The organism is Streptomyces sp. SID8352, assembly GCF_009862265.1.
In the GTDB taxonomy this organism is placed as follows: domain Bacteria; phylum Actinomycetota; class Actinomycetes; order Streptomycetales; family Streptomycetaceae; genus Streptomyces.
In genome coordinates this window covers 57,672-140,625 of record NZ_WWGX01000078.1, presented here as the reverse complement: position 1 = coordinate 140,625, position 82,954 = coordinate 57,672, and the positions used below count along the sequence as shown (strand labels likewise).

Genomic DNA, 82,954 nt, shown 5'->3' with positions numbered 1-82,954 from the left:
CGCGACGGCCCCGCGTCGCGACGGCCCCGCGTCGCGACGGCCCCGCGCCGCGACGGCCCCGCGCCGCGACGGTCGTGGCGGCGCGACGGCGGGGGCATGGCCGTATGGCACCCCGCGCCCGCCGCCGGCCCCACCGCGTGCGGCACCACGGGCGACGACGCACCGACCGTCGCCGACGCCGTCGCCGACGCTTGCGGTGCCGGTGCCGGTGCCGGTGCCGGTGCCGGTCCTGGTGCCGGTGCGCGGACGGGCTTCGTACCGCGACGCCGTGGCACGGTCGGACATCCCGTGCCCCCTCGGCCCGGGAACGGCGGGGAGGGCACCCCCGACGGCCCCGCCCCCGGTGGCTCCTTCGCCTCCCCGGTACCCAGGGCCGCCCTCGGACACCGCTCCCGGACCAGGCCCTCCCCGAACCGGGGCCGCTCCCGAACCCCGACCGACCCGGTGCGCGGACCGCCCCGTCCCCTCCGGCTCCGGGCGGCGCCGCCGGTCCGTCTCCGGCGGCCCCGGCCCGCACACCACGGGCCGCCGCCCGCGCATCCGCGCACCCGCCCGCCCGAGTTGGGGGTGTCCCGGACGGCCGGATCCGGCCCATTGGCGAGGGGGCCGTCCCGTCCGGACAGGGCACGAAGGGCCCGCGGATCATGGGAGACTCGCCCTCATGAGCGGCAAGGCGGACCCCCGGGCGGCGGGGGAAGGGAACGCGTCGAGGACGCGGCTGGACCGGGGGCGCGCCGCGCTCGGACCCGCGTTGGAGCTCGTGCACACCGGGCGCGCCCCGACCCGGGCCGTGCTCACCGCCGAACTCGGCGTCACCCGGGCCACCGCCGGTGCCGTCGCCGCCGAACTGGAGGCGCTCGGCCTGATCAGGGTGGACGCCCGGCCCGGCGCGGCGGCCGGGTCCCAGGGCCGCCCCTCGCACCGCCTCGCGGTCGCCGAGGACGGCCCGGTCGCCCTCGCCGCCCAGGTCCACGCCGACGGCTTCCGGGCGGCCCTCGTCGGGCTCGGCGGACGGATCGTCGCCACCGCGCCCGGCCGCGAGGCCGTCGGCGCCGACCCGGCGAAGGTGCTGGGCTCGGTCGTCGAGGCGGGCGCGGACCTGCTGCGGAGCAGCGGGCGGCGCTGCGTCGGCGCGGGGCTCGCCGTGCCGTCGGCCGTGGCCGAACCGGAGGGGCTGGCCCTCAACCCCCTCCACCTCACCTGGCCGCCCGGTTCGCCGGTGCGCCGGATCTTCGCCGAACGGGTGCGCGCGGCGGGGATCGAGGGTCCCGCGTTCGCCGCGAACGACGTCAACCTGGCCGCCCTCGCGGAGCACCGGCACGGCGCGGGGCGCGGCGCCCGCGACCTGCTCTGCGTGGCCACCGGCCACCGGGGGGTCGGCGGCGCCCTCGTCCTCGACGGCCGCCTGCACTCGGGGAGTTCGGGGCTGGCGCTGGAGGTCGGCCACCTCGTCGTCAACCCCGACGGCGGGCCCTGCCACTGCGGCAGCAGGGGCTGCCTGGACGTGGAGACCGACCCGCTGGCCTTCCTCACCGCGGCCGGCCGCGCGCCCGGCCCGGAGGTGTCGCTGCTCCAGCAGGCCAACGACCTGATCCGGGGCCACTACGACGACCCGGTGATCCGCAACGCCACCGAGGCCCTGGTGGACCGCCTGGGCCTGGGCCTCGCCGGTCTGGTGAACATCCTCAACCCGGACCGGATCATCCTCGGCGGGCTCCACCGCACCCTCCTCGACGCCGACCCCGGACGCCTGCGCGCGGTGGTGGCCGACCGCAGCCTGTGGGGGCGGAGCGGCAGTGTGCCGATCCTGCCGTGCGGCCTGGACCACAACAGCCTGGTCGGCGCCGCGGAGCTGGCGTGGCAGCCGGTCCTCGACGACCCTCTCGGCGCCCTGGCCTGAGCCCCGCGTCGGACCTTCCGACCCCCAGTCCGGGTCGCGCCGGGCCTTCCGAGCCCGGGTCGCGCCGGGCCTTCCGAGCCCAGTCCGGGTCGCGCCGGGCCTGCCGACCCCACCCCCGCGCCGGGCCCTCCGCTCCGTACCGGTGGGCCCGCCCCCTCGCGCCCTCCCCTCGCCCTCGTGTCCGCCCGCACGGCCCGCGCACGGTCCCGGCCCGTGCGCCCCGGAACCGCCCCCGCCCCGAGCGGCCGGGCGACGCCGGGCATGGCGCGGGGGCGACCGGGAGTGGAGCGCCTCCGCCTCCGCGACGTACACCCGCGGCCGTACGGCGACGGCCCCGGCGGTAGGACGACCCGGACCCCCTCGCGGGAGCACGCTCGGGCACGACGGCGAAGGCGTCATCCCGAGGGAGCCGACCGGCATGAACACCCTGGCGCACGTCCCCGGTGGCGGACCCGGCCCGGGGACCCCGCTCGTCCCGCCGGTCCGGGTGCCGCTCCTCGCCGGAGTCCTGGCCCTGCCGCGCCGTGCCGGGAGGGCGGGCGTCCCGGCCGTCGGCTGCCCCACGAAGAGGAGCACGCGCCCCCGCCCTGCTCGGCCGCCCGCTTCGCCTCCGGCGGGATCGACGAGGACGAGTACGGGCGTCCGCCGGGCGTCCTGGACGACGGGTCCGGCCGCACCGGACGGCGACGCGAGACATGATCACGGCGCCCCGGGCCACCGAGCCCCGGGCCTCCGTCAGGGCCGTGGGTCCGGGGTGTGCGCGTCCCCCGGCCCGTCACCCGCCCGCCGCGGCTCGCGCGGTACGCGGCGGGCGGGTCACCGCCCGGTCAGCCGGGAACGGCCGACCGGGCGGGAGCGGTGCGCGTGCCGGCGCCCTCCACCGCGTACCCGGGCTCCACCGCGTACCCGGGCTCCACCGCGTACCCGGGCTCCACCGCGGACTCCGGCACCGGAGCGGGCTCCGCCTCCGTGAAGACGACGGCGGGCAGGTCCTCGGCGGGGCGGCGCGGGTCGCGCGCGGTGGCCGGCGGCGCGACGGGGTCCTCGGTCAGCGAGAACCAGACGACCTTCCCGGACTCGCCGTCCGGCCGGGCGCCCCAGCTCTCGCTCACCGAGGCCACCATGGCGAGCCCGCGCCCGCAGGTGGCCAGCGGTCCGGGGTCGTCCATCACGGGAAGTCGGGGATCCCGGTCGCGCACCGAGACGGTGAGCCGTCCGGGCTCCAGATCCAGCTCCACCGTGCACGACTTGTCGGGACGGACGTGCAGATGAACATTGGTGAGCAACTCCGTCACGCCGAGCACGGCCCGGTCGATCAGGGTGTCCATGTGCCAGTAGCGCAGATGCGCGGAGACAATTCTGCGGACCTGGCCGATCCGCGACGGCAGGGCTTGCAGCTCCACCGCGCAATGTCTGTTGGGGTGACTGATCACGGCTGCGGCTCCCCGACATAGAAGGTCCGGAAGAACACGGAGTACGGGGCCGGCGGGGCGCAGACGCGTGCCGCCGCCCGTTGTCATCGCCGGCGGGGCTGGTTCGCAGCGTTATCGCCGGTAAACCCAGAGTGATGTGGGATCAGAGTGACGTACCGGGTGGGACCCCGCAACTCGCGGGCCCGGCAGGGGGTGGAGCACCGCGGCCCGCCGCTCCCGAGGGGCGGGGTCCGCGGTTCGCGGATGCTCAGCCGTCGCGCCCGGCGGCCCGCCGCACGGCCTCGATGAACCGCCGTGCCGCGGGCGGTCCCGGCTGGCCGGGCGCCGGATCGCCGACGCCCATGGTCAGCAGGTACCGCGTGCCGTTGAGGTCCGCCAGGGCCCGGCCCTCCGGCGCGAACCAGGGCCGAGAGGCGCGCACCGCCTGCACCGGCGCGCTGTCGATCTCACTGCCGTAGCTGGTCAGCAGCTCCAGCCTGCCGCCCCTGATACGGACCTGTCCGGCCGTGCTGAGCGAGCGCAGCCGTCTGCCGATGCGCACGCCCATGGCCGTGAACTCGGTCTCCGCCATGCCCTCGCCCCCTCGTCGTCCCCGTCGGTGTGCCGGACCCTGCCGCCGGGCGCGGCGCGGCCCCGGACCGCTCCGCCTCCAGTGTGCGCCCGGGACGGGGCACCGGCCCCGCCGGGAAAAGTGTGCCCCGGTCCGGGGGCGGGTACCAGCGCGCGCGGCGTCATTCCCCGGGCGCGCGGAGCACGCTCCCGCATCCGTGGCCGTCCGGCGGCGGCCGTGCGCCCCAGTGCTGCCTTTGGGTCTCCCAAAGGGGTGTTTATGCAGGTGAGAAGCGTGAGCAAGGTGCCTATGATCGAGGCGTCGGCAGTGCGAAGCGCCGCCGGCGCACAGTATGAAGGAGCCCCGCCGTGAGCACCACCCAGCCGCCCCGGACCGGCGCCACCCTCGACGTCGACCGCAGTGACACCGCCTCCCGCGCCTGGCTCAAGGAGGCCGTGCGGAAGGTCCAGGCCGACGCCAACCGGTCGGCCGACACCCACCTCCTGAAGTTCCCGCTGCCGGAGGAGTGGGGCGTCGACCTGTACCTCAAGGACGAGTCGACCCATCCCACCGGCAGTCTCAAGCACCGCCTCGCCCGCTCCCTGTTCCTCTACGGCCTGTGCAACGGCTCGATCCGGCCGGACCGCCCGGTGATCGAGGCGTCCAGCGGCTCCACGGCCGTCTCCGAGGCGTACTTCGCGAAGCTGATCGGCGTGCCCTTCATCGCCGTGATGCCGCGCTCGACCAGCACCGAGAAGATCCGCCTGATCGAGTTCCACGGCGGACGCTGCCACTTCGTGGACGACCCCCGCCGGATGTACGAGGAGTCCGCCCGCCTCGCGGCGGACACCGGCGGCCACTACATGGACCAGTTCACCTACGCGGAGCGCGCCACCGACTGGCGGGGCAACAACAACATCGCCGAGTCGATCTTCCACCAGCTCCGGCTGGAGCGGTTCCCCGAACCGGAGTGGATCGTCGCCACCGCCGGCACCGGGGGCACCTCGGCGACGCTCGCCCGCTATGTGCACTACATGCAGTACGACACCCGGATCTGCGTGGCCGACCCGGAGAACTCATGCTTCTTCGAGGGCTGGACCACCGGCGACCCGGACGTCTCCTGCGACCGGGCCTCGCGCATCGAGGGCATCGGCAGGCCCCGGATGGAGCCGAGCTTCCTGCCCGGCGCCATCGACCGCATGATGAAGGTCCCCGACGCCGCCAGCGTCGCCGCCGTCCGGGCCCTGGAGGGGGCCATCGGCCGCAGGGCGGGCGGCTCGACCGGCACCGGGCTCTGGAGCGCGCTGCGGATCGTGGCCGGGATGGTGGCCGAGGGGCGTCGGGGCAGCGTGGTCACCCTGCTCTGCGACCCCGGCGACCGGTACCTCGACAAGTACTACTCGGACGACTGGCTCGCCCGGCAGGGCCTGGACATCGCCCCCTACAGCGCGGCCATCGCCTCGCTGCTGCGCACCGGGACCTGGACGGAGTAGGACGCCGCCCGCCGGGGTGTCGGCGGTTCCGGCCCTCGCGTCACCCGTCCGCCGCGGCGCCGACCGTCCGTCCTCGCGCCCCCCCGCTCCGCCGCGCGCCCCCGGGGTCCGCCCGGTCAGGCCGCTTCGGGGTCCGGTTCGCCCGCCACCAGCAGCCGCAGGTGCTCCGGGATCTCCGCGCGGGCCGGTCCGGGCAGGCCGCCGTCCGTCACCAGCGTGTCCACCTCGCCCAGCGTCGCGAACGAACTCAGGCCCACCACGCCCCACTTGGTGTGATCGGCCACCACCACGACCCGCCGCGCCGACCGCACCAGCCGCCGGTTGGTCTCCGCCTCGGCCAGGTTCGGCGTGGACAGTCCGGCCTCCGCCGATATCCCGTGCACCCCGAGGAACAGCAGGTCGAAGTGGAGCGCCGCGATGGCCTGGTCCGCCACCGGCCCCACCAGCGAGTCCGAGGGGGTGCGCACCCCGCCGGTGAGCACCACCGTGGCACGGCCGGAGCGGGAACCGGAGGTGCGCTGCGCCATGTGGAACACGTCGGCCACCCGCACCGAGTTGGTCACCACCGTCAACTCCGGTACGTCCAGCAGCCGGTGGGCCAGCGCGTAGGTCGTGGTGCCGCCCGACAGGGCGACGGCCGCGCCCGGCGCAACCAGCTCCGCCGCGGCCCGCGCGATCTCCTCCTTGGCCGTCGGCTCCAGGCCCGACTTGGCCTCGAATCCCGGCTCGTGGGTGCGCGCGTCGACCACCGGCACCGCTCCGCCGTGCACCTTCTCCAGGACGCCCTGGCGGGCCAGCGCGTCCAGGTCGCGGCGGATCGTCATGTCCGACACCCCGAGCCTGCGCGTCAGTTCGTTGACCCGGACCCCGCCCCGGCGGCGCACCTCGTCCAGGATCAGGGCGCGCCGCTGCTCCGCGAGGAGGTTCGGATTCTCGCTCACGTACGCTCCGGTCCTTTCGCCGCAAAAGCCGTCCGACACGCCCACCGCACCCGCTCCGGCAGGGCCGTTCCCCCGGCCCCGGCGTGTGGACGCCCCATCCTCGCACGGCCTGTCATGACCCGCTCCATCGACAGGGGTGTTGTGTACATGTCGCGATGATGGGTCCCGGGTCACACGGATCGGCGGAAACCGGCCCCTCGGAGTGTAGGGGGGCCGCATACGGACATCCTGTGCCCGCACGGACACTGCCGACGGCGCGTCACGGGGGTGCGAACGGTGGATCGGGCAGCGCGAAGCACGGGACGGACGGGACGGGAACGGACGGCGGAGCCGCGGGGGAGGCCGGCGGAGGAGTGGACGGAGCGGACGGAGCGGACGGAGCGGACGGAGCGGACGGAGCGGACGGAGGGGGCAGCGGAGCGGCGGGAGGGGGCGGCGGAGTCACCGGTGGAGGAGACGGGGACCGCCGGGCGGGGGAGCGGGGCGCCTGGTCCCCGGACCGCCGGGGACACCGGCAGCGCCCTGGAACTGCTGGTGCACGGGGTCGGCGGCACCACCCCCGAGCGGATGCTCGACGATCCGCGCACCGTCCGGGTCACCGGTGACGACATCGCCGCCGTCTTCCGCCGGGGCGAGGACGCCGACGCCGAGTCCCGGCCGGCCGACGGGACCGGCCCCCCGGTGCCCGAGGCCTACGTCTGGTGCAATCTCACCTCGGGCAACGGCACCCGCGCCCTCTGGCTGCTGCTCCTGCCCTTCATGGTGGTCAACCTCGCCCACTGGATGCGGCCCGCCGCCCACGGCCGGGTCCGCGTGGTCCGGCTCTACGGACTGCTGGTGCGGCTCGCCGGACTCTCCCTCACGGTGCTGCTGGTCGCCGCCGCCTGCGAGGTCGCCGTCGACCTGATCGCCTGGCAGTGCGCGGGCACCCACGCCTGCGCCGTGCGCCACTCCTGGCTCGGCTTCCTCTCCCCGAGCGCCTCGCACGACGGCTGGTGGAGCATGCCCGGCCGCCGGCTCGCCCTCGCCGCCCTCGTCCCCGCCGTCCTCACCGGAGTGCTCTGGTACCTGTCCCTGCGCACCTGGCGGGCGTACGAGTCCCAGCAGCCGATGGACCGCACGGCCGGGGACGGCACCGAGGCGGACACCTCCGGCCGCACCGCACTGGACCGGCCCGGCTTCTGGTACGGCCGCCGCCTGGTCGCCCGGCTGCGCGCCGCGCACACCGCGGCCGGACTGCTCACCGTCGCCGCCGCCGTCACCGTCCCGGCCGCCGCCTTCGACCGCCGGGCGGGCGGGGCGCCCCCGCTCGACACCGCCGGATGGCTGCTCCAGTCGGCGCTCGCCGCCTGCGCCGTCGCCACCGCGGCCGTCGTCTGCCGCCGGGGGCGCAGCGAGAACCGGCTCGACGCGCACCTCGACGCGCATCTCGTGCGCCGCCTCCCACTGACCGCCCTGCTCCTGCTCGCCCTCGCCCTGCTCTACGGCGGCTGGACCCGGCCGGGCTGGACCTCGACGGGACGGCTGGCCGGGGACGCCGCCTTCGGCTCCCTCACCCTGGCGCAGGGCACCCTCGTCATCGCGCTCTGCGTGGCCGCCGGGCTGCTGCACCGCCGCGCACCCGACCCGCGCGCCGCCGTCCACGGCCTCGGCGGACCCGCCGTCGCCCTGATCGCCTGCGCCCTGGGCGGGGTGATGTCCGGCGGGATCGCCCAGCGGATGGCCGACTGGCTCGACGGCACCGGCGCCTCCCTCGACGGCCCGCCCGTCCTGCTGACCTGGCAGGCATCCGCCATCCCGCCCCTGCTCGGCCTCGTCCTGCTGCTCTGCGCCGGTCTCGCCCTGCACGCCCGGCGCCTCGCCCGCGCCGAACGCGCCGCCGTCGAGGCCGACTACCCCGGGGAGACGGGGGAGAGCGGCGACCCGGCCCGTACCCGGCGGATCGCCCGCGCCCGTGCCCTGGCGTCCCTCACCGACCGGGGCCCTCTCGTCGTCGGCGCCGTCTCGGCGGCCACCCTGCTGCTCGGCGCCGGGGCCCTGGTGGGGGCGTTCGCCACCGGGCGGGTGCCGGCCGACGCGGCGCGCGGCGCCCACCCGTTGGTGCACGGGGCCGCGCAGACCGCCCAGGGGCTCGGCTCCTGGCTGATCGGTCTGGGCTTCATACTGCTGGTCACCTGGGGGCGCCGCGCCTACAAGGACGCCTCCGCCCGCCGCACCATCGGCATCCTCTGGGACGTCGGCACCTTCTGGCCCCGGGCCGCACACCCCTTCGCCCCGCCCTGCTACGCCGAGCGGGCCGTCCCCGACCTGACCTGGCGCATGGCCACCTGGACCAGGGCCACCGGCGGGCGGCTGGTCCTGTCCGGGCACTCCCAGGGAAGCGTGCTCGCCGCGGCGGCCGCCTGGCAGCTCGAACCCGCCGTCCGCCGCCGGGTCGCCCTGCTCACCTACGGCTCCCCGCTGGAACGGCTCTACGGCCGCTGGTTCCCGGCCCACTTCGGGCCCGACGCCCTCGGCTCGCTCCACCGCGACGTCGACCGCTGGCGCAATCTGCACCGGCGCACCGACCCCATCGGCGGCCCGGTGCGGCTGCCCGGCGCGCAGGGCCCCGCCGTCGACCGCGCCCCCCTGCGGGACCCGCTGACCTACGGCCGCACCGAACTGCACCCGCTGCCCACGCCGATCCTCGGCCACGCCGACTACCAGGCCGACCCGGCCTTCGCCGAGGAGCGCCGCGGCCTCCTGGCCCGGCTCCGCCCGGAGGTGCCGTCCCCGCGCCACACCGGCCCGGAGACGCCCGGCCCGGACGCGCCCGCCCCGGCCCCCGGCAGCCATCCCGCCCGTGTCCCCGGCAGCCATCCCGCCCCGGCCGGCCGCGAGGCCGGACCGGAGCCCGCGACGGCGCGGGACGGGCCCGCGGCGGACGGGACGGGGACCGGGCCCAGGACGGTCCGCGGCACCCCCGCGGACCGGGGCCCGTCCGACGACCGCCGCCGTCGCCCGTAGGCGGCCGCGCGGCGCCGGGAGCGCGCGCACGGCCTCGTGAGGCGGACGGGAACGGTCGGACAGGCCTCAGCCGCGCCGCGGCGGCAGGTCGTCCGGGAACAGCAGGGTCAGGTCGTCCGTGCTCGGGTCGGGGAGCTGGGCGACCCGGCTCGCGTGCCGCTCCACCATCGCCTCGAAGGTCTGCCGGGCGGTGCGCCCGTTGCCGAAGGCCGGGCCCTTGGGAATCCCGGTGAAGTACGCCGCCAGAGCCTCCGGGGTGCCCGGGGCCAGCCGGTACTCGTGCTCGTCGGCCTGCTGCTCCACGATCCGCAGCAGTTCCCCGGGCCCGTAGTCGCCGAAGGTGATGGTGCGGGAGAAGCGGGAGGCGACACCGGGGTTGACGGAGAGGAACCGCTCCATCTCCACCGTGTAGCCCGCGACGATCACCACGACCGCGTCCCGCTCGTCCTCCATCAGTTTGACCAGGGTGTCGATGGCCTCCTTGCCGAAGTCCCGGCCCGCGTCCTCCGGGGACAGCGCGTACGCCTCGTCGATGAACAGCACCCCGCCGCGCGCACGTTGGAACGCCTCCTGGGTGCGGATCGCCGTGGAGCCGATGTGTTCGCCGACCAGATCGACCCGGGACACCTCGACCAGATGCCCCTTCTCCAGCACGCCGAGCGCGGCGAGGATCTCGCCGTACAGCCGGGCCACCGTGGTCTTGCCGGTGCCGGGGGAGCCGGTGAAGACCAGGTGCCGCTTCACCGACGCGGCCTTCAGCCCCGCCCGCTGTCGGCGCCGGCCCACCTCGATCATGTCGGTGAGCGCCCGCACCTCGCGCTTGACGCTCTCCAGGCCGACCAGGGCGTCCAGTTCCCCGAGGACGTCCTGCGAGGACCGGACCGGGGTCTCCGGCACGGCGGGCGCGGGCCCGGCCCCTGGCTCCGTGTCCCGCTGCCCGGGGAGCGGGCCCAGCAGCCCCGTCGACCGGGGTGCCGTCTGGGCGGCGGTCTCCCGGGCGGCGGGGGGCCGCGGTCCGCCGCTCTCGTCGCTGGTGCAGTCCTCCACGAGGGGACCCGCGTCCGGGAACCCGTCCGCGCCGCCGTCCGCGAACTCGTAACCGCCGCGCGCGCAGCGCTCGGTGCGGCACTTGCGGAGCGTGGTGCGGCTGCCGTCGATGACGTGGAAGCCGTAGCCGGCGCTGCCGGTCACCCGGCAGTTCAGGAAGCTGCCGCGCCCGCCGGCCGACACGTAGACACCGGCCTCGGAGGGGCCGTCGACGGTGCAGCGCTCGACGGTGGGGTCGGCGCCCTTCGTGACGATCACGCCGGTGCGGTTGCCCTCCAGGGAGCAGTTGTTGAGGGTTCCGCCGCTGCCGTGGTCGCGGAACCAGGCGCCGGTCGCGGCCTCCCGGATGCGGCAGTCGTCCAGTTGCGCGGTGGCGCCGTCGCTGACCGACACCGCCGTGTTGCGGACCTGGGACAGATCGCTGTCGACGACGTCGACGCGCGAGCCCCGGTCGAGGACGAACAGGGCGTCCGGCACGTCGTGCACCCGGCAGGAGTCGAGCACGGCCGTGGCGCCGTCGCTGACCCACACGGCCGGGTAGTCGCCGGTGCTGTCGAATATCTCGCACTGGTTGGCGTCGACGCGGGTGCCCGGGTCCCACACGGAGAGCCCGTTGCGCCCGAACTGCCGCACGCTGGTGCGGGTCAGGGTGAGCACCGACCGGGAGCGCAGGTCCACCGCGTTCTCCGGGATGTCGTGGATGCGGCAGTCGGCGAGCGTCAGCACGGCGTCGGTGTCCAGGGTGATCCCGTCGGCGGTGGTGCGGTGCACCGCGCAGTCGGTGAGGTGGCCGGTGGCCCGCCCGGTGATGTGGACGCCGCTGCCGCGCACCTCGTAGACCTCGCAGCCGACCGCCTCCAGGGCGGAGCCCTCACCGGTCGCCGTCAGGCCCGAGCCCGCCGCGTGGTGGACCCGGCAGCGCTCCAGCCGGGGGTGCGCGCCGGAGCTGACGGCGATGCCCGCCCGCCCGGCCGAGACCACCTCGCACTCCTCGAACACCCCGCCCCCGCCGTCCAGGACGGCGATGCCCACCCCGGCCGGGTTGTCGACGCTGCAGCGCCGCACGGTCGGCCGGGCGCTGCCGCGGACCTCGATGCCGGAGGCGGAACGGGTCACCACCCGCACGTCCAGCAGCTCCGGGGTGCCCTCCTCGACGAGGACGGCGGGCGCCGCCGCGTCCTGGCCCTCCACGTGCAGGTCCTGGACGACGGCCGAGGCGCGCACGGTCAGCGGCACGCCCTCGGTCGGCGCGATCCGCACCGAGCCGTGGGAGCCCTCGGGGCCGCGCAGGGTCACCGCCCGCTGGACGACGAGGTTCTCCCGGTAGGTGCCCGGGGCGATGGTGAGGACGTCACCGTCGGCCGCGGCCTCCAGGGCGGCGGCGAGCGATGCGTACTCACCCGTGCGGCGCCGCCACCGCGAGGTGCCGGTGTGCGTCACCTGGACCGTGCCCTGTGCCATGGCGCTGCTCTGCCCCCACCTCGTCGTCCTGACGGCTCGTTCGCCCGCGGTGTGCTCCGCGGCTCCCCCCGGCGGGTCGCGGCCGACCCGTTCGGCCGGTCCACCGTAGCGTGCGGACGGAGGGCGGGCCGACCGGAGGCCCGGGCCCGTCCGCCGCCGGTCGGCGGCCGGCGCCGGGCCCGCCGTCGACGGCGGCCGGCCCGACGGGCCCGTCGGCGACGGGCCGTGTGCCCCGCTCCGGGCGAGGCACGGTCGCCGCCGCGCGTCCACCGCGCGCCGCCGGCTCCCGGCGGGGCCGTCGCGCGGCCGTCCCCCGGGTCAACGCCCGGGCGCGGCACCGGGTTCCCCGGACCCGCGCCGCCGGGCGGTCGCGGCTACTCCAGCACCCGGACCGGGTCCCCGACCCGCACCGTGCCGAGCCGTTCGGGCACGAGGTTCTGGCCGAAGACCAGCCTGCCCTCGATGGCGCGGTGCCGGGCGAGGCTGCGCAGCGGTTCCTTGCCGCGCGCGGCGGTGTCCTGGTCGGTGGTGGTCACCACGCACCGACCGCAGGGCTTGGCGACCCGCGCCACCAGCTCCCCGACCGCGATGCGCGTCCAGCCGTCCTCCGCCCACGCCTCGGTGCCGGAGAGGACCAGATTCGGCCGGAACCGGTTCATGGGCAGCGGCCCCTCGGCCGGGCGGTCGCCCCCGGCGATCATCGCGTTGAGGGCGTCCAGGGAGGCGGTCGTGGTCACCAGCAGCGGGAAGCCGTCGGCGAAGGTCACCGTCTCGCCCGGCCGGGAGTACGCGGGGTCGACCTGGCGGCGGGTGGCGGGATCGTCCATGTGCACCAGGCGCACGTCGGTGCCGAGGTGGGCACTGCACCAGGCGTGCGCCTCCGGTGCCTCGGCCGGGACGGCCTCCAGGGTGTCGCGGAAGATGTGCACCGGCACGGTCTCCGCCGCCTTCGGCACCGGCACGGTCAGCGGTTCGAGGCCCGGTGCGGACAGGCGGATGCCGCCGCCGGGCAGCAGCTCGGCGGCGGCGAGGGCCAGGCGTGGCCGCTCGCGCTGGGTGACGACCCTTCCCCCGTCGTCGACCAGCATCCAGCGGCGGTCCCCGGCCAGCCCCCAGGGCTCCACCACGGCCTCCTGGAGCGGAACGCTCCGCAACGCCTTGACCGGGTGGACGTGTATCGACTGCACTCGCGCATTCCCCATGGGGCCATGGTGCCAGCAGGCACCCGCGGGCCACCCGGGGAACGGCTCAGTAGCCGCGGTACTGCTGGTTCTGGTACGGGTCCTGGTACGGAGCCGGGGCGGGACGGGGCGCGGCGGGACGCATCGCCTCGTACCCCGCGGGGCGCATCCCCTCCTGCCCGGCGGGCCGCATGGCGTCGTATCCGGCGGGGCGCATCCCCTCGTACCCGGCGGGCCGCATGGCGTCGTACCCGGTGGGGCCCGGTGCCATGGGACGGGGCGGCTGGGGCTGGTGGGGGCCCGGGTAGCCACGCGGGGCGGTCTGCTGCGGGATGTACGCGGTGGGCGCCTGGTGCAGGGGCGCGGGCTGCGGCATCTGCTGCGCGTAGCCGTAGGAGGGCTGGGACGGCGCCGCCGGGAGGGCGGGCAGCGCCGAGGGGAGCGCCGGCAGGTGACTGACCGGCGCGTCGTACGCGGCGGGGACCCGGATCGGCGCGATCTGCGGGGTGCCCCGCTCGGCGACGAGGGAGTCGTAGATCGGGGTCTCCGGGAAGGAGGCGGAGTAGTAGCCGCCACCAAAGGTGGAGCGGGGGGAGGTCATGGCCATAAGTTAAGCCCACGATGTGCTGGTTGGGGAGACCGACAAGAGGGTTGTTTTCCCGCGTTCACGACGGCCTGGTATCCATAATTCGAGTGAATACGACAAAACAGGTCAGCATGCGTCCCGATGTGAGGTAAAAGCCGAGTTCCGGGCCTGTTACCGGGAGTTGGCCGGGGTCACTCCCCGTGCTCCTGGCGGACCCCTGGTCCAGGGGGCTTAGGTTGGGTGCGAGGACTTGACAGACCGCCGGGTACGGCCCGGCGCCACGACACAGTGATGGGGGCGTACATGTCCATGTCCAAGGGCGCGAACACTCCGGTGCCGACCGCGGCGCTGCGGGTCGAACTGGGCTGGCGATCGGGCCCCGGAGTGCCCGACGCGGACGCCTCGGCGCTGCTGCTCCTGGGTGGGAAGGTCCGCTCCGACGCGGACTTCGTCTTCTACAACCAGCCGTCGCACTCCTCGGGCGCGGTCCGGCACGAGGGCAAGCGCGACGCGGGCGGCCGGGTGACGGACGGTCTGCTGGTCGACCTGGCGCGGGTGGAGCCCGCCGTCGACACGGTGATCGTCGCCGCCTCCTCCGACGGCGGCTCCTTCGGCCAGGTACCCGGCCTGTACATCGAGGTCCGGGACGCCGCCGCGGGCACCGTCGTGGCCCGCTTCGACAATCCGGGCGCCACGGTGGAGACGGCGTTCGTGCTCGGTGAGTTCTACCGCCGCCAGGGCGCCTGGAAGTTCCGCGCCGTCGGCCAGGGGTACGGCACCGGTCTGGAGGGCCTCGCCACCGACTACGGCATCACCGTGGACGAGCCGCAGGCCCCCGCCGCACCGCAGGCACCGCCCGCGCCCCAGGCCGCCGCCCGTCCGGCCTTCCCCCCGGCCGCGCCGCCCGCCGCCCCGCCCCGCCCGGCCGCCGCCCCGGCGGCCCCGCCCGCCGCGCCGCCGGTCAGTCTCAGCAAGGTCACCCTGACCAAGGCGGCGCCCTCGGTGTCGCTGACCAAACAGGGCGGCACCTCGGGCGCCCTGCGGGTCAACCTCAACTGGGAGGTGCGCAAGCAGTTCTCCGGCTGGGGCCGCAAGCTCGGCCGCTCGGTCGCCATGCACAACGACCTCGACCTCGACCTGTGCTGCCTGTACGAGCTCACCGACGGCAGCAAGGGCGTCGTGCAGGCCCTGGGCAACGCCTTCGGCGCCCTGCACCAGCCGCCGTTCATCCACCTCGACGGCGACGACCGCACCGGGGCGGTCTCGGCCGGCGAGAACCTCACGGTCAACCTGGACCACCTGCGCAGCTTCCGGCGCATCCTCGTCTTCGTCACCATCTACGAGGGCGCGCGCTCCTTCGCGGACCTGCACGCGACGGTCACCCTCCAGCCCCAGCACGGCGCCCCCGTCGACTTCTCGCTCGACGAGTGCACGGTGCCCTCCACGGTGTGCGCCCTCGCCCTGATCACCAACACCGGCGATGACCTCGTGGTCCAGCGCGAGGCGCGCTACCTGGTGCCCGACCGCGGAGTCAGCCCCCAGCGGACCGTCGACCGCGCCTACGGCTGGGGCATGAACTGGACCCCCGGCCGAAAGTGACCCCCGGCCGCCGGTGCCGCCCCCCTCGGGAGGCACCGGCACGCCGCCGGTGACAGCCGCACGCCCCGGTGTTCAGCCCTCCTCGGGCAGGGCGCCGGGCCGGGCGTAGGTGCGGCCCTTCCACGCCGCGCCCCGCCCCCGGTGGTGCAGCACCGCGGAGTCGACCGTCATCAGCAGGTACAGCAGCGCGGTGAACGGCAGCAGCGGGGCGAGCCACCAGGGCTGCCCGTAGTAGCGCAGCATCGGCACGTACGTCGCCGCCATCACCAGCCACGCGGCACCGCCCGGCACCGCCGTGGCCGCGCCGCCCCCCACCGCGCCCGCCACGACCGCCGCCGGCGGCACCAGATACACCAGCGCCAGGCCGAGCACCGTGCCGACGAGCAGCAGCGGGCTGTGCCGCAGTTGCGCGTAGGCGCTGCGCGAGACCATCCGCCACAGGTCGCCCAGGCGCGGATACGGCCGCACGCTGTCCACCCCGTCGGCCAGCCCCAGCCAGACCCGGCCGCCGCCGGCCTTGACGGCGCGGGCGAGGGCCACGTCGTCGATCACGGCGCCCCGGATGGAGTCCGGGATCCGCGCCCGCTCGGCCGCCCGGGTCCGCAGCAGCACGCAGCCGCCCGCCGCCGCGGCCGTACGGGTCGCCCCCGCCCTCCCGTCCCGCCCGGCGATCCACCGGAAGGGATAGAGCTGGGCGAAGAAGTACACGAAGGCCGGCACCACCAGCCGCTCCCACGGGCTCTCCACGCGCAGCCGGGCCATCTGCGAGACGACGTCGAAGCCGCCGGGCCCGGCCGCCGCGACCAGGCGGCGCAGGCTGTCCGGCGCGTGGGCGATGTCCGCGTCCGTCAGCAGCAGGAACGCGGGCTCCCGCGCGCGGGCCAGCGCGATGCCGTGCCGCACCGCCCAGAGCTTGCCCGTCCATCCCGGGGGCGGCTCCCCGGGCGAGGAGACGGTCAGCGGCAGCCCGTTGGCCCGCCGCGCCAGCTCCCGGGCCAGTTCCCCGGTGCCGTCCGTGCTCCCGTCGTCGACGAGGAACACCTCGGCGCGCCCCGGGTACTCCTGCGCCAGCAGCGACGGCAGGCTCGCGGGCAGCACCCCGGCCTCGTCGCGCGCCGGGACCACCACGCACACCGGCGGCCACTCGGCGGGCTCCTCCTCCTCGGGCAGCCGGACGTCCGTCCGCCAGAAGAAGCCCTGCCCGAGCAGCAGCCACAGCCAGACGGCGAGCGACAGGACGGCCGCGGCGGACGCCACGGACGGCGTCGCCACGGCGAGCGAGGCGGCCACGTCGGCCGCGGCGGACGGACCGGCCGCGCCCGCTCCGGGGGGCGGGGCGGGCGGCGGGGCGAGGGCGGTCGGAAGGGCGGTCCACACGTCTGCGCTCACGTGCGCAGTCTGCCGCACGACCCCGGGCCGCGGCGGCGCATCGTCTATCGTGGCGGAGTGAAGATCGCGCTCATGGACTCCGGAATCGGTCTGCTGGCGGCCACCTCCGCGGTACGGCGGCTGCGGCCCGACGCCGATCTCGTCCTCTCCCTCGACCCCGACGGCATGCCCTGGGGGCCGCGCTCCGTCGAGGACCTCACCGGGCGCGCCCTGGCCGTCGCCGAGGCCGCCGCCGCGCACGCCCCGGACGCCCTGATCGTCGGCTGCAACACCGCCACGGTGCACGCCCTGTCCGCGCTGCGCGCCCGGCACGAGCCCGGACTGCCGGTAGTCGGCACCGTCCCGGCGATCAAGCCCGCCGCGGCCGGCGGCGGACCGGTGGCGATCTGGGCGACCCCCGCCACCACCGGCAGCCCCTACCAGCGCGGCCTCATCGCCGACTTCGCCGACGGGACCCGGGTCACCGAGGTGCCCTGCCACGGGCTCGCGGAGGCCGTCGAGCACGCCGACGAGGCGGCCGTCGCCGCCGCCGTCGCCGCCGCGGCCGCCCTGACCCCCGAGGACGTGACGACCGTCGTCCTCGGCTGCACCCACTACGAGCTGGTCGCCGAGCGCATCCGGGCCGCCCTGCGCCGCCCCGGCTCCCCGCCCCTGGTCCTGCACGGCTCCGCCGGGGCGGTCGCCGCCCAGGCGCTGCGCCGCCTCGGCCTCCGGCCCGATCCCGGCGCGCCCGCCGGGGGCACCCTCACCGTGCTGCTCAGCGGACGCGAGGGCACCCTGCCCGACGCGGCGCTCGCCTACGCGGAGGGCCGGCTGCTGCGCGCGGTCACCCCGGCGCGCTGACCGCCCGGCCCGCCGCCCCCCCCGCGGAGTCCGGCCCCGCCCGTCGCGCCCGGAGCCCGGGAGCCCCGGAGCGACCGCGGTCCGGGCCGGACCCGGCCGAGGGCGCCCCGGTTGGCGCAGTCACGTTCCGCGACGCCGCACACACGCGGCGAAACGTGGGTAACCTCGTCTTCCATGAGGCATCGCCCCGGCGAGAAGGTCCCCCGCCCCCCGCACGTCTGGACCGGACGCGCCACCAACAGGGCCCAGTGGTTCCTGGCCCTCACCGGCGCCGCCTGCCTGGCCCTCGGCATCGCCCTGGCCGTCGACTCGGCCTGGGAGTCCGGGGTCGCCCCGCTCGCCATGGCCGTGGTCGGCTGCATCGCCGCCGGGCTCCTCGTCCTCTACGGCACCCTGGCCTTCGTCCACGTGGCGCTCCGGGTCGACGAGGAGTGCCTGGAGGTCCGCTGCGGCCACATCGGCGTGCCCCGCCGCCGCATCCCCCTCTCCGACGTGGTCGGCGCCGAGTTCGTCCCCCATGTCACCCCGCGCCACTGGGGCGGCTGGGGCTACCGCTGGAGGCCCGAGAAGGGCACGGCCGTAGTGGTGCGGAGGGGCGAGGGAATGATCCTGCGGCTGTGGGACGGGCACACCCTGACGATCACCGTCGACGACGCGGAGTCCGCCGTGCGGGTCATCACCGGCCTGCTGCGCCCGAGGAGCCCGGGGCAGGTCCTCTGATCCACCGTCCCCGATCCGGTCCGCGCTCCTGGTCCGGTGCACGTTCCCGATCCGGTCCGGGCTTCCGATCCGGTCCGCGCTCCTGATCCGGCCCGTGTCCCCGGTCCGGCCCCGGCCCTCCCGGGCCGCCCCGCCGGTCCGGCACCGGTGCCGCGGTCCCGTGCCGGGGCGTGGTCACCGCCGGTGCCCCTCACGGGCCGTGTTGCCGGGCGCGATGTCACGCACCGTACACTCCCGGGGTGACCGCCACCGCAATCCCCGTCGGCACCCCGGACCCCTCGGAACCGCAGGCCGCGCCCGGATCCCGCGCCGCCCGACGGCTGCGGCGCGTGCTGCCGGCCTCCGTGGCCGCCCTGTCCGGAGTGCTGCTCTACGTCAGCTTCCCGCCGCGCACCGTGTGGTGGCTGGCCCTGCCCGCCCTCGCCGGTCTCGGCTGGGCGTTGCACGGGCGCACCTGGAAGGCCGGCCTCGGCCTCGGATACCTCTTCGGCCTCGGCTTCCTGCTGCCGCTGCTCGTCTGGACCGGCGTGGAGGTCGGCCCGGTGCCCTGGCTGGCCCTGGCCGCGGTCGAGGCGGTCTTCCTCGCGCTGGTCGGCGCGGGGATCTCGGCCGTGTCCCGGCTGCCGGCCCGGCCGGTGTGGGCCGCCGCCCTCTGGACCGCCGGGGAGGCCGCCCGGGCCCGCGTGCCGTTCGAGGGCTTCCCCTGGGGCAAGATCGCGTTCGGGCAGGCCGAGGGCGTGTTCCTGCCGCTCGCCGCGGTGGGCGGCACCCCCGTCCTGGGCTTCGCCGTGGTCCTGTGCGGCTTCGGCCTCTTCGAGGCGGTCCGCCTCGCCCTCCTGGCCCGCCGCACCGGCGCCGTACGGCGGGGCGCGGCGACGGCCGCCCTGCTCGCCCTGGCGGTGCCCCTCCTCGCGGCCCTGGCCGCCCGGCCGCTGGTCAGCGACCGGGCCGAGAACGGCACCGCGACGGTCGCCGTCGTCCAGGGCAACGTGCCGCGCGCCGGTCTCGACTTCAACGCCCAGCGCCGGGCCGTGCTGGACTACCACGCGCGGGAGACGGAGCGCCTGGCCGCCGAGATCGAGGCGGGCCGCGTCCCCCGCCCCGACTTCGTCCTCTGGCCGGAGAACTCCTCCGACATCGACCCCTTCGCCAACCCCGACGCCCGCCACGTCATCGACCGGGCGGCGAAGGCCGTCGGGGTGCCGATCTCGGTCGGCGCCGTCGTCGAGCGGGACGGCAAGCAGCTCAACGAGCAGATCCTGTGGGACCCCGAGAAGGGCCCCACCGACACCTACGACAAGCGGCAGATCCAGCCGTTCGGCGAGTACCTGCCGCTGCGCTCGCTCATCGGCGCGATCAACGACGAGTGGACCGGCATGGTCCGCCAGGACTTCACCCGGGGCACCGAACCGGGCGTGTTCACCATGGCGGGCACCAAAGTCGGCCTGGTCACCTGCTACGAGGCGGCCTTCGACTGGGCGGTGCGCTCCGAGGTCACCGACGGCGCCCAGCTCATCTCGGTGCCGAGCAACAACGCGACGTTCGACCGCAGCGAGATGACCCACCAGCAGCTCGCCATGTCCCGCGTCCGGGCGGTGGAGCACAGCCGCACCGTCACCGTGCCGGTGACCAGCGGCGTCAGTGCGATCATCATGCCGGACGGCCGGATCACCCAGCGGACCGGCATGTTCGTGGCCGACTCCCTGGTCCAGGAGGTGCCGCTGCGCTCCTCCCTGACGCCCGCCACCCGGTTGGGGGTGCTGCCGGAGATCACGCTCGTCCTGGTCGCCGCGGCGGGCATCGGCCTGGCCGTCACCCGCGCCGTCCGCGCACGGCGCGCCGGGACCGGGACGCCGGGCCCGGCCGCGGCGTAGCGGCACGGCCGGGCGCCCGCCCGCACCGCCGGTGACCGCCCGCACCGCCGGGGCGCGGGCGCCGTCGTCGTCCGTCGTCGCGGTGCCGGACGGTACGCGCCGGGGTACGGGGCGCGCGGTGTCGCCGGGCGGAGGCGCGGTGGCGCGCCGCGCCCCGTATCCCCGTACGCGCGCCCGGGACGTACGCCCCACCGCACGCCCGCGGAGTGACGTCGTACGCCCCGCTCCGCGCCCCGTGCCCGGCCGGTCGCCGCCGGGCGGCCCGTTAGGGTCGGGATCATGCCTACGCCCGACTTCATCCACACCATCCGCGCCCACGCCGGTCACCATCTGCTCTGGCTCCCCGGAGTCACCGCGGTCGTCCTCGACGACGAGGGCAGAGTGCTGCTGGGCCGGCGGTCCGACACCGGGCGGTGGGCGCTGATCGGCGGCATCCCGGACCCGGGGGAGCAGCCCGCCGTCTGCGCGGTGCGCGAGGTGGAGGAGGAGACGGCGGTGCGGTGCGTCGTCGAGCGGGTGGTCCTGATCCAGGCGCTCAGCCCGGTCACCTACGACAACGGGGACGTCTGCCAGTTCATGGACACCACGTTCCGCTGCCGCGCCGTCGGGGGCGAGGCCCGGGTCAACGACGACGAGTCGCTGGAGGTCGGCTGGTTCGCCGTGGACGCCCTGCCGGACCTCAACGAGTTCGGCCGCTTCCGGATCAAGCAGGCGCTGTCCGACGCCCCCGTGTGGTTCGAACCCGCCACCACCCGGTGATCCCCGCCCCGGCGGGGCGGCCCCGGCCGCACGGGAGGGGGCGGCTCCCGGGCGCCGCCTGACGGGGCTCCCGGGCGCCGCCCGCCACCGCGCCCGGGTGACTCCGGGTTCACGGGCGCCGCCCGAGGTCCGGGACGCCGCCCGGTGCCGCGCGGGTGGCGTGTGCGCCGAGTGGCACCGGTGCCGCTGGGCGACCGTGGCACCGACGGGAACGGCGCGGGCACGCCGGACCGTGGCCTCCGCCGGTCCGCCTGCCCGTCCCCTCCGCCGCACCCGTCCCGCCGTACCGGTGGCCCCCCTCGACGCCGGAGGACGCCGCGCTGAGAGGATCGTCCGGACCCGCGAGACCCACCGAGGCCCGGAAGGAGACCGAGACCATGCGCGTCACCACGGACGGCGGCCGGACGGAGGCCCACGGATGAACGGCGGCGGGAGCGACCAGGTCCTGGCGCACACCGAGGGGCGGACCGGCCGGGTCGTCCTCAACCGGCCCGGGGCGATCAACGCCCTCACCCACGCCATGGTCCGCCGTCTCGACGCCGTCCTCACCGTGTGGGAGAGCGATCCTGCGGTGGAGGTGGTGGTCCTCACCGGGGCGGGGGAGCGGGGCCTGTGCGCGGGCGGTGACATCCGCGCCATCCACGGCGACGCCCGGGACGGCGACGGCAGCGCGACCGCGGCCTTCTGGCGCGACGAGTACCGGCTCAACGCCCGCATCGCCCGCTATCCCAAGCCGTATGTCGCCGTCATGGACGGCATCGTGATGGGCGGCGGCGTCGGCGTCTCCGCCCACGGCGGCGTGCGGATCGTCACCGAACGCTCCCGTGTCGCCATGCCCGAGACCGGCATCGGCTTCGTCCCCGACGTCGGCGGCACCCACCTCCTCGCCCTCGCCCCCGGCGAACTGGGCACCCACCTCGCCCTCACCGGCGCGGCGGTCGGTGCCGCGGACGCCCTGCTCTGCGGACTGGCCGACCACCACGTGCCCTCCGCCTCTCTCGGGCCGCTCCTCGACGACCTGGCCGGAGCCCCCGTGCCGGCGGCGCTGGCCCGCCACACCCAGGCCCCGCTGCCCGGCGTTCTGGCCCGGCGGCGCCCCTGGATCGACGCCTGCTACGCCGCCGACACGGTCGAGGAGATCGTCCGGCGCCTCCGCGCCCACGGCGACCCCGAGGCCGGGGCGGCCGCCGAGACCCTGCTCACCAGGTCGCCCACCGCGCTCAAGGTGACCCTGGCCGCGCTGCGCCGCGCCCGGCGGCTCGGCTCGCTGGAACCGGTCCTCGACCAGGAGTACCGCGTCTCCCTGGCCGCCCTGGCCATGCCCGACCTGATCGAGGGCATCCGGGCCCAGGTCATCGACAAGGACCGGACACCGCGCTGGTCGCCCTCCACCCTGGAGGAGGTCGCCGAGGCGGACGTGGAGCGGTTCTTCCGGCCCCTCGGCCCCCGCGAACTCGGGCTCGCCCCCGGCACCGACACCGCCCCCCGGAACGGAGCGCGGACCGGCTGACGGGGCCTCGCCGCCGCTCCTCCCCGCTCCCACGGCCTCTGCCCTGCCCTACCCTTCGCTCCGCCGTCGGCGCTCTGCCCGGTGGCGGAGCCGTAGGGCGGTCGGGCCCGCCCGCGGCCCCGGTGTCCGCCCCGCCCCGGCGCACCGCCGCGACATGCGGAAGCCGGGTGCCATTGGGACGATGTCCCCAGGCGGGGGCGGCCGGGGGACAGCGGAAGGGAGGACGTGGGGATGGCCCGCAGCGCTCCGCCCCCGGACACACCGCCCACCGCGGGAAAACCGCCCGACGGGACACCGCCCGACGGGACACCCGTGCCCGACGGCCCCACGCCGTCCGGCGGGACACCGTCGCCCCCCGCCGGGCCGCCGTCCGCCGCGGGGACTCCGCCGACTCCCGCCGGGCCGCCGCCCGACACCGCGCCGTCGCCGACCACCGCAGCCCCGTCCCCCGGTCCGCCCCCCGGTGAGCTGCCCGGCATCCGCTTCTGGATCGACCGGGGCGGCACCTTCACCGACATCGTGGCCCAGGCGCCCGACGGCGGGCTGAGGGCGCTGAAGCTGCTCTCCGAGAACCCGGGCCACTACCCCGACGCGGCCGTCGAGGGCATCCGGCGCCTGCTCGGGCTGGCCCCCGGCCAACCGGTCCCCGCCGGTGCCGTGCACAGCGTCCGCATGGGCACCACCGTGGCCACCAACGCCCTGCTGGAGCGCTCGGGGGAGCGCACCCTCCTGGTGATCACCCGCGGCTTCCGCGACGCCCTGCGCATCGGCTACCAGAACCGCCCCCACCTCTTCGCCCGCCGCATCGACCTCCCCGAGGTCCTGTACGAGCGGGTGGCCGAGGTCGACGAACGCGTCACCGCCGAGGGCGAGGTGCTCCGCCCGCCCGACCTCGACTCCCTCGCCCCCGAGCTGCGCCGGGCCCACGACGACGGCATCCGCAGCGTCGCCGTGGTCTGCCTGCACAGCGCCCTGCACCCCGCGCACGAACGGGCCGTCGGCGAACTCGCCGCCGCCGTGGGCTTCACCCAGGTCTCCCTGTCCAGCGACGTCGGCCCGCTCACCCGGCTCGTGCCGCGCGGCGGGACCGCCGTCGCCGACGCCCACCTCTCCCCGGTCCTGCACCGCTACGTCCACCGGGTCTCCCGCGAACTCGCGGGTGTCCGGCTGGCGTTCATGCAGTCCAACGGGGGACTGGCCGCCGCGGAGCACTTCCGGGGCACCAACGCCGTCCTGTCCGGACCGGCCGGCGGCGTCGTCGGCATGGCCGCCCTCTCCCGGCTGGCGGGACACGACCGCGTCGTGGGCTTCGACATGGGCGGCACCTCCACCGACGTCTCGCACCACGCCGGTGAACTGGAGCGTGTGCCGGTCACCGAGATCGCCGGGGTCCGCCTCCAGGTGCCGATGCTCGACCTGCACACCGTCGCCGCGGGCGGCGGCTCCGTGCTCCGCTTCGACCACGGCCGCTACCGCGTCGGCCCCGACTCCGCCGGTGCCCGCCCCGGCCCGGCCTGCTACCGCCAGGGCGGACCGCTGACCGTGACGGACGCCAACGTGATGCTCGGCCGCGTCCCGCCCGCCCGCTTCCCCCACGTCTTCGGCCCCGGCGGCGACCAGCCGCTCGACGAGGCCGTGGTGCGGCGGGAGTTCACCCGGCTGGCCGACCGCATCCGCGCCGCCACCGGCGACCGGAGGACCCCCGAGGAGGTCGCCGAGGGGTTCCTGCGCGTGGCCGTCACCCATGTCTCCGCCGCCGTCAAGCGCATCTCCGTCCACCGGGGCCACGACATCCGCGACTACGCCCTGACCTGCTTCGGCGGGGCCGGCGGCCAGCACGCCTGTGCCGTCGCCGACTCCCTCGGCATCCGCACCGTCCTCGTACCGCCCTTCGCCGGGGTGCTCTCCGCCGTCGGTATCGGACTCGCCGACATCACCACGGTGCACGAGCGCTCCCTGGAACTCCCCCTGGACCGGGCCCACATGGCCGAGGTGAACGCCGCGGCCGACCGGCTGGAGGCCGACGCCCGCGCCGTGCTGGCCGACCAGGAGGTCCCCCGCGCGCACGTCCGTGTCACCCGTGCCGCGCGCCTGCGCTACGACGGCACCGACACGCCCGTGACCGTGGCGCTGGCCGGGGCCGGGGCGATGACGAGGGAGTTCACCGAACGCCACCGGGCGCTCTACTCCTTCCTGCTCGACCGCCCGGTCGTGGTCGACGCCCTCTCCGTCGAGGGCCGGGGAGCGAGTCCCCAGCCCGACCTCGCCCGCCCGGACACCCAGCCCCCCGCCTGGCCCCCCGGCCCCGGCCACGACGGCTCCCCGGGGAAGGAGACCGGACGGCGGGAACCCCGGGAGGACGGCACCGGACGCGACGACGACGCCGGGGCCACCACACGCCTCCACCTCCGGGGCGCCTGGCACGCCGTACCGCTGCGCGCACGCGAACGGCTGCGCCCCGGCGCGGTGCTGGCCGGGCCCGCCGTCATCACCGAGGCCAACGCGACCACCGTCGTCGACCCCGGCTGGCAGGCGGCAGTCACCGGCTCCGGCCACCTCCGGCTGACCCGCACCACCGCCCTTCCCGCCGAGGACGTCGGCACCGGGGCCGACCCCGTCATGCTGGAGATCTTCAACAGCCAGTTCGTCTCGGTCGCTGAGCAGATGGGCGCCCGTCTCGCCGCCACCGCCCAGTCCGTCAACATCAAGGAGCGGCTGGACTTCTCCTGCGCCCTGTTCGACCCCGAGGGACATCTCGTCGCCAACGCCCCCCACATCCCCGTCCACCTCGGCTCGATGGGGACCGCCGTGCGCGAGATCGTCCGCCGCCGCGCCGGGACGATGCGGCCCGGCGACTCCTACGCCGTCAACGACCCGTACCACGGCGGCACCCATCTGCCGGACATCACCGTCATCACCCCCGTCTTCGGGGAACCCGGCACCCCGCACGCCGGCCGCCTGCTGTTCCACGTCGCATCCCGCGGCCATCACGCCGAGATCGGCGGACTCACCCCCGGCTCCATGCCCGCCGACAGCCGCCGCATCGAGGACGAGGGCGTCCTCCTCGACAACTGGCTGCTGGTGCAGGACGGCAGGCTCCGCGAGGAGGAGACGCTCGCCCTGCTCACCGGCGCCCGCCACCCCTCCCGCGACCCGGCGACCAACCTGGCCGACCTGCGCGCCCAGACCGCCGCCAACGCCAAGGGCGTCGACGAAGTGGGCCGCATGATCCGGCACTTCGGGCTCGACGTGGTCCGCGCCTACATGCGCCACGTCCAGGACAACGCCGAGGAGGCCGTGCGCGGCGCGCTCGACACCCTCACCGGTGGGACCCACCGCTACGAGACCGACTCCGGAGCGGTGATCGCCGTCCGGGTCGACGTCGACCGCGCCGGACGCCGCGCCACCGTCGACTTCACCGGCACCTCGCCCCAGCTCGACTCCAACCTCAACGCCCCGTCCGCGGTCGCCACCGCCGCCGTGCTCTACGTCTTCCGGACCCTCATCGCCCAGGACATCCCGCTCAACGACGGCTGCCTGCGCCCGCTGCGCGTCGTCACCCCCGAGGGCTGCCTGCTCGCCCCCGTCCCGCCGGCCGCCATCGTCGCCGGCAACGTGGAGACCTCGCAGGCCGTCACCGGCGCCCTCTACGCGGCCCTCGGCGCCCAGGCGGAGGGCAGCGGCACCATGAACAACGTGACCTTCGGCAACGCCCGCCACCAGTACTACGAGACGGTCGCCTCGGGCGCCGGAGCGGGTCCCGACTTCGACGGCGCGTCGGCCGTCCAGACCCACATGACCAACTCCCGGCTGACCGACCCCGAGGTGCTGGAGCTGCGGCTGCCCGTCTTGGTCGAGGAGTTCTCCGTGCGCCGGGGCAGTGGCGGCGCCGGCCGCCGGCACGGCGGCGACGGGGTGCGGCGCCGGATCCGCTTCCGGGAGGCGATGACGGTCAGCGTGCTCGCCGGGCACCGCAGGGTCCCGCCCTACGGGATGGCCGGCGGCTCCCCGGGCGCCCTCGGCTCCCACCACGTCGAGCGCGCGGACGGCACCGTCGTCCCCATGGCGGGCCGCGACTCCGTGGCGGTGCGCCCCGGTGACGTGTTCGTCCTGCTCACCCCCGGCGGTGGCGGCTACGGCACCCCGCCGCCGAAGGACCCCGGATGACCGGTGGCGCGGGCCGCCGGGGGAGTCGTCCGCCGCTTCCCGGGCGGGGTCCCGGCGGCGGACGGTACCGGGAGGCCCCCGGAGGAGGGCCGGTCGGCCCCGGACCGGGACCAGCGGCCCCTGCCCGGGGCCCCCGCCGCGCGAGAGGCTGGCAGTGCGGCACAACCGGACACAGGAGGTGGGCACCATGCCCCGCACGATCACCGTAGGACTCGACGGATCGCCCGAGAGCCGGGCCGCCGCCGAGTGGGCGGCGCGCGAGGCGGTCCTGCGCGATCTGCCGGTCACGCTGCTCCACGTACCGCACCCGGTGCCGGATCCCATGGCGCAGGCCCCGCTGCTCGGTGCCGAGACCCTCCAGCACTGGAGCGAGCGCATCCCCCGCGAGTCCGCCGAGGGCCTGCGACTGCGCCACCCCGCCGTCGAGGTGCGCACCGAGCAGCGCCCCGGCGCCCCTGTCGACGTCCTGGTGGAGGCCGCCGCCGAGGCCGATCTGCTGGTCCTCGGCTCCCGGGCGCTCAGCGGGCTCGGCGGCTTCCTCGTCGGCTCCGTCGGACAGGCGGTGGTCGCCCGCGCCGAGGCGCCGGTGGTGCTGGTGCGCACCGGGACCCAGGCCGCCGACGAGCACGTCATGGACGCCACCGGCATCCCCTCCGCCACCACCGCCTTTCGCCCCGTGGTCGTCGGCGTCGACCTCGCCCGCCCAGCCGAGGCACCGCTCGCCTTCGCCCTGGACGAGGCTCGGCGCCGGGGCACCGGCCTCTACGTCGTCCACGGCTGGAACCTCTCGCCCTACTACGCCTACAGCCTGGCCGCCGGGGTGGACGCGAGCGACGAGGCCGCCCGCCAGCAGGCCGCCGAACTCACCGGTCTGCTCCACCCCTGGAGGCAGAAGTACCCCGATGTCCCGGTCACCGAGGTGTCCCGTCTCGGCAGCCCCGCCAGACAGCTCATCGAGGCCGCCCGCGACGCCTCCCTGGTGGTGGTCGGACGGCGCCGCCGCAGGCGTCCGTTCGGCATCCACATCGGTTCCGTCGCCCACGCGGTGATGCACCACTCCACCGTCCCCGTCGCCGTGGTGGCGCACGAGTGACCCGCGGCCCGGCCCGGCGAGAGGAGCGACACGCCATGAAGGCAGCGGTCGTCCGGAAGTTCGGCGAGCCCCTCGTCATCGAGGAGCTCCCCGACGTCTTCGGCCTCACCGGGCCCGGCTGAGCCCCGGGCGACCCCCCCCGCCCTTCCCCTCCCCGCTCCGCCCGCGCCCGTCGCGGGCCGGGGTCGTCCCGCGCCCGCCCCGGGCCGGTCCGCTCCCCCGGACCGGCCCGGGGCGGGCGCGCGGGTCCCTCCCGAGCCGAATCCCGCCGGGTGCGACAAGCTGGACGGGTGAGGTGATCCCCGCCGGCCCCCGCCGGACCCGCGCCCGCGCACCCCGCCGTCCGCGGACCCGGAGGCCGCCGGCCCACAGCGAGAGGGTCCAGCATGAAGGCGTATGTCTTCCACGCACCCGGACGGTCCGCCTGGGAGGAGGTCCCCGACCCGGGCCTCGACGGGCCCGGCGACGCGATCGTCCGCGTCGACACCGTCACCATCTGCGGAACCGACCTGCACATCCGCAAGGGCGACGTGCCCGCGGTCCGGCCCGGCCGGGTCCTCGGCCACGAGGCGGTCGGCGAGATCGTCGAAGTGGGCCGGGGCGTGCGCACCGTGCGCCCCGGCGACCGGGTCCTGGTCTCCTGCGTCAGCCCCTGCGGGCGCTGCCGATACTGCCGTGAGGGCGCCTACGGGCAGTGCCTCGGCGGCGGGGGCTGGGTCCTCGGCCACACCGTCGACGGCACCCAGGCCGAATACGTCCGGGTGCCCTTCGCCGACCTCTCCCTCCACCCCCTGCCCAGCACCGTCACCGACCGGGACGCGGTGCTGCTGGCCGACATCTTCCCCACCGCCTACGAGGTCGGCGTGCTGAACGGCCGGGTGGGCCCCGGCGACACGGTCGTCGTGGTCGGCGCCGGGCCGGTGGGGCTGGCCGCCATCGCCACCGCCCGGCTCCTCTCGCCCGAACGCGTCATCGCCGTCGACGTGGCCGAGGCCCGGCTGGAGGCCGCCAGGGACTTCGGCGCCGACGCGGTGGCCGACGCCCGCGAGGACCCCGGCCAGCTCGTCGCGGACCTGACCGGCGGGCTCGGCGCCGACACGGCCGTCGAGGCGGTCGGCCTGCCGGAGACCTTCGAGCTGTGCACCCGCGTGGTGCGCCCCGGCGGGCACGTCGCCAACATGGGTGTGCACGGCGGGCCCGCCACCCTGCACCTGGAGGACCTTTGGATCAGGAACCTGACGGTCACCACCGGCCTGGTCGACACCCGCACCACTCCCACCCTGCTGCGCATGGCCGCCGCGGACCGGCTGCCCACCGGCCCGATGGTCACCCACACCTTCCCCCTCGACCGCATGGAGGAGGCGTACGACGTGTTCGCCAACGCCGCGCGCACGGGGGCGCTGAAGGTGGTGCTCGGGGAGCCCCGGCGCGAGATCGTCGCCACCTGAGCGCCGCCCCGTCCGCTGGTGCCGCCGACGGGACCGGAGGCATCGGGAGGCCGGGGCACACGGCCGGGCGGGAGCGCCCGGGGCGCGGGCCGCGCGGACGCTCCCGGGAACCGGCGGCGCGCCCCGTGCCCCACCCGTACGGTCGGTCCGGAGGCCCGGAGGCCCGGAGGTCCGGAGGCCCGGAGGTCCGGAGGCCGGCCGGTGTGTTCGCGCCGTCGGGCTCTCCCGGGGGGACCGGCGGCGGCCCGTACCGGGGCAGGAGGTGCCCCACCGAGAGACGCGCGGTCCGCACGGCCGCGGCGGAGGGAGACGTCCGGTCCGCTCCCGAGGCCGGGATCAGCGCTTCGTGTCCGGCTCCCCGCGCACCACGACCACCGGGCACGCCGCGTGCTGGGCGCAGCGCTGGCTGACCGAGCCCAGCACCGCGCGCGCGAACGCCCCGCGCCCCCGGCGGCCCACGACGAGGATCTCCGCGCCCTGCGAGGCGCGGATCAGGGCCTCCGAGGGGTCGCCCTCCACGAGCAGCTCGCGCATCCCGACCGGACGGCCGTCGGGGAAGACGGCGCTCAGCGACTGCGCGAAGCGCTCCCGGGCCTGCTCCAGGTCGAAGCCGGGCTCCATGGCGGGGGCACCGCCCCACCCGCCCGTGGCCGGGGTGTCCCAGACGTGCACCGCCTCCACGACGCCGCCGACGGTCCGCGCGTAGCGGTCCGCCCAGCGCAGCGCCGTGTACGAGGACGGGGAACCGTCCACACCCACGACCACCCTCGGTGGTACCGGCTCGGAGGGTCGCATGGCCACCTCGCTCACACGTCGCGGTCCGCTCCCGTCCACGCTGCCGGGACCCGCGCCGCGCCGCCAGTCGGGGCGGCCCCGCCCGCCGCCCGGTCCTCCTCGTCCCCGGTCCGCCAGTCCACGTCGACGACGCCCTCCACGGCCCGTGCCAGGCGGGCCGCGACCGGCACCAGCGAGGTGTCCCTCACCCGCCCGGCCAGGGTGACGGCCCCGTCGGAGACCTCAACCCGGACGGGCTCGGCGGGCCCCGGGAAGAGCGGCGCGACGACGTCCCGGCGGATCTCCTCGACGAGTTCGCCGTCGTCCCGCAGGAAGCCCTTGAGCAGGTCGGCCCGGCTGACGATGCCCCGGAGCAGGCCCGCCTCGTCCACCACCGGCAGCCGCTTGACCCCGTGCCCCGCCATGAGCCGGGCCGCGTGGGCGAGGGTGGCGCCGGGGCCGACGGTGACGGCGGGGGAGGTCATCAGCTCGGCCGCCGTCCGCGCCCCGGCCTTGGCCAGGTCGGCCAGGCGGCGCAACTGGGTGAACCGGTCCGGGTCGCCGTCCCGGAACTCCTCCTTGGGCAGCAGGTCGGCCTCGGAGACGACGCCGATCACCACCCCCTCGCCCTCCACCACGGGAAGGGCGCTGACCCTCCACTGGTGCATGAGGACGACGATGTCCTTGAACGGGGTGTCACGGCCGACGGCCACGGCCGCCCGCGTCATCACATCGCTCACGGGGCGTGGACTGCCGTACACGATTCCTCCAGGGTGTCGGTTGCGCCCGGCGGCGGGGTGCCGGTGGCCGGCGCACCGGGACCCGCCACGGCCGCTCCGCCGGATCCCCGGGCCCCGCCCGCCCCCGCACGCGGGGCCCCGCTCCCCCCGGTGCCCACCTGCTGGCAGCGTCCTCCCCGCGCGGGCGCGGCGCCAGGGGCCACTCGGGCACCGGTGGGGGCCCTTCGGCCCTCATCCGCCGCGGACCTCGCCCCGGGTCCCGCCGGCCCCCCGGAGGGCTGTCAGGGCTTTCGGGCCAGGCCCCCGTGCTCGCCGATCGGCTCCGGGGCGGGCGTGGTGGTGAAGGGGCGCCAGAGGGTGACCGGGACGACCCCGGGCTCCACCAGCTCCAGACCGTCGAAGAACCCCGTGATCTCCTCGACGGTGCGCAGCACGTAGGGGGCCGCGCCGCTCTCGTTGTAGGCGTCCTGGGCCTGCTCGAAGTCCGGGTCGATGCCGCGCGAGCCGTCGTTGATGGACACATGGCTGCCCGGCGGCAGGCCCGCCACCAGCCGGGCCACGACCGACCGCGCCTGCTCGTAGTCCGGGACGTGGCCCAGGATGTTGCTGAGGATGAGGCCGATGGGCCGCGAGAAGTCGAGTGTCCGCGCGGCGCCCGCCAGCACCCGGTCCGGGTCCAGCACGTCGGCGTCGATGTAGGCGGTCGCGCCCTGCGGCGTGGAGTACAGCAGCGCGCGGGCGTGCGCGAGGACCATGGGGTCGTTGTCGACGTAGACGATGCGCGCCTCGGGGGCGAGGCGCTGGGCCACCTCGTGGGTGTTGTCGGCGGTGGGCAGCCCGGTCCCGATGTCGAGGAACTGGCGGATGCCCGCCTCGCCGACCAGATACGCCAGATTGCGGTGCAGGAAGGCGCGGCTGCTGCGGGCGATGGTGACGATGCCGGGGAAGACGCGGGTGTAGGCGTCGCCGGCCTGTTCGTCGACGGGGTAGTTGTCCTTGCCGCCCAGCCAGTAGTTCCAGATCCGGGCCGAGTGCGGCACCGAGGTGTCGATGTTCTTGAGTGCTTCGGGTCCGGGCGTCGATGCGTGGTCGCTCATGGTGGTCCGTCTCTCAGCGGGCGGCACGGGTGCCTCGTGCACGGGTCCCGTCCAACCTACGTCCGGTCGCCCCGGTCCCGCACGGAGGCCGGGGACCCCGGCGGCGACGGCGGCACGGAACGGCCGGGGAGGGGGCGTTCCGTCCCGGGTCCCGGCGGCGCGGCCCGGCCGTCCTGGGCGATGGGCGCCGGGTGCCGCCCCGCCGCCTCCCGGCCCAGCAGCCGCTCGGCGTTGATGTCGTGGACGGCGCCGAGCGCGTCGCCGACCGTCGCGTAGTCCACGGCGACGAAGTTCACCGGCGCGCCGCGCTGCTGTTCGCAGCCGCGGACCCGTTCCAGGACGCGCTGGCGGGAGTTGACCGTGCCCGCGTCCAGCCGCCGTCCGCCGCCCGCCGTGACGAAGTGGTTGAGCAGGAACAGCCGCCGGCCGGTGCCGCCCCGGTGGGGCAGGCAGGTCATCTCGTCGGGGCTGCGGAAGGCGAACGGCGTCTCCATGCCGTACCGGTAGAAGTTGCGGTACCAGGGCGCCGGGCCGTCGGCCTTCTCGGTGAAGACGACCAGCCGCCGGCCGCTGTCGATCATGTCCTTGAGCCGGGGCCAGGGGCGGTCCGGATCGGGGTCCGGGGTGTGGATCAGGTCCGACAGCCCCGCCTCCTCGAAGGCCCGCTGGGTGGCCTCGGCGTCCGTGCCGTCCTGGAGGATCAGGGTGACGATCTCGGTCGGGTTGTCCCGCAGCCAGTCCCCGATCTGCCGCAGCGAGGGCGTCAGTTCCAGGGCGCCGGCGCCGCAGACGGCGTGGCACAGCCACAGCCCCGGGTGCGGCGGGTTGACCCGCTGGAGCACCTGGATGAGCTGCCGCCGCAGCTCGGGGGTGAACTCGGAGGCGTTCAGCCGCTCCGCGACCTCCTCGGGCCGCTCCCAGCGGTGGGTGTCCAGCAGCAGGGCCCGCACCCCGGCGTTGAGCTGGCCGACGATGTCCGGGTCCTGGAGCGGCCCGATGAACCGGTCGGCGGTGGTGGCCATGGCGTTGTGCGCCGCGAGCTGCGCGATCTCGTCGTAGCGGGCGTCGCACAGCTCGGTGCTGCCCTGGCAGATGCGCGGGGAGGAACCGGTCATCGCCACCGGCGCCAGCATCGTTCCGAGCAGGGCGCAGGCCGTCACGGTGAGGGTGAGCAGCGGGCCCTGGCGGGGGTCGGTGAGGCGCGGCACCGAGGGCCTGGTCTGCCAGACCCAGGAGACGGCGATCAGCAGGGCCCCGGCGGCGAGCAGGATCACGGCGACGACGGTGGCGGTGGACAGCAGCCGGTCCAGCGCGGTGGCCTGGACGTCGGCCAGCAGCCGGGCCGCGGACGGCGGCCAGGAGGGCGGCGGCACCAGGAGCGCGTCGCCCAGCACCAGGCGGAGCAGGAACACCCCGGCCGCGGTCAGGGCCGCGGCGGCGGCCGGCACCCAGCCCAGGGACATCAGGCGGCGGGCCGCCGGAGCGGGGGTGGACCGCCAGAGCAGGAACAGCGCCCCGGCGCAGAGCACGGCCGCCACCGGTTCCACCACGTCCTGGAAGAGCCGGGTGACGGCCCGCGCGCGGTTCACCGGGGCCAGCACCTCCTGCCCGGGGTCCACGTCGACGGTGATCACCCAGGTGCCCCGGCGGGCGTCATCGAGCAGCTCGCCCGCGGCCTCCCGGACCTTCTCCGACAGGGCGAGCGGCGCGACCGCGGCCAGCGCCCCCGTCACGTCGCCCCGGTCCAGCGCGGCGCCCACGGTGACCCGGGCCTCGGCGCGGGACCCCGGCGGCACCAGCCGCATCAGCGCCTCGGTGGCGGCGGCGGCCTGGCCGGGCGACAGCGGCAGCCGGGGCAGCGCCTCCAGCGGTGCCTCACCGGCCACCAGGCGCGCCGTCATCTCGGACAGGCGCTGCACGAACGCCTGGAAATCGGGCTCGGACCGCTGCTGGAGGGCGGCGACGGCGTCCCCGAAGTAGGCCTCGCTGAGGCGCTCCACATTGGCCACGACGGGTTCGAGGTCGACGGTGATCCGCAGGGCGGCGCGCTCGCCGCGCAGGTAGTGGATCACCTCCGCGATCTGGCGGTCGCCCATCGCGCGCAGCGTCTCGGGCGGGATCACGACCTTGAGGTTGGAAGTGACGGTGGACTGCGGGACGGGCAGCCGGTCGAGCAGCTCGCTGGTGACGGGCGTGCCGCGCGGATCGACCAGGACCTCGTCGTAGAACCGGCCGTAGGCCCCCTCGTCCTCCAGCACCTGCCCGTAGAAGCCGGGATCGAGGACGGTGGAGCGGATGACGGCCGCGGCGGCCAGGACGGCCAGGCTCAGCACGGCCACGACGCGCACCAGCAGCGCGAACCGGGGCGAGCGGCGCACCAGTGCGTTCATGGCCACCCTCCCGTCGTGCCGTGCGTGTGCTCCGTTCACCCTGCCACGCGAGCGGGGGGCGGCGGGGACCCGGTTCGTCCCCTCCGCCCCCCCGCCGTGAGCGGTGCCGGGGTCAGACCGCCGGCGCCGGGTAGGTCGGGTACTCCACCCCGGAGACGTGCTGGACGACGCGGACGACCTGGCAGGAGTAGCCGAACTCGTTGTCGTACCAGAGGTAGAGGATCGCGTTGTCGCCCTCGACCCGGAGCGCGCCCGCGTCGACGATCGAGGCGTGCCGGGAGCCGATGAAGTCGCTGGAGACGGCGTCGGGGGCGGTGATGAAGTCGATCTGGCGCTTGAGCGGCGACGTCAGCGACACCTCGCGCAGGTGGTCGAGGACGTCCTCGCGGGTGGTCTCGCGGGCGAGCTGGAGGTTGAGGATCGCGATGGACACGTCCGGCACCGGCACCCGGATCGAACTGCCGGTGATCTTGGCGTCGAGCTCCGGGAGCGCCTTGGCGACGGCCGAGGCGGCGCCGGTCTCGGTGATGACCATGTTCAGCGGCGCGCTGCGGCCGCGGCGGTCGGACTTGTGGTAGTTGTCCAGCAGATTCTGGTCGTTGGTGAAGGAGTGCACGGTCTCCACGTGACCGCGCAGCACCCCGTACTCCTCGGCCATCGCCTTCAGCGGCGGCACGATCGCGTTGGTGGTGCAGGAGGCGCAGGACAGGATGCGCTCGTCCGGCTTGATGGTGTGGTGGTTGACGCCATGGACGATGTTGGCGACGTCGCCCTTGCCCGGCGCGGTCAGGACGACCTTGTCGATGCCGGGGCGCAGGTGCTTGGAGAGCCCCTCGCGGTCGCGCCACTTGCCGGTGTTGTCGATGAGGATGGCGTTGTCGATGCCGTACGCCGTGTAGTCGACCTGCGAGGGGTCGTCGGCGTGGATGACCCGGATGGCGTTGCCGTTGGCGAGGATCGTGCTGCTCTCCTCGTCGACGGTGATGGTGCCCTGGAACTGGCCGTGCACCGAGTCGCGGCGCAGCAGCGAGGCCCGCTTGACGAGGTCCTGGTCGCCGCCGCCGCGCACCACGATGGCGCGCAGCCGCAGTCCGTTGCCGGAGCCCGCCTTCTCGATGAGCAGGCGGGCGATGAGGCGGCCGATCCGGCCGAAGCCGTAGAGGACCACGTCGCGGGGCTCGCGGCGGTCGGTCTTGCGGGCGCCCGTGGCGCCTTCGACGGCCTCGGCTGTGAAGTCGGCGACCGAGAGGCCGCGGTCGTCCTCCTTGTAGGTGGCGGCGAGCATGCCGATGTCGATCTGGGAGGGGCCGAGGTCGAGAGTGGCGAGTGCCTGGAGGAACGGCATCGTCTCGGTGACCGACAGTTCGGCGCCCGCGATCTGGCGTGCGAACCGGTGCGTCTTGAGGATGCTGACCACCGACTTGTTCACCAGGGAGCGGCTGTGCAGCAGGACGGTGACGTCCCGCTCGCGCTGCAGCTTCCCGATGATCGGGATCATCGACTCCGCGATCTCCTCGCGGTGCATCCAGTTGGTGAACGAGTCGTCGTTGACAGTCACGTCTCTTATCTTTCGAGCTAGGCGGCGCTCATATGCTAACCCTCCCCCTCGGGCGGCCCCTCATGTGGGCCCCATCTTGATCAGATGAGTGCGCCGAACGCGCCCCGGGGCCCGCTCCGGAGTGCCGACGGCGCGGGGCGGCGCGCCCTGGGCCGAGGGGTCCGCCACCGGCCGGACCGCCTCCGCGGCCGGTGGTGCGAGGGCCCGTCCGTCGATTGCCGTCGTCGCCCGCAGGGCGGCCGGGCGGCGTCAGGCGCGTGCTCCCGGCGCGTCGGCCCCGGGCCTTCGTACGGACGTACTCGGATCCGGGGCCGGTGCGGCGGGAGTCCGGGCTCGGCGTCGTGCGGCGGACGGGAATCGTCGGACCGGCCTCAGGGGGCGCGCGGACCGGGGTTGTGCCACGGCCGACCGGGTACGCGGACCTGGACCGCGCCCGCCGGCGACCCGGGCGGGCGGCGCCGCTACCAGGGATGCGCCCATGGAGACACCCGCGAACAACACGCCCCTGCCCACCCCCGCGCAGCGCGCGCTGGACGCCCTCGCCGGTGACACCGAGGACACGGTGGCGCTCGACACCCTCGCCGGCAGCGACGTCCTCGTCCCGGTGCCCGACGACGCCGACGAACGGGACGCCACCGACCCCGGCATGCTGGCCCTGCCGGTGCTGGAGCAGCGGGGCGGCCGGCCGGTGGTCCCGGTGTTCACCTCGGAACGCGAGATGGCGGGACTGCTCCCGTACGTCTCCCGCTACCGCCTGGTGCCGCTCGGCGTCCTCGCCGCGCAGTGGCCCGCCGAGGACCTGTCGCTGTCGATAGACGCCGGGTCGGAGCACCGGCTCACGCTCACCTCGGACGGGGTCCGCACGCTGCTGGCCCGCCCGTAGCGCAGGCCCGCCCCGTGCCCGCGGGTCAGGCCGGGCGCGCGGGTCCCGGCGCCGTCCGGGCCGGGGCGGCGGGCGCCGCCGCCGGAGCCTCCCCGCCCAGGCCGCGGGAGAGGGCGGCCCGCTGCAGCGGGCACACCTCGGCGTACAGGGCGCTGCCCCGGGGGGTCAGGGCGACCCGGACGCCGCGCCGGTCCTCGGCGCACATGGACCGCTCCACCAGCCCGTCCCGCTCCAGCCGCGCGATCAGCCGGGACAACGCGCTCTGGCTGAGGTGGAGCCGGTCCACCAGGCTCTGCACCCGGTACGGGGCGCCCTCCCCGGACCGCTCGGCCGCGAGCACCTCCAGCACCTCGAAGTCGCTGGCGCCCAGGCCGTGGGGATGCAGCACCCGGTCGATCTCGCACACCGTGCGGGCGTGCAGCGCGAGGATCTCGCGCCAGCGTTCCTGCAGCCGCGCACCGGCCGTTCCGACTGCCATGCGTGCACGGTAACACCCGAACGATCATTCGTTTAGGGGAAGGACACAACCCGTCGCACCGGCCGTCTCCCGGGCCCCGGAGGGACCCTCCCCGGCGCGCGGGGGTGATGCCGGACGGCGCCCTCGGGCGTCGCCGCCGCGCGCCGGACGGCCTGTAGTAGGACTGGCGCGCAGGGGAGCGGGAGGGGGGCCGGTCCCGTCCCTCCGCAGCCCGTCCCGCCGCGAGGAGAACAGGACCTCCATGAGTGCCATCAGCATCGGTCAGGCCGTCGTCCTCGGAGCCGTCGAGGGGGTGACCGAGTTCCTGCCCATCTCCTCCACCGGCCATCTGAAGATCGTGGAGGGGCTGATGGGGATCCCCGTCGACGATCCCGCGGTCGTGGGGTTCTCGGCCGTCATCCAGGTCGGCGCCATCGCCGCCGTGCTCGTCTACTTCTCCGGCGACATCGCCCGGATCGCCTCCGCCTGGCTGCGCGGACTGGCCGACCGCGAGCAGCGCTACCACCACGACTACCGGTTCGCCTGGTGGGTGGTGCTCGCGACGCTGCCCGTCGTCGCGGTGGGGCTGGCCGCCAAGCCGCTGATCCACGGGCCGCTGGCCTCACTGTGGGTGGTGGCCGGCTCGCTGATCGCGGGCAGCGCGGTCATGTGGGTGGCGGACCGCAGGGGCCGGCACAAGCGGGGCGAGGACGACACCTCGCTGCGGGACGCCCTGCTGGTCGGCGGCTCCCAGATCATCGCCCTGCTCTTCCCGGGCTTCTCCCGCTCCGGCGCCACCATGTCCACGGCCCTGCTGCTCGACCTGGACCGGGTGGCCGCCACCCGGCTCTCCTTCTTCCTCGGCATCCCCGCCCTGACCGGCGCCGGGATCTACGAGCTGAAGGACGCCCTGGGCACCGGCACCGCCGCCGCCCCGCTGGCGGTGGGCACCCTGGTCTCCTTCGGGGTGGCCTACGCCTCCATCGCCTGGCTGCTGAGGTTCGTCGCCCGGCACACCTTCGACGCCTTCGTGGTCTACCGGATCGTCGTCGGCGTACTGCTGTTCGGCCTGCTCGGCGCGGGGGTGCTCCAGGGCTGACGGCTCAGCGGGCCCGGGCCGCCCGCAGTGGCTCGCCCACGGCACGCAGGTGGCGCAGCCCCTCCCGGTGCGAGGCGAGGAGACCGGTGCGGTGGTAGGGCAGGCCCAGCTCGGCGCAGTACCGCTCGGTGAGGACCTGGGCGTCCCGCAGGGCGGGCGTCGGCATGCTGGGGAAGAGATGGTGCTCGATCTGGTGGTTGAGCCCGCCCATCAGCGCGTCGACGAACACCCCGCCGCGCACGTTGCGCGAGGTGAGGACCTGGCGGCGCAGGAAGTCCAGCCGGGTGCCCTCCTCGATCATCGGCATGCCCTTGTGGTTGGGCGCGAAGACCGAGCCCAGGTAGATCCCGAACAGCCCCTGGTGGACGGCGGCGAAGGCGAGCGCCCGGCCGGGGGACAGGACGGCGAACAGCCCGCCGAAGTAGAGCGCGAAGTGGGCGACGAGGAGGGTCCCCTCCAGGACCGGGCGCTTGACGGCAGGACCGCCCAGCGCCCTGAAGCTGTTGAAGCTCAGGTTGAGCCCCTCCAGCGTCAGCAGCGGGAGGAAGAGGGCGGCCTGGTGCCTCCCGACGAAGCGCGGAAGGCCCCGCGCCCGCTCCGCCTGCCCCCGCGACCAGACCAGGATGTCGGGGGAGACGTCGGGGTCCCTGCCCTCGTGGTTGGGGTGCGCGTGGTGGCGGGTGTGCTTGTTCATCCACCAGCCGTAGCTCATGCCCAGCAGCAGGTCGGCCGTGAACAGGCCGCCGATCTCACTGGGCCGCCGCCGCGAGAAAACCTGCCGGTGGGCGAGGTCGTGCGCGGCCAGCCCCAACTGGCCGAAGACGACGGCCAGGACGGCCGCGACGGCCAGCTGCTCCCAGCGGTCCCCGAGGACCAGGAAGGCCGCGACGCAGGAGGCCAGGGCGAGGGCGACGAGACCGAAGCGCACCGTGTAGTAGAGCGGTCGGCGGCGCAGCAGCCCCGCCTCGGTGACGCGCCGCGCGAGTTCGGCGAAGTCGCTGCCCCGGCCGGGCCGGAGCGCCGGGTGGGTGGGCAGGTCCGCCGCCTGTTCGGATGCCGGGTCGGACGGGGGGAAAAGGGTGGTTCGGGCCATGCGGTCGAGTATCCGAACGGGGCCGCGCCCGGGGAATGGCGGTGCCCCCCGGGCCCGGGGTGCTGCTGTCCCCACCCCCCGACCGGGGGGCGGCCCGGGTGGCGGCCCGTCGCGGCAGGTCCCGCCACCGCCGGGGCCGAGCGGTCGGGGAGGCCGCCGCCGGCGGGCCCGGACGCCGACGGCACCCGGCACGGCGGCCGGGAGGACCTGTCGCGGCGCCCGGGGCGGCGTCGGCACCGGGGCCGGGAGATCCCGTCCCGGTGGGCCCGTGCCGTGCGGGGCGGTGTCACGGTCGTGCGTGCCGCGCCTGCCGTGCCCGCCGTGACCTGAGGCGCAGGGCCAGGGCCGCCGCGCACGCCCCGAGCCCTGCGACGCCCCCCGCTACCAGCCCGGCCCCCGGGCCGCCACCGTTGCCGGCGGGTGCGGGCGGGGCCGCCGCGGGCACCGGCGAGGAGCCCGCGCCCGGACGGGTGCCCCGGGGCAGCCCGGCGTCCAGGGAGCCCACCGGCACGACCCGCCCGTCCGCCGCGAACCCCCAGTCGAGCAGGGCGCGCGCCTCCTCGTACACGGCGTGCGCGCCGCCCTCCTGGGGGTTCATCACGGTCACCACCAGGGTGCGGCCGTCCTGGCGGGCCGCGGTGACGAGGGTGTTCCCGGCGTCGCTGGTGTAACCGTTCTTGACGCCGATCAGCCCGGGGTAGCGCTCCACCCCGTCCGCTCCGGTGAGCAGGCGGTTGGTGTTGAGGATGCCGTACGTGGCGCCGTCGAGCCCGGGGAACATGGCGTCGACGGTGGAGCAGTAGCGCGCGAAGTCCGGGTCGCGCAGCCCGGCCCGGCCGAACACGGCGAGGTCGAACGCCGACGACACCTGCCCGGGCGCGTCGTAGCCGTCGGGAGAGCGCACCTGGGTGTCGAGGGCGCCCAGGGCGCGGGCCCGGGCCTGCATCCGCCGGGTCGTGGCGTTCCAGCCCCCGCCGAGCGAGGCCAGCACGTGCACCGCGTCGTTGCCGGAGTTCAGGAAGACGCCGTTCCACAGGTCGGAGACCCGGTACGTCTGCCCCTCGACGACGCCGACCAGACTGCTGCCGGGACCGATGTCCGCGAGCTCCTCGGGGCTGACCCGGTGCAGGGTGCCGCCGGGCAGGTCCGGCAGCACGGTCAGCGCGAACAGGGTCTTCAGGGTGCTGGCGGGCGGCAGCGGACGGTGCGCCTCGTGCCCGGCGAGCACCGCCCCGGTGTCCGCGTCGGCCACCACCCAGGCAAGGGCCGAGACCTCGGGGACCTTGGGCACCCCGGCGCGTGGGTGCACCTGGGTGCCGGAGCGGAACAGCAGACCCGGCCGGGCCGCCGCCGCTCCGGGGCCGCCGGGCGTGCCGGGGTCGGGGCGGGTGGGGCGTGCGGAGACCGCGGCGGGGGTGAGCGTGAGCAGTCCCGCCACGCACAGGACGCAGGAGGAACGGGCGGCCCGGCACAAGAATCTGATAGTCATACCGCAAACGTAGGAACGGACCCGGGGGGCGCCCCGCCGACCCGGCCGGGCCGCGCCCGCGATCACCCGGATGCCGTACGGGAACCGGCCCGCCGCCCACCCGTCTTTCGCCTCCCGCCCCCGCCGCTCGCCGTCGTCCGCTCACCCGCCCGGCGGCCGTGTCGCGGCCGTCGTCAGGCGGCGGGCAGCGTCGGCCGGAGGCGGCGCAGCAGGGCGGCGTTGTCGGGTGTCCGGCGCATCCGGTCCAGCAGGGTCTCCAGCGCGGCCCGAGGGTCGCGGGACCCCAGCACCCGGCGCAGCCCGGGCACGGTGGCCGACTCGGCGGCGGACAGCAGCAGTTCCTCGCGGCGGGTGCCCGAGGCCGCCACGTCCAGGGCGGGGAAGACCCGGCGGGAGGCCAGCTCGCGGTCGAGGCGCAGTTCCATGTTGCCGGTTCCCTTCAGCTCCTCGAAGAAGAACTGGTCGGCGCGGGAGCCGGTCTCCACCAGCGCGGTGGCCAGGATGGTCAGCGACCCGCCCTCCTCGGTCTTCCGGGCCGCCCCGAACAGCCGCTTGGGCGCGGACAGCGCCGCGGCGTCGACACCGCCGCTGAGCACCCGGCCGCCCGCGGGCGCGGCGTTGTTGTGGGCCCGGCACAGGCGGGTCAGGGAGTCGAGCAGCACCACCACGTCCTCCCCGTCCTCGACGAGCCGCTTCGCCCGCTCGATCACCAGCTCGGCCAGTTCGATGTGGTGCCGCGCGCCCCGGTCGAAGGTCGAGGCGTACACCTCGCCCCGGACCGAGCGGCGCATGTCGGTCACCTCCTCCGGGCGTTCGTCGAGGAGCAGCACCATCAGCCGGCACTCGGGGTGGTTTCCGGCGACCGCGGCGGCGATCCGGGTCAGCAGGACCGTCTTGCCGGTCCTGGGCGGGGCCACGATCAGCCCGCGCTGGCCCTTGCCGACCGGGGCGATCAGATCGGTGACCCGTCCGGTCGGCCCCGCCGCCGGATGCTCCAGCCGCAGCCGCTCGTACGGGTGGACCGGGGTCAGGTCGGCGAAGTGGCGCCGTCCGGGGAGGTGCCGGGGATCGGCGCCGTTGACCCGGACCACCTCGGTGACGGTGCCCCGGTCGCCGGGGACGCCCTCGACCAGATCGCCCCGGCGCAGCCCGTGGCGGCGGACCAGGGCGGGGGAGAGGACGGGATCGGATGGTTCGGGCAGCAGGGCCGCCGAGCGCAGCCGGCCGGTGCCGCGCGCGTCGAGGTCGAGCACGCCGGAGACGGTGCCGGCGGGGGAGGAGTGCGGGGCGGGGGGTTCGAGGGTGGTGGTCATGCGCGGTCCTTTCGGGACGCGGGGCGCGAGCGCCGCGGGCACACGGCAGGAAGGGAAGGGGGAAGTCCGCGCCGAGGGGCCGTGGGCACGCCCGGGCGGCGGGAACAGCACCCCGGGCCTGGCGAAGGGCCGGCTCACGAGGTGGTGGTACGAAGACAGCGGATGCGCCGAGCCCGGGAGGCGGGCGGGGCGCGGAACCGAAGCAGAGACGACATCGGCGCCCATTGCGGGCGTCCACAGATGCTGGCCGCACCCTACATCGTGGAGCGATTCGGTGGCAAGGGGGCACCGGATTCCCGGCCCTGACCTCCACATCCGCGCCCCGGCGTCCGTCTCCGGAGCCCGGCCACCGCTCCCGTTGACACCCCGGGACCCGTCCCGGACCTCGCCCACCCCGCCCCCCTTCCCGGTCCGACCGCGCCGGCCCGCCCCGCACCCTCCTCCGGGCGGACGCGCCCCGGCGCGCTGTCGCACACCCGCCGCGCTGTCGCACACCCGCCGCGCGGCCCCCGCGTCGCCCGCGCCCTGCGTCCCTCACGCGTCCGCCGCGCGCCGGTCCGTCACCGGCGCCGCGGCCCCGGCGGTGTCACCCCGTCAAGACGCCCGTGTGACGCCCCGTATGACGCCCGCGTGCGCCCGTCGCTGTGCCCGGAAGACGTGTCCCGTACGGGACACCCCGTGGCCGACCGGAACCGGGCACCTGACACGGCGTCCGGTCCCGCGCTCCGGCGCCCCCTAAGGGCTGACCCGTAATCCCCGGCGTGCGCACGACGACAGCTGCGGCGCCTCGCCGCGTTGCCGGATCGCCCGAATGCGCCCAGTATGAGGACGGCCCTCCGCCTTGCGATGCACCGCATCTGACGCCGCGCGCTGATTCACCGAGGATTGCGGGACAGCCCTTAGGCTGACGGAGTGTTCAGCCCCGAAGGTCCCACCCTGCGCGAACTCGCCGTCCAGGCACTGTCGTCGGTCGAGCACGGCTACGACCTGCTCGCCCCCAAGTTCGACCGCACCCCCTACCGCACCCCGGGCCCGCTGCTCGACGCCGTCGCCTCGGCCCTGGAGCCGATGGGGCCGTTCGGCAGCGGCCTCGACCTGTGCTGCGGCACGGGCGCGGGCGTGGACGTCCTCGCCCGGGTCTGCCGGGACCGGGTGACGGGCACCGACTTCAGCGCCGGGATGCTCGCCGTGGCGCGGGGGCGGATCGTGCCCGGAGGGCCGGAGGTGTCCTGGGTGCGCGCGGACGCCCGCGCCCTGCCGTTCCGCTCGGCCTTCGACCTCGTGGTGACCTTCGGCGCGTTCGGCCACTTCCTGCCGAGGGAACTGCCGGGCCTGTTCGCCGGGGTGCGCGCCGCGCTGCGGCCCGGTGGCTGCTTCGCCTTCCCCGTCGTCGCCCCTCCCCGGCCGGGCTCGCGGGCGTACTGGTCCCTGCTGGGCTTCGACGCCGCGATGCGGGTCCGCAACGCGGTGTGGCGCCCGCCGTTCGTGATGTACTACCGGACCTTCCGACTCGGCCTCGCCGGAAGGGAGTTGGCGCGTGCCGGGTTCCGGGTCGGCCTGCGTGACCTGCCCTCCTTCGGACACCGGCCGGACGGCAGCCCGCGCGTCCGGCTGGTGGTGGCCCGCAGGCTCTCCGGCGGCCGGGTCAGCCCGCGGCCGGCAGGGTGAACTCGTAGACCAGCGCTTCCCGGTGGGTGTCCACCAGCAGGTCGGTGACCTCCAGGGGGCGGGCGTACTGGTCGTGCACCCGGCGCAGGACCCGGACCGCCGGGGTGTCCGCGAGCGGGGTGATGACGTCCCGGTGGTGCAGCGTCAGGCCCGCCCGCCGCATCCAGTCGTAGGCCCTGCGCAGTTGGGCCGCGGCGGCCCCGTCGGCGCGGTCGCGGTAGCGGGCCAGCTCGGCGACCTCGGCGAGCGCCACCGGGGAGAACGATGTCAGAGCCGTCCGCCGTCCGCTGCCGTCGGCGGAGGTGGAGGTGTACCGGTGCACCAGGGTGGGCCGGTCCGGGGCCAGTCCGAGGGCCCGCGCGTGCTCCGGCGGCGGTGCCTCCCAGACGACCGTGGCCCGGTCGACCGCGGCGGACTGCGCCCCGCGGGCACCCACCGGGAAGGCGAGGGACGACGGGCTCTGGGCGGGCGGCCCGGGGAGGGTGACATGGCTGCCCCGCCGGTCGGTGGCGACGAGTCCGTCCCGGCGCAGCACCTCCAGCGCCTGCCGGACGGTCTCCCGGCTGACCCCGAAGGTTTCGGCCAGTCTCCGCTCACCCGGCAGCCGGCCGCCCGGCGGGACGGTACCGTCGTGCAGTTCGCCGAGCAGCCGCACGGCGATCCGCCAGTACAGGGGTTCCGCCCCGGTGTCGGAGCGGTCGTGCGGGGTGGAGCGAGCGTCCTGCGAAGTGGAGCGGGCCATGCCGCGCCCTCCTGTTGGTCACGTACGGTAGCCGCGCGGGCTCGATGCGCCACCAGAATTACCATTGGTCTAAACCACTAGGGAAGGGTGCCCCGGTGATCTGGCCGAAACCGTACTGGCGCCCCGTGCCGGGGGTGCCCCTGCCCGCGGACGGCGGCGTTCCGGGTGAACCCCGGCCACCGCTTCCGGTCCGCCGTCCACCGCGCCGTCCACCCGCCGCGCCGCGGACGGGCCGGACCGGCCGGGGCCGCCGGGCCGGGCTCCCGCGGCCCTGGACCGCGCGGCCTCAGGCGCGGCCGTCCAGCCACCGCATCCGGACGGTCTCCTGGTACGGGCCCCCGCCCTCGTGGTCGTTGAACTCGTACACCTCGATCGCCTTGTCCCGGTGCGCCCACGCGTTGAACGCCGCGAACACGGTCGACGGCGGACAGGTCTCGTCCTCCAGCCCCGTCGAGAACAGGGCCGGCACCCGGCCGCGCGCCGCGAAGTGCACCCCGTCGAAGTACGACAGGGTGCGCAGGGCGTCCGCCGCGCGGCTCCGGTGCGTCCTCAGGTACAGGCCGATCTCGCGGTAGGGGTGCCGGTCGGTGAGGGTGGTCGCGCGGGGGAAGTCGCACAGGAACGGCACGTCCGGCGCCACCGCCACCAGATCCGGCACCAGCGCGCCGACCGCGAGCGTGATGCCGCCGCCCTGGCTGTTGCCGAGGGCGACCGTGCGGGACGCGTCGGTCAGCGGGTGGGCGCGGGCCGCCTCGACGGCGCGCACCGCGTCGGTGAACACCCGGCGGTAGTAGTAGTTCTCCGGGGCGTCGATGCCGCGGGTCATGAACCCCGGGTACGCCGGTCCGCCGCCCTGCGGGTCCGGGGTGCCGCCCCCGCCGCCCCAGGCGCTGCCCTGGCCGCGGGTGTCCATCACGAAGTGGGCCCGGCCCGTGGACGCCCACAGCAGGTGCTCGTGCGGCAGGCCCCGCCCGCCCCCGTAGCCGACGAACTCCACGACCAGCGGCAGCGGTTCCCGCGCCGAGGCCGGCAGGAGCAGCCAGCCCCGGACCGGATGGCCGCCGAACCCGGCGAACGTCACGTCGTACACCCGCACCGTGGACAGCCCGGTGTCGACCGGCTCGAACCGGGCGTCGAGGTCGTGCTGCCGCGCTTCCCGCAGGGTGCCGTCCCAGAACGCGTCGAAGTCCTCGGGCTCGGTGGAGGTGCTGCGCCAGGCGCGCAACTCGTCCAGCGGAAGGTCGAACAGGGCCATCGAGACCGCCTTTGTCGCCGGGAACCGGTGGGGACCGCCCCCGCGGGCCCGGCGGGGGCCGCGGGCCCGGTCGAACGGGTGAGCACACGGTACGGGAGCGGCCGAAGGGGAGGCCAGGGCCGTCCGGCCCGTCACCTCGGTGAATCCGCCGTCCGGCCCCGGGTCGGAGGGACGCCGTGAATCCGGAGGGGTGGGACCGCGGGTTCCCCGGCGGGCCCGAGGTGTCCTGAATCCGCCGGAGCGGAAGCGTCCTGCCGTCTGCCGTCTGCCGTCTGCCGTCTGCCGTCTGCCGTCTGCCGACCCCGTGTCCCGTTCGGGCGTGCCGCCCGCCGTCCGTCAGGTGCGGCGGTGGGTCCAGCGGGGCTCGGTGCGGGCCCACGCGCGGTCCCACTCGGCCAGCCGCCGCCGCATCGCCGCCCCGCGCACCGCCCGGTGTCCGGCGACCACCACGAGCGCCGTGCCCAGCGTGGTGAACGCGCCGACGGTGACGGTGTGTTCCAGGATCTCGGTGTCACCGGCCGGTGGCGGCACCCTCCGGTCCCGCGAGTCCACCCAGATGCCGACGGTGTCACCGGCGCGCGTGTCCGCCGGGACCCGGGCCGTCGCGTCGCGCGTCGTGCCGTTCCGCGCCGTCCAGCGGACCGTGGCGCGGAAGGACTGCCGTCCGCCGTCCTCCGACGACGCGGGAGCCTCGGAGGCCCGCCCGGTCACGAGCGCGCCGACCCGGTGCCGCTCGGCCCGCTGCTCCGCCGCGACGGCGCGCGCGTGCCCGTCGGAGCGCACCGCCGCCACGGTGCCCAGCAGCGGTGCCCCCACGACCAGCAGGACGGCGACGACCAGCGCCGTCCACGTCTCGACGATGTCCGAACGGCGCAGCAGCGGATTGCGGTGGCGCCGCCGGACGCACACCCCGGTTCGCATCTCGGCCTCCTCGCGGTCGCGCCGGAGAAGTGCCCCGCACCGCGCCCGGGAAACCCGGCCGTGCGCGGGGTGCGCCACCGCGCGGCCGGATCGACGTCCTCGCGGCCGGCGTCCCCCACGTGCCCACCGCCGGGGTCGCCCCGCTGCCTGCCACCGGGGTCGCCCCGCTGCCCGCCGGGGCCCGCGACCACGAGCCGCTGACCGCGTTCGACGGCGGCGCGGACGGCTTCGACGTGCCGCGCCGGGTCGCCGCCGGGGCCCCGCGCCGGCACGCCCACGGCGGGCGCCTCCTCGTCGGGACCGGCGAGCACCGGATGCCGACGGTTCTCGCCGCCGTCACCCGTGCGTGGCCGTCCGGCCGTCCGGCTCGGCACCGACCCGGACCGCGGTGCCCACGTCGTCATCGGTGTCCGGGGGCGGCCGGGGGTCCGCCGACGGACGGGGGCGTCGCACGGGCGATCAGCAGGGCGACGTCGTCGGCGGTGTGCGACTCGCGCAGGGCGTCCAGCAGCAGGTCGCACAGCTCCTCCAGCGGCCGGTCGGGGCCGCCGAGCAGACTCAGCAGCGTCCCCAGCCGCTCGTCCAGCGAGTGCCGCCGGGTCTCCACCAGGCCGTCGGTGTAGAGCACCAGCCGGTCGCCGGGCTCCAGGTCGACGGTGACGGCGGAGAAGGCGACCCCGCCCACGCCCAGCGGCACCCCGGTCGGCAGGTCCAGCAGCTCCGGCTCCCGCCCGGCGCGCAGCCGCACCGGTGGCGGATGCCCGGCGCTGGCGATCCGGCAGGTCCGGGTGTGCGGATCGTGCACGGCGTAGACACAGGTGGCGATGGCCTGGTCGAGGCCCGCCGCCGTCCGGTCCAGGTGCTCCAGGAGCAGCGCCGGATCGAGGCCGAGCACGGCCAGGGTGTCGGTGGCGGTCCGCAGCCGCCCCATCGAGGCCGCGGCCGCGATGCCGCTGCCCATCACATCGCCCACCACCAGCGCCGTCCGCCCGCCGTCCAGCGGGATCACGTCGAACCAGTCGCCGCCGACCTCGTTCGTCGCCTCGGCCGGGCGGTACCGGGAGGCCACCTCCAGTCCGCCGGTCACCGGGGGATGGGCCGGCAGCAGGCTCCGCTGGAGGGTGAGGGCGGCCTCGCGGGCGTTCTGGTACCAGCGGGCGTTGTCGATCTGGAGGGCCGCGCGGGAGGCCAGCTCCCGGGCGAGCAGCAGGTCGTCCTCCCCGAAGGGCAGCGGGTTGCCGATCCGCTTCAGGTCCAGCGCCCCCAGCACCTCGCCCCGTGCGATCAGCGGCACCGCCAGGTACGAGTGCACGCCCGCCCGGCCCAGCAGCCCGGCGGCCTCGGGGGAGCGGGCGATCCGGGGCAGGTCCGCGTCCGTCACCCGGGACACGAGCACCGGGCGCCCGGCCCGCACGCACTCGGTGACCAGGCGGTCCGGACCGTAGCGGGCCACCTCGCCCGGCGGGTCGGCCGCCCGCAGGGCGTCCCCGGCGTCCTCGGCGGCGACGGCCAGCGCCCGGATCACCGCCGGATCGGCGGGCCGGAGCGCGGAACGCCGCCCCCGTGTCACCGGCTCCAGCAGGTCCACCGCCGCGATGTCGGCCAGTCCCGGCACCGCCACCGACGCCAGCTCGTGCGCCGTGCGCTCCAGGTCCAGGGTGGTGCCGATCCGCGAGGACGCCTCCGCGACCGCCGCCAGCCGCCGCCGCGCGGCCTCCGCCTCGGCCTCGGCGCGGTGCCGCTCGGTGATGTCCTCGACGGAGATCACGACGCCCAGCACCGTCCCGTCCGGGGCCTCCAGCCGGTACAGGGACAGCGACCAGACGTGCTCCTCGTCCGGGCCCGCCGGGGTGCGCCCCCGCACCGCCTGGTCGACGACCGGCCGCCCCACCGCCAGCACCCGGCGGGCCGCCGCCTCCAGGAGGTCCACGGTCTCCAGCCCCGGAAGCACCTCGCGCACCGTGCGCCCCAGGTGCTCCGCGGCCGGCAGCCCGTTGATCCGCTCCAGCGCCGGGTTGACCGAGACGTACCGCAGGGAGGTGTCGAGCACCGCCAGCCCGTTCGGGGCCTGCCTGATCACCTGTGCCGACAGCGCCACCTCGCGCTCCAGGCGGCGCAGGGCGCTCCGGTCGGCCGCCAGTGCCAGCGCGTACGCCGCACCCCGCTCGTCCAGCAGCCGGGTGACCCGGAACTCCACCGGCCGCGTCCCGCCGTCCCCGTGGCGGACCGGGAAGGAGCCCGTACGGCTCCGGCCCGTCCGCAGGGTCTCCGCGAACAGTTCCGCGACCGCCTCCGTGCCCCCCTCGGGGGCCAGCAGAGGGACGGCCGCCCGCCCCAGCGCCTCCCGGGCGGAGCGGCCGAACAGCTCCTCGGCCCCGGGGCCCCAGAACACGATCCGCCCCCCGGAGTCCAGCACCAGCGGGGCCCCGCCGAGCACGCCCGGCAGCCCGCCGTCCGGCACCGGACCGAACGGCGGCACACCGCCCCCGTCCCCGGTGTCCCCGGCTGCAGTCATCCCACGCTCCGCCCTGGCCGTTCCACGCGGCGGCCCGGCGCCGCCGGTCGCCGCCGCCCGCCGCGCTCGCACGCGGCCACCCGCGGTTCCCGCCCCACCGTCCAGCATCACCCCGTACGGCGGCCACCGCCCACGGAAGGGGGCGCGGCGCCGGGAGAGCGGGTCCGGCGAGGGGGCGGTGCCCCGGCGGAAGGGTGCCGGTAGTGCTCCGTCCGGGGGAGTGCTTCCCTGGAGGGAGAGGCAGTGCCCGCCCGCCGGGACCGGGACGCGCCCCGGCGGCGCGTGCCGCGCGGCCGGCGCGGCGGTGCCGTGACCGGCCCAGGAGAGGAGCGATCACCATGGATGCCGAGCGACCGCACCCGGAGTCCGTCTCGGTGGAGCTGAGCGGATGCACCGAGGAGGACGCGCGGGCCGTCTTCGACGCCCTGTGCGCCCGCTTCCCGTCCGACCGGCACACCGGCGACGAGACCCGCCGGTACGACGCCGTCCGCCCGACCGTCTGGCTCGGCACCTTCGACGTCGCCGCCGGACGGGCCGGGGAGGGCGGCCCGGCCCCGCTGGGGGCCTCCGTGGAGGCCGACGCGCAGGGCGGCTACTGGGCCGTCGAGCGGCTGCGCGTCACCCTGGACTCCCTGTTCACCGTGCGCGACCTGAGCACGGCCTCGGGGGACCAGGAGCGCGAGCTGCACGTACGGCTGGAGAGCCGCTGAGCGACGTCGCGCTGCCCGGGGCCCTCCGTGCGGGCCCCGGCCCGGGTCCCGTGCGCGCCGACGGCGCCGCGGCCCGGTCCTCCGCGTGAGCCGGTCCTCCGCGTGGGCCGGTCTCCCTCGCGGCCAGGTCCTCCGCGCCGGCCGCCGCGCGCGACCCTGCCCCAGCGCGGCCCGTGACGACGTCCCACGGCCGGGTCGTCGGCGGGGCCGGTGAGGCCCACGGCCCGATCCGGTCCGTGGGGGCCGAGGGCACTCCACGGCCCGGCTCCCGCGCGGTCGGCCGCGCCCCGTCACCCGGTGCTCGGCGAGGCCGAGGACACCGTGCCACCAGGCCCTCCGTGTGGCCGACGCCACTCTATGCAACTAGTTGCACAAAAGCCCCGGCGTCCTCTAGAACTGAGGCACGACATCGCGCACGGAGGCCCCGATGAGCCGCTATCCCCACCTGCTGAGCCCCCTGGACCTGGGCTTCACCACGCTGCCCAACCGGGTCCTGATGGGCTCCATGCACGTCGGGCTGGAGGAGGCGGAGGGCGGCTTGGAGCGGCTGGCCGCCTTCTACGCCGCGCGGGCCCGCGGGGGAGCCGGCCTCATCGTCACCGGTGGCATCGCGCCCAACGACGAGGGCCGCCCCTACCCCGGCGGTGCCCGGCTCACCACCGCCGAGGAGGCGGCCCGGCACCGCGTCGTCACCGGCGCCGTGCACCGCGAGGGCGGCCGGATAGCCCTCCAGATCCTGCACTTCGGCCGGTACGCCCACCATCCCGATCTGGTCGCGCCCAGCCCCCTCCGGGCGCCGATCAGCCCCCATGTGCCGCGCGAGCTGACCGGCGCCGAGGTCGAGCGCACCGTCGACGACTACGCCCGCACCGCCCGCCTCGCCCGCGAGGCCGGATACGACGGCGTCGAGATCATGGGCTCCGAGGGCTATCTCATCAACGAGTTCACCGCCGCCCGCACCAACCACCGCACCGACCGCTGGGGCGGCTCGCCCGAGAACCGCAGGCGCTTCCCGGCCGAGATCGTCCGCAGGGTGCGCGCGGCCGTCGGCGAGGACTTCATCGTCGTCTACCGCCTGTCCATGCTGGATCTGGTCCCCGGCGGCTCCACCCTCGACGAGGTGACCGCCCTCGCCCGGGAGGTCGAGGCCGCCGGGGCGACCCTCATCAACACCGGCATCGGCTGGCACGAGGCGCGCATCCCCACCATCGCCACCTCCGTGCCGCGCGGCGCCTATGCCTGGGTGACCAAGCGCCTGATGGGCGAGGTGGGCGTCCCGCTCATCACCACCAACCGGATCAACACCCCCGAGCTCGCCGAGGCACTGCTCGCCGACGGCACCGCCGACATGGTGTCCATGGCCCGCCCGATGCTGGCCGACCCCGACTTCGTCGCCAAGGCCGCCGCCGGACGCTCCGAGGCCATCAACACCTGCATCGGCTGCAACCAGGCGTGCCTGGACCACACCTTCAGCGGGCTGCCCACCTCCTGCCTGGTCAACCCGCGCGCCTGCCACGAGACCGAACTGGTCCTGTCCCCGGCCGCGACCCGCCGCAGGATCGCCGTCGTCGGCGCCGGGCCCGCCGGGCTGGCCTGCGCGGTGAGCGCCGCCGAACGCGGCCACGAGGTCACCCTGTTCGACGCCGCGGACGAGATCGGCGGCCAGCTCAACGCCGCCCGCAGGGTCCCGGGCAAGCAGGAGTTCGACGAGACGCTGCGCTACTTCCGCCACCGGCTCACCGTGCTCGGCGTCGACGTGCGCCTCGGCACCGAGGTCACCGCGGCCGGCCTCGACGACTGGGACGAGGTGGTCGTCGCCACCGGCGTCACCCCCCGCGTCCCCGACATCCCCGGCGTCGGCCACCCCAGCGTCGTCGGCTACCTGGACGTCCTGCGCGACGCCGCCCCCGTGGGCGAGCGGGTGGCCGTCCTCGGCGCCGGGGGCATCGGCTTCGACGTCGCCGAGTACCTCACCGACGACGGGGGCCGGGCCCACCGGGACCCGGCGGCCTTCCTCCGTGTCTGGGGCGTCGACCCCGCCCACCGCGCGCCCGGCGGACTCGCCGAACCGGTGCGGCCCGCCTCCCCGCGCACCGTCCACCTGCTCCAGCGCACCGTCGGCAAGGTCGGCGCCGGGCTGGGGCGGACCACGGGCTGGATCCACCGCACCGAACTGCGCGGGCGCGGCGTCACCATGGTCCCGGGCGTGCGCTACGACCGCATCGACGACGCCGGGCTCCACCTCACCGTCGACGGCGCGAGCACCGTCCTGGAGGTCGACACCGTCGTCCTGTGCACCGGCCAGGAACCGCGCCGCGGGGTCTACGACGACCTGGTCGCCGCCGGGCGCCCGGCCCACCTCATCGGCGGCGCCCACGAGGCCGCCGAGCTGGACGCCAAGCGCGCCATCAGGCAGGGCACCGAACTGGCGGCGGCGCTGTAGCGGTCCCGGCCCCAGGACCTCCGCTTCCGGCCGCTCCGCTCCGGGCGGGGAGCCCCCCGGGACCGCGTGCCAGGATGAGCCCATGTCACTCCCGCACGCGATCCTCACCGCCCTGGTCGAAAGGCCGTCGTCGGGGCTGGAGCTGACCCGCCGGTTCGACCGGTCGATCGGGTACTTCTGGTCGGCCACGCACCAGCAGATCTACCGCGAGCTGGGGCGGATGGAGGCCGACGGGCTGATCCGGACCCTGCCCGCCCCGCGCCCCGCGCGCGGACAGCGCAAGTGCTACGAGGTGCTCCCCGCGGGCCGCGCCGAACTGGCCCGCTGGACCGCCGCCGCCCAGGATCCGAAGCCCCAGCGGGACGTGATGCTGCTGCGGCTCAGGGCCGCCGCCGTCGTCGGCACCGCCGGGATCGAGGAGGACCTGCGCCGCCATCTCGGCCTGCACGAGCGGCAGTTGGCCGAATACGAGGAGATCGAGGAGCGCGACTTCCCGCCCGGCCGGGACAGCGCCGAGGACCGGCTGCGGCATCTGGTGCTGCGCGCCGGGATCGATCTGGAGACCTTCTGGACCGGGTGGCTGCGGCACGCGCTGGCCGAGTTCGCGGCCCTGTCCGCCGCCACCGGCCCGGCCCCGTCCCCCGGCGTCCCGGACCCGGCCGCCTCCCCCGGGGAGCCCCGGAGCCCCGGGCGCACGGGCGCCTCCGGCGGTTCCGTCCGCCCAGGCGGTCCCGGGGGTCCCGGCGGTCCCGGGTGAGCCGCTCCCGGCACGCCGTCCCGCTCAGAACCGGTACGGCTTCGAGCGCCGCCGCAGGAACCAGGCCGCGGCGATGATCCCGCTGCCGACCAGCGCGCCGCCCGCGACCAGGGTCACCGTGCCGTAGTCCTTCACGGTGCCGCCCACTCCGCCGAGGACCCCGCGCGGCGACGCGGTGGGCGAGGGGGCGGCCGTCCGGCTGGGGGACGGGGACGGGGAGGGGGACGGGGCCGCGGAGACGATGACGGTCTGGGTGCCGGCGGTGCTGTTGTTGGAGCACATGACCACGACGGTGTAGGTGCCGGGGGAGATGTCCGACCACGCGGCCGTCTGGCCCTCGGCGGTGCCCGACAGCGCGACCTGGCGGCCCTCGGCGAAGCTGCCCTGACTGCTGGTGAGCAGCGAGGCGGTGCCCCAGCTCCCGTTGAGCTGGGCGCAGGCGGTGGTGGTGACCGACACCGTGGAGCCGGTGGTGCTCACGGAGATCCCGGGGCCCGCGGCGGCGGGACCGGCGGCCAGGGCCAGGGGCAGCGCGAGGGCGGCTGCCACGGTGGGGCCGGTGCGGGGAAGCGGCGATGAGTAGCGCATGGGACTGCCCTCCGGCGGCACGGTCGACGGCACGCCCGTGCGCCGCCGCAGGTGGGGGAACGCCCGTGCTGCCTCAGACGCAGCCAACAGGGCCGCGAGCGGGGCCGCATGCGGAGCGCCCCCGGCCAGGTGACACCCGCCTCGCGGCGCGCCGCGGCCGCGCCCCGCCCACCGGCACCGGCCGCCGGGCCGACACCCCCAGGGTGCGGCCCCCTCGCAGTCCCGCGCTCCGACGGCCCCCTTCGCGGTCCCGCGTCCCCGCCCCTTCGCGGTCCCGCGTCCCCGCGCCCTCGCCACCCGCTCCCCGTCGTCCCGGGTCCGTGGGATTCCAGGGCCCCGAGACTCGCGCGCCCGTCCCGGCCGCCTGCCCGGGCTCTTCCGGCCCTCCGTCCGGCCCGCGTCGGACTCCGCCACCCGTCATCCGCCGCCCCGGCCGTCCGGTCCGTCGCGGCCCCTTCCCCTGCCGCGTGCCCGTCGTCCCCGGCCCGCCCGGCCTGTCCGGTGATACGGACCGCCCGGCCCACCCGGTGTCACGGGCCGGTCGTCACCGTCCGCTCCTCCGAGAAGCCGCCCCAGGTGCCGTCCGGCAGCTTGGCCCGCAGCCGCACCCGGTGCCGGACCCCGGCCTCCTCGCCCGCGTAGAAGCTGTACTCGCCGCGCTCGCGGGGCGCCTCGGCACCGTAGACCAGCGAGGTGGCGGACCTGCCGTCCAGGTGGATCTGGTACTCGGTGACCACACCGTCCGTGTGCGGCACCGTCCAGGCGAGGTCGATGTAGTACGCCCCGTCCTCGCGGTGGGAGGCCGCCTTCAGCCCCGTCGGCGCGGGGGCCCGCCCGTCGTCGGAGCCGGGCGTGGTGAGCCGGACGACGGCGCTCGGCGGGGAGGTGTTGTCGGCGGCGTCGCGCGCCCGGACGGTGAACGCGTAGGCGGTGCCCGGACGCAGTCCGGTGACCACCGTCGCGGTCTGCCCGCCGCCGACGCCGTGGACCTTGGTGCCGCCCTGGTAGATGTCGTACGACACCACGCCCCGGTCGTCCTCGGAGGCGGTCCAGCCGAGCTGGACCGCCCGGCCTCCCGCCACCTCGCCGTGCGCCCCGCCGGGAGCGGTCGGCGCGCTGCTGTCGGCGGGGCCCCCGGCCGGCGTGGTCGCCCTGACCTCCTGGCTGTGCGGACCGAGCCGTCCCTCGGCGTCGCGGGCCCGCACGGTGAACACATAGGCGGTGGAGGGGCGCAGCCGCGTGATGTCCACCATGTGACTCTCCGACGGCACCTCCTTGACCTTGGTGCCGCCCCGGTAGACCTCGTAGGTCTCGACCCCGTCGGCCGCGTTCCACATCACGTGCACGCTGGTCGAGCTGCCCGCCTGCGCGGTGACGCCCGCGGGCGCGGCGGGCGGCGGCTTGCCCCCGCCGCCGCCGTCGTCGCCCAGCCCGCAGGAGGTGACCAGGACCAGGGCCCCGCCGGCCAGGGCGCAGCGCCGGGCGAGGGAACCGGACGCGCGGAGAGCAGCGGGGATGGATCGCACGGCGGTGCCTCCCGGACGGTCACGACAAAGGTCCGGACCAATTGTGCGGTCGTGACGCGATCACATCAAGAGGGCCTCGGTGGGACAGTGCCGGAAGGTTGCGTATGCTGGCCTTCTGAGCCGAACTGTCCCGCGCCCGTGGGGAGTTCGAGCCCATGGCGCGGGCCGCTGTCGTCGCTGCCGCCGTGCCGGCACGGGCGGCCGGGCGGACCGGACCTCTCGGGTTCCGGTCCGCCCGCCCCCGGTCCGCCGCCCGGTGCGCACCACCCGTCCGGCCCCGTCCCGGTGGACGGACGGCCCCGCGCGGGGACAGATGGGCCGAGTGTCCGCCGCTGTCCCCCAGGAAGGCCGCACCCGTGTGTGTCCGTTCGCTGACGCTGGCCCTGGCCGGTGCCGCCCTGCTCGCCCCCGCGCTGCCCGCCGCCCCGGCCCATCCGCACCCCGGCCCCCGGCCCCCGGCGCGGCCGGCACCGGCCCCCGCGCCGGGGCACGGGACCGGCACCGCGCGGGGCACCGCCCCCCTGCCCCGCGCCGTGGCGCCACCGGTGCGCCGCGGCGCCCCGCACGCCGTCTCGCGCGGCCACCGCGGGGTCGCGCCGTCCGGGCCCGCCCGGAAGGAGGACGCGGAGACCCCCGTCCGCGCCGCCGACCTGCTGGCCAGGATGCGCGACTGCGAACCCGTCTCCAGCGGGCGCTACCGCCCCGACGCGGGCGCCCCCGCCGACATCCCGGTCTGCGGCACTTCCGACGCCGTGTTCTGGAAGGCCGACCTGGACGTCGACTGCGACGGCCGGCCGGGTGAGCACTGCAACGCCGACACCGACCCGCACTTCACCGACGCCACCGCGTACACCGGTCCGGACGGCCGACCGCTGGACGCCGAGCGGCTGCCCTACGTCGTCGTCCCCGAGCCCAGCGAGATCTGGGACCACCGCGAGCACGGGATCGGCGGCGGCTCGGTCGCGGCCGTCGTCTACGAGGACCGGGTGGGGTACGCGGTCGTCGGCGACGTCGGCCCCCGCGACCTCATCGGTGAGGCCTCCTACGCCGCCGCCGAGTCCCTGGGCATCGACACCGACCCCCGGGCCGGCGGCGCCGCCTCGGGGGTCTCGTACATCGTCTTCAAGGACAGCCGGGCCGAGCCCATCGACGACCCGGCCGCCGCCGTGGCGGCGGGGGAGCGGCTGGCCCGGCGGTTCGCGGACGGCGGCTGACCCGTCTGGCCGACCGCCTCACACCTTGCGGTAGGAGTACGCCTCCCCGGCCGCCGCGGCCACCGCCGCGAGGTCGCCCCCCGCGGCGGCCGTGACCACCGCGGCCACCGCGCCCTCCACGAACGGCGCGTCCACCAGGCGTGTGCCGTCCGGGAGTTCGCCGTCCTCCGCCAGCATCGCCTTCACCGTGAGCACCGCGCTGCCCAGGTCGGCGAGCACGGCGACACCCGCGCCCCCGTCCACCGTCGCGGCGGCGGCCGACACCAGTTCCGCGCTGGTGCCGAAGCCGCCGTCCGCCGTGCCGCCCGCCGTGGCGACGGGCACCGCCGCACCGCCCCCGGCCAGTTCCCGGGCCAGTTCGGCCACCGCCCCGGCCACCCGCGCGCTGTGCGACACCAGCACGATCCCGACCCGTCCCGCCTCAGGCATCCGCGGCCTCCTCCAGTGCGGCGACCAGCAGCGCCGCCGAGGTGGCCCCCGGGTCCCGGTGGCCGACGCTGCGCTCGCCGAGGTAACTCGCCCTGCCCTTGCGGGCCCTCAGCGGCGTCGTGGCCGCCGCCCCCTCCTCGGCGGCGGCGCGGGCGGCGGCGAAGGACTCGCCCAGCGCCTCCACCGCGGGCACCAGGGCGTCCACCATCGTCTTGTCACCGGGGGCGGCACCGCCCAGGGCGCGGACCGCGTCCACCCCCGCCCGCAGCGCCTCGGCGAGGTCCCCCGGGCTCACCTCCCCGGCGTCACCGAGCGCCTTGCCGGTGCGGCGCAGCAGCGTCCCGTACAGCGGGCCCGAGGCGCCGCCGACGGTCGAGATCAACTGCCGTCCGGCCAGCGTCAGTACGGCGCCCGGCGTGCCGGGCGGTTCCTTCTCCAGGGCGGCGGCCACGGCCGCGAAGCCGCGCCTCAGGTTGCTGCCGTGGTCGGCGTCGCCGATGGGCGAGTCCAGTTCGGTCAGCCGCTCCGCCTCCCGGTCGACCGAGGCGGCGGCCGCCGCCATCCAGCGGAGGAAGAAGCCGGTGCCGAGCAGGTCCTCCCGCCCGGTGCCCGGGGCTTGGTCCGGTTCCGTTCCCCGCTCGGCGCTCACCGGCCCCACCGCAGCCCGGGGGTGCTCACCGGCGCGTCCCACAGCGCGAGCAGCTCCTCGTCGACCGTGCACAGGGTGACCGAGACGCCGGCCATGTCGAGGGAGGTCACATGGTTGCCGACCAGCGTCCGGGCGACGGCCACCCCTCGCTCCGCGAGCACCCGCTGCACCTCGGCGTTGAAGCCGTACAGCTCCAACAGCGGCGTGCCGCCCATGCCGTTGACGAGGACCAGCACCGGTTCGCGCGGGGCGAGGTCGGCCAGCACCGCGTCCAGCGCGGCCTCCGCGATCCCGGCCGACGTCATCATCGGCCTCCGCTCCCGGCCCGGCTCACCGTGGATGCCGATGCCCAACTCCAGCTCGCCCTCGGGCAGATCGAAGGTGGGACTGCCCTTGGCCGGGGTGGTGCAGGCGCTCAGGGCCACCCCGAAGCTGCGGGAGTTCCCGTTCACCCGGCGGGCGACGGCCTCGACCTCCTCCAGCGGCCGGCCCTGCTCGGCCGCCGCGCCCGCGATCTTCTCCACGAACAGCGTCGCCCCGGTGCCGCGCCGACCCGCCGTGTACAGGCTGTCGGTCACCGCCACGTCGTCGTCGACCAGCACCCGGGCGACCCGGATGCCCTCCTCCTCGGCCAGTTCGGCGGCCATCTCGAAGTTGAGCACGTCGCCCGTGTAGTTCTTGACGATGAACAGCACCCCCGCGCCGCCGTCCACCGCCGCCGCCGCCCGCACCATCTGGTCCGGCACCGGCGAGGTGAACACCTCGCCCGGACAGGCCGCCGACAGCATGCCGGGGCCCACGAACCCGCCGTGCAGCGGTTCGTGCCCGGAGCCGCCGCCGGAGACCAGCGCCACCTTTCCGGCCACGGGGGCGTCCCGCCGCGCGATCACCCGGTTCTCCACGTCCACGGCCAGTTCGGGATGCGCGGCGGCCATGCCGCGCAGGGCGTCGGCGACCACCGTCTCCGGTGTGTTGATCAGCATTTTCATCGGTGCCTCCTGGGAAGGGCGACGATCGGGTCATCGGCCGGGTCCTCGCCGGTGAGCATAGGTGCGGACGGTCCGCCGCCCGGCGGTGCCCGGTGGACCGGGGCGAACCGTGGCGGCCCGGTGCCGGTCGGGCGCCCGGGCGAGGTACCGGCCGTCCCGGCGCGGCCGGAGGTGCCCGCCTTGCCGAGGCCACCTCACGCACGGCGCGGGGCGGGCGTGCGCGGGGGCGCGGGGCGGGGCGGAGCACGGGCGCGCGCGGCCCCCGGCGGGCGGAGCGTGGCCGCCGCGCAGCGGTGCCCCCTCGGCGCGGCTCCCCGCGTCCGCCCCGCCGCGCATCACCGCACATCACCGCGCGAGCACCGCCACCGCCCGCACACCGCCTCCCGCCGTTCCCCTTCGCGCACCCCTGCCGCCCGCCGCCCCCTCGTGCCGCCCCGCGCACCGTCCCCCTCGTGTGCTCGTGCCGAGACCCTCCGCCCCATGGCCCGGAGCGCCCCGTCCGGCCCGGAGCATCCCGCCGGTGGCGGCCCGGGGCCCGTCACGACGGCATTGGTGACACCGGTGTCGGGGGAGTGTGGAGGGGTGGTGCAGGAGTGCGACCCACCCTGGTCCCCCATCCGTCGCCTGTGGTTAACTGGGGCCATGACTGTGCTCGTGACCCGCCCCCATGTGGACCTCGCGCGCGTCACCACCACGGGCTGTATCGCCCGGGGCTGACGCCTCGCCCGGCCTCGCCCCTCCGTGCACCCCCTCGCCGCCCTGCCGTATGCCCGCTCCGGGCCGGACACCGGGTGCCCCTCCCGCCGTTCCCCGCCGCGCGCGGCCCGGTACCGCCTTTCCGGCGCCCCCGCGCCGTCGCTCCGGCCCGCCCGTACGGCGATTCCGTCCCCTTTCTCCTCTTCCCGCCCTTCTCTCGCCCTCGCACGACCGCACAAGGGAGCACCACCATGAGCCAGCCGATCGACTCCGCCGCCGTCGGCCGCGCACCCGACGGGGAGTCGGCCGGGCCCGCCGCCCCGGCCTGGTCCTTCGAGACCAAGCAGGTCCACGCCGGTGCCGCGCCGGACCCGACGACCGGCGCCCGGACGACGCCCATCTACCAGACGTCGTCGTTCGTCTTCCGGGACACCCAGCACGCCGCCGACCTCTTCTCGCTCGCCGAGCCCGGCAACATCTACACCCGCATCCACAACCCCACCCAGGACGTCTTCGAGCAGCGCGTCGCCGCGCTGGAGGGCGGCGTGGCGGCGGTGGCGCTCGCGTCCGGACAGGCGGCGCAGACCCTGGCGATCCTGACGCTGGCCGGCTCCGGCGACCACATCGTCTCCAGCGCCTCCCTCTACGGCGGCACGTACAACCTGTTCCGCCACACCCTGCCCAAGTTCGGCATCGAGGTGTCCTTCGTCGACGATCCGGACGACCCCGACGCCTGGCGCGCGGCGATCCGCCCCGGCACCAAGGCGCTGTTCGCGGAGACGCTGGGCAACCCGCGCGGCAACGTCCTCGACATCCGGACCGTGGCCGACGTCGCGCACGACGCCGGTGTCCCGCTGATCGTGGACAACACCGTGCCCACGCCGTTCCTGCTGCGGCCCGTCGAGCACGGCGCCGACATCGTCGTCCACTCGGCCACCAAGTTCCTGGGCGGGCACGGGACCACCCTCGGCGGCATCGTCGTCGACGGCGGCACCTTCGACTTCGGCGCCCACCCCGAGCGCTTCCCCGACTTCACCGAGCCCGACCCGAGCTACCACGGACTGCGCTACTGGCCCGCGCTGGGCCCCGGCGCCTTCGCCGTCAAGCTCCGGGTCCAGCTGCTGCGCGACCTCGGGCCCGCCATCGCCCCGCACTCCGCCTTCCTGCTCCTGCAGGGCGTGGAGACGCTCAGCCTGCGCCTGGAGCGGCACTCCTCCAACGCCCAGGCCCTGGCCGAGTGGCTGGAGCAGCGCGACGAGGTCGCCGCCGTCCACTACCCGGGCCTGCCGTCCAACCGCTGGTACGAGGCCGGGCAGCGGTACCTGCCGAGGGGCGCGGGTGCCGTGCTCTCCTTCGAGCTGCGCGACGGCATCGAGGCCGGCAAGCGGTTCGTGGACGCCGTCGAACTCTTCAGCCACCTCGCGAACATCGGCGATGTGCGCAGCCTCATCATCCACCCGGCGTCCACCACCCACAGCCAGCTCGACGAGGAGCAGCTCGCGGCGTCGGGCGCGGCGCCCGGCCTGGTGCGCCTCTCGGTGGGCATCGAGAACCTCGCCGATCTGAAGGCCGATCTGGAGGCCGGGTTCCGGGCGGCGAAGGGCGCGTCCTGAACACCGTGCCGGCGCCCGCGAGGGTCCCCCTCCCGCCGTCCCACGGGGGCTGGCGGGAGGGGGACCCGTCCGGGCGCCGGCAGTGGTACGACCACGGGACGCCGCTCGCCACGGAGGCGGGCGGCCGACTGCCCGGTGCGCGGCTCGCGTTCGAGACCTGGGGGCGCCCGGCACCGGACCGCTCCAACGCCGTGCTCGTACTGCACGCCCTCACCGGGGACAGCCATGTCGCCGGGCCCGTCGGCGCGGGCCACCCGTCCCCCGGGTGGTGGGACGGTCTCGTCGGTCCCGGCCGGGCGCTCGACACCGACCGCTGGTACGTCGTCGCGCCCAACGTCCTCGGCGGCTGCCAGGGCAGTACCGGACCGTCCTCCCCCGGACCCGGCGGACGGCCCTGGGGCGGCGACTTCCCGTTCCTGACCCAGCGCGACCAGGTGGCCGTCGAGGCCGGCCTCGCCGACGCGCTGGGCATCGACCGCTGGGCCCTGGTGGTGGGCGGCTCCATGGGCGGGATGCGGGCGCTGGAGTGGGCCGTGGCGCACCCGGAACGGACGGGCGCGCTCCTGCTGCTGGCCACGGCCGCCGCCGCGAGCGCCGAGCAGATCGCCTGGGCCGGCATCCAGACCCGTGCCATCCGCTCCGACCCGCACTGGCAGGGGGGCCATTACCACGCCACGGGCCGGGGGCCGGACGAGGGGCTGGGACTCGCCCGGCGGATGGCCCACGTCATGTACCGCGGCGAGCCCGAACTCCAGAGCCGGTTCGGCCGCTCGGCGCAGGGCCGGGAGGACCCCTGGGCGGGCGGCAGGTACCAGGTGGGGTCGTACCTCGACCACCACGCCGACAAGCTGGTCCGCCGCTTCGACGCGGGCAGCTACGTGGTCCTCTGCGACGCCATGAACAGCCACGACATCGGCCGCGGCCGAGGCGGTACGGCCGCGGCGCTGCGCCGGGTGACCGCCCCGACCCTGGTCGCCGGGGTCGACTCCGACCGGCTCTACCCGCTCCACCAGCAGGCGGAGTTGGCGTCCGGCATCGGCACGGCCGACGATCTGCGGATCATCGGGTCGCCCTACGGCCATGACGGCTTCCTCCTGGAGACCGAGCAGGTCGCCGCGCTGGTGGCGGAACTCCTGCCCTGACCGGCCGCCGCGCGGAGCGGCGGGGGCGCGGGCGGCGGCGCCTTGGGTGACGCTGACGGGGGGGGCGCACGCCGCGCCGAGTGCCCGGCGGCGCGCCCCGGGGCGACCGAACCGGGGCCGCCGAACCGGGGCCGCCGAACCGGGGCCGCCGAACCGGGGCCGCCGAACCGGGGCCGCCGAACCGGGGTCGCCGAACCGGGGCCGCCGGGCGGAAGGCGTGTGGCGTGCCGCCGCTCCCTGGCGGGAGCGGTGGGAGCGCGCGCCCCGGCCACTGCCGCCGCCACTGCCGCCGAGACGGGACCGGCCCGACCGGTGGACGGGACCGGCCCTGGGGGTCCTGGACGGCCCGGGGGCGGGGCGGACACCGGGGATGGGTACGCTGCCGACGACAGCGAGCGACGCCCGGGGCCCGGCGCCCCTGCCGACGCGGACCGACGACCGACCCGAGGCCCCGCCCATGCCAGCGCGCCACCCCACCGGCCCCGCCCCGTGGGCGTCCGGTCTGCCGCGCCTCCTGGGCGCCGGGGCCCCGGCGGTGCTGTGCGTCCTGCTCCCGCTCGCCGGACACCTGCTGAACCGCTGCCACGCGCCGCGCTGGATCCTCGCCGCCGCCGTCATGTCGGCCGCCGTGCCCGGCGCGGTGCTGCTGACCCGGCGGAGGCTCTCGGACGCCCAGGCGCTCGGGATCCTGCTGGCCGCGCAGCTCGTCGCCGACCTGGCCTACACGCTGCCCGGTGCCTGCCGGGCGATGACGGGGGGCCAGGGGGCGGCGCCGGGCCCGATGGCCCTGACGGGGCACATGGCCGAGGGCGGGCCCCCGGCCGGGGTGCTGTTCGCCGGGCATCTGATCACCCTGCTCATCGCCGCCCGACTGCTGGGCTGCGCCGAGCGGCTGCGGGGGCGCGGCGGGCCCCTGCTGGCGCTCGTGCGCCGTCTGCTGCGGTGTGTCCGGACCGTGCTCGGCCGGGTCCGCGGCACCGGGCCGCGGGTGACCGCGCGGACCGGCGCCGCGGCGCTGCGGTCGGCCGTCCTGGCGCGGCGCGGCGGCGGCCGGGCGCCGCCCGCGCTGGGGCGCGCGCTCCCCGGCCCGCGCCGAGCGGTGCCGTACGGCGTCCCGTCGCTGCCCTGACGGACGGTCCGGCGTACCCGCTTGACGCGGTGCCCGGCGTTCCCGGTGGTCCGTGCACCGCGGACGCGGGCCGACGCGTCCCGGAGCGCGTGCGGGCCGGCGGCGCCCGGGAGACACCCCGAGGTGTCTCCCGGGCGCCGTGACGGTATCCCGCGCGCCGATGGGCGCACCGCTCGCCCTCCGTCGGGCGGGCTGCCCGCGCCACCCGCCCCGTTCCGCCACCCGCCCCCTTCCGGCCACCGCCCCCCCGTGCGCGCAGCGGCGCCGGCCCCGCCCACGCGGATCCGGCCCCGTGCAGCGGCACGGCCCACTGTCCTCGGGCACCGCCCGCGCGCTCCCGTGCGTCCGGTCCGTGCGTCCGGCCCGTGCGGCCGTACGGGCCCGGCAGGTGCCCGGACCGGTGCCGCGGCCGCCGCGAGGCCGACCGCCGACCGGTCCGTGCCGCCGTTCGTTACCCCCCCCTCGACGCCATGAAGAAGGAACCATGAAGAGACTCACCAGACACCTCGTCGCCGCAGCCGTCCTGCTGGCCGGATTCGCGGCCGCCCTCGGCTCCTATCTGCTGCTCGCCCCCGAGGACCGGCGCGACCGGGGCGGCCTGGACGTCGGCCCCGCCGCCGGGGCCGTCCCGGTGCGGGAGAACAGCCACCGGCTCACCGACCCGGCCTCCAGCGAACTGACCCTCGTGGAGTTCCTGGACTTCGAGTGCGAGGCGTGCGCCGCCTACTTCCCGGTGGTCGAGAAGCTCCGGAAGGAGTACGGGGACCGGGTGACCTTCGTCGCCCGCTACTTCCCGATGCCCGGCCACCGCAACGGCGAGCCCGCCGCCCGCGCCGCCGAGGCCGCCGCGAGGCAGGGCCGGTTCGAGGAGATGTACACCGAGCTGTTCACCACTCAGGAGGAGTGGGGCGAGTCGAAGGAGTGGAAGGAGGACGTCTTCCGGGGGTACGCCGAACAACTCGGCCTGGACATGGAGAGGTTCGACCGGGACATGGCCGACCCGGAGACCGCCGGACGCATCCAGGAGGACCAGCGCGACGGACTCGGGCTGGGCGTCCAGGGCACGCCCACCTTCTTCCTCGACGGCCGCCGCGTCGCCAACCCCGGCTCGTACGAGGAGTTCAGGGCGCTCATCGAGGAGGGACTCGCGCGGTGACGCGGTGAGCAGTTCACACGGTGAGGCGGTGGCTCAGTGACCCGGTGACGGTGACGGTGACGCCCCGCCTCATCTGGTGACGCCCCGCCCCGCCCCGTGACAGTGCCGCGCCGCACCGGGCGACGGCGCCACGCCTTCCCGGGCCACGGTGTCGCGCCGCCCCTGCTCCGGCCGGCCCCCACCACTCCGTCGGCGCCCCTGGCCACCCGCCCCGGCCAGGGACACCACCGTCCGGACCGGAACCGGCCCCGTCGCGCGGCACCATGACCGGAGGACCGCCCGTGCTCCACGGACGCGGGCCCCATGCGGCCGGTGCGCCACGTTCTGTGTCCGTGGTGGCGGGCATCGTTCCAGGGCGCCGCCGCTCGGGGCCCCGGGCCGGGAGCACCGCGACCGGGACACCGGTGCCCGGCGTTCCTGGCCGGCGGCCTCCGGCTCCCCGCGGTCCCGGACCGGGTGAAACGGCGGTGGCGCGGGCGGCGCCTGCGTAGCCTGTGACGGCCCCGTGTGCCACAAGTTCCCTGCGGGGCCGTCTTCTTGAGAGGCCGACAATGACCAGCAGCACATGGATACGTCGTCTGCGCCCGGCCGCGTCCGGCACCGCGCAGTTGCTCTGCTTCCCCCACGCCGGCGGCGCCGTCAACGCGTACGGCGGGCTCGCCCGCGCCCTGGACCCCGGCGCCGAGGTGTTCGCGGTGCAGTACCCGGCCCGGCAGGACCGGCTCGGGGAGCCCCCCGCCCGGGACTTCGGCGAGATCGTCGAGCGGGTGCTGGCGGAACTGCCCGGGCACCGCGACCCCGGCAGGCCGCTGGCCCTGTTCGGGCACAGCATGGGCGCGCTGCTGGCGTTCGAGACGGCCCGCGCCCTCCAGCGGGCCGGCGCCGCCGACGGGCCCGTCCACCTCTTCCTGTCCGGCCGGGCCTCGCCCTCCCTCGGCCCGCGCGCGAGCGACTTCCAGGAGGGCGACGCCGCCCTGCTGGCCGAGATACGCCGCCTCGGCGGCATGGATCCGCGCCTCCTGAGCGAGCCGGGCATCCTCGACCTGATCATGCCGCCGGTCCGGGCCGACTACCGGCTGCTCGGACAGTACGTCTGGGACCGGGGCACCCTGCGGGACCTGCCCGTCACCGTCCTGGTCGGCGAGGACGACCCGATCGTCTCGGTGGACCAGGCCGACCAGTGGCGGGGCCTCACCTCCGGCCCCGGCCGCACCCTCGCCCTCCCCGGCGGCCACTTCTTCCTCGACCAGCAGATCGAGCGGGTCGCCGCGGCCGTCACCGAGGCACTGGACGGTGCTCCGGCCGCGCCTTCCGCCGCCGGGGACCCGGCCGGACAGGGCCGCCCGCCGTCCCGGTGACCCAGCGGCCGCGATGAGCGCACGGCGCGGAGGGATGGTCCCCCGCGCCCCCGCCGGGCCGCCGTACCGGTGAACCGGACCGCCCGGCGGGGTGTCGCCCACGGCTTCCCCCGGCCCCCGGTGACGGAAACATCGTCGCAGGTCAGGGGCCTGTTAATGAAGATGGCAACGGTCACCGATGCAGCCTTTGCCCCTTTCTTCGGGTTGTGGTTCCCTGCTGGCGGCAAGAGGGTCCGACCGAGGAGGGGAACCGGAGTCATGGGGCACGGTCACAGTCACGGCACGGGTGGTCACGCGGGCGGGAAGCACCGGTGGCGGCTCGCCGTCTCCTTCGGGCTGATCGCGTCGTACTTCGCGGTGGAGCTGGCGTACGGACTGCTGTCGGGATCGCTGGCGCTGCTCTCCGACGCCGGGCACATGGCGGCCGACGTGGTGGCGCTCGGCGCGGCCCTGGTCGCCACCCGGGTGGCGACCAGGCCCGACCGGACCGGGCGGCGCACCTACGGCTCGTACCGGGCGGAGGTGTTCGCCTCCCTCCTGTCGGTCCTGCTGATGCTCGGCGTCTCGGCCTACGTCGTGATCGAGGCCATCGGCCGGATCGGCAGCACCGCCGAGGTGTCCTCGGGACCGATGATGGTGGTCGGCGGCATCGGCCTGGTGATCAACCTCGTCGCCCTCGCCCTGCTGCGGTCCGGCGCCTCCGAGAGCCTCAACGTCAAGGGCGCCTATCTGGAGGTCGTGGCCGACACCGCCGGATCCGTCGGGGTGGTCGTCGCCGGCTGGCTGGTGGCGACGACCGGACAGCCCGTGTGGGACACCGTCATCGCCCTGGCCATCGGCGCCTTCGTCGCGGTCCGCGCCGTGGCCCTGGGGCGCGAGGTGTTCGCGGTGCTCGGCCAGCACGCCCCTGCGGGCATGGAACCGGCCGAGGTCGCGGCCGACCTGGAGGCCGTGGAGGGCGTCAAGGAGGTCCACGACCTGCACCTGTGGACCCTCACCTCGGGAATGAACGTGGCCACCGCGCACCTGGTGGCCGAGTCCGGGGCCGACGACCACGCCGTCCTGGACCGGGCGCGCGACCTCCTGCGCGACCGCCACGGGGTCGAGCACGCCACCCTCCAGGTCGAACCCCTCGACCACAGCGGCTGCGAGAAGGTCGGTTGGTAATCATCCGCGCCCCCGCACCCCCATGCCCCCGTGCCTCCGTGCCCCCGCGGACCCGCGGACCCGCGGACCCGCGGACCCGCGGGTGCACGGGGCTCAGGCCGCCCCGTCCCGCTCCGGCACGAGCCGCTGCTCGGACCAGATCGTCTTGTCCCGGCGGGTGTGGCGCACCCCCCAGCGGGAGCTGAGCCGCATCACGATGAACAGCCCCCGCCCGCCCTCGTCGCCCTCCCGGGCGTGCCGCAGGTGCGGCGCCGCGCCGTTGGCGTCGGTGACCTCGGACAGCAGACGGTCCCCGTCGAGGATCAGCCGCAGCCGGATCGGGCCCTTCCCGTGCAGGATGGCGTTGGTCACCAGCTCGCTGACGATCAGTTCGGTGTCGGACGCCGCCCCGGACAGCCCCCACGCCGAGAGCTGCTGCTCCACCAGCCGCCGCGCCGTCGCCACCACGGAACCGTCGGTGGGCAGCGTCCACACCGTGACGTGCTCCTGCGGCAGCGCCCGGGTGCGGGCGAGCAGCAGCACCGCGTCGTCGTCGCGCGGCGGGGCCAGCGCGTACAGGGCGGTGTCGGCCAGCTCCGTGAGCGAGCGGTCCATCGGCGCCAGGAAGTTCTCCAGCCGCCGCCGTCGGCAGGACTCGTCGGGCCCGCAGGCGGCCACCAGCCCGTCGGTGTAGAGCGCCAGCAGACTCCCCGGAGCCAGCTGCACCGACACCGGGGTGTACCCGCCCCCGCCGCCCGCGCCCAGCGCCGGCCCCTCCGGCACCTCCACCGCCACCGGCGCGCCCTGCGGGTCCAGCACCACCGGTGCGGGATGCCCCGCCCGGAGGAGGACGCAGGTGAGCGTGACGGGGTCGTAGACCGCCACCGCACAGGTCGCCACGTACGCGGGTGAGGCGTCCGGCGGTTCGGTGCCGATGATCGCCGCCACCTCGTCGAGGTGGGTGAACAGTTCGTCCGGCTCCAGGTCCTGCGACGCCAGCCCGCGCAGCGCGATCCGCAACTGCCCCATGGTGGCGGCGGCCTCGATGCCGTGCCCGGTCACGTCCCCGACCACCAGCGCGACCCGCGCCCCCGACAGCGGGATCACGTCGAACCAGTCGCCGCCCGCGCTCTCCGGCAGGTACACCTGGGCGGTCTCCACGGCCGACAGCTCCGGGGCGGGCCGCGGTTGCAGCCGGTGCTGGAGCGCCGAGGCGATGGTGTGCTCGCGGTGGTAGGCGCGGGCGTTGTCCAGATGGGCGGCGCCGGCCAGCGCCGCCTGCCGGGCCAGGTCCAGATCCGCCTCCCCGAAGGCGTCGGTGCGCAGGGTCCGGCAGAGCGTCAGCAGCCCCAGCACCTCGTCCCGCACCCGCAGCGGCGCCACGATCATCGAATGGACGCCCGCCTCCACCAGCGGCGCGAACCGCTCCGGGTCCGTCCGCAGCCAGGGGGTGTCGGCGGAGAGGGTCAGCAGCCGGGCCCGCGCGTCGTTGAGCACCTGGGTGAAGGGCGTCGGGAAGGGGAAGGGGCGGCCGCCCCCGCGGTCCGGTGGCCGGGCCGACTCGGGCGCGTGCCCGGCCACGCGCAACGGGGTGTCGGCGGGCAGCGGGCCCGGCCGGGCGGCTCCCCCGCCGCCGGCGGCGTCGGAGAGGTGCACGAAGGCCGCCTCGGCGAACCCCGGCGCCAGCGCCCGGGCCAGCTCGCCGGCGGTCGACCGCTCGTCGAGCGTGGATCCGACGGTGCGGTGCACCCGGCCCAGCACGGCCAGCCGGTCGGCCGCGGCCTGCCGCTCGGTGACGTCCTCCAGCACCGCCACCAGGCCCAGCACCCCGCCGTCCGCGTCGTTCAGCCGGAACAGCGACACCTCGACGGCCAGCGTGTGCCGCGGCTGGGTCCGGGTGGAGCCCCGCACCAGATGGTCCCGCAGCGGCTCCCCGGTGGCGAGCACCTCCCGGGCCAGCCCGGTCAGCTCGGCCGCGGGGAACCCGGGGGCGAACTCCCCGACGGTGTGGCCGACCACCTCCTCGGCCGACAACCGCCGAAGCGCCCGCGCGGACGGGTTGAACCGGACGACCCGCAGCTCCGTGTCGAGGACGAACAGCCCCTGGGGCGACTGGCTGAACAGCGCGTTCAGCACCATCGAGTCATCGGCCCCGGACGCCTCCACGCGACGCTCCTCTCTCGGCCGCCCCACTCCACCCTCCCGGACCCCGTGCCCGGGGCAACCCGGCACGCGCCGCACGGGGTACCGAGCCCCCACCCGCCGGGCGGACCCGCCGGGTGCCCCGCCCCCCGGGCGTAAACCGGCCCCGCCCCGGCGTGGTCCTGCGACGGGCGCCCCGGCCCGCGGATACCCTCCGCCGCATGGCGGTGCAGCAGAGGACCGGACCGCCGCACCGGGATCCGGAGCGGCACCGCGCGAACCGCGCACCCGGGCGCGCCCTGGTGCGCTGGACGACCACGACCGACCACAAGGTGATCGGCAACCTCTATCTGGCGACGTCCTTCGGCTTCTTCCTCTTCGGAGGTGTCCTCGCCCTGCTGATGCGCGCCGAACTCGCCCGCCCCGGGCTCCAGTTGTTCACCGCGTACCAGTACAACCAGCTCTTCACCGTGCACGGCACGGTCATGATGCTGCTGTTCGCCACCCCGCTGTTCGCCGGGTTCGCCAACGCCGTGATGCCGCTCCAGATCGGCGCCCCCGACCTGGCCTTCCCCCGGCTCAACGCCCTGTCCTACTGGATGTACCTGTTCGGCGGGCTGGTGGTGCTCGCCGGTCTGCTGACCCCGTCGGGCGCGGCCTCGTTCGGCTGGTTCGCCTACGCGCCGCTCAACGGCGCCGCCTTCACCCCCGGGCCGGGCGGCGACCTGTGGACCATGGGCCTGGTGGTCAGCGGTGTGTCGACCACCCTCACCGCCGTCAACTTCGTCACCACGATCCTGTGCCTGCGCGCCCCCGGCATGACCATGTTCCGGATGCCGATCTTCACCTGGAACGTGCTGTTCACCTCGATCCTGGTGCTGCCCGCCTTCCCCGTCCTCACCGCCGCGCTGCTCGCGTTGGAGGCGGACCGCGCGCTGGGCGCCCACATCTTCGACGCGGCGAACGGCGGGGCCCTGCTGTGGCAGCACCTGTTCTGGTTCTTCGGCCACCCCGAGGTGTACATCGTCGCGCTGCCGTTCTTCGGGATCGTCTCCGAGATCATCCCGGTCTTCAGCCGCAAGCCCGTCTTCGGCTACACCAGCCTGGTCGGCGCCACCATCGCCATCACCATGCTCTCCGCCGTGGTGTGGGCCCACCACATGTTCGCCACCGGCGCGGTGCTGCTCCCGTTCTTCTCCGCCATGTCGTTCCTCATCGCGGTGCCGACCGGGGTGAAGTTCTTCAACTGGATCGGCACCATGGTCCACGGCTCGCTGTCCTTCGAGACCCCCATGCTCTGGACGACGGGGTTCCTGGTGACCTTCCTGCTCGGCGGGATGAGCGGGGTCCTCATCGCCTCCCCACCGCTGGACTTCCCGCTCACGGACTCGTACTTCATCGTCGCCCACCTGCACTACGTGCTGTTCGGGACGGTCGTCTTCGCGATGTTCGCCGGCTTCTACTTCTGGTGGCCCAAGCTCACCGGCCGGATGCTCGACGAACGCCTGGGGAAGATCCACTTCTGGACCCTCTTCACCGGCTTCCAGACCACCTTCCTCGTCCAGCACTGGCTGGGGGAGCGCGGCATGCCCCGCCGATACGCCGACTACCTGGCCTCCGACGGCTTCACCGCGCTCAACACCGTCAGCACCATCGGCTCCCTGCTGCTCGGCCTGTCCGTGCTGCCGTTCCTCCACAACGTGTGGCGCACCCACCAGTACGGCGCCCGCGTGGAGCAGGACGACCCCTGGGGCTACGGCCGCTCCCTCGAATGGGCCACCTCCTGCCCGCCGCCGCGCCACAACTTCACCGCCCTGCCGCGCATCCGCTCCGAGTCCCCGGCGTTCGACCTCCACCACCCCGGCGTCGGCCGGACCGGGGGGAGGGACGCGCGGTGAGGACCGAGGCCCGGCTGTTCACCGGCGTCGCGGTGTTTTTCGCCTCCGCCGCCGTCCTGTACGGCTGGTGGTCCGCCGAACCCGTCGGCACCGTCGCCCTGACCGTCGCCTTCCTGATGGCCCTGGTCATCGCCTTCTTCCTGCGGGTGCAGCACCGCAGGCACGGCACGGGCCCCCAGGACCGGGGCGACGCCGAGACGGCCGACGGCACCGGACCGCTGGGATTCTTCGCCCCGCACAGCCCCTGGCCCCTCGCCGTCGCGCTCGGGGCGGCCGTCGTCGCCCTCGGCGTCGTGTTCGGCCTCTGGCTCGCCCTGATCGGCTGCGGCCTGCTCGCGCTCGCCGTCCCGGCCCTGGTCCTCCAGTACGCGGGGCGCGGCACCCGGCGCCACGACGCGCCGCCACCGCCCCCGGGACAGGGTCCCTGAGAGCGGCCCGGCGCCCGGCCCCCGGTCACGGGGGCGGGCGCCGGGCCGCAAGGCGGGGCCCAAAGTCCGGTGCGATGGGCGTCCCCGCTCCGTGCCCTGCGCCGGGGGAGTCAGCGGACGCCGGGGCCGCCGCTGCCGAACGAACCGCTGCCGCCCTCGCTCCACTTGCGCCGGTGCTCCTCGGGCGCGCTGCGGGTGCCCTGGTGGCGCAGTTCGTGCGGCAGCATCCGGTCGCCGTCGTGCGGCATCTCCTCGGCCTCCCGGTGCTCCCGGATCTCGTGCACCGCCCCGTCGGGCGGCAGCCTCGGCTGCTCGTCCGCCGTCGGCGGCGGCAGTTCCCGGCGCCGCACCCGGCTGCCCAGCGCGAAGGCGCCGATCAGCAGGGCGACCACCACGACGGCCGCGATCACCAGCCCCGCACTCATCGCGCCGGAGTCCGCTGCGAGGTCCATCCACGTGTCGGTCATCCGGCCCGGGTACCCCGGGCCCCCCGGGTGAACCCGCGCCGCACGACGGGCCCCGCCCGCGGCCCGCCGCACACCCGCCGGAGCCGCCCGCGCCGTCGCCCGGCGCCGGTCCCCGTCCGGTTTGGCGGTGCGCCCGGGGGCAACCCGGAGGAGGTGACCTCGACGACTTCGCAGCAGGAACTCTTCCGGTTTCTGGAGGACCGCTTCGCGTGCGCGCAGGCGTGCGCCACGTGCGGCAGGTCGTGCGCGCTGCGCGCGAGCCTCGTGGACCCGGACGGGAACGAGGACCAGGAACTCGCCCGGCGCAAGGGCATCATGTGCGCGGAGGTGTGCGACGCCACCTGCCGGGTGCTCTCCGAACAGAACCAGGTGGACGAGGAGGCCATCCGGGTCCAGGTCGAGTGGTGCCGCCAGGTGTGCCTGGAGACCGCCCACGCCTTCGACGGGCAGCCGGACGCCGAGGAGAGCGCCGAGGCGTGCCGGGCCTGCGCCCGCGCCTGCGACACGTTCCTGACGACCCTGCGCTGAGCGGGGCGTCCCGGCACGGCCGCGTGCCCTCGCCGCGGCCGTGCCGGGGTGCGGCAAGGGTCCCGTCCGCGTCCGGGCGTTCCGACCGCGTCCGGGCGACTCCGCGACGCCCCCGGAAGGCCCGGCCGGGACCTGGCCGCACCGCCCCCGTCCACGTCCGTCCCGCGGGCCCCTGGCTCCCCGTCCCGCCCCGTGCTACCAAGAGCCATGACGCCGCACCCGCACCCGCGCTCCTACGACGCCGTCATCGTCGGCGGCGGCCACAACGGACTGGTCGCCGCCGCCTACCTGGCCCGCGCCGGACGCTCCGTCCTGGTCCTCGAACGGCTCGGGCACACCGGGGGAGCGGCCGTGTCCGGCCGCCCCTTCCCCGGTGTCGACGCCCGGCTGTCCCGGTACTCGTACCTGGTCAGCCTGTTGCCGGACAAGATCGTGCGGGACCTGGGGCTCGACTTTAGGGTCCGCGCCCGCACGATCTCCTCCTACACGCCCACCGAACGCGACGGCCGCCCCACCGGGCTGCTCGTGGGTGGCGGCGAGCGGCGCACCCGCGAGTCCTTCGCCCGGCTCACCGGCTCCGACCGCGAGTACACCGCCTGGCGCCGCTTCTACGCCATGACCGAGCACGTCGCCCGCCGGGTCTTCCCCACCCTCACCGAGCCGCTGCCCACCCGGGACGCCCTGCGCCGCCGGATCGACGACGCCGACGCCTGGCGGGCGCTGTTCGAGGAGCCCCTCGGCGTCGCCGTCGAGGAGCACTTCGCCGACGACCTCGTGCGCGGCGTGGTCCTCACCGACGGCCTGATCGGCACCTTCGCCGACGCGCACGACCCCGGGCTGCGCCAGAACCGCTGCTTCCTCTACCACGTCATCGGCGGCGGCACCGGCGCCTGGAACGTCCCCGTCGGCGGCATGGGCGCGCTCACCCGGGCCCTGACCGACGCCGCCCGCGCCGCCGGTGCCGTGATCGCCACCGGCCACGAGGCGGTGCGCCTCGCCACCGACGGCCGCACCGCCGAGGTCACCCACCGCCACGCCGACGGCGAGCACACCACCGCCGCCCGCCACGTCCTGGTCAACGCCTCCCCGCACGAACTGGCCGCCCTGACCGGTGGGACACCGCCGCCGCCCGCCGAAGGCGCCCAGCTCAAGGTGAACATGCTGCTCGACCGGCTGCCCGCGCTGCGCGATCCGCTCACCGACCCGCGCGAGGCCTTCGCCGGCACCTTCCACATCGCGGAGGGCTACGGGCAACTGGCGGCCGCCCACGCGCGGGCCGCCGCCGGTGAGCCGCCCGCCGCCCCGCCCTCCGAGATCTACTGCCACTCGCTGACCGACCCGACCATCCTCGCCCCCCACCTGGCCGCCCGGGGCATGCACACCCTCACCCTGTTCGGCCTGCACACCCCCGCCCGGCTGTTCGCCGACGACCACGACACGACCCGCGACCGCCTGCTGGCCGCGACCCTCGCCCAGCTCGACGCCCACCTCGCCGAGCCGCTCGCGGACTGCCTGGCCACCGACGCCGACGGGCGGCCCTGCATCGAGGCCCGCTCACCGCTGGACCTGGAGCGCGATCTGCGCCTGCCCGGCGGCCACATCTTCCACCGCGACCTGTCCTGGCCGTACGCCGCCGAGGACGCCGGCCGCTGGGGCGTCGCCACCGCGTGGCCCAACGTGCTGCTCTGCGGGGCGGGCGCGGTGCGCGGTGGAGGGGTGAGCGGCGTACCGGGGCACAACGCCGCCATGGCCGTACTGGAGGAGCGGCCGGGGGACCGACCGGTCTCCGGCGCGCCCGGGACGTAGGACCACCGGGCGTGCCCGCCGCACGATACGGCTGCGGGGCCGCTGGGCCGCTGGGCCGCCGGGCGGGCCGGGCGGGCCGGGCGGGCCGAGGCCCCGGCGGCCCGCACCCCGTGCCGCGTCCCAGGAGGCGCCGCCCGCACGAGCCGGCCCGGCGGCCCCGGCGCGGCCACCGCCGCCCGCTCCGGGACCCCGGGCACATCCCTTGACCCCTCCGGCTCCCCGGCCCAGGATCGGGCCATGACGCCCGGACACGGCAGTACGGTCGACGGGGTGCTGCGGCGCAGCGCCCGCCGCAGCCCCGAGCGCGTCGCGGTCGAGTACCGCGACCGCTCCTGGACCTACCTCGAACTGGACACCGCGGTCTCCCGCGCGGCGGGCGTCCTGCGGGACCGGGGGCTCGCCCCCGGCGACCGGGTCGCCGCCTACGGGCACAACTCCGACGCCTACCTCATCGCCTTCCTCGCCTGCTCCCGCGCCGGACTGGTCCACGTCCCCGTCAACCACCACCTCACCGGCGACGACCTCGCCCACGTCCTGCGCCAGTCCGGCAGCGCCCTGGTCCTCACCGACCCCGCCCTCGCCGCGCGGCTCCCGGAGGGGGTGCCCGCCCTGCCGCTGCGCGACGCCGCCGGGGCGCTCCTGGAGCGGCTGTCCGGGGCCGCGCCGTACGACGGGCCGGAGCCCGGGGACGGCGATCTGGTGCAGCTCCTCTACACCTCGGGCACCACCGCCCGGCCCAAGGGCGCCATGATGACCCACCGGGCGCTGGTCCACGAGTACCTGAGCGCCGTCACCGCCCTCGACCTGCGGGCCGAGGACCGCCCCGCGCACGCCCTGCCGCTCTACCACTCGGCGCAGCTCCACGTCTTCCTGCTGCCCTACCTCGCCGTAGGCGCCACCAGCGTCATCCTGGACGCGCCCGACGGCGACCGGATCCTCGACCTCGTCGAGGCCGGCCGGGTGGACAGCCTCTTCGCGCCGCCCACCGTGTGGATCGCCCTCGCCAACCGCCCCGACTTCGCCACCCGCGACCTCGCCGGACTGCGCAAGGCCTACTACGGGGCCTCGGTCATGCCGGTGCCCGTGCTGGAGCGGCTGCGCGCCCGGCTGCCCGGGCTGGCCTTCTACAACTGCTTCGGGCAGAGCGAGATCGGCCCCCTCGCCACCGTCCTCGGACCGGACGAGCACGAGGGCCGCCTCGACTCCTGCGGACGGCCCGTCCTGTTCGTCGAGGCCCGCGTGGTCGACGAGGACGGCGCCGACGTGCCCGACGGGACGCCCGGCGAGATCGTCTACCGCTCACCGCAACTGTGCGAGGGCTACTGGGACGAGCCGGAGGAGACCGAGGCCGCCTTCCGGGGCGGCTGGTTCCACTCCGGCGACCTCGCCGTCAGGGACGCGGACGGCCGGCTCACCATCGTCGACCGGGTGAAGGACGTCATCAACTCCGGCGGGGTGCTGGTCGCCCCGCGCCAGGTCGAGGACGTCCTCCACACCCACGGGGCCGTCGCCGAGACCGCCGTCATCGGCCTGCCCGACGAGCGCTGGATCGAGGCCGTCACCGCGGTCGTCGTCCCCCGCGAGGGCGCCGCCGTCGGCGAGGAGGAACTGATCGCCCACGCCCGCGCACGGCTCACCGGCTTCAAGGTCCCCAAGCGGGTCCTCTTCGTCGACGCCCTCCCGCGCAACGCCAGTGGGAAGATCCTCAAGCGCGAGCTGCGCGCCCGCTTCGCCCCGGCGCGGCCCGCCGGGTGACCCGCCCGGGGCCATGCGGCGGTGTCCGGGGAACCGGGCACGGCGGGTCGTCCGCACGGCCTGTTCGCGCCCCCTCCCGGTCGCTAGGCTGACCGCGCAGGGCCGAGACGTGAGGAGTACGGACGTGGCCGAGAGCACCACCCACCAGCGCCGGCACACGGGCTGGGACAAGCCCGAACTGGATCTGAGCAACGCGCAGTGGCGGTCCAGCAGCGGCGGCCGGGGTGACGTCCAGATCGCCTTCGTCGAGGGCTTCATCGCCATGCGCAACGGCGGCAGCCCGGGAAGCCCCTCCCTGATCTTCACCCCGGACGAGTGGGGTGCCTTCGTCTCGGGGGCGCGGGGAGGCGAGTTCGACCTCACCTGAGCCGCCCGGCCCGCCCGCTGGGCCCCCGCCCGGCCCGCCGGCGCCTCGCCCGCCCCGGCGCCCCGGTGCGCCGACCGGACGAACGGGGGTGTGCCGGACGGCGCCCGGGGGAAGGCGGCTCACCGGAGGTGAGGACCATGAACACCCTGCCGGTCATCGCGGCGGTCGACGGATCCGCGGACAGCCTGCGCGCCCTCGACTGGGCCGCCGACGCCGCCCGGGCCCGCGGCGCCGCCCTGCGCGTCGCGCACGTGCGGCAGTACGCGGCCTGGGGCCAGACCGACGTCCTGGTCGCCGGACCGCCCGACACCGGTGAGGACCCCGTCCTGAAGGACGCGCGCGACCACCTGGCGGGCCGGGCCGACGCCCCGGTGACGGACTACCTCGGCCTGGACGGTGCCCCCGGGGCCGTCCTGCCGGAGCTGGGCGCCGACGCGGGACTGCTGGTGCTCGGCTCCCGGGGCCGCGGCGGCTTCGCCAGCCTGCTGCTCGGCTCCATCGGCCTGGCCGCCGCCCGCGACGCGCCCTGCCCCGTCGTCGTGGTCCCCCGGCCCGGACGCGAGGTGCCCGAAGGTCCGGTCCCGCCGGGCAGCGGCCCCCGGGTCGTCGTCGGCCTGAACGTGGACAGTCCCGACGAGGCGACCCTTGCCTTCGCCTTCGAGGAGGCCGCCCGGCGCGGCGCCCGTCTCCAGGTCCTCGCCGCCTACCCGTGGCCGATGCAGACCTGGGCCGCCGGGCAGGTCGTCGCCCCGGTGATCGACGAGACGGCCGTCGCCGACGACACCCGGGTCCTCGCCGACGGCTTCCTGGCCCCCCACCGCGGACGCCGTCCCGAGGTCCGGGCGGAGCCGTACGTCGTCCCGGGCGACGCCGCCGGACAGCTCGTGGCCGCCTCCCGGGACGCCGATCTGGTCGTCGTCGGCCGCCACCGCCGGCGTCTGCTCGCCCCCGCCCGGATGCTGGGCTCCGTCACCCACGCCGTACTGCTCCACGCGGCGGCCCCCGTCGCCGTCGTCCCGCCGTCCCCGGCCGAGGAGTAGCCCCGGGGCGCCGCCGTCCGGCCCCCTCCGGGAACACCCCGGCGCCCCCGCCCGGACGGCTCCCGGGCGGGGCGGGGGAGCGCCGTCCGGGCCGTCGCCCGTGGGGCGTTCACCCGGCCGGGCCACGTACCATGTCGGCATGTCGTTCCTCCGCCGCCGCAGCGCCACCCCCGCCGGGCCCGACTTCGACGTACTGGCCATGGACCCGGGTGACTGGCCCGGCAACCTCGGCGCCGGGCTGCTCCCCGCGCCCGACGGCAGTTGCCAGGGCGTCTTCCTGCGCTACGACCTGTTCGGCGGGCGCGGCCCCGCGATGATCATCGGCAATCTGCCGGAGGGCTCCCCGGCCCGCGAGGTCCCCGAGGGCGAGGTCCCCTTCGAGGTGGCGCAACTGCTGCTGGCCCTGGAGAACGACGAGGAGGTGACCGTCGTCGGCGCCGAGGACGTGCCCGTGATGCAGGGCGACAACCTGCTGATCGTGCGCCGCCTCAAGCTCTCCGAGAGCCGGATCTCCTGCGTCCAGTTCGATCGCAGCGACCGGGTCCTGGTCACCATCGCCGCCTGGGACCGCCCCATCACCGACGACCTGTACGCCCTGCTGAAGCCGCTCCCGGCGGAGCTGTTCCAGCAGGGCTGACCGGCGCCCGGCGGCGTCCCCGCTACCGCCCCGGGGACGCCACCGTCACGTCGGCGGCACGCACATACGCCACCCGGTGGCCGTACTGGATCTCGTAGTACAGGTCCTCGCCGGTCACCACCCGGTGCGAGGCACCGCCGAAGTCCGCCGCGTAGTAGTACTCGCCCGGCACCTTGTCCCCGGCCACGTACGTCTGGCCCTTCGGCAGGGTGTACGGCAGCGGCGACACCGCCTGGACCGGCACCTCCGCCGGGTAGGCCGCCCGCTCCGGATAGGCCCGCCCGTACACCGGGACGCTCTCCAGGCCCTCCCTCGGGGTGATCAGCAGCGCCCGCGCGGGCACCGCCGCCGGCTGCCTGCGCGGGTTCGGGAACCACGCCTTCTGGCCCAGGTACCAGATGGCCGTCCAGTCGCCCCAGCGGTCCGCCACCGCGAACCGCTGGCCGGTGGAGACCCGGGACGACAGGTCGTTCACCCCGGTCGTCGGGGCGCCGCCCAGGCCGATGTCCCTGATCAGGGGCGCGTTCCGGTCGTGGTCGGAGTACAGCCGCACATCGCTCGAACCGTGCGGGGCGCACGGCTCGCCCCGGGTCGCGCACCCGGTGTACTCGGGCCGGTTCGAGGAGTAGTCCGGGCGGATCGTCACCGCGCCGGCGCCCGGCCCGGCGGTCGCCACCAGCGGGCGGCCGAGCAGCTCGAAGTAGTGCCGCCAGTCCCAGTACGGCCCCGGGTCGGTGTGCATGCCGGCGACGGTCGCCGTGGTCGGCCCCGGCACGTTGCCGTGGCCCAGGATGTGCTGCCGGTCCAGCGGGATGCCGTACTTCCCGGCCAGGTACCGCACCAGCCGTGCCGAGGAGCGGTACATCGCCTCCGTGTACCAGGCGTCCGGCTCGGCGAGGAAGCCCTCGTGCTCCAGCCCGATCGAGTTGGCGTTGACGTACCAGTTGCCCGCGTGCCAGGCCACGTCCTTCGCCTTCACATGCTGGGCGACATGGCCGTCGGTGGAACGCAGCGTGTAGTTCCAGGACACGTAGGTCGGGTCCTGGACCATGTTCAGCACGCCGTCCCAGGCTCCCTCGGTGTCATGGACGACGATGTACCGCACGCGCTGCGAGGCGGGCCGGTTCCCGAGGTCGTGGTTGCCGTAGTCGCCGTCGCCGAACTCCTCGTACGGGGCCGGGATCCACTCGCAGGGCACCGAGGCCGGGCACTCGGTACCGGCCGTCGCGGCGGCCCGCAGCCCGGTGCGCCGGAGCTGCGCCCTGTCGGGGGCCAGGCCGGGATCGGCGGCCAGCGCGACCCGCTGGCCCGCGTCGGTGGTGCGCTCCTGGCCCTCGCGGATCACCGAGAACACGTCGTCGGCGTAGGCCGCCGCCGTCGCGGCGTCGTCCGCGCCGGAGAACCGCGCCACCGCCCCGTACCAGTCGGCCGGGTCGCCGCTGAGCGGCTCGCCGAGATCCCGCTGGGCGGCGGCGAGCAGCGCGGCCCCTCCGGCCACGTTGGCGGCCGGGTCCTCGCGCAGCGCCGCCTGGTCGAGTCCGGTCAGCCAGGCCGCCCTCGGCAGGGTGGTCAGCCGGGCGGGCGGCGGCCCGGTCTCCGGCGCGGGCCTCGACCGGGGCCGCAGCGGGGCGCGGGCGCCGTCGCCGCGCGGGTCCTCGGTGCCCTCGCCGTGGTGGGAGGAGCCGGCCAGCGCGGTCCGGGCGTCGGTGAGGTGCATCGGACCGTAGCCGCCGGTGACACTGGGGGAGCCGGCATGGCCGTCCCAGCGGGACTGGAGGTAGGAGACGCCGAGCAGCACGCTCGACGGCACCCCGTACTCGGCGGACGCGTCGGCGAAGGCCCGCTGGAGGCGGTCCGGCGCGGGCGGCGCGGCGACGGCGCCGGAGGGGGCCGCGCCCAGCAGCGGCAGCAGCAGCGCCGCCGAGGCCAGGACACCGGGCGCGGCACGGCCCCGTCCGCGGCCGGGAGCGGACGGGGAAAGGGGGACGGGTCGTCGCAAGGCGGCCTCCTGTGACGGTGGGGCGTGACGGGGCGTGCGGGACCCAGTGCCGCGGCACTGGCGCCCGACAGTGGTACCGGGCCCCGTGACGATCCGTCAATCATGCGGGGTGTGGCGGCGATTCGCCCCGCCGAAGGGGGTTGGCCGGGCTCCGCCGCGGCGGGGGCCCTGGGCCCGCGAGGCGTCAGTGGTGCACACCGGCGGCGGTCCCGCCGGGCGGGAACACGGAACGAGGGGCCGGGGCGCGCCCCGCTCCGGACGCGCCCCGGCCCCTCGAACACCGTCTCAGCGGGTGCCGACCGCCGCCCGCACGGCCCGGCGGGCGAGCTGGCAGTCGTCGTGCAGCCGCCGCAGCAGCAGCCGCTGCTCCTCCCCGGACGGCACCGCGCCCGGGTGCCCCGCGCCCGGCGCCGACGCGTGCGACTCCCTGAGCGAGCGCTGCACGGCCGTCTCGTAGGTACGGATCTCCCGGGTCAGCACGATCATCAGATTGACCAGGAACGCGTCCCGCGCGGCCGGTCCCCCCGACTGGGCGAGATGGCTGATCCGGCGGCGGGCCTCCGGCGAGTCGCCGAGCACCGCCCACAGCGTCGCCAGGTCGTAGCCCGGCAGGTACCAGCCCGCGTGCTCCCAGTCCACCAGCACCGGACCGGCCGGTGACATCAGGACGTTGGAGAGCAGCGCGTCGCCGTGGCAGAACTGGCCCATGGCCTCGCGCCCGGCCGACTGGGCGATGCCGTGCAGCAGCTTCCGCAGGTCGCCCAGGTCCCGGTCGGTGAGCAGGCCCAGCTCGTGGTCCCGGGAGATCCGCCGCGCGTAGTCCAGCGGGGCGACGAAGGCTCCGGCCGGGGGCCGCCACTCGTTGAGCCGGCAGACCGCGCCGAGCACCGCCCGGATGTCCGCGCGCGGCGGAGCCTCCACCGGGTGGCGCAGCAGCGCCGCCGGGCGGCCCGGCATCCGCTCGATCACCAGGGTGCCGTTCTCCGGGTCCGCCGCGATCAGCCTCGGCACCCGCACCGGGGGGCGGTGCCGGACGAACGAGCGGTAGACCCCTATCTCGTGCCGGGTGCGCTCCGCCCACGCGGGGGAGTGGTCCACCAGGCACTTGGCGACCGCCGTGCTGCGCCCGGTCGTGCCGACCAGCAGCACCGAGCGGCCGCTGCGGCGCAGCACCTGCACTGGGGTGAACTCGGGGCAGACCCGGTGCACCGAGGCGATGGCGGCGCGCAACTGCGCGCCCTGGGCGCCGGACAGGTCGAGCCGTCCGCTGAGTGTCTGGCCGCCGGGTACCGCCCCGTGCCGCGGCCTGCCCGCTCCGAGCACCGGGGCCGCCGGACGGGCGGGGGCCAGGTACGGGCCGCCGCTCCCCGCCGGACGGGGGTGCGGCGGGCGGGGCGGGGCGGCCACGGAGGACGATGCTGCGTACATGGGCGAGACAGATCCCTTCGTGTGGCTGGTGTGCTGTCCGGACGGCGCCGCCCCCACGGGCGCGCCCTCCTCGTCGTCGTCGCGCCCCCCGGCCCGGCCGCCGGGCCACCCTGGGGAGTGAGCCCCGGCGACCGGGTCGGGACGGCGCTTTCCTACCTGACACCCGCCCGGCCGTGGCACACCATCTGGCGCACCCTGGCGAACGGTGGCGAATAGTCGCCCGGCAATCCGCACGGGGCTAGTGTCAACTCAGCCGAGAACCTGGGGGCTTGACGTGAGTGGACGAACCAACGCCCGCCTTTCGGACCTGTTCGGCCTGGCCGGCTGGTCCAAGGGCGAGCTGGCGAGGCTGGTCAACCGGCAGGCGGCGGCCATGGGCCACCCCCAGCTGGCGACCGACACCTCGCGGGTGCGGCGGTGGATCGACATGGGAGAGATCCCGCGCGATCCCGTGCCGAGGGTGCTGGCGGTTCTGTTCACCGAGCGTCTCGGCCGTGTCGTGACCATCGAGGACCTCGGTCTGGTCCGGCACGGGCGTGCGGGAAAGCGGTCGCCCGACGGGAACGAGGAGCATCCCGACGGAGTGCCGTGGGCGTCCGGGCGGACCGCGGCGGTCCTCACCGAATTCACGGGAATGGACCTCATGCTCAACCGACGCGGCTTGGTGGGCGCGGGCGCCGCGCTCGCCGCGGGAACAACCGTACTCAGCGGTGCCATGCGGGACTGGTTCCACACCGGTCCCGCCCCGGTCGCCGACGCACCCCACTCCCTCGACACCCCGCACGCCGAACCCGCCGGGTTCGACCGCTACGAGGCCGCGCCCCTCGGGTCGCAGGAGATCGAGGAACTGGAGCGCTCGGTCGAAGTCTTCCGCGCCTGGGACGCCGCCCGTGGCGGCGGCCTCCAACGCAAGGCGGTGGTGGGCCAGCTCAACGAGGTGGGCGGCATGCTCGCCTACCACCACCCGCCCCACCTCCGGCGGCGCCTGTGGGGCGTCGCCGCCAACCTCGCCGTCCTCGCGGGCTGGATGTCGCACGACGTCGGCCTGGAGCCCACGGCCCAGAAGTACTTCGTCATCGCGGCCCACGCGGCCCGCGAGGGCGGGGACCGGCCACGCGCCGGGGAGGCACTGTCCAGGGCGGCCCGCCAGATGGTCCACCTCGGCCGCCCCGACGAGGCGCTCGACCTGCTGAAGCTCGCCCGCACCGGCTCGGGCGAGGAGGCCCTGCCGCGCACCCGGGCGATGTTCCACACCGTCGAGGCCTGGGCGCAGGCGTCCATGGGCCGGGGCCAGGCGATGCGCCGCACCCTGGGCCTGGCGGAGGAGCTGTTCGTCTCCGACCGGGGCGACGTGCCGCCGCCGAGCTGGATGCAGCTCTTCAACGAGGCCGACCTGTACGGAATGCAGGCACTCGCCCACCGCACCCTCGCCGAGTTCGAGCCCGGCGCCGCCGTCCAGGCCCGGCACTACGCGGACAAGGCGCTCGCCCTGCGGGTCGACGCCCAGCAGCGGTCGAAGATCTTCGACTTCCTGTCCATGGCGTCCGCCTGCTTCATCGGGGACGACCCCGAACAGGCGGACGGGTTCGCGCGGCTGGCCCTGGTGTCGATGGGCTCCAACTCCTCCCGGCGCACCTGGGACCGGCTGCGCCAGATGTACCGGCTCACCGCCGAGTACGCCGAGTATCCGAGGATCAGGGAACTGCGGGAGGAGATCACCCTGGCGCTGCCCCGGCCGAGGCAGCCCGGGGGGCGGGGCGAGACCGCCGCCCGCGCGTAGGACCCCGGCGGCGTGCCTTGGGGTCCGACGGTGCGCCTTGGGGTCCGGCGGGGCTCCGGCGGTGCGCGGCGCCCGACTGATGGGGCTCCCGCCCGGCGCCGGGGCGTGCTCAGGGGGCTGCGCGGCGGGTGTCCCGCGAT

The 82,954-nt window shown here is 76.1% G+C and carries 64 protein-coding genes and 1 pseudogene; 36 read left to right on the top strand and 29 right to left on the bottom strand.

Features of this window, described 5'->3' with window-relative positions; all coding sequences use genetic code 11:
* The first annotated feature begins 661 nt into the window (after positions 1-661).
* Positions 662-1,900 carry an ROK family protein gene (locus GTY84_RS24320; protein WP_161228514.1) on the top strand — a complete coding sequence of 413 codons (1,239 nt, stop codon included), beginning with the start codon at positions 662-664 and terminating at the stop codon, positions 1,898-1,900.
* An 827-nt stretch (positions 1,901-2,727) separates the two neighbouring features.
* Here the strand turns inward: GTY84_RS24320 and GTY84_RS24315 are convergent.
* Positions 2,728-3,333, bottom strand: a complete 606-nt coding sequence (locus GTY84_RS24315) for an ATP-binding protein (protein WP_161228513.1) — start codon at positions 3,331-3,333, stop codon at positions 2,728-2,730.
* Between the two features lie 247 nt (positions 3,334-3,580).
* Entirely contained in the window at positions 3,581-3,904 is a 324-nt protein-coding gene (locus tag GTY84_RS24310) for a hypothetical protein (protein WP_161228512.1), read from the bottom strand.
* A gap of 347 nt (positions 3,905-4,251) precedes the next feature.
* On the opposite strand from GTY84_RS24310, the gene GTY84_RS24305 reads away from it, so the two are divergent.
* The gene (locus GTY84_RS24305; protein WP_161228511.1) at positions 4,252-5,376 is read left to right on the top strand and encodes a PLP-dependent cysteine synthase family protein; all 1,125 of its coding nucleotides are present in this window, start codon (positions 4,252-4,254) and stop codon (positions 5,374-5,376) included.
* A gap of 116 nt (positions 5,377-5,492) precedes the next feature.
* On the opposite strand, the gene GTY84_RS24300 is transcribed toward GTY84_RS24305, so the two are convergent.
* Complete coding sequence (locus GTY84_RS24300; protein ID WP_161228510.1) at positions 5,493-6,317, bottom strand: DeoR/GlpR family DNA-binding transcription regulator; 825 nt, start codon at positions 6,315-6,317, stop codon at positions 5,493-5,495.
* A 522-nt stretch (positions 6,318-6,839) separates the two neighbouring features.
* Here GTY84_RS24300 and GTY84_RS24295 point away from each other — a divergent pair.
* On the top strand, positions 6,840-9,323 hold the full coding sequence (locus GTY84_RS24295) for a DUF2974 domain-containing protein (RefSeq protein WP_237532626.1): 2,484 nt from the start codon (positions 6,840-6,842) through the stop codon (positions 9,321-9,323).
* Positions 9,324-9,389: 66 nt separating this feature from the next.
* Here the strand turns inward: GTY84_RS24295 and GTY84_RS24290 are convergent, their stop codons facing one another.
* The 3 genes from GTY84_RS24290 to GTY84_RS24280 all read right to left on the bottom strand — a co-directional run bounded on the left by GTY84_RS24290 (position 9,390) and on the right by GTY84_RS24280 (position 13,613).
* Entirely contained in the window at positions 9,390-11,831 is a 2,442-nt protein-coding gene (locus GTY84_RS24290) for a right-handed parallel beta-helix repeat-containing protein (RefSeq protein ID WP_161228509.1), read from the bottom strand.
* Between the two features lie 374 nt (positions 11,832-12,205).
* On the bottom strand, positions 12,206-13,033 hold the full coding sequence (locus GTY84_RS24285; RefSeq protein WP_161228508.1) for an MOSC N-terminal beta barrel domain-containing protein: 828 nt from the start codon (positions 13,031-13,033) through the stop codon (positions 12,206-12,208).
* 46 nt (positions 13,034-13,079) lie between these two features.
* Complete coding sequence (locus GTY84_RS24280) at positions 13,080-13,613, bottom strand: DUF6643 family protein (protein WP_161228507.1); 534 nt, start codon at positions 13,611-13,613, stop codon at positions 13,080-13,082.
* Positions 13,614-13,907: 294 nt separating this feature from the next.
* Between GTY84_RS24280 and GTY84_RS24275 the strand changes: the two genes are divergently transcribed.
* Positions 13,908-15,197, top strand: coding sequence for a TerD family protein (locus GTY84_RS24275; RefSeq protein WP_161228526.1), 1,290 nt, complete (start codon positions 13,908-13,910; stop codon positions 15,195-15,197).
* A gap of 72 nt (positions 15,198-15,269) precedes the next feature.
* Here GTY84_RS24275 and GTY84_RS24270 read toward each other — a convergent pair whose 3' ends face one another.
* The gene (locus GTY84_RS24270; RefSeq protein ID WP_345943515.1) at positions 15,270-16,469 is read right to left on the bottom strand and encodes a glycosyltransferase; all 1,200 of its coding nucleotides are present in this window, start codon (positions 16,467-16,469) and stop codon (positions 15,270-15,272) included.
* 174 nt (positions 16,470-16,643) lie between these two features.
* Here GTY84_RS24270 and GTY84_RS24265 point away from each other — a divergent pair, with 174 nt between their 5' ends.
* The 9 genes from GTY84_RS24265 to GTY84_RS24230 all read left to right on the top strand — a co-directional run bounded on the left by GTY84_RS24265 (position 16,644) and on the right by GTY84_RS24230 (position 29,000).
* Entirely contained in the window at positions 16,644-17,429 is a 786-nt protein-coding gene (locus GTY84_RS24265) for an aspartate/glutamate racemase family protein (protein WP_161228506.1), read from the top strand.
* A gap of 174 nt (positions 17,430-17,603) precedes the next feature.
* Complete coding sequence (locus tag GTY84_RS24260; protein WP_161228505.1) at positions 17,604-18,149, top strand: hypothetical protein; 546 nt, start codon at positions 17,604-17,606, stop codon at positions 18,147-18,149.
* Positions 18,150-18,388: 239 nt separating this feature from the next.
* On the top strand, positions 18,389-20,023 hold the full coding sequence (gene lnt, locus GTY84_RS24255; protein ID WP_161228504.1) for an apolipoprotein N-acyltransferase: 1,635 nt from the start codon (positions 18,389-18,391) through the stop codon (positions 20,021-20,023).
* Between the two features lie 279 nt (positions 20,024-20,302).
* Complete coding sequence (locus GTY84_RS24250; protein ID WP_161228503.1) at positions 20,303-20,782, top strand: NUDIX domain-containing protein; 480 nt, start codon at positions 20,303-20,305, stop codon at positions 20,780-20,782.
* 418 nt (positions 20,783-21,200) lie between these two features.
* Positions 21,201-22,292, top strand: a complete 1,092-nt coding sequence (locus GTY84_RS24245) for an enoyl-CoA hydratase/isomerase family protein (protein ID WP_161228502.1) — start codon at positions 21,201-21,203, stop codon at positions 22,290-22,292.
* A gap of 468 nt (positions 22,293-22,760) precedes the next feature.
* Positions 22,761-26,459, top strand: a complete 3,699-nt coding sequence (locus GTY84_RS24240) for a hydantoinase B/oxoprolinase family protein (RefSeq protein ID WP_161228524.1) — start codon at positions 22,761-22,763, stop codon at positions 26,457-26,459.
* Between the two features lie 187 nt (positions 26,460-26,646).
* On the top strand, positions 26,647-27,552 hold the full coding sequence (locus GTY84_RS24235) for a universal stress protein (protein ID WP_161228501.1): 906 nt from the start codon (positions 26,647-26,649) through the stop codon (positions 27,550-27,552).
* Entirely contained in the window at positions 27,549-27,674 is a 126-nt protein-coding gene (locus tag GTY84_RS34730; protein ID WP_272919262.1) for a hypothetical protein, read from the top strand. The genes GTY84_RS24235 and GTY84_RS34730 overlap by 4 nt, the downstream gene beginning before the upstream one ends.
* A gap of 264 nt (positions 27,675-27,938) precedes the next feature.
* Positions 27,939-29,000: an alcohol dehydrogenase catalytic domain-containing protein gene (locus GTY84_RS24230; protein WP_161228500.1), complete on the top strand. Its 1,062-nt coding sequence runs from the start codon at positions 27,939-27,941 to the stop codon at positions 28,998-29,000.
* 336 nt (positions 29,001-29,336) lie between these two features.
* Here the strand turns inward: GTY84_RS24230 and GTY84_RS24225 are convergent, their stop codons facing one another.
* The 5 genes from GTY84_RS24225 to GTY84_RS24205 form a co-directional block, all read right to left on the bottom strand.
* Positions 29,337-29,795, bottom strand: a complete 459-nt coding sequence (locus GTY84_RS24225; RefSeq protein WP_161228499.1) for a universal stress protein — start codon at positions 29,793-29,795, stop codon at positions 29,337-29,339.
* A gap of 11 nt (positions 29,796-29,806) precedes the next feature.
* Positions 29,807-30,535: a CBS domain-containing protein gene (locus GTY84_RS24220; protein WP_161228498.1), complete on the bottom strand. Its 729-nt coding sequence runs from the start codon at positions 30,533-30,535 to the stop codon at positions 29,807-29,809.
* A 260-nt stretch (positions 30,536-30,795) separates the two neighbouring features.
* A complete protein-coding gene (locus tag GTY84_RS24215; protein ID WP_161228497.1) occupies positions 30,796-31,611 on the bottom strand; it encodes an SAM-dependent methyltransferase in 816 nt (271 codons plus the stop codon).
* Between the two features lie 56 nt (positions 31,612-31,667).
* Complete coding sequence (locus GTY84_RS24210; RefSeq protein WP_237532601.1) at positions 31,668-34,001, bottom strand: hypothetical protein; 2,334 nt, start codon at positions 33,999-34,001, stop codon at positions 31,668-31,670.
* A gap of 112 nt (positions 34,002-34,113) precedes the next feature.
* Entirely contained in the window at positions 34,114-35,559 is a 1,446-nt protein-coding gene (locus GTY84_RS24205) for a glyceraldehyde-3-phosphate dehydrogenase (RefSeq protein ID WP_161228496.1), read from the bottom strand.
* Positions 35,560-36,037: 478 nt separating this feature from the next.
* Between GTY84_RS24205 and GTY84_RS24200 the strand changes: the two genes are divergently transcribed.
* Positions 36,038-36,442: an SseB family protein gene (locus GTY84_RS24200; protein ID WP_161228495.1), complete on the top strand. Its 405-nt coding sequence runs from the start codon at positions 36,038-36,040 to the stop codon at positions 36,440-36,442.
* 25 nt (positions 36,443-36,467) lie between these two features.
* On the opposite strand, the gene GTY84_RS24195 is transcribed toward GTY84_RS24200, so the two are convergent.
* Positions 36,468-36,920, bottom strand: a complete 453-nt coding sequence (locus tag GTY84_RS24195; RefSeq protein WP_161228494.1) for a MarR family transcriptional regulator — start codon at positions 36,918-36,920, stop codon at positions 36,468-36,470.
* A 241-nt stretch (positions 36,921-37,161) separates the two neighbouring features.
* Here GTY84_RS24195 and GTY84_RS24190 point away from each other — a divergent pair, with 241 nt between their 5' ends.
* Complete coding sequence (locus tag GTY84_RS24190; RefSeq protein WP_161228493.1) at positions 37,162-37,998, top strand: undecaprenyl-diphosphate phosphatase; 837 nt, start codon at positions 37,162-37,164, stop codon at positions 37,996-37,998.
* Positions 37,999-38,002: 4 nt separating this feature from the next.
* On the opposite strand, the gene GTY84_RS24185 is transcribed toward GTY84_RS24190, so the two are convergent.
* The 3 genes from GTY84_RS24185 to rho form a co-directional block, all read right to left on the bottom strand.
* Positions 38,003-39,091 (bottom strand): acyl-CoA desaturase, encoded by a 1,089-nt coding sequence (locus GTY84_RS24185; protein WP_161228492.1) that lies wholly within the window; start codon positions 39,089-39,091, stop codon positions 38,003-38,005.
* Positions 39,092-39,377: 286 nt separating this feature from the next.
* Positions 39,378-40,580 carry a serine hydrolase gene (locus GTY84_RS24180; RefSeq protein WP_161228491.1) on the bottom strand — a complete coding sequence of 401 codons (1,203 nt, stop codon included), beginning with the start codon at positions 40,578-40,580 and terminating at the stop codon, positions 39,378-39,380.
* Between the two features lie 173 nt (positions 40,581-40,753).
* Positions 40,754-41,893 (bottom strand): transcription termination factor Rho, encoded by a 1,140-nt coding sequence (gene rho / locus GTY84_RS24175; RefSeq protein ID WP_161228490.1) that lies wholly within the window; start codon positions 41,891-41,893, stop codon positions 40,754-40,756.
* 912 nt (positions 41,894-42,805) lie between these two features.
* Here rho and GTY84_RS24170 point away from each other — a divergent pair.
* Positions 42,806-43,561, top strand: coding sequence for a class I SAM-dependent methyltransferase (locus GTY84_RS24170; protein WP_161228489.1), 756 nt, complete (start codon positions 42,806-42,808; stop codon positions 43,559-43,561).
* Here GTY84_RS24170 and GTY84_RS24165 read toward each other — a convergent pair.
* The 3 genes from GTY84_RS24165 to GTY84_RS24155 all read right to left on the bottom strand — a co-directional run bounded on the left by GTY84_RS24165 (position 43,539) and on the right by GTY84_RS24155 (position 46,479).
* Positions 43,539-44,303 (bottom strand): GntR family transcriptional regulator, encoded by a 765-nt coding sequence (locus GTY84_RS24165; protein WP_161228488.1) that lies wholly within the window; start codon positions 44,301-44,303, stop codon positions 43,539-43,541. The two genes, GTY84_RS24170 and GTY84_RS24165, sit on opposite strands and share 23 nt — an antisense overlap.
* 286 nt (positions 44,304-44,589) lie before the next feature.
* On the bottom strand, positions 44,590-45,558 hold the full coding sequence (locus GTY84_RS24160; RefSeq protein WP_161228487.1) for an acetylxylan esterase: 969 nt from the start codon (positions 45,556-45,558) through the stop codon (positions 44,590-44,592).
* Between the two features lie 336 nt (positions 45,559-45,894).
* Complete coding sequence (locus GTY84_RS24155) at positions 45,895-46,479, bottom strand: hypothetical protein (RefSeq protein WP_161228486.1); 585 nt, start codon at positions 46,477-46,479, stop codon at positions 45,895-45,897.
* An 80-nt stretch (positions 46,480-46,559) separates the two neighbouring features.
* Here GTY84_RS24155 and GTY84_RS34170 point away from each other — a divergent pair.
* Positions 46,560-46,817: pseudogene (locus GTY84_RS34170) on the top strand (putative protein N(5)-glutamine methyltransferase); the annotation flags it as partial.
* Positions 46,818-46,879: 62 nt separating this feature from the next.
* Here the strand turns inward: GTY84_RS34170 and GTY84_RS24150 are convergent.
* Entirely contained in the window at positions 46,880-48,994 is a 2,115-nt protein-coding gene (locus GTY84_RS24150; RefSeq protein WP_202551666.1) for a SpoIIE family protein phosphatase, read from the bottom strand.
* A gap of 338 nt (positions 48,995-49,332) precedes the next feature.
* Between GTY84_RS24150 and GTY84_RS24145 the strand changes: the two genes are divergently transcribed.
* The 3 genes from GTY84_RS24145 to GTY84_RS24135 all read left to right on the top strand — a co-directional run bounded on the left by GTY84_RS24145 (position 49,333) and on the right by GTY84_RS24135 (position 52,904).
* Positions 49,333-49,704, top strand: coding sequence for a hypothetical protein (locus GTY84_RS24145; protein ID WP_161228485.1), 372 nt, complete (start codon positions 49,333-49,335; stop codon positions 49,702-49,704).
* Positions 49,705-50,131: 427 nt separating this feature from the next.
* A complete protein-coding gene (locus tag GTY84_RS24140; protein WP_161228484.1) occupies positions 50,132-52,147 on the top strand; it encodes an NADPH-dependent 2,4-dienoyl-CoA reductase in 2,016 nt (671 codons plus the stop codon).
* An 82-nt stretch (positions 52,148-52,229) separates the two neighbouring features.
* The gene (locus GTY84_RS24135) at positions 52,230-52,904 is read left to right on the top strand and encodes a PadR family transcriptional regulator (RefSeq protein WP_161228483.1); all 675 of its coding nucleotides are present in this window, start codon (positions 52,230-52,232) and stop codon (positions 52,902-52,904) included.
* Between the two features lie 24 nt (positions 52,905-52,928).
* On the opposite strand, the gene GTY84_RS24130 is transcribed toward GTY84_RS24135, so the two are convergent.
* Both GTY84_RS24130 and GTY84_RS24125 read right to left on the bottom strand, forming a co-directional pair.
* Positions 52,929-53,492, bottom strand: a complete 564-nt coding sequence (locus GTY84_RS24130) for a hypothetical protein (RefSeq protein WP_161228482.1) — start codon at positions 53,490-53,492, stop codon at positions 52,929-52,931.
* A 530-nt stretch (positions 53,493-54,022) separates the two neighbouring features.
* Positions 54,023-55,009: a fibronectin type III domain-containing protein gene (locus GTY84_RS24125; RefSeq protein ID WP_161228522.1), complete on the bottom strand. Its 987-nt coding sequence runs from the start codon at positions 55,007-55,009 to the stop codon at positions 54,023-54,025.
* 365 nt (positions 55,010-55,374) lie between these two features.
* Here GTY84_RS24125 and GTY84_RS24120 point away from each other — a divergent pair, with 365 nt between their 5' ends.
* Positions 55,375-56,232: a glycoside hydrolase family 75 protein gene (locus GTY84_RS24120; protein WP_345943514.1), complete on the top strand. Its 858-nt coding sequence runs from the start codon at positions 55,375-55,377 to the stop codon at positions 56,230-56,232.
* Between the two features lie 18 nt (positions 56,233-56,250).
* Here GTY84_RS24120 and GTY84_RS24115 read toward each other — a convergent pair whose 3' ends face one another.
* The 3 genes from GTY84_RS24115 to dhaK are packed head-to-tail and all read right to left on the bottom strand — an operon-like array spanning position 56,251 to position 58,299.
* Positions 56,251-56,661 (bottom strand): PTS fructose transporter subunit IIA, encoded by a 411-nt coding sequence (locus tag GTY84_RS24115; RefSeq protein ID WP_161228480.1) that lies wholly within the window; start codon positions 56,659-56,661, stop codon positions 56,251-56,253.
* Complete coding sequence (gene dhaL, locus GTY84_RS24110) at positions 56,654-57,253, bottom strand: dihydroxyacetone kinase subunit DhaL (protein ID WP_161228521.1); 600 nt, start codon at positions 57,251-57,253, stop codon at positions 56,654-56,656. The genes GTY84_RS24115 and dhaL overlap by 8 nt, the downstream gene beginning before the upstream one ends.
* Positions 57,254-57,306: 53 nt before the next feature.
* On the bottom strand, positions 57,307-58,299 hold the full coding sequence (dhaK, locus tag GTY84_RS24105; protein WP_161228479.1) for a dihydroxyacetone kinase subunit DhaK: 993 nt from the start codon (positions 58,297-58,299) through the stop codon (positions 57,307-57,309).
* 947 nt (positions 58,300-59,246) lie between these two features.
* On the opposite strand from dhaK, the gene GTY84_RS24100 reads away from it, so the two are divergent.
* From GTY84_RS24100 to GTY84_RS24075, 6 genes are all read left to right on the top strand, one after another.
* The gene (locus tag GTY84_RS24100; protein WP_161228478.1) at positions 59,247-60,608 is read left to right on the top strand and encodes a bifunctional o-acetylhomoserine/o-acetylserine sulfhydrylase; all 1,362 of its coding nucleotides are present in this window, start codon (positions 59,247-59,249) and stop codon (positions 60,606-60,608) included.
* Positions 60,609-60,613: 5 nt separating this feature from the next.
* Positions 60,614-61,750, top strand: coding sequence for a homoserine O-acetyltransferase (locus tag GTY84_RS24095; protein ID WP_161228477.1), 1,137 nt, complete (start codon positions 60,614-60,616; stop codon positions 61,748-61,750).
* Between the two features lie 457 nt (positions 61,751-62,207).
* Positions 62,208-62,879 carry a hypothetical protein gene (locus GTY84_RS24090; RefSeq protein ID WP_202551665.1) on the top strand — a complete coding sequence of 224 codons (672 nt, stop codon included), beginning with the start codon at positions 62,208-62,210 and terminating at the stop codon, positions 62,877-62,879.
* Between the two features lie 484 nt (positions 62,880-63,363).
* A complete protein-coding gene (locus GTY84_RS24085; RefSeq protein WP_161228476.1) occupies positions 63,364-64,035 on the top strand; it encodes a thioredoxin domain-containing protein in 672 nt (223 codons plus the stop codon).
* A gap of 551 nt (positions 64,036-64,586) precedes the next feature.
* Entirely contained in the window at positions 64,587-65,393 is an 807-nt protein-coding gene (locus tag GTY84_RS24080) for an alpha/beta fold hydrolase (RefSeq protein WP_161228475.1), read from the top strand.
* 258 nt (positions 65,394-65,651) lie between these two features.
* On the top strand, positions 65,652-66,560 hold the full coding sequence (locus tag GTY84_RS24075; protein ID WP_161228474.1) for a cation diffusion facilitator family transporter: 909 nt from the start codon (positions 65,652-65,654) through the stop codon (positions 66,558-66,560).
* A 93-nt stretch (positions 66,561-66,653) separates the two neighbouring features.
* Here GTY84_RS24075 and GTY84_RS24070 read toward each other — a convergent pair whose 3' ends face one another.
* The gene (locus tag GTY84_RS24070) at positions 66,654-68,705 is read right to left on the bottom strand and encodes a SpoIIE family protein phosphatase (protein WP_345943513.1); all 2,052 of its coding nucleotides are present in this window, start codon (positions 68,703-68,705) and stop codon (positions 66,654-66,656) included.
* Between the two features lie 152 nt (positions 68,706-68,857).
* Between GTY84_RS24070 and ctaD the strand changes: the two genes are divergently transcribed.
* Together ctaD and GTY84_RS24060 are read left to right on the top strand one after the other, a co-directional pair.
* Positions 68,858-70,579 carry a cytochrome c oxidase subunit I gene (gene ctaD, locus GTY84_RS24065; protein WP_345943512.1) on the top strand — a complete coding sequence of 574 codons (1,722 nt, stop codon included), beginning with the start codon at positions 68,858-68,860 and terminating at the stop codon, positions 70,577-70,579.
* Positions 70,576-71,007: a cytochrome c oxidase subunit 4 gene (locus GTY84_RS24060; RefSeq protein WP_161228472.1), complete on the top strand. Its 432-nt coding sequence runs from the start codon at positions 70,576-70,578 to the stop codon at positions 71,005-71,007. Before ctaD ends, GTY84_RS24060 begins: the two co-directional genes overlap by 4 nt.
* Before the next feature lie 110 nt (positions 71,008-71,117).
* Here GTY84_RS24060 and GTY84_RS24055 read toward each other — a convergent pair whose 3' ends face one another.
* Positions 71,118-71,474, bottom strand: a complete 357-nt coding sequence (locus GTY84_RS24055) for a DUF6479 family protein (protein ID WP_161228471.1) — start codon at positions 71,472-71,474, stop codon at positions 71,118-71,120.
* Positions 71,475-71,627: 153 nt separating this feature from the next.
* Here GTY84_RS24055 and GTY84_RS24050 point away from each other — a divergent pair, with 153 nt between their 5' ends.
* From GTY84_RS24050 to GTY84_RS24025, 6 genes are all read left to right on the top strand, one after another.
* Complete coding sequence (locus GTY84_RS24050; RefSeq protein WP_161228470.1) at positions 71,628-72,002, top strand: four-helix bundle copper-binding protein; 375 nt, start codon at positions 71,628-71,630, stop codon at positions 72,000-72,002.
* A 207-nt stretch (positions 72,003-72,209) separates the two neighbouring features.
* Positions 72,210-73,808 (top strand): NAD(P)/FAD-dependent oxidoreductase, encoded by a 1,599-nt coding sequence (locus GTY84_RS24045; RefSeq protein WP_161228469.1) that lies wholly within the window; start codon positions 72,210-72,212, stop codon positions 73,806-73,808.
* A 237-nt stretch (positions 73,809-74,045) separates the two neighbouring features.
* A complete protein-coding gene (locus tag GTY84_RS24040) occupies positions 74,046-75,563 on the top strand; it encodes an acyl-CoA synthetase (RefSeq protein WP_161228468.1) in 1,518 nt (505 codons plus the stop codon).
* Positions 75,564-75,687: 124 nt separating this feature from the next.
* The gene (locus GTY84_RS24035) at positions 75,688-75,930 is read left to right on the top strand and encodes a DUF397 domain-containing protein (RefSeq protein WP_161228467.1); all 243 of its coding nucleotides are present in this window, start codon (positions 75,688-75,690) and stop codon (positions 75,928-75,930) included.
* Between the two features lie 137 nt (positions 75,931-76,067).
* Positions 76,068-76,970: a universal stress protein gene (locus GTY84_RS24030; RefSeq protein ID WP_161228466.1), complete on the top strand. Its 903-nt coding sequence runs from the start codon at positions 76,068-76,070 to the stop codon at positions 76,968-76,970.
* 139 nt (positions 76,971-77,109) lie between these two features.
* Complete coding sequence (locus GTY84_RS24025) at positions 77,110-77,607, top strand: hypothetical protein (protein WP_161228465.1); 498 nt, start codon at positions 77,110-77,112, stop codon at positions 77,605-77,607.
* A 22-nt stretch (positions 77,608-77,629) separates the two neighbouring features.
* Here GTY84_RS24025 and GTY84_RS24020 read toward each other — a convergent pair whose 3' ends face one another.
* Complete coding sequence (locus tag GTY84_RS24020; RefSeq protein WP_202551673.1) at positions 77,630-79,537, bottom strand: N-acetylmuramoyl-L-alanine amidase; 1,908 nt, start codon at positions 79,535-79,537, stop codon at positions 77,630-77,632.
* Positions 79,538-79,891: 354 nt separating this feature from the next.
* Entirely contained in the window at positions 79,892-81,034 is a 1,143-nt protein-coding gene (locus GTY84_RS24015; RefSeq protein ID WP_161228463.1) for an aminoglycoside phosphotransferase family protein, read from the bottom strand.
* A 274-nt stretch (positions 81,035-81,308) separates the two neighbouring features.
* Here GTY84_RS24015 and GTY84_RS24010 point away from each other — a divergent pair, with 274 nt between their 5' ends.
* Positions 81,309-82,814: a hypothetical protein gene (locus GTY84_RS24010; RefSeq protein ID WP_161228462.1), complete on the top strand. Its 1,506-nt coding sequence runs from the start codon at positions 81,309-81,311 to the stop codon at positions 82,812-82,814.
* Positions 82,815-82,954 lie beyond the last annotated feature (140 nt).

Excerpts from the sequence above, each read along its gene's own strand:
- GTY84_RS24320 (WP_161228514.1), top strand. The coding sequence starts at position 662 with ATGAGCGGCAAGGCGGACCCCCGGGCGGCGGGGGAAGGGAACGCGTCG.
- GTY84_RS24310 (WP_161228512.1), bottom strand. The coding sequence starts at position 3,904 with ATGGCGGAGACCGAGTTCACGGCCATGGGCGTGCGCATCGGCAGACGG.
- GTY84_RS24290 (WP_161228509.1), bottom strand. The coding sequence starts at position 11,831 with ATGGCACAGGGCACGGTCCAGGTGACGCACACCGGCACCTCGCGGTGG.
- GTY84_RS24285 (WP_161228508.1), bottom strand. The coding sequence starts at position 13,033 with ATGGGGAATGCGCGAGTGCAGTCGATACACGTCCACCCGGTCAAGGCG.
- GTY84_RS24280 (WP_161228507.1), bottom strand. The coding sequence starts at position 13,613 with ATGACCTCCCCCCGCTCCACCTTTGGTGGCGGCTACTACTCCGCCTCC.
- GTY84_RS24275 (WP_161228526.1), top strand. The coding sequence starts at position 13,908 with ATGTCCAAGGGCGCGAACACTCCGGTGCCGACCGCGGCGCTGCGGGTC.
- GTY84_RS24260 (WP_161228505.1), top strand. The coding sequence starts at position 17,604 with ATGAGGCATCGCCCCGGCGAGAAGGTCCCCCGCCCCCCGCACGTCTGG.
- GTY84_RS24250 (WP_161228503.1), top strand. The coding sequence starts at position 20,303 with ATGCCTACGCCCGACTTCATCCACACCATCCGCGCCCACGCCGGTCAC.
- GTY84_RS24245 (WP_161228502.1), top strand. The coding sequence starts at position 21,201 with ATGAACGGCGGCGGGAGCGACCAGGTCCTGGCGCACACCGAGGGGCGG.
- GTY84_RS24235 (WP_161228501.1), top strand. The coding sequence starts at position 26,647 with ATGCCCCGCACGATCACCGTAGGACTCGACGGATCGCCCGAGAGCCGG.
- GTY84_RS24230 (WP_161228500.1), top strand. The coding sequence starts at position 27,939 with ATGAAGGCGTATGTCTTCCACGCACCCGGACGGTCCGCCTGGGAGGAG.
- GTY84_RS24225 (WP_161228499.1), bottom strand. The coding sequence starts at position 29,795 with ATGCGACCCTCCGAGCCGGTACCACCGAGGGTGGTCGTGGGTGTGGAC.
- GTY84_RS24215 (WP_161228497.1), bottom strand. The coding sequence starts at position 31,611 with ATGAGCGACCACGCATCGACGCCCGGACCCGAAGCACTCAAGAACATC.
- GTY84_RS24210 (WP_237532601.1), bottom strand. The coding sequence starts at position 34,001 with ATGAACGCACTGGTGCGCCGCTCGCCCCGGTTCGCGCTGCTGGTGCGC.
- GTY84_RS24200 (WP_161228495.1), top strand. The coding sequence starts at position 36,038 with ATGGAGACACCCGCGAACAACACGCCCCTGCCCACCCCCGCGCAGCGC.
- GTY84_RS24195 (WP_161228494.1), bottom strand. The coding sequence starts at position 36,920 with ATGGCAGTCGGAACGGCCGGTGCGCGGCTGCAGGAACGCTGGCGCGAG.
- GTY84_RS24190 (WP_161228493.1), top strand. The coding sequence starts at position 37,162 with ATGAGTGCCATCAGCATCGGTCAGGCCGTCGTCCTCGGAGCCGTCGAG.
- GTY84_RS24185 (WP_161228492.1), bottom strand. The coding sequence starts at position 39,091 with ATGGCCCGAACCACCCTTTTCCCCCCGTCCGACCCGGCATCCGAACAG.
- GTY84_RS24180 (WP_161228491.1), bottom strand. The coding sequence starts at position 40,580 with ATGACTATCAGATTCTTGTGCCGGGCCGCCCGTTCCTCCTGCGTCCTG.
- rho (WP_161228490.1), bottom strand. The coding sequence starts at position 41,893 with ATGACCACCACCCTCGAACCCCCCGCCCCGCACTCCTCCCCCGCCGGC.
- GTY84_RS24165 (WP_161228488.1), bottom strand. The coding sequence starts at position 44,303 with ATGGCCCGCTCCACTTCGCAGGACGCTCGCTCCACCCCGCACGACCGC.
- GTY84_RS24160 (WP_161228487.1), bottom strand. The coding sequence starts at position 45,558 with ATGGCCCTGTTCGACCTTCCGCTGGACGAGTTGCGCGCCTGGCGCAGC.
- GTY84_RS24155 (WP_161228486.1), bottom strand. The coding sequence starts at position 46,479 with ATGCGAACCGGGGTGTGCGTCCGGCGGCGCCACCGCAATCCGCTGCTG.
- GTY84_RS24150 (WP_202551666.1), bottom strand. The coding sequence starts at position 48,994 with ATGACTGCAGCCGGGGACACCGGGGACGGGGGCGGTGTGCCGCCGTTC.
- GTY84_RS24145 (WP_161228485.1), top strand. The coding sequence starts at position 49,333 with ATGGATGCCGAGCGACCGCACCCGGAGTCCGTCTCGGTGGAGCTGAGC.
- GTY84_RS24140 (WP_161228484.1), top strand. The coding sequence starts at position 50,132 with ATGAGCCGCTATCCCCACCTGCTGAGCCCCCTGGACCTGGGCTTCACC.
- GTY84_RS24135 (WP_161228483.1), top strand. The coding sequence starts at position 52,230 with ATGTCACTCCCGCACGCGATCCTCACCGCCCTGGTCGAAAGGCCGTCG.
- GTY84_RS24130 (WP_161228482.1), bottom strand. The coding sequence starts at position 53,492 with ATGCGCTACTCATCGCCGCTTCCCCGCACCGGCCCCACCGTGGCAGCC.
- GTY84_RS24115 (WP_161228480.1), bottom strand. The coding sequence starts at position 56,661 with ATGCCTGAGGCGGGACGGGTCGGGATCGTGCTGGTGTCGCACAGCGCG.
- dhaK (WP_161228479.1), bottom strand. The coding sequence starts at position 58,299 with ATGAAAATGCTGATCAACACACCGGAGACGGTGGTCGCCGACGCCCTG.
- GTY84_RS24100 (WP_161228478.1), top strand. The coding sequence starts at position 59,247 with ATGAGCCAGCCGATCGACTCCGCCGCCGTCGGCCGCGCACCCGACGGG.
- GTY84_RS24090 (WP_202551665.1), top strand. The coding sequence starts at position 62,208 with ATGCCAGCGCGCCACCCCACCGGCCCCGCCCCGTGGGCGTCCGGTCTG.
- GTY84_RS24085 (WP_161228476.1), top strand. The coding sequence starts at position 63,364 with ATGAAGAGACTCACCAGACACCTCGTCGCCGCAGCCGTCCTGCTGGCC.
- GTY84_RS24080 (WP_161228475.1), top strand. The coding sequence starts at position 64,587 with ATGACCAGCAGCACATGGATACGTCGTCTGCGCCCGGCCGCGTCCGGC.
- GTY84_RS24075 (WP_161228474.1), top strand. The coding sequence starts at position 65,652 with ATGGGGCACGGTCACAGTCACGGCACGGGTGGTCACGCGGGCGGGAAG.
- GTY84_RS24055 (WP_161228471.1), bottom strand. The coding sequence starts at position 71,474 with ATGACCGACACGTGGATGGACCTCGCAGCGGACTCCGGCGCGATGAGT.
- GTY84_RS24045 (WP_161228469.1), top strand. The coding sequence starts at position 72,210 with ATGACGCCGCACCCGCACCCGCGCTCCTACGACGCCGTCATCGTCGGC.
- GTY84_RS24040 (WP_161228468.1), top strand. The coding sequence starts at position 74,046 with ATGACGCCCGGACACGGCAGTACGGTCGACGGGGTGCTGCGGCGCAGC.
- GTY84_RS24030 (WP_161228466.1), top strand. The coding sequence starts at position 76,068 with ATGAACACCCTGCCGGTCATCGCGGCGGTCGACGGATCCGCGGACAGC.
- GTY84_RS24025 (WP_161228465.1), top strand. The coding sequence starts at position 77,110 with ATGTCGTTCCTCCGCCGCCGCAGCGCCACCCCCGCCGGGCCCGACTTC.
- GTY84_RS24015 (WP_161228463.1), bottom strand. The coding sequence starts at position 81,034 with ATGTACGCAGCATCGTCCTCCGTGGCCGCCCCGCCCCGCCCGCCGCAC.